This is a genomic window from Acinetobacter sp. YH1901141 (assembly GCF_013416935.1).
GTDB lineage: Bacteria > Pseudomonadota > Gammaproteobacteria > Pseudomonadales > Moraxellaceae > Acinetobacter > Acinetobacter towneri.
In genome coordinates, this window is the sequence record NZ_VPEY01000001.1 from 115344 (window position 1) to 230686 (window position 115343).

Here is a 115343-nt window from a genome sequence, read left to right on the forward strand (position 1 = left end):
CCACAGTTTTGCTTTGGCTATTTAATACGGCAGGCTTTAAAGCAGGCACTAAACCAATAATGGGAAAATCTTCGCCGTAATGATCGCGCAGATAATCTAGACTAAAAGCAGAAGCAGTATTACACGCCACGACCGCAACTTTACAACCTTGTCGATATAACCATTCGATTGCAGCTGCAGTGAGTTCTCGAATATTTTGATCATCACGTGGGCCATACGGCACATGTGCAGTATCGGCATAATAAAGGATGCGCTCATTGGGCAAATATTCTGCAATTTCAATGGCAACTGACAAGCCTCCTATGCCCGAATCAAAAATACCAATTGGCGCACTGGCTTGTGCTTTTGGCATGGCTTGATTTAAGGGAGAAACAGGATGAATGGCTGTCATAGCAAGAGATTCAGCAATACAAAATGGGATGAATAAAGCTTAAACCTCAGCTGCTTAAATGCAAGTGCAAATCACCACTTTTCAACGATAAAATCGTTTCGCCCTGCGCATTTTCACTCAGCTCGCCCAATTCCACCAAATGTAAAAAAGCCGCACGCTGAATCAGGGCATTAATACCAAAACGCACATGCACATAAGGACGCAGCTCACCTGCATATTCACGCATAAAAATAGGATGCTCGGCATCAACAATCACAATATCCTGATGTGTAGTGATAAGTTGAATATAATTTTGCTGTCCGATTTCGACCACATCAACCTGATTGATGAACAAAGGCTCATCTTCTACCTGGATTTCAATTTGTTCCACTGGGGTTTTTAAATAAAACTTGCCCTGCTCTTTCCATAACACACTAGAAAACAGATCAACCAATGCCTGACGTTTGATCAATTGACCTTCGTGCCACCATTCTCCATTGGCTTTGACCAGCAAATCCATTGCTCCACAATGCTTTGGATGCCATTGCTCCAAAGGAGGGATTGATCTTTTGTGACCTGACTGTCCAGTTTTTATATATTGTGCAATGTGCATTAAATTTTTATTATCAGCCGTAGCTACATTTTCTGTCGGTTTGATTGAATTATCGTCATGCTTCATGCTGCAGTACCTTACTGACGGAAAAATAATACGATTCAGCCAATTGGCTAAGACTCGGTTTAAAACTATACTAGCTCACAATACTTACCCATACTGTAAAAGACACGATTAAATTTGTGTCTGGCAACTAAAAATACTCATGGCAGCACCGTTGCTTGATGCGGTTGCCACCTTCAATTATATGAGGAGTCCTACATGGAACACATCGAACGTGAATCGATGGAGTTTGACGTAGTCATCGTAGGCGCAGGCCCTGCGGGTCTTTCTGCTGCGATCAAAATTCGTCAACTTGCAATTGAAAACAATTTAAATGATCTGTCCGTTTGTGTGGTCGAAAAAGGCTCTGAAGTTGGTGCGCATATCCTTTCGGGTGCAATTCTTGAGCCTCGCGCCATCAACGAGTTATTTCCTAACTGGAAAGAAGAAGGTGCGCCTTTAAATGTGCCTGTGACTGAAGATAAAACTTTCTTCTTGATGTCACCTGAAAAAGCTCAGCAAGCACCGCATTGGATGGTGCCTAAAACCATGCATAACGATGGTAACTACGTGATCTCGTTAGGCAACGTGGTGCGTTGGTTAGGTCAAAAAGCCGAAGAATTAGAAGTTTCTATTTTCCCTGGCTTTGCGGCATCTGAAATTCTTTACCATGCCGATGGTACGGTTAAAGGCATCCAAACTGGTGACATGGGCATTGGTAAAGATGGCGAGCCAACGCATAACTTCACACCGGGTTATGAACTACATGCCAAATACACCATTTTCGCAGAAGGCTGTCGTGGTCATTTAGGTAAGCGTTTAATCCAGCAATTCAATTTGGATAAAGATGCCGATCCGCAACACTACGGGATTGGTATTAAAGAACTTTGGGAAATTGACCCTGCAAAACACAAACCAGGTTTAGTCATGCACGGTGCAGGCTGGCCATTAAGTGAAACAGGTTCTTCAGGCGGTTGGTGGTTATACCACGCAGAAAACAACCAAGTGACTTTGGGTATGATTGTGGACTTGTCGTATACCAACCCACACATGTATCCATTTATGGAAATGCAGCGCTGGAAAACTCACCCTCTAATTAAACAGTATCTAGAAGGCGGCAAGCGTATTTCTTATGGTGCACGTGCTGTGACCAAAGGTGGCTTTAACTCATTGCCAAAATTCACCTTCCCAGGTGGTTCTTTAATTGGTGATGATGCAGGCTTCTTAAACTTTGCCAAAATCAAAGGCTCTCATACCGCCATGAAGTCTGGCATGCTTTGCGGTGAAGCAGTATTTGAAGCGATTGCTGCAGGTGTCGCAAAAGGCGGTGACTTGGCGATTGCTCGCGTAACTGAAGGCGAAGATTTCTTTGTGAAAGAGCTAACGGCTTACACTGAAAAATTCAACAACAGCTGGCTGAAAGAAGAACTTTATAGCGCACGTAACTTTGGCCCTGCAATGCATAAGTTTGGTCAATGGATGGGTGGTGCGTTTAACTTTATCGACCAGAACGTGTTTAAAGTACCATTTACTTTGCATGATTTAGTGCCTGATTTCAGCGCACTCAAAACTGTAGATGCAACCAGCTTTAAACCGAACTATCCAAAACCAGATGGCAAGCTGACTTTTGACCGTTTATCTTCAGTGTTCGTATCGAATACCGTACATGAAGAAAATCAGCCAGCACACTTAAAGTTGACAGATACCTCTATTCCAGTGAACGTAAACTTACCTAAATGGGATGAGCCTGCACAGCGCTACTGCCCTGCGGGTGTTTATGAAATCATGGAAAATGATGATGGTTCAAAACGCTTCCAGATTAACGCAGCCAACTGTGTTCACTGTAAGACTTGTGACATTAAAGACCCATCACAGAACATCACTTGGGTAACACCTGAAGGTGGCGGTGGTCCGAATTACCCGAATATGTAATTGCGAATCGCAATTGAGAAACCCAAAAGCAGTGCCTCGGCACTGCTTTTTATATACAGTTTACAAAATTACCAAGGTCTCATAATCCCTTACATTTTTCAGGTATTTCTCTATTCAAAAGCAGGCGATTGAATAACTTTCCTTGTTATGCTGTTTTTGCTTATTTTTTATCTTTTCTATTTTTAGTTTTTTATTTCGTTTTTTTCAGACTTGAACAACCGAAAATGTTGTTTTGTCAGCTTTTATACAATGCTATTCGGCATTTTATGCAGCACTTAGCACGGTAGCAAAATGTTGTAGATGCTGACTAAAACTGACTTGAGTGGAGTATAAAGCAGTACTTTGAGTTTTATCTTGCTCAAGCATTTGGTTGTTCTTCTTATTTTCATTAGAAGAGGAATTCCAACATGCTTAATTTAACAGACACCCTCAACCAACTTAAAAATGTGCAGGCACAACCTGCAGTCAGCTTATTTCTACCCACACATCGTACCTTTCCAGACAATCAGCAAGATGTGATTGCTCTTAAAAACCAACTTAAACAACTCGAAGAACGCCTGTTGGCAGACTATGACAAACGTCTGGTGGCACAAATTTTAGAACAGATTCATCATCAAACCAAAGATTTGAATCCCAACTACCATTTAGACAGTCTGGCTATTTTTGCCACAGCCGACAGTGCACAAGTACTGCGTCTGCCATTCCCTACCCAAGAACGTATTGTGATTGATCAACAATTTTCAGTGCGTGATTTTATTCGTGAGCTATCTTATGCAGTGCAATACTATGTGGTAGTGATCAGTCGTGAAGTTGGACGTCTGATTAAGGCCTCCAATGATCGTGTAATCCATGAGTTTTCTGTAGATGACAGCGACTTGAATGAACGACTGCCACATGGTGCATTTCCTGTTCAAAATGATAACTTATATAGCACCAGCGGTGCAGAACGTGCCACAGCCGCCAATGAAGACCGTTTACTCAAAGAGTTTTTAAACCGTGTCGATAAAAATGTGCAAACTGTACGTGCCAGTGAGCCATTGGGCTTGGTCATTGTGGGTGATCGACGCAATATCAGTTTTTATGAATCTATTTGCGACCAACCCAATGCCATTATTTTCAGTGTAGATAACGTCACTCAGCTAGAGCAAGGCAGCGCACAACACATTATTGACAGTATTCAGACCGAGCTAAAAAGCCATCAACAACAATTGCATCAGCAACATGCGCAGCAACTGGATGAACTCTATGCCAGTGACCGTGTTGTGACCGATCTGCAGCAAATTTATCAGGCAGTGTTGCAAAATAATGTCGATACTTTATATGTTCAACAAGGCTACATGCAGACAGGTTGGGTCGATACCGACCAGCAACGAATTTATCTAGATCAAGCGCACGCACCTGACAGCGCACAAGCCACAGACGATATGATCAACCATATTATTGATGCAGCACAGCAACACGCTGCCAATATCGTATTTATTCCTGCCGATTATTTACAGTCCAAAGCACCACTGACTTTAATGAGTCGCTATGCGGTCTAAAACTCAGTCCATTTGACTGTGATCTAAAAAACAGCCATGCAGATTTATCTACATGGCTGTTTCAATCAAGATTCAAACTTCTCATTCATACGCAAATCTACGCTTTTTCATGACTTTCTCATGAATAAAACGATCAATTAGAATCGAGTCGTTACCGCCAACTGTACCCGATGACTGTCGCTATGTGATCGCCCGCTATATTCATAATTCAAATTGAGAAAACTATGTTGTCCAAAGTGAAGTTGTGAACCTAAGGCAGCATGATATTGACCTTGATCGGCATGCCATGCATCAAACTTCAGTTTCTCCGCTGTGCCTACATAATGGGTATCTAAATATGCTTTTTCCTGAATCGGTTGGCTGTAATACAAGCTGCCTTGCAATTGCCATGCTGGATTCAACTGGTAATTGGCTTGCAAACCTGCACCAAAATTCCAGCGCTGCATCACCAAATCATCTAAGCTGTTGACACCATCCTGCTGAGTTTGTTCGGCATGAACATAATGTTGGAACGAAGCGTCTAAATACGGTTGAATCTGCATTTTTTGACTGAGTGGATAGCTATAATCTAGACGCAAACCTGCGGCATACATTTGTCCATCAAACTGTATTTTTTGTGCTTGAGCATGACCACGCTGCGCGTCAACATCCACCTGCATGCCTTTAACCATGCCGCGACACTTAAATCACGATTAAGCTGCTGTGCTGTCCCCATAGTTAGTGCATAGGCTTTGCTCTGACTGCTATTTTTTGAGCCTGTTTGTACGGCATCATCTAAGTTCAGTTGACTGAAATCGGCCTGCGCTGCCAAGGTCATCCCTGCCAGTTTTGTTGCCACACCAACACCTTGATGATGACTACGGCGCTCACTATTTAAGCCGACATAATCCATATCATAACTTTGGTAATCACCCGAAAACCAAAGCTGTTTGGGTTGTGCGGTTGCCAAACGCTGTGCAAACTGACGTTCTTGCTTGCTGCTTTCTTCTGCGACATTTAAAACGGTATTGGCATAAAAACTTGGATCAAGTTGATGAAACAGTTGATTCAATGCCTGCGTAGAAACTGTACTTTCAGCAGCATTGCTATAACGTATAGTTTGAGCAAAATTGTTAAATAAGCGATTGGCAAAAACTTTTTCAGCATCTTCCAGCGTTTCTAACTGTTGTTTCTGATCAAGACTTGCTAAAACTACATCTAAATTACGGGCAACCTGAGTACGTCCTTCAAGTTCAGCAGCAAGAGCCGCCACCGTTTCAGTCGATTTACGCTTTGCCGTTATCACCACATCGGTATTGATTGTATCTGCCGCACGTACAGGCTCGCCCGTTGCATTCAGTTCAGGACGATAACTAACTTGTGTCAACTCAAATAATGGATTGCTTGAGCGATAAGCATCGAACTCACGCTGTACGCCTTGTTGCGCACGTAATACGGTAGTTTGTGAACCTTGTGCAGTAATAAGTGGCTGATCAAGTGGCACTTCATCAAACAGGTTCAAAGTCCCTGCCAAATTGGCGGTTCCCGTTACCGTCAGCAAATTGCCAAAACGTGCTTTAAAACCCGCATGTTGCTGCTGATCTGCAGCAATCTGCATCGAATAGTTGCCTGTGATGGTTAAATTGCCTTCGTTTCAAGAAATGCACTGCCTGTTTCGACTTCTAAAGTGTTTTGTGAGGGTTCAAGTTCTTGAATCGTACTACCCATCTCAACTTCAGATGTATCTTGTGGTACTTCAATATCTTGAATCGCACTATCGACCAAGACGGTGTCGGTTAAAGCAGGCTCTACTGCAGGTGGAGCTACCACATCGACAGGTTGCTCTGCTTCTGACGGAGGTGATTCAAGTGTAGGTATCGTATCAGGCTGATTGACATCATTATTTTCTAAAACGGTAGCATCATCGCTAGGTACAGCATCATTGCTGTCTAAAAGTGAATCTTCAGTTGGTGATGTATTGCCATGATCTGTACTGCCACCACTCAAACCACCACCATTGGATGATACATCGCCATGATCTAGCTCTAAATTCACAGGAGGTTGATCGGTAATGGGTGCAGATGGTGCGACAGGTTGCTCTACTCCGCTGCCAATGCCTTCATTTGTAGTCGGTTGATCTTCTTGGCTGACATTTTCTGCCCCCAACACATCAGTGACTTGAACCGTGCTTGACTGAGAGCCTGAACCCGATGAACAGCCTGAGATACTCATGGCCAATAAACACGCCACACTCAGTGGCTTTAAAGAAAAGTTTTGCTTTTTATCTAAAATCATACCGTACTCAATCAAAATGATGATAACGCAAGATTTATTGATGATTGATCACGTAAAAAATTAAGCAGATTTTGCTCAGTCTAAATGGCATATTTTTTTAAGATAAAGACAATCAGTTAAGCCCCCCAAAATTATTTTTCTTAACTTGACTACTTTAATGCGACAGCTTAATCAGCTTTTTCAGCCTTATAAAACATAAACACTGCCATATAACATTCAAACCAAGCAAAACCCCAAATCTGCTTAATTTTATCCCCAAATGTTCTGCAATCGAACTCAATAAACTGATCGCATTATAGGCTAATTTTTCCATATATTAAAAAATATTTAAAATAATTTTGTTAAAAATCAATAACTAAACAATAGACTAAACTCACACTCTAAAAATTATTTCTTATACAACACACAGAGCTTTGTTAGATTTTGCACAAGCACACAACTTGCCCTATAAATGCAGAAAAGTTGAAAAGTCCCTTAAAAAATGTGTAGCAGATAACGCAACTCGTGGATCGTTTCGCCATTTTTTAACTCAAACTGTGAAGCAGGTTGGATTGATGCAAAATTGATGAAAAATTAAAAATAAAGTTGAACGTCATGGCTAAAAACACAAAAGGCATATTTCAACTTGCATGAATTGCAAATGAAATATGCCTATATGGATCACATGACTATTTTATCGTGTTTATATTATAGTGTTCTAAAAGTGCTGAGGCTAATTTTTGCCTATTAGCCTTTTTTCACCAAATAATGAAATTCTTTATTGCCTTGCTCATCTAAGCGTTCTTCTTGCAATAACAACTCATGCCCCAAATGCATGCAAAATTTTGGAATATCCCAAGACGTCGAATTGTCAGTTGCAAACACTTCAACCACATCGCCAGACTTAGATTTGCGAATGGCTTGATGCAGCATCATCACAGGTTCAGGGCAACGCAAACCGCGGGTATTCAGTTGAATACTAGGTGTGACAGGAAGTTCAGACATGCACAGACTCGATATTAAAACATCGGGCTAGTTTAGCATAAAGCGCAGCCTTGTTTTATGTGTTCCCGCTACGCACAGCAACACATCTCGTGACGTAATTGCCGTCATTTTCTCCCAAGATTAGCAATAGACAACTGTATTTTCTAAGGTATGATTAAGCTAAGTTTTTTAGATATAAAGAGTCTTTAGGAAAGATCATGCACGAGGAATCAGGCCCATCGTGGGGTATGCGTGGCTTAAGAAAATGGTTAGGCACCGCGCCAGAAACCCGCGATGAATTGCTAAAATTAGTACAAGATTCACGTCGTTTTTTAGAACCCGATACGGTGGCAATGCTCGAAGGTGTTCTGGATTTACCTGCCACCAAAATTCGTGAAGTGATGACCCCACGTACCGCGATGATTAGCTTGCAGGAAGATGACGAGTTACTCGACATTCTGCACGTTTTGGTCGAATCGGCACATTCACGTTTTCCTGTGTTTTCATCTGACCAACCAGACAATGTGGTGGGAATTTTATTGGCAAAAGATTTATTGCCATTACTGACCGAACAAAGAACTAAAGTCGATATTCGTGCCCTCATGCGTCAGCCATTGTTTGTGCCTGAAAGTGCTCGTTCAGACCAAGTATTGCGTATGCTCAAAAACACCCAAACCCATATTGCAGTGGTGATTGATGAGTATGGCACCACTTCAGGTTTGGTCACGCTAGAAGACATTTTGGAAGAGATTGTCGGTGAAATTGAAGATGAACACGACAATATAGACGAAGAAGCAGAATACATTATTCCAGATAATGACCCGAAAACGGCAAATACTTGGTTAGTACAAGCACTTACACCAATCGAACATTTTAATAATGTTTTAGATGCAGATTTTTCTGACGATGAAGTAGAAACTGTGGGCGGTTTATTGCTTCAGGAAATTGGTTTGGTGAGTGATTTGCAAGGACAAGTGATTGCGATTGGCAACTGGGAATTTACCATTCTTGAAGCAGATGCCCGCACTATTCATCTGATTCGAGCCGTACGTCAATGAGGACTTTTTTTTCCAAGCTGTCTAATCCTGCAGAACATCAACAACTGCCCTTAATTTATCCATTAATCATTGCCCTATTGGCAGGTGCAGTGTTTAGTTTGGCACTTGCTCCCTATCATTACTGGTGGATTGCCTTACTTTCACCTGCTTTGCTGTATGCGACTTTAAGCAAACGCACCCCGAAACAGGCCTTCTTGATTGGTTGGTCTTACGGGATTGGGTTGTGGTTTGTCGGAGCATTTTGGCTCTATACATCCATTCACGTCTATGGCGACACCAATGCCTTTTTAAGCGTGCTGATGATTGTCATTATGGCGCTGTTGATGGGTTTGTTTACTGCCGTACAAACGTGGTTATATCGTCGGTTTTTCCCTGAAACACCACTGACTTTTGCACCGCTATGGGTATTTTTTGAATGGGCGAAAACTTGGGTCTTTACAGGTTTTCCATGGCTGTTTGCAGGTTATGCCTTCACCGAACGCTTTTTGGATAGCTATGCACCGTTGTTTGGTATTTTCGGGGTGTCTTTTGTGGTCATCTTGCTGGCCTGTGCGTTGGTTGAAGTCCTTAAAAAGCGTATCTTCTGGCTGATTCCATCGGCAATTTTACTTTTGGGTGCATGGGGTGCAGCACAACTCAGTTTTGTAACTGCAAAATCTGAAAAGCCACTCTCGGTTTCTCTGATTCAAGGCAACATTCCTCAAGACTTAAAGTGGCTAACCGAATACCAAATTAAGACCTTGGAAATTTATACCCGCTTGACCCGAACTGAATGGGGACGCGACATTATTGTTTGGCCTGAATCATCCATTCCAATGTTCCAGACCGATATTGAACCGTTTTTGGATGCCATGAAAACACAGGCTGAAAAAACGGGCAGTTCGTGGGTGACAGGTATTCCGTATTGGGACTTGCCTGAATCACAAGTGCAGCAACATCCAATGTATTACAACAGCATTATGGCAACGGGAGATGCGGCTGAAGGCTTGTATAAAAAGCAGCGTCTGGTGCCTTTTGGTGAATATATTCCGCTTTCAGGCTTACTGAGTTGGGTACTACCTGCGATGCAAAATGACCCATCCATGAGTGGTTTTTCACGTGGAGCGTCTGAGCAAAAACCGCTTGCAATTAAACAGCATCATTTGGGGGCAGCCATTTGTTATGAGGTGGCTTATCCGAACCTGACCCGCCGCAATGCTAGCCAAAGTGACTTTTTGGTAACAGTATCCAATGATGCTTGGTTTACGGGTACTGCAGGGCCATTGCAACATTTACAAATGGTACAAATGCGCGCCAAAGAAAATGGACGCTGGTTTGTTCGTGCCACCAATACAGGTGTGACCGCATTTATTGACCATCATGGGCATATTGTCAAACAAGCGCCAATGGATCAGGAATTTGTGCTGCGTGGTGATCTGCCTGCCATGCAAGGTCAAACACTGTATACCCAACTCAGCGATTGGCCTGTGCTGATTTTCTCATTGCTGTTGTTAATTATGGGGTGGATTTATCGACCACGTCAGGTGGATGTGTCGTTTAAATCACGTCGTTAATAGTACTGTTCAATAGCGGCTAGAAATAACCATTCATAAAAAAACCGAGCATTAAGCGCTCGGTTTTTTTGGAGTTCACTGAATCAATATATAGACTCAACTCATCTTCTATTAAGGCTGATAATAAATGTCGGCATCGGTACCTTCACCACCCTGCTGACCATCTGCACCAAAAGAATATAAATCAAATGGGCGACCTTCTGAACCCGGAATCACATATTGGATGTCATTATCCCAACTGTCTTTCGGATAGCCCCCTTTCACATAACCGCCTGGCAACCAGTTTTTAGCCGAAGCAGGCTGATTCACCAAGGCGTCTAAACCACCGTCTTGCATTGAAGGATATTTTTGATTATCGAGTTTGTATTGATCGAGTGCGCCAGCCACACCTTTTAAAGTAATAACCGTAGTATCTACTTTGGCTTTTTCACCACGTCCCATTACGTTCGGTACGATTAAAGCCGCCAACACACCTAAAATTACAATCACCACCATGACTTCAATCAGGGTAAAACCAGACTGTTTACTCGGTTGCTTCTGTTTCATTCAATCTCTCTCATTTATTTATATCAATTCGACATTTATTTTAGATTCTGTTTGAAGAACGATGCTTCAAAACGATTTAAATCATATTGTTCATATTCACAATTGGCAGCATTACCGCAATCACAATCACCAGTACAATACTCGCCATCAGTACCAACATCAACGGTTCTAATAATGCCAACAGGGTAGAAATCAGTGTGGTCACTTCACGGTCTTGCATGTCTGAAGCACGTGACAGCATACGGTCTAACTCGCCCGAGGCTTCACCACTTTTGATCATTTGTACCATCATCGGTGGGAAATAACCACTGCGCTCTAATTGCGTCGCCAAGTTACCACCTTCAGTGACTTTTTCTGCCGCCAAATTGACCGCATCACGAATGACCCAGTTGTTACTGACCGCAGCACCAATATTTAGCGCATCCACCAAAGGCACACCCGACTGAGTCAAAATAGACAAGGTACTGGCAAAACGCGCGGCATTAATCCCACGTGATAATTTTGCAAATAACGGCAACTTTAAGGTTAAACGGTCAAAGGCATAATGCCCTGCGGTGGTGCGTAAAAAACGCACCAACAACAATACCCCCACCACAGAAGCCACCAGTAAAAACGGCCATGCAACACGAATAAAATCACTGGCTTTCATTAATGCCACGGTGATCCACGGCAAGGCATCTTTGCTCTGATCAAAGGTTTTAACAATATCGGGTACGACATAAGTCATTAAACCCATCACAATCGCAAAAGACATCAGCATTAAAATGATGGGATAAATCATCGCCCCTTGAATTTTTTTCTGCATGGCAAAGCGGTTTTCGGTGTAATCTGCCAATTGTTCCAGAATTAAATCCAAATGCCCCGAACGCTCGCCTGCGGCAATGGTGGCAATATATAAGTCTGGAAAACGCCCCGATTGTTGTAAAGCATTGGCCAGTGAATAACCTTCCAAAACTTTGGAACGCACCGACATCAGCAAATTTTGCACATGGGCTTTTTCACTTTGTTTACCCACAGCGCGAACGGCTTCTTCCAAAGGAATCGCAGCAGCCACCAAAACCGATAACTGACGGGTCAGCAAAGCCAAATCATAGGCGGTGATTTTTTTCTGAAACCATTGTTTGCCACTGTGTTTATCTTTTTGTTCAACGGTATCGACACTGACAGGAATCCATTCTTTGTCACGTAATTGCTGACGGATTTGTCGTGCAGAATCACCCTCTAAAACACCTTTTTGCTGCTTCCCTGAAGCGTCAATGGCAGTAAATTGATATGCTGGCATTGTAATGCTCTAATTTTCCAAAATTTCTTGCAACGCAGTTGCGTCTGACCACTAAAATCATTCATATTCTTAGATATAAATTCTGTGCTCACTCTAACACATGCCAAAGTCGAGCACGAAGCCATTTTTCACAGGACGATACGACTTTTTCTATGCCAGATTCCACTTTAGACCCACAGCCTGTTTATCGTATTCGAGTGGCTGTACCCGTATATCTTTACGACTGCTTCGATTATATGCTCAGTGCAGCACAATATCAGCAAGCAGAAGTGGGCGCGCGGGTCTTGGTTTCTTTTGGTCGGCAAAACTTGGTCGGAATTATTGTCGAAAAACTGGCACTCGACACCCCAATTGATCCACGTTTTAAACTCAAAGCCATTAGCGAACTGTTAGATGAGCAAGCGATTTTAGACCCTAAAGTTTTAACTTTGTTGACATGGTCGGCACAATATTATCAATTCCCGATTGGTGAAGTGATGCAAAGTGCCTTACCTAGCTTATTGCGCCAAGCCAAACCCTATAATTTATTGGCACGTACTTGGAAATTGTTGGATGCACATGCCGAAGCTAAAATTACACGCTCAGAAAAACAACAAGAAGCCTATAAAATTTTAAAGCTGCATCCTTCGGGAACTTCTGAAAATATTTTAAATTTGGCAGGCATTGAAACAGCAACCCTAAAAGCCTTGGCGAATAAAGAAATTTGCGCATGTGTTTTGGAAGCCCAAGATTTTAGCCCAATGCCAGTGACTTTGGCGCAAATGCCTTTAACCCCTAATCCAGATCAGAAAAAAGCCATCGACAGCGTACTTAAAGTACGGCAGCAATATAAGGCATTTTTACTGGATGGTTTAACGGGTAGCGGTAAAACTGAAGTGTACTTACACATCATGCATGAGGTACTAAAACAGGGCAAACAAGTGTTGGTGTTAGTACCTGAAATTGGTCTAACGCCACAAACCATTAGCCGTTTCCAATCGCGTTTTCACTGCCACATCGCCCTCTTACATTCAGGTTTAAATGATTCCAAGCGTTTGCAGGCGTGGCAAGCCGCACAAACGGGCAAAGCCTCGATTATTTTAGGTACACGTTCTGCGATTTATACCCCATTGCCAAATTTAGGCTTGATTATTTTAGATGAAGAACACGACCTGTCTTTTAAACAGCAGGAAGGTTTTCGCTACCATGCCCGTGATGTTGCGCTCTATCGTGCCCATCTGGAAAATTGCCCTGTTATTTTAGGTTCGGCAACTCCAAGCATTGACAGCTATGCACTAGTCGATCAAGGCAAAATGCAATGTCTGGAATTAAATCAACGCGCGGGCACGGCACTCATGCCCAAAATCCACCTGATTGATTTAAAAATTGCCAAAAAACAGCACGGTATTAGCCAACAATTGATTGATGAAATCAAAAAACGCTTGGCTAAAAAAGAACAAGTTTTGGTGTTTTTAAACCGACGCGGCTATGCACCCGTATTGATTTGTGAGAGCTGTGCATGGCAAGCCAAATGCCCGAATTGTGATGCCAACTTTACCTTGCATCATCAACCTTATACACATTTGCATTGCCACCACTGCGGTACGATTCATCGTAAACCTGAGCAATGCCCTGCCTGCAACCATGCAGAACTCAAACCAATTGGCATGGGCACTGCCAAAGTCGAAGACAGTTTAAACGAGCTGTTTCCCAATGTAGATGTGATTCGGGTAGATCGTGACTCAACCAGTCGTGTTGGCAGTTGGCAAAAAATTTATGACCGTATTCAACGCAGCGAACCACTGATTTTATTGGGCACGCAAATGCTGGCCAAAGGGCATCATTTTCCGTATGTGACATTGGTGGCAATTTTAGATATTGATTCAGGCTTACTTAGTGTGGATATTCGCGCACCTGAACGCACGGCTCAACTGATTGTGCAAGTGGCGGGACGTGCAGGGCGTGGTGAGCATAAAGGTGATGTTTATTTGCAAAGTGTGCGTCCTGATCATCCACTTCTCACCACATTGGTCGAGGGAGATTACCGCAAGTTCGCCAAACAAAGTTTAAAAGAACGCAAAGCTGCACAATTACTGCCTTATCGTTACAGTGCTTTGATTCGCTGTGAATCTAAAAATCAGGAATTAAACCAGCAATTTTTACAACAACATGCACAATGGCTTAGAGAACATTCAGAACAATTAATTGAAATTTGGGGGCCGATTCCTGCGCCAATGGAACGTAAAGCAGGACGTTTCCATGCACACATGGTGTTGTTGTCTAAAGATCGGGCACGCTTACATTTTTATATCAGGAACTGGTGGCAAAATATGTTGCATGAAAAGCCATCCAGCATGAAACTAAGTTTAGATATAGATCCGCAAGAATTTAGCTAATACTGTAAATTGAAACTTAGCTGTATCAGCACTTATTTCAATAATCCACCGCTTTAAACTTTGGATGACCACATGTCCTTATTGTTACAAATAACCATTTTTCTAGGCGCTTCATTGGTTTTGGTTCCCTTACTAAAACGCTTTGGTATTGCGACCGTATTGGGCTATTTGTTTACAGGCATTTTGCTAGGGCCTAGCGTATTCAATATTGCCAGCGACCCCGATGATATTCAGGAACTGGCAGAATATGGTGTGGTGTTCCTGATGTTTATTATTGGCTTAGAACTGCGTCCACAACGGCTGTGGGAAATGCGCAAGCCCATTTTTGTTTTGGGTAGTTTACAGGTCGGCATCACGGGTATTCTACTTGCAATCTTGGCTTTTTTTGCCTTACAGCAAGGCATTGCCTCAAGTGTGGTGATAGGTTTTGCACTGGCACTTTCCTCTACAGCCTTTGTGCTACAAATGTTGCAAGAAAAGCAGCAACTCAACAGCAGTTATGGACAACAATCCTTTTCCATTCTGCTGTTTCAAGATATTGCCGCCATTCCTTTAATTGCCATCATTCCCATGTTAGCAGGTGCAGAATCGACTCATCATGGCATTGCTTATTTTGCTGCAATCATGGCGACCTTTAGCGGTTTGTTCTTATTTAGCCGTTATCTCATGCGTCCATTTTTTCGTTTTGTGGCTAAAAGTGGCGCACATGAACTGATCACTGCTGTCGGTTTATTCATTGTACTTGGCGTGGTCAGCATTATGGATGTGCTGGGCATTAGCACCACCTTAGGTGCATTTTTAACAGGCGTATTGTTGGCAGATTCCGAATTTAGACATGAGTTAGAAGCCAGTATTGCCCCATTCAAAGGCTTATTGCTAGGCTTATTTTTTATGACCGTCGGGATGAGCACCGAACTGGCAATCTTAATGAATACCCCTTGGCTGATTGTAGGCGGTGCATTGCTGCTCCTGCTCATCAAACTGATTAGCCTCACGGCCATTGCCCGTTATTTCCAATATTCTTGGCGCAATAGTTTGTTGTTGGCGACTTGCTTGGCACAAGGCGGTGAGTTTGCCTTTGTGGTGCTCAGTGTCGCACAAAGTGAAAGTGTGCTCAGCCAGGCCATGCTGCAACCACTGACCTTAATTGTGACTTTGTCGATGGTGTTGACCCCAATTTTATATTGGTTGATGAGCAGTCAAATTATTCCTCGCTTAGAACGTGAAAAATCGCCTGAATATGACGAAATTCCCGATACACATCACCCCATGATTATTGCGGGTTTTGGTCGTTTTGGACAAATTATTGCCCGTGTGGCGTACTTGCAGCATCTGCACTTTACTGCCATCGACAGCAATATGGATAAAATTGATTTTGTGCGGAATTACGGCGGTAAAGTCTATTATGGCGATGCCACTCAACCTGAAATTTTACGTGCCGCAGGCATCGAGCATGCCAAAATCTTTATTCTAGCCATTGATGATATTGAAGACTCAATGAACGTGGCACGGCATATTCGCCTGAATTATCCAGCGCTAAAATTACTGGTACGCGCTCGTGATCGTCATCATGTGCACTTATTGCGCGATTTAGGCGTTACCTATATTTGGCGTGAAACGTATTTATCCTCTTTAGGCATGGCCTATCAGGCTTTGCGCGATTTGGGCATTAATGAAAAAGATGCCTATAAAAGCATTGAGTTGTTCCGTGATTATGATGAACAACTCTTGGCACAACAGCAGCACATTTATACCGATGAACAAAAAGTATATGAAACCCATCGTAACGCTTTGGCAGAACTGGAACACCTGTTTGAAAGTGATGCACAAAACCGTGAAATGCCCTTGGGTGTCGATTTAAAACGCGGCTTGCATAGCAGTCATATTGATGTAACACGTGATGCAGCAAACTGACTTGTGTTTTACAATATTGCCACCATTAAAACAGGGTTATGGAGAATTTTATGTCTGATTTACGCCAACGCTTTTTTATTGAAGATAGCCCTGTTCGTGGTGAAGTAGTTCATCTCGAAGAAGCTTTGCAAACCATTTTGAAACAACGTGATTATGTGCCTGCGGTACAAGTGTTGTTGGGAGAAATGCTTTGCGCCACTGCCCTACTGGCCAGTACCCTAAAAATTAAAGGGCGTATTAGCTTACAAATTCAGGCATCTGGCACATTTAAATGGGCTATGGCGGAATGTAACCACTTGGGTGAAGTGCGTGCGTTGGCAGACTACGAACAAGACCCGCGCTTTTTAAGCGCTGAAGACAGCAGTACCGTCCTGAAAAGTTTGGTCAGTCCTGTACTGTTTATTAATATCGAGCCTGAATTTGGTGAGCGTTATCAAGGTATTGTGCCTTTGGACAAAGCCAATTTAGCTGAATGTTTAATGCAGTATTACGACTTATCGGCACAAATTCCAACTCGTATTGTGTTGGCAAGCAATGCCGAACGTGCGGGCGGTTTGCTGATTCAATTGTTGCCGCGTAACAGTGAAGAAGAACAACAACGGGTCGATGAAGATTTATGGCCGCGTGTGACCATGCTGACTGAAACCTTAAAAGCGGAAGAATTGACTGATTTAGACGTCAATGAAATTTTGTACCGTTTATACAATGAAGAACAAGTGCGTTTGCCTGAAGTGGAAGCCTTACGTTTTGGTTGCACTTGCTCCAAAGAGCGCTGTGCCAATGCCTTAATGCAAATTGGTGTTGCTGCGGTACGTGAAACTTTGGAACATCAGAACCCTATTACTATGGATTGTCAATTCTGCAGCACACAATATAGCTTTAGTGCCGAAGAAGCCTTAGGTTTATTTGGAGAACATCTCAGTTAAATGGCATGGTGAATACCATGATTAATATGTGATGTAATGCTGAAAATTCATCAAAAATGAGCAGTACATTCTGCTCATTTTTTATTTACGTGATGACCATCGTCAAAACCTATTATTTTATTACTTTTCATGTGATTAATTTCACAAAACTTTCATGCAATTACTAGAAAATACCGCGTAAATTGGGTATAAATAATCCCATATTTTTTTTATGCCTTTATATATTTTAGGCTGCTTCTTCTCTGGGATATTGATTTTATGAACACCCTGTTCTTTTCTCGTTTAGCATTCATCAGCGCGATTTGCTGTTCAAGTTTAGCTTATGCAGCCAATGCAGACCCACTTTTGGGCAAATGGAAAACATTAGACTACCGCACAGGTTTTTCATTGTCTGACGTAGTCATGAGTAAAGATAAACAAGGTGCGTATGCCGCTACGATTATAGAACTACGTGCGGTTCCTGGCGCACCGCGTTTGGAAAATTGCACACTCTGTACGGGTAAAAATAAAGATAAGCCACTGTTAGGTTTTGTGCCATTAAGTCACTTAAAAGCTACGCCAAGCAATCAAATTGAATTTTATGAAGGTGACTATTTAGACCCGCGCACAGGTAAACAATATAAAACTCGTGCACGTTTAAGCAGCAATGGCAAACATTTAACCCTTTATAATGTAGACCTTGCCACCAATGCCAGCCGCAAAATGACGTGGGTGAAATACTGATATTATTCCTCACCAATGCGATAAAAGCTGTGTTCTGCACACTTTTATCGGAATGATTAGATTTAAATTACCAACTCCATAACACTTATATCTTTTCCTGCCTGACATCTCACACTGCTCAATTTGCTTGTTTATTACATTCTTGCTATAAAACCCGAAATAGAATTTTTACTCTATTTTTTTAAATAACAATTTTGGGGATGCTGTTCATGAAAATAAATTTCAGAGGGATTTTTGCGGGTTTCGTTTTAACAACCCTCTCAAGTGTTGGCTTTGCAGAAAGCGATCTACTGGTCGGTAAATGGAAAACCATTGATGATCGCACAGGTTATTCACGTGCCGATGTCGAAATTCGCAAAAAGCCAGATGGCACTTATGAAGGCATTATCGTGGAAACCCGTAATATTCCGGGTGCAGAAAAAATGGTGATTTGTAGCAATTGCCCAGGTAACTTAAAGAATAAACCTTTTATTGGCTTGCCATTTATTTGGGGCTTTAAACAAGATGCTAAAAACCCACGTGAATTTAACCAAGGTCATGTTTTAGACCCAATTGGCGGTAAAGTTTATAAAGGCAAAGCTCGTTTAAGCGCTAACGGTAAGCGCCTCACCTTACGTGGCTATGTAGGTGTTTCAGTGATTGGTCGCAGCGTGACTTGGGTAAAATACTAATTCCAAAAACTAAGATATTGATTTACAGGGTTCTTTTTAAAGAGCCCTTTTTATTACCAAATTTTGAAACAATCCTTTTAAACACCGTACGACCGTTCAATCCAAAATATTGAAATAAAGGATGGCATTGAATAAAAAATAGACTAATATCTATAAGACATCTATACGCACAAGCCAAATTGACACATCAATATAACAGGCGTGAGCACAGCAAAGGGTTGGCTGAATTTCACCAAAGGAATACAAATAAAAGATTCTATTACAGCGTACACAGGCTAAATTAAAGAGAATCACTTATTGGATATCCACCAATTATTGATGTAAAGCAATCCCTCATTTCAGGCGAGCCAACTCGTTTGAATTCGATCAGAAGGAGTATGCCATGACCACCATTTTATATCGTGAAATCACTTCAGACGGACAGCACACAGAAATTATTGAAGAATTTACCCAGTTAGATTTAAAAAAATTTGCCGAAGCGTGTGGGCAAAGCCCTGAATGGGTCTTACAACTTTTAGAATATGACATCCTGCCTTCCCGCCCTGCCGAACGTATCCACCAATTTTTTGGTGAAGATGTCAGCCGTGCACGCCAAGCCTATCGGTTGCAACGTGATTTTGATGCCAGTTTTTCAGCTGTCGCCATGATGCTTGACCTGATTGATGAAGTACAAAAATTACGTAAAGAAGTTAAACATCTGAATTTTCAACATAGTTAATCCTCACGCTCTAGTTGTGTGATTCATCACCTTGCTAGAGCGTTTTTCTTTCTATGCCCGTAAATTTTTTTGATGAGAATGATCTACACAATGAAAACTAAAGACTGCAACAAGAAGATTAAAAATATGTTTCCTGAGTTTCGTGATTTAATTCAGGGATTACGCGACAGCAATCCACATTTTTCAAAAATTTTTGAAGATCACGAACAGCTAGACCGTGAAATTAGCCAGTTAGAGCTTGATCCTGTGCATCAGATTAATGATGACATTGAAGCGCTGAAACGCAAAAAATTAAGACTGAAAGATGAAATGTATCACTTGCTGCTTAAAGCACAAAATGATCAATTGGCTTAAAAATACATACAAGTCTGAACTGCAAATCCTCATACGATCAAATGCAGGACACAGCAAGAAAAGACAAAAAGCAAAACAAGATGGCGTATTCAAGTCTGAAAACAGCATTCAAAAAACTGCCATCTTGAGCTAAGTGTCTGCCTATCTGGTTCAATCTGTGGATAAGCTTATCAGTCCTATGGATAACTTTTGAGGTCTGTGGACAACTTTTATCAACGAATTATCTTGTGACATATATTGGATGTGGAACTCAATTTATCACCACATCTGCAAGTCTATCTTCTGGATTATTTAATTTTAGTCAGTTTTTCGACTTCTTTAATGGTGCCTTTCACGGTTTGCTTAATGGGTTCATAGTCTAAAAACCAAAATAAATTCATGGTTTGGTCATTATGTTGCTGTGCCAACATATCAATCACACTTTTTTCACCCAGACCGACAAGGTGCCTACGATAAAAATAATACAGCAACAACAAAGTAGTCATCACCATTACCCCAAGCATGATCCAAAAGGCCTGTGCGTGTTTCAGCCCCGGCATAAACTCAAAGTTCATCCCATACACCCCTGTAAATAAAGTCAAAGGTGCAAAAACTGCGGTAATGATGGCTAAAATCCGCATGTTTTCATTGGTCTGGTTGGCAATAGCAGAAAAATGCAGATCAATTGCGGTTTGCACTGCAGAGCGTAAGCGAATGGTATGCTTTTGAATTCGTTCAATGTGACTGGTCAAATCATCCAAACGTACCAAAATAATATCCTGCCGTTCACTACGTTTTTTGCCACGTAAATGTGGGTAGTTATCGACAATTTCATCACGCAATTCCTGCAAGGCTTCTATTTGCTCTTCACATAAATTTTCAACTTGCTGAAACGCCATATTTTCTTGCAGCAATTGATGCCAACGGGTAAAACGACGATGTCCCTGCAACAACTCTTGTTGCCAATATTCCACACGGCGGGTTAGCGGCATGCGAATATCCAAGTAATCATCCGCTACCAAATTCAGTAAACGCAACGTTAAATCTAATGGTGTTGCTGCCAGTTTGCGTGCTTTATTCTGTTCTTCAATCGGGCGTTGTACCGCTGCTTCCACACGTGACAAATAGCTTTCCATGACTTTATTGCCCTGTTCCCGCACACTAATCAAAATCTGCGGTGTCATAATAAAGCTCATCGGCGTAGTGGCCAGTCCAAAAATCCGTTCATGTTTCTCCCCGACTTGTTGCCCTGTTGCAATACGGTCTTCGGGTGTGATCAGTTTACGGAAAATCAATAAGTCATAATCATCTAAAGTATCAAACGCACATGGATGCTCTATATTTAAAATATCGCGCACATGATATTCATTGAGCGATAATTGACTGTACTGAAAAATCTCTTGTTGCCACTGTTCTGCACGGTTAAGCACATCATCACGGGTGCAATCAATCCAGATAAATTCAGGCTCAAGCCCTTCAATTGGCTGTTTTTGCACATAAATATTGGTTTTATGATTGGTATGCAGATAAAAATAATAACTTTGCATAGAACGGGCACTCTATTTCAGTTTTCTTGTACGGTTTTTTGAGATTTTAAGATGTACTCAGTTTAAACCTCAACGTTAGCACTTTATTAATTAACCATATGTTTCCACTAAATAAATATTAATTAGATTCAATGAAATAATTATGTTGTTTTGCTTTTAACACATCAAAAAAACAACTCAAGTTAATTATCCATTCTTGCTGTGTAGGCAAATAAGTTTCATGCAATTTCTGAGGAATTACTAGTTGTAATTTTTTTGATTTCATTTCATTCGTTTGTTGCTCAGAAATAGCTGTTTCCAATGTTAATAGATGCTTTTCTTTAACTCTTTCGGCTTCCGATAGCACTTGCCTCCAACGATCTTTGCATGTTGACTTCACACCAAGCATGGTTAGCCCCGATGTATTAAAATTTGGGTCATGATAATGATCTATACTAGGAAAAATAAAATCAGGCTTTACTTTATTTTCTGTAATTTTATTCCTGCTATAATTTAAATTGTTAAGTTGTAATAAAACTTCTATATGATTCTCTAATGTAAGACCAACTCTACTTTTACGACGATTCTGAACGGACAATGAAAATTCTAAAAAGCCATCGACATTAAGATTATTCTGTTTACAGCTCCCGAATCCTTGCGACAATCTTTCCGAGATCAAATAACGCTCAAATGTACGAAATAATATTTCTTCTCTTTCCATCCAAGCCATTAATACAACATCAGGATCTTCTTTAGGATCAATATCAACAGTTCCACGTGCAAATTCTGAAAAAACTTTTGTAGTTGGAAACCTTGCACCAAATTGATTAAGCATTTTTTCAAGAAATGTTTCTTCTGAAGTTTCTACAGCAATTCCTATACTTTCTAAAATGAAACAAGATGCAAACTCAATTCTATCTTGTTCTGTTTCTAATTCAGATTTAATCGAAAATCCAGGGTGCGCTATTGTATTAAACCCAAATAACCATTCAATTTGTCTTGCAATACTTGAACCACTTTCAGCGATAATCATAAGAAGGCTTTCATCAAGTCGCTTAGCAATTACAAGTAAATCTCCTTCATTAGCATTTTGAGATACCAATGTTGTTTTAAAATACAGCCTATGTTCGGAACGTGTTGGATGCTTTTCACGAGCATCGTACCAAGTTAAGGTACTCTCTTCGACAATTGGCTCATCCTCAAAATCCGTTAAATACATAATCTTAGCATCATATATTCTACGTTCTGTTCCTAATATTTCACGTAACTGCTTTATGCCGTTAAACTCGTGTTGATTAGAGCTAAGCACATTTGCTTCAACCAAACTAAGCTTTTTTGCCGCCACTCCCATAAAATATTCGGATAAATATCCCTTTTTCATACGTACACCTAAGCATTTAAATCGGTAATGGTATTTGCTTTAATGTGATTTCCTCATTTTGCATTGTAAGAATATGTGGAAGCATAATACGAGCAATTTCATTAAAGACTGGTGCAACAACACTATTGCCAAATTGACGATAGGCTTGAGTGTCACTTACAGGAATTCGAAAAGTATCAGGAAAGCCCATTAATCTCGCACACTCTCTAGGTGTCAATCTCCGAGGTCGCTTATTTTCCCCTTGATAAACTAATATTTCAGAACCATCTTTATAATATCGTGCTGATAAAGTTCTAGTAACACTGTCTGGATAAGCCATTCCAAATCCAAACCCATTTCCTGCAGCTCGATGTTTTTCTGCATAATTTTGTAGATAAGTCCACAAATTAGGGGTCAAAGTATATTTAGATTGCACATTTTTCCCATGGTGATCAAAGAAACGATTATCATCCCATTCTAAATAAGGTTCAGTCCCATCAGTTTTGTGTAAAATATCACCTAAAACAGGTTTCACTTCAGGGAAACACATATCTTCCCATGAGAAGTTTACTTTTTCTCTAAAACCTATAATTACAATACGCTCCCTGTGCTGCGGTGTAAAATGCTGTCCATCTATCACTTTATAATAAACATGGTAGCCGAGCTCATCTCTCAAAGTTTCAAGAATTACCTTAAAAGTATTTCCCTTATCATGCGAAATAAGATTCTTTACATTTTCTAATAGAAATGCTTTAGGACGTTTTTTTGCAATAATTCTTGCAACATCAAAAAAAAGTGTACCTTGTGTAGTACATTCGAAACCATGTGGTCTTCCAAGAGAGTTTTTCTTGCTGACACCCGCAATACTAAATGGCTGACAAGGAAATCCGCCTAACAATACATCATGGTCAGGTATTTCTTCGGCTGGAAATGGAACAATATCGCCAATAAACGGGTGCTGATCACCATAATTTTCGATATAGGTTTTCTTAGAAAAATCATTCCACTCACTTGTAAAAACACACTCTCCATGGTTTTTTTCAAAACCCAAACGTATACCGCCAATTCCTGCAAATAAATCTATAAACTTAAAAGCTGGCATATTTGAGTGATTCTGCGGTGATTCGGGCATTCCCAAAATATTACGTAACGCAGGTTCTAACATGACGGGACAAGGTGTTTCTCCTCTTTCCCAACGTCCTAAAGTTTTAATATTTTTACCTAATTTACTTGCTAATTCTTTCTGTGTAAATCTCTGTCTAGCTAACTTTAATAAATCAAATGATCGAACACTACCCATTTTCACATCCAGGTTGATTTTAGGACATTATGACCTATGAAAGGACGTGATAATAGTACTAACAAGCTTATCTTTATAGCAATGCGACACCAGCTGTCACTTATTAAACAATAACACTGAACTCTTCATACAAAATCACTTGCCTGCAGCTATATTTATTGTTAATTACGAATAGGTCTTTTAGCTTTAGATTTGAATGGTGCACTATAAATTTATAGCAATAGTTATTAAAACAACAACCAAGTAACAAAAGCTAAATCATTTAAAATTCAGTATAAAAAAACCCGCATTCAGATTGAATACGGGTTTTTTGACCATTTCAGATCATCAACACAGCATTACGCTTGTTCGATATCTTTCATAGTTAATTTGATACGACCACGGTTGTCTACATCAGCAACCTGTACTTTCACTTCCTGACCTTCTTTCAACACGTCTGCAACGTTGGCAATACGCTCATTTGAAATTTGAGAAATGTGAAGTAAACCGTCAGTACCCGGAAGGATATTTACGAACGCACCGAATTCAACAATACGGATTACTTTACCTGTGTAAATTGTACCCGGCTCGATTTCAGCAGTTAAAGCCTGAATTTTTGCAACAGCAGCTTGTGCAGCAGCTTTGGTTTCACCAAATACGCGCACTGTACCGTTGTCTTCAATATCAATTGCCGCTTTAGTTTCTTCAGTAATTTGGCGGATGGTAGCACCACCTTTACCAATTACATCACGAATTTTGTCTGGGTTGATGTTAATCACTTGGAAAGTTGGCGCATGCATTGAAATTTCTGGACGCGCACGTGAAATCACTTGGTTCATTGCATTTAAGATATGCATACGACCCGCATAAGCTTGGTTTAATGCAACTTCCATAATTTCTTCGGTGATGCCTTCAATCTTGATGTCCATTTGCAGTGCAGTAATACCGTTGGCAGAACCAGCAACTTTAAAGTCCATGTCGCCAAGGTGGTCTTCATCACCCAAAATGTCAGAAAGTACCGCGAAACGCTCGCCTTCTTTCACTAAGCCCATTGCGATACCCGCAACTGGTGCTTTCAATGGAACACCTGCATCCATAAGTGATAACGATGCACCACAAACAGACGCCATAGAAGATGAACCGTTTGATTCAGTAATGTCAGATACGATACGAATTACATACGGGAAGCGATCTGCTGCAGGAAGAACAGCTTGCACACCACGACGTGCCAAACGACCATGGCCAATTTCACGACGTTTAGGGCCAGACTCACGACCTGTTTCACCTACAGAGTATGCAGGGAAGTTGTAGTGCAACATGAAGTTGTCAGTTTTAGTACCCGATAAGGTATCAACCATTAAGGCATCACGTGTATTACCTAAAGTGGTGGTAACCAAAGCCTGAGTTTCACCACGGGTAAACAATGCAGAACCGTGCGCACGGTCTAGAACGCCAACCTGTACGTCAAGCGCACGAACGGTTTTGGTGTCACGACCATCAATACGTGGTTTACCAGACAAGATGTTGTCACGTACGGTACGGTATTTAAGATCTTCAAAGAGTTCGTTCAAGTCATCTGCAATGCCAGTTTCGTCATTTTCAGGAACGAATTGCGCAACGGCTTCTGCTTGAAGTGCATCTAATGCCGCATAACGGTCTTGTTTGATGGCAATGGTATAAGCTTCAGAAATTTTTGCTTCAAACGCTTCTTTTAATTTTGCACGAAGGTCTTCGTTTTTCTCAGGAGCAGTCCAAGTTGACTCAGTTGCACCAGCAGCTGCAGCAAATTCTTTGATCGCTTGAATCGCGATTTGCATTTCGTCATGACCGTAAAGCACTGCGCCTAACATTTGGTCTTCTGAAAGTTCTTTTGCTTCAGATTCAACCATCAATACAGCAGATTCTGTACCTGCAACCACAAGGTCAAGGTCAGATTGCGCCATTTGTTCAAAGTTCGGGTTAAGCACGTATTCGCCGTTGATTAAACCCACACGCGCCGCACCAATTGGGCCACGGAACGGTGTACCTGCAATTGCAAGTGCAGCAGACGTACCTAACATTGCAGCAATGTCAGCTTCCATGGTTTTGTCAGAAGATACAACAGTCGCAGTAACTTGAATTTCGTTGTAGTAACCTTCTGGGAACAACGGACGAATTGGACGGTCAATTAAACGTGAAATTAAAGTTTCTGCTTCAGAAGCACGGCCTTCACGCTTACCATAACCACCTGGGATACGACCTGCAGCATATTGTTTTTCTTGATAGTTAACAGTCAGTGGGAAGAAATCTTGACCCGCTTTTGCTGTTGGTTGAGCAACCACTGCAACCAATACAGTCACGCCACCCATAGTAATCATTACCGTGTTGGCTTGACGCGCTACACGACCAGTTTCAAGTACAACTTGGTGCTGACCAAATTGGAATTCTTTACGAATAATATTAAACATCGACATGTTTTATTTTTTCCTAGTTCTTGTGAACAATTATTCTCGTGGAGACCCCTAAGGTTTGGCATTCACAATACAATTGTTTAGGTAAATGACAAAGCTTAGAAGCCGACCTCACTCGAATGAAACACGATTTTTAAACACAAAGAAGGAGCGAATCATTCGCCCCTTCCACTGATCTAGCCAAGGCTAGATATACTTTAGTTTTCAGTAATACAGCATTCAACATGCAATAGTCCGAAAATAAAAGCTTAAATCGAATTAACGACGTAAACCTAAAGCAGCAATCAATGCGCTGTAACGAGTCACATCTTTGCCTTTAAGGTAGTCAAGTAACTTACGACGTTGGTTAACCATACGGATTAGACCGCGACGGCTATGGTGGTCGTGTTTGTGCTCTTTGAAGTGACCTTGTAAGTCATTGATTTGAGCAGTTAAAAGCGCTACTTGAACTTCTGGTGAACCAGTGTCGTTTTCAGCACGAGCAAATTTAGCGATGATCTCTGCGCGATCTGCGTTTGTTAAAGCCATTCGATTTCTCCGAGATGCTTAATAAAAAGATTTGATACCGATCAATTGATGAATCAACTGACTGCCGTGCATCACTACAGCAAGGGCATCATTTTAAGGCAAAAACGTGCCGATTGCAAAACAGAACGACTAACAACTGCTTTAATTTTTACTTTAAGCAGTCACACCAGATTTTTTCTGCCCGCTGTTCTGCATAGATAAAAGTATAAAGTACTCCGCATAAATAAATATACATTTGTATATGATTGATAATATGTAATATTTTGCCAATAACATAAAACATAATGTCATTTTTAGCTCACAAAATAAAACAGCCCGAGCATAGCTCGGGCTGTTTTTGCGCTGTAGTTTCTTGTCTTATTATTCTTATTGTTTTGTTTATTGTGGTTATTTGCGCGTTTTCGCGTCTTATTCTCTGAACATTCCTGTTCTGGGTTTCACGTCCTTGTGTGGTAGATTTTGCCACAATACTAAAGTGAAAGAAGTCGTATTTCTCGTATCTGTTTGTAAGCTTTTTCTTACAACAGGTAAGCATTGTCAGCATTTTGCAAATCACCCAAACTTACAGGCATAAAAAAGCCCTGTAGTCTCTCCCAAAACTACAAGGCTTAGCGGCTGTAAGTTTCCTCTTCTCACTCACGTCCTGTCAGTTCGCTGTCTATCGACAATTATCGTTATTATTCTGCGATTATGCTCAAAATCCTTATTGAGCTTTTTGTGTGAAGTCATCTTCTCAAAAACATACTCGAATCTCTATGCGCAAATTTCTCGAATTGATGTAAGCCATTTCGTACAAAAGCACCTATTATTCACTTCCGCTTAATAATTCAGAACCTCATTAATTCTAGCTAACAAACCACTGCTACGACGGGTGCGAATACTCAATGCCTGTTCCAGCGCTTGTGCATCGACCAGCAAACTCACCACTTTTTTAGCACGGGTAATGGCAGTGTAGATCAGCTCCTTACTCAGCAAGTTTTTTGCCGCAGCATCCAACACCATAGCTGTATGAGTAAATTCAGAACCTTGCGATTTATGAATAGTAAGTACAAATGCGGTTTCAATATTTTTAGGTAAGCGTGTTGCAGGCACCCACTTATTTAAACTTGGAAAATATACTTCAAACTGGCGCTGATCATTCTGCTCTCGCATAAAACAGATGCCAATATCACCATTCGACAACCCCAGTTGATAATCGTTATAGGTCATCATGACGGGGCGTCCTGCATACCAATCGCCATGTTTGGTTTGTTTTAACTGTTGCAACAAGCGTTTTTCAATCTGCAAATTCAGTTGTTGTAAACCCAAATGACCATGACGAATTGCGGTTAAAATACGGTAATCATCAAATACATTCACCACATTCTCAACATGCGCTTGAAATGCTGTACTTGATTGTTCCAAGCCCAAAGTATGTGCTTTTAATACCGCTACATAAGCCTGATAACCATACATCAGCTGATCATAATAATGCGCTAAATTTTCCGCTGAAATTTGCCCATTTTGCTGAGGTAAATATTGCAGTTGTAGGGCATCTATTTCGACTTGCTTAAATTGAATTGGCTTTAATTCACCTGCTGCCACGACTTGCTGTTCAAACTCAGCCAAAACCTGTGCAGGAGAATGTTCTTGCTGAATAAACTTCGCCATTGCGCCAATTTTTGCACCTTCAGCAAAACGACGTGTGGTCACTAAATTGACACGGTTATTTGCGAGTTCAGGCACTTGCTGTAAATCGGCCAATACTGTACCGACATCGACTGAAGCCAATTGATTAGCATCACCCAACAGAATTAAACGTGCCTGCGCAGGAATGGCAGCCAATAACATCTGTGACAGGCTTAAATCCAGCATCGACGCTTCATCGACCACAATCACGTCATAAGGTAGAGGTTGTTTAGCGTGAAAGCGTGGCTTGCCTGTATTGCCTAAGCCCAATAAACGATGCAAAGTCACGGGTCGTAATTGACGTAAAGCATCGACATTAAACATTTGTAAAGCTTGACTATTCAAGGCATTTTGCAAAGCTTCATCCATCCGCTGTGCCGCTTTGCCTGTTGGTGCAGCCATCGCAATCCGAATATTTGGCAAAGCTTGATTAAGCACCGCAACAATATGCGCCAAAGTATAGGTTTTTCCTGTACCTGGCCCACCAGTGATAATACTTAAACTTTGAGTTGCCGCAGTCTGTAACGCTTTTTGCTGCTGTGGATCTTGCAATAAATTAAGCTGTTCGGCTTGTAATTCAAAGGACAAAGGCGGCTGCGCCTGAATCCGTAAAATATCGCTAGCAACCTGATGTTCCAGTTTCCAGTAGCGATACAAATACAAACGCTGCCCATCAAATACAAACGGTGCAATTTGTGGATCAGGATTTAAAGCGCTACGCTGCAAGTTCATGTGCAAATGTTGCAATGCCGCCACTTGTTCTGCGGTTGCAGGAATACAGCTATCCCCTTGCTGAATAGCATCGAGTACCTGTTGCATCAAAATTTGCGCTGAAGCATCAAAAGTGACATTGCTAAATGGCGGCTGACATAGGTAATCCATCCACGCATGCATTGGCGTTTGAGCTGAATTTAAGTGAATATGCTTGTTTTCCACACAGTTATCCTCAAAGTTATCCACAGGATAAGCAATTGTTTTATTAAGTCGATAAGCTGACTTAGCGTTATTTTTTAAGTTCAAAGTAACCCAATATTTGATCTAGTTGCAGAATAAATTCCGCATCTGGCCGCCAATGACAAACCCCTTGCCCTGCTTGCCCCTGCATACCACGCAAATACAAATAACTGGCTCCACCCAAATGTTGCCGAATATCATAATCTTGCAAACGACTGCTCAAATAACGGTGCAACGCCACCAAATACAAGGCCGCTTGTAACCAATAACTCGATTGGGTCATGTTGTGTTCAAGGTTGGTTTTTTCATAATCGCGCTGATCGGCACCCAAATAATTACTCTTATAGTCGGCAATGTGATAACACTGCCCATCAAAATAAACCAAGTCAATTGAGCCTGTCAGATAACGCGCAGTAGCGGCTTCATTTAAATCTTGAATAGGATGTCCCGCATCTTCAAACAATTGCTGAATTGCTTGAATAAATAAGCGCTGATCTGCCAACGCCAAATAGAATGGAAACTCTGATAAATAATGTGCAGTAGATAAGGCGGAAAGCTGGAAAGTATCGTGCAAAGGAGTATTCAACACATCCTTCAGCCACTCGGTCATGTGCGCAAAAATATCTGCTTCCTGCACAGTCGCGCTGCCTTTGGCAGTGTCGAGTTTTGCAATCAAATCTACCAATAACACATCTGAATTAAACTCTTTGTCGTTATGAAAACGGCGTTTGACTTCTTCAAAAATGTCATCATGACTGGCTTGAAAGTCGATATATTCAAAGAGTTTATGTAAAAAACTCCCCGCTTGAGTACCACGCTGAAAATTAGCTTTGATCCATGCAATCGGTTGAGCCACCTGTACGATTTCCTGTTCCGTTTCGACAGGTTCCTGATTGATTTCGTCGGCAGCAGCAGCCTGCTCCTCGCTTGCCAATGCCAAAGTATCGCTACGCATGGCGGCAGGTAAATGTTGTGCCAAGCCACTAAAACTGGTTTTGGTTCGTGGATAAAAGCGACGCTGCGGAAAATCTGCAGCTTCAATCTTAATTTCTTGCACTTGTTCAAGTTGTAATGCTGCCGCCAATTGTGTCAGAGGTGCTTCATCACAGCTCCATGCTGCTGCAATTTCTGCTGAACTTGGCGCTTGTAAACGCCAGACATTTAAACCAGCAGATTTTGGTGCAGCCTCTTTTTTACCTTCTTTTGCAGGCGTAGGCTGTTTTAGCATCGCATAGACCCGATAACTGGCACGGGTGAGTGCCACATACCAAAGCCGATTCAACTCTGCCAAACGGCGCTCACTGTGCTGCTGCATTGCTGTGGCATCTATGTCTTTATGTTTAATGGCAATGATACGTTGCTCAATGCCTTGCTCTTCCTGCGTTGCAAACACCAAAGCAGACTTGTCAGATTTGGGCGGCTGATCTGCCGACATCAAAAAGACCACTTTAAACTCCAAGCCTTTGGACTGGTGAATGGTCATCAATTTCACGCCTGCCGCATTAGAAAGTTTTCGTTCAATTTCCCAATCGCGTTTGGCAGGTGATTCAACTTGCTGTAAATACCAGTAATACAGCATGTAAGCCCCTTGATGGCGTTCACTTTGACGACTCAGCAATTCGGTTAAATGGCGTAAATTCACCACATGCCGTTCATTGTCAAAACTGCGTTTTGCCACCAAATTTTCCCAAATTTTAAATAAGTTCAGGCAGTAATTCCATGCGGTTAAAAAGCCTTTATTGACCCACATTTCCCGAATGCAGTCGAAGTCATAAATAAACTGACCTAACCCCTGTTGCTCAAGTTCAATCAACTGTTGCAGGTTATAACCCAATAAACGTGTCAGTAAGGCACGCTTGACCTTGGCTTCATCATAAGGATGTAAAATTGCAGTTAAAATTGCCGCCACATCTTTGGCTAAAAAGCCTGTAAAAACTCTGCGCTGGCTACTTCTATTGACCTGAATTCCAATCCGCTCAAGCTCGTATTGGGCTTGATCTAGCTTTTGATGACTGGTCGATAAAATGGCAATATCATCAGCTTGCAAAGCAACTTTGCCTTCAGAATGATCAAAATATAAATCGCCTGCGATACCTTGATTTAATAACGCGCGAATTTTCCATGCAATTTGAATGGATTCATCCTGATCATGTTCCACCGTCACCCAACGCAGCGGTGCAGGATTGACCTGTTGCCGATCCATTAAAGCAGGATGAGGACGTGAACCTGCAATGACAGGTTCATAAATCACTTTCTCACCAAAAGCGGGTTGGCGTTGAAATAGCTCGTCCACCACACAGACCAACTCTTTCACTGAACGATGATTTTGTCTGAGTGAATAAATGCGACCTTGCTTTTTCAGCACGTCATCACGGGCATTGTTATAGGTCAGCATATCGCCACCGCGAAAACCATAAATCGCCTGCTTAGGATCGCCCACCATAATCATGCAACCGCGCGCATACCACTTCGGATTACGCCAAATTTGCGCCAGCATGTCGTCTTGATCTTGGTTAGTATCCTGAAACTCATCCACCAAAATCAGTGGATAACGGGTATGCACAAACTGCGCAAAACGCTGCCCACGTTCGCCCTGCAACGCTTCGGCTAAGCTGCGAATTTGTTGGGCAAAAGTGGTTTCCCCTTTTTGCTGTAAAAGTTGCGGTAAACGCTGCTTGACGTGTTGTACCAAATAGAATTTTAAATTGGTATCCACCAATTCAATTTGACGCTCAAAATTAAGTTTGGCATCCACAACTGCTTTAATTTTTCGGATTACAGGATGATCAAAAAAAGCATCTTGCACCTCTTGCGTACATGGCGCTTTCGCTTTGTTAAAAATAGATTTTCTGAGCTTACCGTCTTGATTCAAATATAGTGCAAAGACCGCATTAAACAATGCGGCAAGATGTGAATTAAAATAATGTTCTAAAGGGCTGTGCTTAATTTTTTCAATCAGTTTTGGCAAAGTCACTGTAAATAGTGGCTGCAACCCCTTCTTATCACTCCCCGCGACATAATCGGAAAAATTAAAGCTATATTCACCATCATAATATTCTTTTAATTCTTCAATTTGCGTCATGGTGATACTGGCTAAATTCTGCAACGCCTCTGCTAAATCTTGTACATCCAATTGTGCCTGATCTATGCCCTGAATCTCTGCCGATGCAAAATTCAAACTGGTATTGACCAACCCCTCATAATCGGCTGCCGATTTCAACCGCCCACATAACAGCATATAGTCCACAACATGCTGAGGCTGTGCTTGAATCCATTCACGCAGCACATCATGCAGCAATTGTTCAGTATAGACCGATGCTTGGTCGGTAATATTGGCGCGCTCAATTTTGCCGCTTTCAAAGGAAAATTCACGCAATAATTTTTGGCTAAAGCTATCCAGCGTTCCGACAAATAATTCATCGAGTTGTGCAATCACCAAGTTCAAACGTGAACTGGCATAGTCCAGTTTTAAGCGATATTCCTGCAGAACATTTTTGAGTAAAGGATCTTGTAGTTGTGCAATTTTCTCTGCAAGGGCGCGTTGATCTAAAGACTGATTTAAACACTGGTCGATATATTGTTGGGTTTCAAGCAAGCGTGCACGAATACGACTTTTTAGCTCGGCTGCGGCGGCACGGGTAAATGTGGTCGCAATCACCTGATTAGGCAAATAATCTTTCAGGAAAATCCGCACCATCAAACTAGATAAAGTATAGGTTTTTCCTGTACCTGCCGATGCTTCAATCCAATGCAAGCCTTTGAATTGCATCTCTTGAATTGGGTCATAACAAATTGGGAATGGGCTAGATGAGTTCACGCAGATTCCCCTTGTTTTTGAAGATTTTTCGCAGATTCATAATTTTCAATGATGGGCAGATACAGTCGATGGCTATATTGCTGAAATGCCTCAATCAACAACGGTTCAGTTTCACTGTCTTGAAAAATAAATGACCAGTCTGGGTGATTTTTCTCACTTTCATCAATAAAGCTCCTCCTAGCACCGTCATGCCAATGTTTTACAAAGCTTTCCATATTCAAAACTTGATCGGACTGAGCTTCATCCCACTGAATTTCAAATTCTTTTTTATCTTTCATTTTTAAAACCAAAGCCGCAGGCAATAACACAGGATATTGCTGTGCGTGTTTCCAGAACTCAAACCACTGGGCTAAATACTCGTGTGCTTGCTGTGCATGGATATTGGCAAAATGAATCACCGCATCTTTACACACCACAATCCGCTCTAAATCTTGATGTTCTGTGTTCTGATAGGCCACCCAAAACAAATATTCCAACCACACTTCGGCATATTTTCTTGGTCTGGCACTCGCTGCCACCACGCTACACCAAAGCTTTGTCGGCTGTTCAGGCACTTGAATACGGATATGCAAATGCGGATTCATTTTCCAAAGCTGTTGCGTTGTTGTGGTTGCCTCGTCTGCAAATTGCTGGAGTGTGTCACGTAAATATTGCTGTTCTTGCAGTCCCGTTTGAAACGTGGCATTTAAGGTTTTACCCACAGGCAAGGTATCTTGCAACAAGCTTTCTGCATCTTGCTCGCCATGTTGCAGTAAAAAATCACGCACACTATATTTTTCCAAGCCATTTAAAATCAGCGGCTCGTGGTTCATTGCAGCAGTGTCGGATTGTAAATTTTCGACCCCAATCGCTTTTAAATAGGCACGCGCAGGGAAACACACATCTCGAATCCATTGCATACTGTCGAGTACCACCACGTCTTGTGGCAATAATGGATATTCACCAAACCATGCTTCGCGTGGTGTGGTTTCTTGCTGCATTTGTTTGGCAACCCGATACCATTGATCTTTAAAGCGAACTTCACGGCTTTCGGCAAAACGCAGTTGATCAAAAGGTTGCAAACTATGCAGGTGATAAAGAGATTTCAATTGCGCAGGAATCTCGACACCGTTCAAGTTTAAGCGTGAATCGCTAGCCCTATCGGGATGTTTCACAATCAATTCCAAATGCTGCACAAATTCCTGCACCAGCACGGATGGATCACGTACCTCACCATCGCTGACATCAAAACCGTTATAAAATAACCAAACACTGTCTTGCGCCAACAATAAACTGTCTAAAAACGCCCCCTGATCATCCTCAATGCGTGAACGATCTCCCAGTTGTGGTTTTAATAGTTGCATCAAATCAAAAGCCAATTGCTGATCACGACTTGGGAACACGCCATTGTCCAAATTCAACATCACAATCAACTTATATGGCAGCGGACGAATTGCACCAATTTGGCTAAAGGTAATGGCGCCCGATGGACTGGCTTGTTCGAGTTGGGTTTCGAGCTGGGCTGAAATTTCTTGCAGAATATAATCCAGCGGTAAGCTTAAATGACGCAAATCTTGACCCGACTGCACATCAAAATAACTGGCTAAGGTCAGCATACGGTCATGTTTTTGCACCAAACTAAACACCGATGCCAACACATCTACCCCTGCATCCTGAAACTCACTCAGGTCTTGCATCAGTTGTTTAAGCCAATATTCCACCGTTTTGGCTTGCCCCAATTCATGCTGAATTAGCCAATCACGGCGCTGTGCAAAATCCTGATAAATTTGAACCAGTTTAAAAATCAATTCAAAATCGCTACTTTGCACATCGGCATAACTTAAAGTGTGCTGAACCACGCAATGCTCTGGCACTGCAACGCCCAAAGCCAAACGATCTAAAGCAAACTTTAAGCTGAACCGATAATCTTGATCATCTGCACTCAGGCTGCGTTTTAAATGCTCGGCATCTAAACCACGTTTAAAACCTGCATTGGCCAACAACTCATTCATGCGCTCAATGTTGTTTAAATTCAAGGCATAACGCTGTTGTGTGGCAGCCAAACTCAACCAGTCGCCAAACTCCTCAAAGCTAAAACGTCCTTGTACTAGCGCTATACGCCCAACCACCGCACGCCAAGCATTATGAATGTCTAAAGAGCTGATGCCTGCAATTTGAATAGGCAAATACACACTATCTTGACTGAGTTGATGCCCTAAAGTAGCTTGATTCTGCTGTGCTTTTTGTTGTCCTTTCTGATAGAGATCACGCTCACTTGGCGGTGCAGCAAATACGCTGCGAATTAAAGACTCTTGTTCTTTGAGTTTCGGACTCAATACCAAAATATCACTGGCTTGGCGGCTGTCATCTTGTCCTAGCCATGCAATTAAACGATCTTTGAGTACCTCAAGCTGACGTAAACTTGAATGACACACATGAATTTGCAATGACTCATCGGCAGGATCTAAGTCATACGCCTGCGCGACTGGCTCAACCAAATTCAATACATCCGATTGAATTTTACCCAGTAAATGCTGCGGCTCTTCTTCAGGGAAAAGATCATACCACTCGCCTTCATCACCACTTGACAACGCCGCCAATAAAGAAAAGTGATCACGTGCCTGTTTACCAAAGCGTGTCAGCAAAGGATGATGTGACTCGCGCATATCGGCATTAAATTCGCCATTATATTTTTTGATATATGCAGCAATATCATCATCACTTACGGTTTTATTTTGACTTTCCATCTCACGAATAAAACGACTTTTGATTCGCGCATCCATGTTTAATTTCCACTTAGGATCGACCATGTCTGCCCAATATTCTTGCGATGGGTTGTAATGCAGAATAAAAATATCCATATACTGCGCCAAACGGCGGATAAACAGCAACTGACTTGGCGGCAAATCCAATAAGGTAAAAATCACCAACTGTTTGGGTAATTTGTTAATACACGAATTTGGATTTTCAGGCTCGCCCAAAGCTTGCCAAAATTGCAGATCAATCTCCTGCATTTTTTCAAAATCTGCATGAAAAATATGCAACCACAACCAACTTTGCCATTGCTCTAATTCTTCGGCTTGCTCTTGAGTAAATGCGGCTATTTCCAATGCCGCTTGTTTTTCTTCTTCGCTCTCAAAGTTTTTAGGGATATAAATTTGCTGCTTTAAGTTCAGGCGTTTCTGCTGTCCCCAAACCGCTAACCAATTGCTTTGACATTGGCAGACACCCTCGCAGCCTTTTTGGCAAAAACCACGATAAACCATGTAATTGCTAAATAAACGTGAAACTTTATCTGCCACCCAATACAGCATGTTTTGCTTTTTGAGCTGCTTTTCTAAACCCTGTGACAATTGCTCTGCGCTGTCATAAATTCGCTGAATCAAACGATGTAAAGCATGCTCCGCAGGAAGTGGGTTTTGTTCGTGTTGTATCCACGGTTGTAAGTCATAAAACACACGCCATTGCATCACAATACGCGGAATATTTGCCTGACGCACCCGATCTTTATCGTCTAAAACTGCCTGATAAGCGGCCCATTGAAAGGCACGAATACGATGATGAAATTCAGTATTGGCACTAATGCCTTTTTGCTCGGCTATTTTTTCCGTCAGCCACTTTTCTACTGCCACTGAAGGCACAATAAAATGCTGGGTTTGTAGCACCTGAAGCGGATTCGATGTCGGTTGACGTATGGTTTTCAGCATTTCATTGACTAAAACTTCTATACGTTGGCTTTGTATGACATGAATCGCCATAAGGTATCCTTTAATTTATTTTGAATAAGAATGTATTAAATGTACTAGAAGGCCGTTGATCTATCATTTGCCTCAAGCACAACAAAAGAATAAAGATTATTGGCTATACACTTACAACGGTGTATGCCACTTTACAAGCATACTTTTATTGCCTACTTTATTCAAAAAGTGCTTTGAATAAAGTGGTTTAATTTACCAAACAGCATACGATTATCCGCCATTTTAAGGTTGTACTTATGATAAAAAGAGAGACAATTCCAGACAGTATTGATCCAAGCCTAGACTTGGAAATGATTCGTGCAGAATGCCTAGAACTGGTCAAAAAACGTGCCTATTTTTCTGCAGGTGCAGCCGTCATTCCTGTGCCGTTCTTAGACGTTGTCATTGATGTGGGCATCTTGTCGCAACTGATTCCAGAAATTAATGCACGTTTTGGCTTATCTCCTGAGCAAGTCAGCGTGTATGATCCTGAAACCCGAAAAGTCCACTGGAGCGAATTGCGTAAACGCGGTGTGGAATTTTCAGGCTTAGTCGTGGCGCGTACTGCAGTAAAAAAATCCCTGAATAATGTCGCAGCCAAGTACATCACCAAACAAGTCACCAAGTTTATTCCATTGGGTGGACAAATGGTGGCAGCAGGTTTGGGTTATTTTATTATGAAAAAAATTGCCGAAACGCATGTTGAAGAAAGCTATAAACTGGCAAAAAGCATTCAGCTTAAACAAGCCAAAGTTGTGAATGCTTAATTTTTAAACTAAACAGACTCAAATTCAGCTAACTTAACACGCAGTCTTTGCATCCTCGAGGCAGATTATTCTGCCTTGAGTTGTTTCAAGATGGTTCTTAAAATTTCCAAACGTGCTGCATTTTTGTCATTACTCGGAATGATGTGCCACGGTGCATATTCGGTACTGGTACGTTGCAGCATATCTGCCGCTGCCACCAAATAATCATCCCAACGGCTACGGTTGCGCCAGTCTTCATCTGTAATTTTAAAACGCTTATGTGCGGTTTCCTGACGTGCTTTAAAACGCAGCTCCTGCTCATCTTTACTAATGGCTAACCAAAATTTGATGACGACAGTTTGATGATCATTTAAGTCTTTTTCAAAACGGTTGATTTCGTCATAAGAACGCTGCCATTCCAGTGGGCTAATCAAACCTTCTACACGTTCTACCAATACCCGCCCATACCAAGAACGGTCAAAAATATTGATTTTTTCTTCAGGCAGAATTTTCGTCCAAAAACGCCACAAATAAGGACGACTGATTTCAAAGGCTTCAGGTGCACTAATGGTGTAAATTTCGTATTCACGCGGATCCAGTTTTTTTACAATCCGTTTAATCGCGCCGCCTTTGCCTGCTGCGTCCATTCCTTCAAAAACAATGCTGACATTACGGTTATCTAAACGCAGTGCATCTGCCACTTTTTTCGTGAGTTTCTTTAACTCTGCTTTATAGTCATCCTCATTGACCGATTCAGATACAGGATTAAGCAAAACTTCTGGAATTTCTGCAGCTTGCCAAGTGATGCCCGAACTGGTCGGATGCACAGGACAATGCTCTAAGGCACGTAAAATATGCTGTGCAAATTGTTGATCGCGGATGGTTTCATCTTCGCAATCAATCATAATCCAGTCATCGGTAAAGCGTTGGCGCAGCTTCTGCAAGCTGTCATATTGCTTTTTATTGCGCCAATCCAAACCGTGCAATTTATGCCAATGCACTTCGCTCGGTTCCATATCATCCAGTCGTTTTTGTAGTGATTTCCACGATAAATCGAACCAGATTTTAATGACATCCACATGGTTATTTTTTAAGTCTTCTTCATAGGCACGCATTTTTTCGACATAGTTATCAAACATGGTGTCATCAATTTGTTTAGACACATGCATGGCTGTGCTTAATAAGTCACTATACCAATTGCCAAACATCACCATTATTTGACCTTCGGCAGGAATAAAACGTGCATAAGGCTGCCAAAGTGTCTGTTTGGGATTAAACGGGTGTGGCGCATCGGCTTTTACCCTTAAATAACGCGGATCGACCCATTCCCTAAGTTGTTTGACCGACTCTCCTTTCCCCGCCAATTCAATGCCGCTCACTAAAATCAGCAAACTTTTGGCATTTTTTTCACCTTTGGTATTTTTTAAAGCATATTGGGCTTCAATTAGCTCGACTGAAAGTTGTTCTTCTTCCATGAGTTTAAATTCAGTATGTGCTTGTGACATCATCTACCCTATTGTTGTGTTATTTAAGCTCTGCTGATCATTCGTCTATATTTACGATATTAGAATGAGCGACAGACTTTGATCAGTATACGAATATCGACCCATTTTTTAACAACTTTTCGCGTATTTTTGTAGATTAATCTCACACACTGACCTTTGCCGTTTGGAATTCTGTGTAATTTGTCATAGCGACGAGATCAAACTCACATTAAGATTTGCCCATTCAACTCAATAATGAGACACCCTATGTCTAAACTTGCTGCTTTAGATGAGCTGTTAGAACTGTATTATCAATTTAAATATCATAAAAATCCTATGCTTTTTCAACGCTTACAAGATGTTCAAGCATGGCAAAAACAGCGTATGCAACGCACCCATGCCACACAGTTTGCCGAAAAGCACAATGTCTTGATGGCTGAATATTTTTTAAACCGCTTATATGGCGGTCCAGATTTTGACGCTTTGGCAGGTCAAATTGCTCGCCTACTGAAATATGCACACAAAGCTGAAAAAGTCATCCCTGAAAATGCAATAAAAACAGGGACTTCTGGGGTAAGTCTGGCGATTTTGGCAGTGCAGTTAGATGAACAAGTCGCGATACAATTGCTACAGGACTATCCTGAAAATATGCCTTTAAATGATGAGATGATGCGTCTGACTTATTTAAAGCTCGATCAGGGCGAAGCACGCTTAAAACAATTAAATATGTTGGATGAACTGGGTAAAAACCTAGATAAATATATGCGCTCTTTTGTGGTCTATACCGCTTTTAAAATGTGTAAAGGCGCGGCGCAAAAATACAGTTTTCAAATTATGTATGAGTTTATGCAAGATGGCTTTTTAGCCATGAAACCATTAAAGTCTGCAGAGAAATTTGTGAAGCAATTTACTACCACAGAACGGGAAATTATTGCCAAAGTACATGCAGGTGATTTACATCCATTTTCATAATCCCAATGTGTGAAATAACCAACACTTATTCAGCACACTTACGCTATCTTTGGTTTTTTCTGTATATTATTCATAACAATTGCATGATGATTACTGTACAAGTGCTTAGAATCTGTCATCATGCATACACTGCAGCCTTAAGCCTTTTTATCCTGAGGAGTGACTCCAATGTCGAATGAAAATCAAACGCCTACCGCTACTCCCGAGTCGGCACAACCAACAGACAAAGTGAGTCCATTCTTAACCGAACCTCTACCGCAAGGCGCTCCACAAGGTCAGCAACAATCTTTAGAACAAAAATTAACGGATACACCTGTTACGGGTTCAGTGCCAAAATATAATTTGCCGCGCGGTGCCAACACAGGCAATGTCGGTGCAACCACACACTTCGGCTACCAAACCGTCAGCAGTGAAGATAAAGCCCAGAAAGTCGCAGAAGTCTTCCACTCGGTTGCAAGCAAATACGACATTATGAACGACTTAATGTCATTTGGTATTCACCGCTTATGGAAACGCTTTGCGATTAATATGTCAGGTGTACGTCGTGGTCAGCGCGTACTGGACATTGCAGGCGGTACGGGTGACTTAGCCAAAGTCTTTAGCCGTGAAGTTGGCCCTACAGGTCATGTGGTACTGTCAGATATTAACGAATCTATGCTGAATGTTGGCCGTGACCGTCTAATTGATGCAGGCTGTACCAATGTCGATTTCGTGTTGGCGAATGCCGAAACTTTAGAACCATTTGAAGACAACAGCTTTGACTTACTGACTATTTCATTTGGTTTACGTAACGTGACCGATAAAGATGCAGCTTTGGCAGCGATGTACCGCGTACTCAAGCCGGGTGGTCGTTTATTGATTTTAGAATTTTCAAAACCAGTATTTGAACCGTTCTCAAAACTCTACGATTTATATTCATTCACAGCATTGCCATTGATGGGTAAAATTGTCGCAAACGACTCAGAAAGCTACAAATACTTGGCTGAATCTATTCGTATGCACCCAGATCAACGCACTTTAAAAGGCATGATGGAACAGGCAGGCTTCCAAAACTGTGATTACCACAACCTGACTGGTGGTATTGTTGCCGTTCACCGTGGTTTTAAACTCTAAGGCGTACCGCAATGTGGTCAATTCTCGCCCTTGGTGCAGTTGAGAAACTGATTCATCATGTTATTGATTTGGATGCGATTACTCGCATCCAGCTCAACCAACTACACGGCAAAATGTTGCGTGTGGTGCTCGATTCGCCACAGCTTTCTGTAGATGTCTTTTTTGATGACAACAAAGTTCGTTTAGAACCTACTGCAACAGGTCACAGCGAGCAGCCTTCTATTTTTGAGCAACGCCCGTTTGATCAAGCGCAAAATATCAGCCCCGCAACGACCACTTTGCATGTTAAAAATGTGGTGCAATTGCTCAAACTGTTGCTATCCGATGAAGTGGGCAATATTCCCCTACAAGGTGACTATCATCTTTTACAAGATATTCAGCGCATTATGCAGCAGGCTGAACTAGACTTGGCCGCACATTTAAGCCCTTGGATTGGTCCTGCTTTGGCTCATGAAGTTGGCAAAATTCAGCTTGCACCCAAGCATTTAAAACGCAGTCTACACAGCCATTTGTTCTTTGCTGAAGATGCCCTAAAAGAAGACAGTGGTCTATTTGCCCCACGCTGGCAAATGGATGACTTACAACAAGACACGCGCATTTTTCAACAAAATTTAGACCGCGCCGAAGCCAAAATTCAACAGCTACAAGCGCAGCTTGATGCACAGCCAGATACCGCTTCTGACACCTTAAACTCCACTCAACCCTAGGGAATAAGTCTTTATGATTCCGCACGTTTCACGTTTACTCGAACTTTGGCGCATTGCCGCGCACTATAGACTCGACACGTTGTTTCCTGCGGAAGAACTACCAGAAAAGGCACGTCATGCGCTCAGTTTTATTCGCATGCACCCTGCGGCTTGGTCAAGTAAAGAACGTAAAAACCCGCTGAAGCTCAAAGAAGCTTTAGAAGAAATGGGACCATTGGCAATTAAACTTGGGCAATTGCTGTCTACGCGTCGTGACCTGATTCCGCCTGAAGTTTTACAGCAATTGGTGTTGCTACAAGACCGTGTCAAACCATTCGGTTCTGACGTGGCACAAATGCGAATTCAGCAATCGCTCAAGGCAGACATCAACACCCTGTTTGCCCGTTTTGATGAGCAACCTTTAGCAGCAGCCTCCATTGCGCAAGTCCATACCGCTGCCTTGCATGATGGTCGTGAAGTCGTCGTTAAAGTCACCCGTCCCGATATTCGCCAGCAAATTCTACAAGATTTTGAAATTCTGGAATGGCTCGGTGCAGCACTGGAAAAACGTCTGGAAGCGGCACGCGCTCTACATTTATCTGAAATTATTCAGGACTATCGTCAAATTATTCTCAACGAACTGGATTTGACCTTAGAAGCGGATAACACCCGCCGCATGCGTCACTACTTTACAGGCTCAAGCATGATGTACGTGCCTGAAGTCTATATGGACAGTAAAGATGTGATGGTGGCAGAGCGCATTACAGGTGTGCCAATTTCCGACACGGCAACCTTTGATCGTTTGGGGATGAATCGTGCCGATTTGGCAGAAAAAGGCCTCACGATTTTCTTTACCCAAGTGTTCCGTGACAACTTTTTCCATGCCGATATGCATCCTGGCAACGTCTTTGTGGAAACCATCAATCCGAATAATCCGCGTTTTATTGCGCTAGATTGTGCGATTATGGGCGAGCTGTCCAAGCATGACCAAATGACCGTAGCACGTATGTTGCTGGCGGTGATGAACAGCAACTTTATGCAGCTGATTCAAGTGGTACACCAAGCTGGCTGGATTCCACCGGGCACAGATCAAGATGCTCTCGCCCGTGAAATGCGCCGTACTGTCGGGCCAATGGTGTCTAAACCGATGCACGAATTGGACTTTGCAGGCATTCTGATTCAGGTCATGGATATTGCACGTCGTTTCCATTTGGAAATTCCACCGCAATTGATGCTACTCCTGAAAACATTGGTGCATGTTGAAGGCTTGGGCACAGACTTATATCCAGAACTGGATATCTGGAAACTGGCAAAACCAATTTTAACGGATTGGATTAAAGCCAATATGAATCCAGTCAAAAATGTCAAAGAAATTGGGCAGCAAATTCCCGACCTGTTACTGGGTGCGCAAGACTTACCAAGTTTAATGATTGACAGTTTAAATGGTTTAAAAAACCAATCGGCTTGGCATTCCAAACAATTGCATGAATTACAAAGCATGCGTCTACAAATGGAACATCAGCAAAAACGCAGCTGGATTTTTGGCAGCATTATGGCCATTTTCCTCTCCATTGCGATTATTGCACCGTGGTATGTCTCTATTGTTTTAATCGCGTTGGCAAGTTTCTTGGCGATTTGGCGTATAGCTAAATAAAGCCACATTGCTTGATAACAAACTGATTAGACGATAAAAAAATTAGAAAGCCTGTTTTAAAGCAGGCTTTTTTATCACGCTGATTTTCTCTAACTCATCCTAAAAACTACCGCATGACTCATCAGTCACCAAATGATGCCTCTCGCCATTGTTGCAAAAATCACCACGCCTACAATTAATGCACATTTGTAGCGTTATAGATCAAGCATGACTCAGCTTTTGCATAAACGTGCCCCTGCACTCAGTATTCGCGCAGGACATCTGGCACGCCAACTGATTGAACAAGAAGGCTTACATGCCCAACACGTCGATATTATTCCAGGTGCAGCAGGCGGCCCCAAAGGTATTGGCATTCAAGGCTTAGACCAAGCTATTTTTGGCGAGTTTTTTGCCCAAGCCCCAAAGCGTCGTACTGTGGTCGGTTCTTCAATTGGCAGTTGGCGCTTTGCCAGTATTTTGGCGTGGGGCGCAAAACAAGGCACTGAACGCCTGTCCGATTTATATACCAACTTGTATTTTCATAAAAAAATGTCGCGCCAAGAAGTCGCTGAGATTTGTCAAAATATGCTGTTTGAACTGATTCAGGGACAGCAACAACAACTGATTCAGCATCCTGACTATCACCTCACGGTCATTTCCGTCAAAGCTCAACATATTTTCCAAAGTGACCAAGCCTTGCCTTTGCTAGCATCTGTGGCTGGAATTATTGGTAGCAATGCCATTGCGCGCAAACATAACCGCTTATTTATGCAACGCGTCATCAGCCAACCTGCGCAAGGTCAGCAGTTTATGGTAGAGGATGATTTTGTCACCCATTACCAAGCCCTGAATGAGCAGAATGTCGCACCGTGGCTGCTCGCCTCAGCGTCTATTCCCGGGGTGATGTCTGCTATTCGTGACATTCCTGATGCGCCCGTGGGCAGTTATCGGGATGGTGGCTTAATTGACTACCATCTAGATTTACCTTACCAAAGTCAGGGCATTGTGCTGTACCCACACTTTACCGACAGCATTACCCCTGGCTGGTTTGATAAAATGTTGAAGCATCGTAAAGCCAATCCTGAAAATCAGGCCCGGACACTCTTGCTATCACCTTCGGCAGAATATTTAAGCAGCTTGCCTTTAGGCCGTTTGCCCGATCGTAAAGACTTCACCTTAAAAGGTTTAGATCAGGCACAGCGCATTCGCTTATGGAAACAATCGGTGGCAGAAAGTCAGCGTTTGGGCGATGAATTTCTGGAAATGGTGGAAAAACAAAACTTCCCTCAATTTATGCAAACGCTTTGACAGTACAAATCTGGCAAGATAATTTAGGTAAATTGTCTTGAATCACGTACACTATAGGGACGATGCAAAATCGTGCGCTCAGAAAATAGCGTCCATACAATTTAAATTAATTTTGGTGAACAACTCATGAATAACTTGCAATGGCTCGATGAAGTAAAATTTAACGAACAAGGATTAGTGCCTGCCATTGCACAGCATCATCAAACAGGACGTGTGTTGATGGTGGCGTGGATGAACCGTGAAGCCTTGGCACTGACTGCCGAAAAAAATCAGGCGGTGTATTTTTCACGTTCACGCAATAAATTGTGGCACAAGGGTGAAGAATCTGGACACTTTCAAACTGTGCACGAGATTCGTCTGGACTGCGATGCCGATGTGATTATCCTGCAAATTGAACAACATGGTGGAATTGCTTGCCACACAGGGCGTGAATCTTGTTTCTATCGCAAACTCACCGCCAATGGTTGGGAAATTGTAGATGCACAGCTGAAAGACCCGAATCAAATTTATGGTGAACAAGCCGCCAATGCTCACACCTTAGCCATGAGCCAATCAAAGGCACAAGCTGAACAGGTTGAAGTTTTGGCTTATTTAGGGCAAATGATGAGCGAGCGCAAAACCGCTAATCCTGACTCATCTTATGTAGCCAAGCTATACCATAAAGGCTTGAATAAAATTTTGGAAAAAGTCGGTGAAGAAACCGTGGAAGCAATTATTGCCGCCAAAGATTTCAACACCGAAGCCAATGCCAACAACAAAAATGACCTGATTTATGAAGTGGCCGATTTATGGTTCCACAGCATTGTCATGTTGGGTTATTTCGATATTGAACCGCAAGTGGTACTGAATGAATTGGCTCGTCGTCAAGGTTTATCAGGCTTGGTTGAAAAAGCCAACCGTAGCCATTAACGCGAAAAGCCAACCCTGATCTGTGTCTGTAATCACCAAGCCTCGCCCGACCTATGAGCAAGCCACTGCTATAGATAATGCACGTCTGGGCAAATCTTTTAAAGTGATTGCCTATGCAGGTACAGGTAAAACCACGACCTTACAAATGATCAGTGATGCCATGCCAGAACGGCGTGGCATGTACTTGGCATTTAACAAAGCCATTGCCGCAGAAGCACAAAGTAAATTTCATCGTCAGGTCGATTGTCGTACATTTCACTCGCTTGCATATCGCAGCGTTCCACGTGGAGTCACCGACAAATTACGCCTACCCCGTTTAAGTCCAAGTTTTATTGCCAAAGAGTATCGTTTAGAACCGATTACCCTTAGACGTATGATGGGCGGACGCTATGAAAAATATGTGTTGATGCCAAGTCGTTTAGCCAGTTTGGTGGCCAATGCCGTGAGTCATTTCTGCTCGACCAGTTCGCAATACCCTGCCCCACGACATTTACAAGCACCCAGTTGGTTGCATCCAGATGACATCGACACCTTACAAAAGCATCTTTATCCTGCGGTAGAACGACGCTGGTTGGAGTCAATTGACCCGAATCATCAGGCAGGCATTGGACACGATATTTATCTGAAACTTTGGGCCTTGTCTGAACCCAACATTCCTGCCGATTATGTGCTGTTTGACGAAGCTCAAGATGCCGACCCGCTCATGCTGGGCATTTTACTCAAGCAACGTAATACTCAAGTGATTTATGTGGGCGATGCGCATCAGCAAATCTATGCTTGGCGTGGTGCAATCAATGCCATGCAGCAATTACCTTTGCCTGAATCACGACTGACCACATCGTTCCGTTTTGGTGAAGAAATTGCCCTGACCGCCAATGCCATTTTAGGTGGGCTGAATGAAACCGTGCCACTCTTGGGCAATCCAGAATTACATTCCAAAGTGGTCAACAAACCGCATACCAAAATGCGTGATGCGATTTTATGCCGTACCAACGCCCGTGCCATGGAACTGCTACTGGCAGGTTTAGTGCATGGCGATAAAGTCAGTCTGCAAGCCGACCATGTGCGCTTAAACCGTTTTGTGGATGCTGCCGCGATGCTCAAACAAGGCAAACGTGTGACCGACGTTCCAGAACTGGCATGGTTTAACTCTTGGCATGATGTACATGAATATTGTGAAACCAACGATGGCAGCGACATTAAACCTTTGGTCAAACTGGTGGATGATCATGGTACTAATCCACTCAAACGGGCGTTGGCAAAAATCACCCCAATTGACCAAGCCGACTATATTATTTCGACAGCGCATAAAGCCAAAGGTTTAGAATGGAATCGGGTACATATTGAAGACGACTACCAATTTAAACTGAACGACAAAGAGCATAAAATTAGCGATGAAGAATTAAGATTACTGTACGTGGCATGCACACGTGCTAAAGTCAGTTTAAATATTCATCATATTTACGATTTGGTACAACAACTGAAAATAAAAATGCCGACATCGTTACGCAAAGCGGTGGGGTAATTGCAGCAGGTGCGCTATGAAAATTACATCGGTTCATTTCAGACACATCACCCATTTTGCAGACCTAAAACTCGAACTCAATTATCACGACCTGCCCATTACGCTTATTTTGGCAGACCAAAGCGCGGGTAAAACCTCGCTGTTACGATTTAGTTATCAAGCACTGACTTGGTTTGCCGCTCGCTATAAAGACTTACGCACTGCGGGTTTGGTGATGCAAGATCAAGATATTTTGTTCAACCGCTTGCAAGCTAAAATTGATGTTTGTGTGGAAATTCCAGCAGAAATAGGCAGTTTGGCAGAATCAAGCAACACGCAAATTGAAAGCACCCAACATTGTGACTGGCAATTATATAAAACCCTGAATAGTAGCGGCGTAGGAGTAAGCAAAGCAGAAACCGCCAAGCTTGAAAAAATGGTGCAGCTCTATCAACACGCCATTAAACATGACCCGATGCAAGGTCTACCGCTGATTGCCTACTACCCTGCAGAACGCTTCGTGAATGAAGTTAATTTACTCAATAAAAATAATCCGCTGATTTTACAACCTGGACATGCCTACGAAATTGCTGCGATTCCATTCACGACATTTACTCGTTTTTTTGAATGGTTGCGGGAAATTTCCGATATTGAAAATGCCCAAAGTGCGCAGCTTTTACACAAGCTATATCAGCAACAACAAAGCGAACTCGCACAAACCCTGAATCAGTCCTTATTGCATGCCTATACCCAAATGCATGCACCGAGTTTACAAGCACTGAAAGATGCCTTACAAATCGTGCTGCCTGAAATTGAAGACCTATATCTACAACATCTGCCTAAATTACAACTCATGGTGCGCTGTCAGGGCAAAGATATGCTGTATCAGCAATTGTCGAACAGTCAGCGCAACTGGATTGCTCTGGTAGGCGATATTGTACGTCGCCTCTGTTTGCTAAACCCAAACAGTTTGTATCCGTGTCGCGAGGGAGATGGTATTTTGTTGATTGACCAGATTGATCATCAGCTCGATCAACAACAGGCCGCACAAATACTGACCCGTTTACATCAAGCTTTTCCGCGCTTACAAATTATTGCCACAGGCAACCGCAGCGAACTTTTGGAACAAGCGGAACGCTTTCAATGTTTAAAACTGGAACATCAACAGCTGCATCCCATCGCATGGCAAAGTTTACAACCGCAGTTTGCAGAAATTTATGCTGATGTGCTAGAAACCACTCACACGACAGAAGACGTCAGCCTACAAGAACAAAACCCAACACAATTAGGCACGGCTGAAATTTTGCAGCAGATTCAAAACCATTTAACTGCCGAACAAAAACAGGAATTGCTGCAACGCTTACAGCAATTGGATAGTGAGCCAACACCTGATCAATTGCCTGAATCTTAATTGCCGAAGTCTTTCAAGGCATACTTGGCCAAAAAGCAAGGAAATACTTTATCCCGCATATAACAGACGGTATATAATGACTTTGCTGTATGCAAAATAAATTGATGTTGTTTTATTCATGTAATAAAATCAGATTAATTTTGAACTTTTATAGTAAAATCCGATTTTGCTGTAGTTTTTAAAGTTGCGCAATACAACTTTTTTTATACCTTGAATAGTGTCTATTGACCTTTCAAACACGGTGAATGCTGTAAAAATGCAGCAGATGCAGATCAACTTCATCCATAGTTCAACTAGGTTGTAGATTGACGCATCTAAATATTTTTAACACAGCTTTAACCAAACCAAGCACAACCTTATTCGCTGCATCGTCAGCGAAAGATCAGCATATTTTTTGCTGCTTGAGCCGCCTAGCCATGTAAAATTATTTTTGCATGATCTTGTTTTGAGTTTAAGTTGCGACAATACGCTCATCAAAACAATAGACTACGTGTTTACTGACACGACTGATTGGCTTTCAAGATTGAATCTTTTGGATGGTGTGTTGCTGTCCTGTAATCCTTGGAAGATAAGATTCATCCTTTAGGTTTTCAACCTATTCACGACAATGGATATGAGTGTGCTACCGATTATTATATTGTTACCGTTAGTACTGGGCACAACCCTTGTCTCGTGGCTGAAACAATTTTCACGCGGGGTAACGGCTTTAGGGGCGATTGGCGTCAGTCTGAGCAGTCTTATTCTGCTCCTGACTCAAGCAAAAGCAGTCTTTAATGGCGAAACGATCATTCAAACATGGTCTTGGCTGCCACAGTTGGGGATTGATTTAAGCTTCCGTCTAGATGCGCTTGGTTTATTATTCTCCTTGCTGATCACGGGGATCGGCACACTCATTTTTATTTATGCCTATTATTATTTAAGTCCACAAAACTCGCTCAGTAAACTCTATGTTCTCCTCATGCTGTTTATGGCTGCCATGTTGGGAATTTCGCTCTCCAATAACCTGATTTTGTTGCTGACTTTTTGGGAACTGACCAGTATTTCCTCTTTCTTATTGGTGGGTTATTGGAGCAATTACGAGGCAGCACAACGCGGCTCACGTATGGCACTGACCATTACAGGCATGGGCGGACTCGCCATGCTCGGTGGTTTTGTGTTATTGGCGCAAATCACAGGCACCTATCAAATTGACCAAATCTTAATGATGACTGAACAAATTCAAAGTCATCATTTATTTGTACCAACTTTATTGCTGATTTTATTGGGTGCATTTACCAAAAGTGCGCAATTTCCGTTTCACTTCTGGCTACCCAATGCCATGGCTGCACCCACGCCTGTTTCTGCCTATCTACATTCGGCAACGATGGTCAAAGCAGGGATTTTCTTGCTGGCGCGCTTATTGCCAATTTTTGCAGGCGCAGCGTTATATCACAACCTAGTCACCTTTATTGGTCTATTTACCCTGTGTATGGCAGCATTCTTTGCTATTTTCAAAGAAGATTTAAAAGGCTTATTGGCGTATTCCACCATCAGTCATTTAGGTCTGATCATGTGCTTACTCGGCATTGGTTCACCGTTAGCAGTAGCTGCTGCAATTTTCCACATCATCAACCACGCCACCTTTAAAGCGGCCCTGTTTATGATTGCAGGAATTATCGACCACGAATCAGGCACACGTGATTTACGTAAACTTAGTGGCTTATGGCAACTATTACCCTTTACCGCCACCCTCACTATGATTACCGCGGCCTCTATGGCTGGCGTACCGTTGACCAACGGCTTTTTGTCCAAAGAAATGTTCTTCACTGAACTGGTAGCAAACTTATCTGGCCCTGTACTGTTGGTTTCTGCAATTGTTGCGACACTGGCGGGTATTTTTGCAGTGGCCTATTCAATACGTTTGGTACACGGCGTTTTCTTTGATGGTCCAATTGGTAAAGATGTCCCAAACAAAGAAGCTCACGAACCTCCGTTTGGCATGCGTGCACCCGCAACTTTATTGGCTGTTTTATGTATTTTAGTCGGCTTGATGCCTGCCTTATTGGTCGAGCATATTGTCAATAGCACGACTCGTGCCAGTACCCAACTGTCGCAGTTTGAAGGCATACATCTGGCAATTTGGCATGGCTTTAATCTTCCCCTGCTGATGAGTGTTATTGCACTGCTTGGCGGGATCATTTTCTATTTCTCGCTCGCCAAAGGTGGAAAAATCCGTGAAATTGACCTCGACCCACATTTAGGTCAATTCCAAGGCAAACTGCTGTTTGAATTATTCTTAAAACATTTGCTACAGGTTTCACGCAAAATCAAACGTAAAACCGAAAATGGTTCACTGCAAAGCTATTTGGTGTGGATCATTGCTTTTACGGTATTCATGGTCGCGCTACCATTATTCAATCAGGGATTAACAACTGGCACACGTGAACTCACACATGCGCCTATGATTGCCATTGTTTTATGGTTATTGCTGTTCTCTGCCTGCTGGATGATGCTGTGGTTCCACCATGAGCGCATCAAAGCTGTCTTAATCAGCGGTGCAGTTGGCTTGGTCGTCACCATGATGTTTGTCGGACTGTCTGCTCCCGACTTGGCACAAACTCAAATCACGGTTGATGTCGTCACCACTGTTTTATTGCTGATGAGTCTATCGCTGCTCCCACAATTGACCCCGTATGAATCTAGCCGTTCACGTCGTTGGCGAGATGCCTTCATTGCGATTGGTGGCGGCATTGGTATCGGCTGGATTGCGTGGCTGGTTATGACTCGCGACCACAATTCAATTTCATGGTTCTTTAATCAGCAATCCATTCCACTCGGTGGCGGAACCAACGTGGTCAACGTCATTTTGGTGGACTTCCGTGGTTTCGATACCTTTGGTGAAATTACCGTCTTGGGCATTGCTGCGATTGGTACGCTGTGTTTAATGGATGGTATGCGTGCGCACGGCACTATCATGACCCAAGGTTTAACCTATCGCTTTAATCCTTCACCGTTGATGCTGCGGATTACCGCCTCATGGATTTTACCTATCGCCCTTGTGGTCAGCCTGTATATTTTCTTGCGCGGTCATAACTTACCAGGCGGTGGCTTTATTGCGGGCTTAATTACCGCAATGGCGTTGATCATCCAATACATTGCGCTTGGTCAAGACCACACCGAACAAATGCTCAAAGCTAAATCTGGACGTTTATACGAAATCTGGATTGGCGTGGGTTTAAGTATTGCAGGTCTGACAGGACTTGCCGCATGGTTCTGGGGACGTCCATTCCTCACCAGCGCACATATTTATGTCAATCCTCCGATTATTGGTGAAATGCACCTCGCTTCGGCTGCCTTATTTGATGTAGGCGTGTATGTCACGGTGGTTGGTGCGGTAATGTTGATGATTTCTGTCTTGGGCGACTCACGTCACTCAGGCATGTCTGGCCCACTTCCAAAGGAGTAATGCAATGATTAGTATTGAGTTTTTAATTGCGTCTGCCATTGGAATGTTAGTCGCGACAGGAATCTATTTAATTTTACGTGCCCGTACCTTTCCTGTGGTACTGGGCTTGGCCATGATTGGCTATGCGGTCAATATCTTCTTATTCAGTATGGGGCGTATTCAATTAAATGCACCTGCTATTTTGACCGAAGCCAGTAAAACCAGTGACCCACTCCCACAAGCTTTGGTTTTAACAGCCATTGTCATTGGTTTTGCTACCACTGCCTTTATTGTGCAATTGGCACTGCGCAGTCGCTATGAAACCGGTAGTGACCATGTCGATGCCAAAGAAGAACATCCACTGCTTGACCCACGTGAGGATGAGCCATAATGACTGATTTCCTCCAATTTTGGCTACAGCATTCACCTATTTTTAGCATCCTGATTCCAACCTTTACCGCATTTATTTTAGTGCTATTAGGCAATCCGGGCTTTGGTTCACTCTCACATGACTGGCGTCAGCCATGGCGTCGTGGCATTAGCTATCTTTCTGCCACACTCGGTTTAGTCACTGCAATTAGCTATTTAATTCAAGTCAGCAGTGGGCAAATTATTATTTATAATTTGAGCGAATGGGCCGCCCCGTTTGGCATTATTTTAGTGCTAGATCAACTGTCTGCCCTCATGTTGGTACTGACTTATTCACTTGCCTTGCCATTACTGTGGTTTTCCAGCAAAAAATGGGATGAACGTGGTCGCTATTTTCATACCATGGTGCATTTCCTACTCATGGGACTTTGCGGTGCATTCCTCACAGGCGACTTATTTAACCTGTTCGTATTTTTTGAAATCTTGTTGCTCGCCTCGTATGTGTTGTTATTGCACGGTCAAGGCAAAGCACGTTTTCAACTCGGGATTCATTACGTCACCATCAACCTGTTGGCCTCTGCCCTGTTCCTAATTGGTTTGGGGATGATTTACGGCAGTGTCGGCAGTTTAAACATGACCGATGTGGCACGTCTTATTCCGCTACTCGATGCTGATGCACATAAAATTGCGGTGGCAGGTGGCTTACTGCTATTTGTGGTATTTGGTATTAAAGCCGCTATGCTTCCTGTCGGTTTCTGGCTTCCTAAAACCTATGCCGTGGCGACAACCCCTGTGGCAGCCTTATTCACCATCATGACCAAAGTGGGTGTGTATGCCATTTTGCGGGTCAATGGAACCGTATTTGATGATGCACTGAGCCATAAAATCCTACAAGACTGGTTGCTGCCGATTGGTCTAATTACCTCACTGTATGGGGTCATTGGCGCAATTGGTGCAGAGCGCTTACGTCGTTTTGTCGGTTTTATGGTGCTGTCTTCGATTGGTACGATCCTGATCGCCATTTCGATGCTGAACACACAGGCATGGTCAGCCGCACTGTATTACTTAGTACACAGTACCTTAATTGCAGCGGCTTTCTATTTGCTGTGTGGCTGGATTACCTCACAACGTGGCGCATTTAAAGATCACTTCAATATTGCCCCGCAAATGAAGCAACACAAAGTACTGGCAATCACATACTTCATGATTGCCTTAATGATGGCAGGTTTGCCACCGTTTAGTGGCTTTTTGGGCAAGGTCTTTATTTTGCAAGCCACCGCCAATATGGCACATCAAGGCTGGATTATTGGCATTATTCTCTTGGTCAGCTTGCTGAGTATTATTGCATTCACCCGTGTCGGCTTTATTTTATTTTGGCGCGCGACCAAACCTGAAGATGATGCGCAAACTGAAGCCTATTATGAATATCAGGCACTACCTGCGCTTGCACCGCCCCGTAATGACCGTGTCATTTATTTTCTCCTAACGGGTTTAGTGCTGTACGTGGTATTTGCCAATCCAATTCAACAATATATGCTGAATACTGCACAGCAGATTCAACATAATGCGGCCTATGAAGCACTGATTCTGAAAAAAGACCGTGCTGCAAATGTGATTAGCGTACAACCTTATGATCCATTGTACTTACCTCAAACCAAGTACGGTGGCGAAGCAATTGACACCAATGCACATTTAATTCCCTATGTGATTGATCCAAACACCTTGGAAGGCGAGCATATTTCTGACTATAAACAACGTCAGATTCAACAGCAAAATCGTGAGGAAGCACAGCAACCTAGCGATACTCAACTCAAACCTGCGGAGCCCTAAACATGCAAAAAACGAGACCAAAAACTTCGTTTTGGGATAACCTGCTGCCACACCCGTTTGTATCTGTCTTGGTGGCACTGAGTTGGCTGATGTTGGCGCATAGTGTTTCTGCAGGGAATCTGTTGATGGCACTGGTCTTGGCGCTCTTGATTCCCAAACTGATCCAGCCCTTTATTGCGCGTACACCAGACATCAACTGGACTGCAGCCATTCGCTTATTCTTCGTGGTGGTCTGGGATATTATGATTTGTAATATTCGTGTCGCAAAACTGGTACTTGGCCCAACAGACCGTATGCAGCCAAAATGGTTCCGTGTCCCTCTCGAAACACAACACGAACAGGTCAACAGTATTTTGGCGATGATCATTACCACCACACCAGGCACGGTTACAGCAGGTATTGACCAAGACCGTGGCGATATTTTGGTGCATGCCTTAAACACTGCAGATGAAAGTGTAGATATTCAAGACATCAAAAATCGTTATGAAAAACCGCTGATTGAAATTTTTGGTGCACAGTCAGGAGAAAAGCAATGATGATTCTGCCTTATGCACTTGGAATCTGCATGGTTGCGATTACGCTGTCCATGTTTATGTGCCTATATCGCCTGATTATTGGCCCTTCAATTGTAGACCGCCTGTTGGCCTTGGATACCTTGTTTTTAAATGCGACCTGCTTGGTGGTGGTTCTGGGTATCTATTGGACCAGTACCTCATTATTTGAAGGTGCGTTATTGGTGGCGATGCTAGGCTTTGTGTCTACTGCAGCACTGGCGCGTTACTTCACCAGTGGTCATGTGATTGATTAAGGAGAATGAACATGCAATTACTCATGGAAATTTTAGTGTCATTCTTTTTAATTATTGGCGCATTTTTCATGTTGGTGGGCGGCATTGGCATGGTTCGCCTACCCGACTTATTTATGCGACTGCATGCCCCTACAAAATCCAGCACTTTAGGACTAGGCAGTTTCTTAATTGCAGCCATTATTTATGCGGCATTTGAAGGACGATTTGGCTTTGCAGAAGTATTAATCACCCTATTTGCGTTTATTACCGCGCCTGTTTCTGCCAATTTAATGGCACAGGCAGCACTGCATTTACGTTTACGTTCGATGAGTGGCAATGTGCCTGAAACCTTAGAGCGTCCGTTGCCATGGCAACGCCAACGGCGCCGTACCTTTTATGAAAAGAAAGTAAATCATAAAAATGATCATTTAAAATGAATGATCATTTTATATAAACTTATTATGATCATAGACTTGCAATGAATTACACATTCGATTTAGCATTCATATACATTTAATGAGTAGCTTAAAAATATTTAAAATATGACTGAAAATTTTACGTTAGAACAAATTCGTACTGAAATTATTAGATTTAAAAATGATCCAAGCTCTCAAAAGTTAGAAAATTTTTATTATTCAAAATCTTTTTCGGAAATTCTTGGCGTAAGCCGTAGAGAAATAAGTCATAGTAATTTTTTTGCGTGGCTATTTAATCCTAATGAAAGTCATGGACTAAATGAATTTTCAATAAAAAAGCTTTTAGATATTCTACTAATTTTCAGCAATGATAAATTAAAAAAGACATACAACCACTTATACAATGCCTTCGCAACTGATGATTATATAATTCAAAAAGTATCCATTCACTCCGAATTTCACATTGAGAATATTGGCAGATTAGATTTATATATTGAATTAACCCTTATTGTTTCAGATACGCCTTATATCGTAAAACTTATCATTGAAAACAAAGTAGAAAGCAAAGAAAATAATGATCAAACTACAAAATATTTTGATTATTTTGACTCGATACAAAAACAACCTGAAACTACTTTTTATATTTACTTAACCCCAATATCAACATTGGAACTCATAGAATTAAATGAACCTGAGTGTAACTGTAAAGAGTTTATTCAAATTAATTATCAATCCATTGTTGATTATGTAATTGAACCAGCTCTACAACAAAACATTTCTGAGCAGACAAAGAATATTCTTATTGAGTATTTAAAATCTCTCAGTCAGCCAGCAATCGAAATACAAACTGATTCACATAAAGAGGAACTGATTATGGCTTTAGGCTCTGAAGAACGAAAACTTCTCACAAGTTTCTGGAATAAAAATCAAAAATTAATTTTAGCATCATTATATGCTATTAGTTCCGACCCCGAACAGGAAAAAGATACTCGCGATAGTATTCGTACTGCACTAGATAACCTTTCTTCCGACAGAGATCGCAGTACTTTTAATATTATTTATCAAGGAAAAGTTTTCTGTGAAAATTTCAAAAAGTCTGATATTGGTCTTCAAACCGTTTTACTACTTCAAGCCAACAATCTTATTGATGATGAAATTATAGAATATTTGAAAGAAGATAAGAGTTGTAGTTTCTTTTTATTGAAACAGAAAGATGACTTCACTGAAAATGAAATCAAATACAGAAAATATAAAGCGAATGGCACCCCTGAATTAATCTATAAAAATGCTGAATATTATGTAGCTCGAAATTGGGGTATTGGTAATACTGATAAGTTGATAAATAAATTTTCTCAAAAATTTCCTGGTCTTGTATATAAGAAAAACTAAAAAAATTAAATAAAAATGCCACCCTGAGGTGGCATTTTTTTTAGAATTTCTCGATCTGATTATTCATCATCTTGCTTAGGTTCTACAGGTGGCAAATCTTTGACTGCTTCTGCAATCAAACCAAACATATAGTTACCATAGGCATTGGTTTTATCGTAGTGAAAACGCAAACGCGGGGTAATACGTGTCTTAATACGACGGCTTAACTCATGGCGCAAGAAGCCTGATGCTTTATTCAACACATCCAAGGTTTCTTTATTTGCCGTTTCGCTTTGCTCATCGCCTAATTCACGTCCCATGACGGTCACGTACACTTCCGCATATCCTAAGTCTGGGCTCACCTTCACTGCAGAGATGGTCACAAGACCACCTAAGCGTGGATCTTTCAGCTCTTGGCGAATCAGTTCTGACAGCTCACGCTGTACTGTATCCGCCATACGCTTCAGACGTTGACTACCCGCCATTAAAGACTCCGTTTAATCAATTGAACATCGTACACTTCAATCTTATCAAGTGGTTTGATGTCTTTATAGCCTTTTACTGCAAGACCACATTCCATACCTGCGCGAACTTCTTCCACCACGTCTTTATAACGACGAAGTGACTCAAGCTCACCTTGGAATACCACCACATCATCACGTAATACGCGAATTGGTTTGTTACGGTGAAGTACGCCTTCAAGTACCATACAACCTGCAGCTGCACCGAACTTACTTGAGTGGAACACTTCACGCACTTCTGCAACACCCAAAATAGTTTCACGGTGTTCGGGTGCAAGCTTACCGCTCATCGCATCTTTCACATCATCAATTAATTGATAGATGATGCTGTAGTAACGAATGTCAATACCATCGGCATCGGCTTTTTGACGCGCAGTATTGTCAGCACGTACGTTAAAGCCCAGTAATACAGCTTCTGAAGATTCTGCAAGCGTAACGTCAGACTCAGTGATCGCACCTACGCCTGAACCAATCACACGTACACGTACTTCATCGGTAGACAACTCGCCCAATGCAACAATCAAGGCTTCCAAAGTACCTCGTACATCGGTCTTCAATACCACATTGACAAATGGAACGTCTTTTTTGCCCATTGATGCCATGATGTTTTCAAGACGCATTGCGCTTTGACGCTCAAGACGTTTTTGACGCTCACGATCCATACGCGCATCGGCAACTTCACGTGCTTTCTTCTCGTCATTTACAACAAGAACTTCGTCACCTGCCATTGGCGCTTCAGGTAAACCTAAAATTTCAACTGGAATTGAAGGACCTGCAGATTTAATACGCTTACCGTTTTCATCGGTCATGGCACGTACGCGACCATAAGATGAACCTGCAAGTACCAAGTCACCTACATTCAAAGTACCGTTTTGTACCAGAATTGACGTCACTGCACCGCGACCTTTATCTACACGCGCTTCAATCACCACACCTTGCGCTGCACCTTCTTCAGATGCTTTCAATTCCATCATTTCTGCTTGAATTGAAATTAAGTCAAGAAGTTCATCAATACCTTGACCTGAATGCGCCGAAACCATTGCAACAGGTACGTCACCGCCCCATTGTTCAGGTACGATTTCTTTGGTGGTCAATTCATTCAATACGCGGTCTGGATCAGCCGATTCTTTGTCCATTTTGTTAATGGCAACAATAATTGGTGTACCCGCTGCACGCGCATGGTCAATGGCTTCTGCAGTTTGTGGCATCACACCATCATCTGCCGCAACGACCAATACCACGATATCTGTCGCTTTCGCACCACGTGAACGCATTGCAGTAAACGCTGCGTGTCCCGGTGTATCTAAGAAGGTGATAATGCCTTTATCGGTTTGTACGTGGTATGCACCAATGTGCTGGGTAATACCACCCGCTTCGCCTGCAGCCACTTTGGCACGACGAATACGGTCAAGTAATGATGTCTTACCATGGTCAACGTGACCCATGATGGTCACCACTGGTGGACGTGTCGTTTGAACACCACGTGCCTCTTCAGCCGCTTCGAGTAAGTTATCTTCAGCTTGCGTATCAGATACTAGAACTGGGTTGTGGCCCATTTCCTCAACTACAAGTGCTGCAACTTCTTGCTCAATCGCTTGGTTTTGCGTAACTAACTCACCCATTTTCATGAGTGATTTAATAACTTCGCGTACTTTAACTGCCATTTTTGCAGCCAAGTCCGCAACCACAATCGTTGCACCAATTTCAACATCATAAACTTGTTTTTTAACTGGTTTTTCAAAGCCGTGCTTGTTGGCTTGGCTCGTTTTCAAACCGCGTTTATGTGAGTTTTGGCTGAAAGACTGTTCTTCCTGACCGCGACGACCACCTTTTTTCGGTGAACGTGTATTGGTGGTATTGGTACCACGTTTGATTTCGCGGTCTTCTTTCGCGAATGAATCTTCATACGCTTGACCAACCAAACCAGCGGCCAATGGAGAATCATCTACCACACGAATGGTTGCAGTAGCATCTTCATTTGAATATTTAGATGCCATCTGACGCATTTGTTCAAGCGTACGTTGCTGGGCTTCTTCAGCTGCCTTACGACGTGCTGCTTCTTCAGTCGCTTTCAACTGTGCCGCTTGTGCTTCACGCGCTTTCTTCTGTTCAGGTGTTTCAGTCACCTTCACCGCTTGCTTCACAATTGGCTTGTTGGTTGACTTACGTTTCACCACAACCGCAGCTTTAGCCACTTCTTGCTTCGCTGTTTCTTGTTTTGCTGCTGCACGCATTGCATCTAAAGCTTGTTTTGCTTTTGCTGCACCTGCTTGCGGCGCATCAGCTTTTGCTTGTACTTTTGCAGTCGCTTGTGATTGCTGTTCCGCACGAGCTTTTTCAGCTGCTTCAGCCTGTGCTTTTGCCAGTGCTTCCGCTTTAATTTGTTCAGGGTCTGGCTTTACAAATGTATGTTTCTTACGAACTTCTACATTAATCGTTTTCGCCTTGCCCGAAGTACTTGCCACTTTAGCCGTACTGGTGGTTTTACGTTTCAACGTGATTTGTCCTGCATTACCCTCTTGACCGTGAACCTTTTTCAAGTGGTTCACTAGGGTATTTTGTTGTTCAGTGGAAATAATATCGTCAGCCTTACGCTGTGGTAAACCTGCGTCACGAACCTGTTCCAGGAGCTTCTCAACTGGACGACCTACACTGAGCGCTAACTCTTTAATCGACTTGTCCGTCATACATTACCTCCTAGTTAAACCATGATTCGCGCGCTTTCATAATCAATTGACCCGCTTTATCTGAACCTAAACCTTCAATATCTTCGATATCGTCAGTTGCTTGGTCAGCTAAATCATCAACTGTGATGACACCACGAGCGGCAAGCGCATAAGCGATCTCTTGTGTCATGCCTTCCATTGCCAGAAGTTCGTCACTCGGATCTTGAATATTTTCTTGCTGTTGCAATGCATCTGCCAATGCCACTTCTTTGGCACGGCTTTGTAGCATTTCAACGATTTCTTCATCTAAATCAATTTCGTCAAATGTTTCCGCAGGAACATACGCAATTTCTTCTAATGAAGTGAAGCCCATTTCAACCAAAGCCATTGCCAAGTCTTCAGCAATGTCTAAACGTGAAACAAACAAGTCCAAGTATTGTTGCGCTTCATTTTGCTGACGTGCGTGATACTCTTCTTCAAGCATCATGTTCAGCTTGTAACCTGTGAGTTCAGAGGCTAAACGTACGTTTTGACCTTGTGAACCAATTGCACGTGCCAACTGATCGCTGGTTGCGAAAATAATGTCGGCAGTACGTTCTTCTTCATCAATCACAATACCCGATACATCGGCTGGCTCTAAAGCACTGGCGATATATTGTGCTGGATCATCAGACCACACCACAACATCAATACGCTCACCATTTAACTCTTGCTGTACCGCTTGGATACGTGTACCACGCATACCAATACATGCACCTACAGGGTCAATACGATGGTCGTTGGTTTTTACTGCAATTTTTGCACGTACACCTGGCTGACGCGCTGCTGCTTTAATTTCGATGATTTCTTCAGAAATTTCTGGAATTTCTTTTTTCATCAATGCAATCAGCATTTCAGGCTTGGCACGTGACAACAACAATTGTGCACCACGACCTTCACGGTTCACGCTGTACAAAATTGCATTCACACGCTGCTTAGGACGCAAAATTTCTTTGGCGATCATTTCTTCACGCGCCAAATATGCTTCTGCATTGTCGCCCAAATCAATAATAAAGCCATCTTTGGTTTGCTTTTTCACTTCACCGTAAATCAGCTCGCCTACTTTGGCTTCATAAGCATCTGCAACCAATGCGCGTTCTGCTTCACGAATTTTTTGCACAATCACTTGCTTGGCAATTTGCGCAGCAATACGACCGAAGTCAATTGACTCAACTTCAAGTTCGCGAATATCGCCAATTGACCACTTTGCAGGGTCTACATCAGAAATTGCATCTTGGCATGCAGGCATTTCATGATCTTCATCTGCCACCACTTCCCACTGACGGAAAGTGCTGTAGTCACCTGTTTTACGATCAATTTCCACACGTAAACGTGCTTCTTCTGAGTTTGTGCCTTCGTAGAATTTCTTTTTCGTCGCAGCAACAAGAGCCTGTTCAAGCGCCTCAAAAATTGCCTCACGACTTACACCTTTTTCGTTACTAACCGTTTCAACGACGGTAAGAATTTCACGTGCCATAAGTCACCTATTCGTTCAGATTCTTATTAATTTGATTAATCTTGGTAAATCAGGTTTGCTTTATCAATATTGTGACTGTCAATCTCCAATACCTGCTGTTTTTCCACTTCGACCTGAATGGTTTCATTTTCCAGATCTACAGCAACCAATTTCGCTTGAAATTTACGACGGTTTTCTACAGCACTGATTAAACGTAACGCAATGGTTTGCCCAATATATGCAGGCAATTGCTCTAATTGGAAAAATGGACGATCCCAACCCGGAGAGGATACTTCAAGTGCATATTCACCTGAAATTGGATCATGCACATCAAGCATTGCACCAACTTGCTGGGTTACACGTACACAATCTTGCACACCAATACCACGACCTTGCTCTAATTCGCCATCTTCATTTAAGACAGGTTCTGCATTTTCATCGACAGCTTTGTCGATATAAATACGTAACAAAGAACGCTTACCTTGTGGAATAAACTCGATTCCCCAAAGATCCACATCACATGCTTGCACTGCTGGCGCAATTAAGTCCTGAAGTGCTTGAGTTTTATTTGATAGCTTCATTTACTCTCGTCATTCTGCTGCGGCTCAATGGTCTTATTTGACCACTACACATTCATACAAACTATAGTAGTAGTGAAACATGACACTTTGACTTTAGGCCGCGCACGGCTTGTATCGACACTACACGATAGCCAATAAAAAAGGGCGTAATCGCCCCTATTCTTGCACAGTAAAACCAATATCCACTGTGCAAAAAGGCCCACCTAGTTGTGAGCCTCTTTAGAAACTTGGTTGCGGGGATTAGACTAAATCTAACCATCTTTGCTAGTTTATTATGCTGAATTCAATCAACTAAAACTAACGTACCACACCATTAGAAACTTGGTAGCGGGAGCTGGATTTGAACCAACGACCTTCGGGTTATGAGCCCGACGAGCTACCAGACTGCTCCATCCCGCATCAACGTGCAAAAATTATATACAAATATGAATAAGTTTTCAATCAAACTTAGCATTTTTGCCTGACTTAAGTTGCACCTTAGTCAGTATAAAGCGTAAAACTCATATTAGAGCATAATCACACTTTTAAAATATTGGTAGCGGGAGCTGGATTTGAACCAACGACCTTCGGGTTATGAGCCCGACGAGCTACCAGACTGCTCCATCCCGCAACAACATGTAAATACTTATCTCAACCTAAAATAATTTAAGTTGCCTACGCTTAATTCACGATAAGCTTAGGATTGATTGGTAGCGGGAGCTGGATTTGAACCAACGACCTTCGGGTTATGAGCCCGACGAGCTACCAGACTGCTCCATCCCGCATCAACAGATTTGCTGCTTAACACCAACTTATGTTTTCTGGATTATAAGTTGGTGCGGAAGGGGGGACTTGAACCCCCACGCCCGAAAGCACTACCACCTCAAGGTAGCGTGTCTACCAATTCCACCACCACCGCAGCTGTGACGCATTCTAGTCGCATCATGCGAAAAAAGAAAGTGCTAAATAAAATTATTCAGCGCTTTTAGGTGCAGTTGGTGAAGTTTCAGGCGATACTGGCTGTGCAGGTGCAGTCGTTTGTACAGTCTGCAAACTATATGCACCTGTGGTTTGTTTCTTGGCAAACACCGCTAAAGTTAAACTGGTTGCAAAAAACAATGCTGTTAAAATTGCCGTTAAACGGGTTAAAAAGTTACCTGAGCCTGACGCACCAAATACGGTTGCCGCACCACCGCCACCAAAAGAAGCGCCTGCATCTGCACCTTTACCATGCTGAACCAAAATTAGTCCAATCATTAAAATGGCTAAGATAATATGTACTACCAGCACAAATGTTTGCATGCTGAACTCCTCATTATTGTGTATTTGCAAAGGCTTGCGCAATTTGATGGAACGATGCCGCATTTAAGGATGCACCACCGACCAAAGCACCATTAATGTCTGGGCAGGCTGCTAACTCTACGGCATTTTCTGGTTTTACACTACCACCATATAAAATCGGTAGAGTCACCGCATAAGCGGTGATTTGGCTTAAACCTTCACGGATTTTTGCATGCATGGTTTGCGCATCTTCAGGTGATGCGGTCTTGCCTGTACCAATTGCCCAAATAGGTTCATACGCAATCACTATCTGTTGCCATTGCTCAGCGTCAACCACAGCAGCAATATCACAAATTTGTTGCAAAACAACTTGCTCTGCCTGACCGCTTTCACGTTGTTGCAGACTTTCACCCACACAATAAATAACTGTCAAACCTGCCTGCAAGGCATTTTTAACTTTTTCATTCAAAATGCTTGGTGTGTCTGCAAAAAGTTCACGACGTTCTGAATGCCCAACCAATACATAATCAATTTGACTGTCTTTTAGCAATTCTGCACTGACTTCGCCTGTATATGCACCCAAACCCGCAATACGGGAAAGGTCTTGTGCAACGGTATAGACAGGACGTACTGCTTCGCTCAATGCAGCTTGAATTTGAGTTAAAGCCAAAGTGACAGGTGCAATCCCCAAATGACACTTTTCAGCCTCTACAGGGCTGTCTTGTAATAATGTTTTAAATTCAGAAATAAGTTGCTGAGCATCGGCATGTATCGGATTCATCTTCCAATTGCCAACCACCCAAGGCTTAATCGTCGTAGCCGACATAGAATAACCTGCAAAAACAATTCATTTAATCGCGCACATTCTACACGCAAATCACATTTCTGCTGAGTTTTTTGTACAAGCTTTGCATCAAACTGCTGCATGAAGTATCTTTTCATGGCAGGACTTACAATTTTTTTAGCAGATTAATGTAACTGGTTCATGCTTTTAGGCGATACTTAGGTGGTGACAGCACTTTCAGATATGGTATTTTTGTGCAACAAAAGTATAATTTTAAGATACCAATTATAAACAATCTTGATTTTGAGGACGTTGGGGAATGTCAGTACAACAAGCTACACCTAGATTTACAGGTTTTATTCGACGTTTGGTCGAAGATGGGCTCGTTTCTGCTGAAAATATGCAAACTGCCATTAAAGCCGCACAAAAAGATAATGTTGATATTGTTCCCTATCTCATTCAAAACCTAAATATCGCGCCTTTAATCATTGCTGAAAAAATTTCTAATGAGTTTGGCGAACCTATTTTTGATTTAAGCGTGTATGACTCTGCGCTCATCGTGCGTGAAGGCATTGATGAAAAGCTTTTCAGCAAATATAACCTTTTACCTATTTTTAAGCGCAATCACCTGCTTTACGTTGCGACCAGTAACCCGACCAATATCGAAGCAATGGATGCCATTCGTTTCAACAGTAAAATGAATATTGAAGCCATTGTGGTCGAACACGATAAATTGGTAAAACTGATTGAACAAAACTTTGCGAGTGAGTCTGCTTTTGAATTTGAAGATGATGACTTCGATCTCAACTTTGAAGATGGTAACAGCGAACCAGAACAAGCTGCAGAAGATGAACCGCAGGGTGATGAATCCCCAATTGTTAAATACATCAACAAATTACTGATTGATGCAATTCGCATGGGTGCTTCGGACTTACACTTTGAACCGTATGAAAAAACCTATCGAGTGCGTTACCGTGTCGATGGTGTATTACGTCAAATTGCCACCCCACCCTTACAGTTAGCTAACCGCTTGGCATCACGTTTAAAAGTGATGTCCCAAATGGACATTTCTGAAAAGCGTGTCCCGCAAGATGGTCGTATTAAATTAAAACTATCTAAAAACAAGTCCATCGACTTCCGTGTTAACTCCTTGCCAACCTTGTTCGGTGAAAAAATTGTACTGCGTATTTTAGATCCATCTAGCGCCATGCTTGGGATTGATGCCTTGGGTTATGAGCCTGAACAAAAAGCTTTGTTTATGGAAGCTCTGGACAAACCGCAAGGTATGTTACTGATCACAGGTCCAACAGGTTCGGGTAAAACGGTATCGCTCTATACAGGTTTAAACATTCTAAACCGAGAAGACACCAACATTTCCACTGCCGAAGACCCTGTGGAAATTAACTTAGAAGGCATCAACCAGGTTAACGTCAACAATAAAGTGGGCTTAACCTTCGCTGCCGCTCTGAAATCTTTCTTACGTCAAGACCCTGATATTGTCATGGTGGGTGAGATTCGTGACCTTGAAACTGCAGAAATTGCAATTAAAGCAGCCCAAACAGGTCACATGGTTTTATCTACCCTCCACACCAACAGTGCGCCAGAAACTTTAACGCGTTTACGCAATATGGGCGTTCCTTCCTTTAACATCGCAACTTCGGTAAACCTCGTCATTGCACAGCGTTTGGCACGACGCCTATGCCCGCATTGCAAAGCTCCTTCCGATATTCCAAAACAAAGCTTATTGGAAATGGGCTTTACTGAAGCCGATTTGAGCAATCCAGAATTTCAGGTCTATCAACCTGTAGGCTGTTCTGAATGCCGTGAAGGTTATAAAGGACGTGTTGGTGTTTATGAAGTGATGAAAGTCACACCAGAAATTTCTAGAATTATTATGGAGGATGGTAATGCCATCCAAATTGCTGATGCGTCAGCAAAATCGGGGTTTAACAATCTGCGTCGTTCGGGGTTACTTAAGGTCATGCAGGGGGTGACTTCATTGCAAGAAGTCAATCGTGTGACCAGTGAATAGTTGTAAAATTTAAAATAAGGATAAATACGCATGGCTGTCAAAAAAGCACAGATGATGCCCACCTTCGTTTATGAAGGGATTGACCGCAAAGGGGCTAAGTTAAAAGGGGAAATTCCAGCGCGTAATATGGCCTTGGCAAAGGTCACATTGCGTAAACAAGGGATTACCATCAAGACGATTCGCCAAAAGAAAAAGAATATTCTTGAAGGCTTAATGAAAAAACGGGTGTCGACCTTAGACATCACTATTTTCACGCGTCAGCTTGCCACTATGATGAAAGCAGGTGTGCCTTTGGTACAAAGCTTTGAGATTGTTGCCGAAGGTCTTGAAAACCCCGCCATGCGTGAAGTGGTTTTAGGCATTAAAGGTGAAGTGGAAGGCGGGAATACCTTTGCTGGCGCATTGCGTAAATATCCTCAATATTTTGACAACCTATTTTGTTCTTTGGTCGAATCTGGTGAACAATCGGGTGCCCTAGAAACCATGCTAGATCGTGTCGCGATCTATAAAGAAAAGAGTGAGTTACTCAAACAAAAAATTAAAAAAGCCATGAAATACCCTGCAACGGTCATTGTGGTGGCCGTGATTGTGACCATTATTTTGATGGTGAAAGTCGTACCTGTGTTTGAAGAGTTGTTTAGCTCTTTTGGTGCGGACTTGCCTGCCTTCACTAAAATGGTGGTGAGCATGTCACAATGGATGCAGAAATACTGGTTTATTCTGATTATTGTGATTGGGGTCATCATTGCAGGTTTCTTGGAAACTAAAAAACGCAGTAAAAAATTCCGTGACTTCTTAGACAAAGCGGCACTGAAAGCGCCTATTTTTGGTGACTTGGTCTATAAAGCGATTATTGCACGTTATAGCCGTACTTTAGCCACTACTTTTGCTGCTGGTGTACCCTTAATTGATGCCTTGGAATCTACCGCTGGGGCAACCAATAATGTGGTCTATGAAGAAGCCGTGATGAAAATTCGTGATGATGTTGCGACAGGTCAACAGCTACAATTCGCCATGCGTGTCACCAATAAATTCCCGTCTATGGCAGTGCAAATGGTAGCCATTGGTGAAGAATCAGGTGCGCTAGATGCCATGCTAGATAAAGTCGCAACCCACTATGAAAACGAAGTCGACAACGCAGTAGATGGCTTAACCTCAATGATGGAGCCGTTGATTATGTCTGTCTTGGGTATTTTAGTGGGTGGTTTAGTTGTCGCCATGTACCTTCCAATCTTCCAAATGGGTTCTGTGGTTTAATGCAAGAATTAATCGCGTACTTTATCCAAAATCCAACTGCGCTCTATATCGCAGTTGGACTTTTTAGTTTATGTATTGGCAGTTTTTTGAATGTGGTGATTTACCGCACCCCAAAAATGATGGAACAGGAGTGGCGTAATGACTGCCAAATGTTATTACATCCTGAACAAGCCATTATTGATGAAAGTAAAATCACCCTGAGCAAACCTGCATCGACCTGCCCCAAATGTCACAACCCAATTCGTTGGTATCAAAATATTCCTGTGCTGAGTTGGTTGGTATTACGCGGTAAATGTGGCAACTGCCAAAACCTGATCAGCGTACGTTATCCAATGATTGAAGTATTAACCGCTGTTTGCGCCCTGATTGTGCTTGCGGTATTTGGCCCAACTGTACAAATGCTGTTTGGTTTGCTGCTCACTTATACCTTGATTGCACTCACCTTCATTGATTTTGATACACAACTCTTGCCAGACCGTTACACCCTGCCTTTGGCTGCACTGGGTTTGGCAGTCAACAGCTATGCCATCTATACCTCACCGACATCGGCAATTTGGGGTTATGTAATTGGCTTCCTATGTCTATGGGTGGTGTATTACCTGTTTAAAATCGTCACAGGCAAAGAAGGCATGGGCTATGGTGACTTCAAGCTCCTTGCCGCTTTAGGTGCATGGATGGGGCCGATGATGTTACCCCTGATTGTGCTGCTATCGTCCTTAGTTGGGGCTATTATTGGCATTATTCTGTTAAAAGTGCGTAAAGAAAACCAACCCTTTGCATTTGGTCCGTATATCGCCATTGCGGGCTGGATTGCCTTTTTATGGGGCGAGCAAATCATGAAAGTATATTTGGGACAATAAGGACAGCACATGCGTTTTGTTTTGGGTCTAACAGGAGGAATTGGCAGTGGCAAGTCTGCAGCCAGTGCGTGGTTCGAGACCCAAGGCATTGTTGTGGTCGATGCGGATGTTGTTGCACGTGAAGTGGTTGAAAAAGGACAGCCTACCTTAAAGCAAATTCAACAACACTTTGGCGATTGGGTTTTACTTGAAAATGGCGAACTAGATCGTCGCGCATTACGTGAACACATTTTCAAAGAACCAAGTGCACGACAAGCACTTGAAAAAATCACCCACCCTGCAATTCGTGAATCGATTATTCAACAATTAGATACTGCCGACAGTCCCTATGTGGTTTTGGTTTCACCACTCTTGTTTGAAACCAATCAACATCAATTGACCCGACATACATTATTGATTGATGCTACTGAAGCCCTACAAATTCACCGTGCTTCACAACGTGATGGTCAAACGGTTGAGCAAATTCATAAAATTATTCAAGCACAAATGCCACGTGCTGAAAAACAACGCCTAGCCGATGACATTGTGCTAAATGATGGGCATTTAGATCATTTGTATAGCAAACTTGAAGTATTGCATCAGCAGTATTTAAAGCGAGCGATGCAGTAAGCAAATTAATCTGACTGTTGTTTTTGCTGTTCAAGTTGAGCTTTTAAGCTGTCAGGTCGGGCCCACCAACGCCAAGGTTGCAAAGCACCAATCCCCATACCCACCAAGCCACATAAAATTGCTAAACTCAAAGGTTCACCCAATAAAGGGACAGCAAGAATCGCAGCGATAAACGGCGCCAAGGTCACAATACTGCCAGTTTTGAATGCTCCCAAACGCTTAATTGCCTCGACATAGCTAAGTGTTGCGATGATCACCACAAACACTCCATGAAAAATAGTTTGCAGCAATAAATGAATCGGTTCAGGTGTGCTGAGTTGTTTCGGGAAAAACAGTACGTAAATCGGGACATAGACGATTGCCGACCAAATTGCGACACCCGCCATAGCATGCCAAGCGGAAAGCTTCCATTGTCTTAATAAAACCGTAAACACACCCCACCAAATAGCGCTGATAAAAAACAGTCCATCCCCAAGTCCAAAGGCAACACCTGTTTCTTGATACATCAGCGCACTCATACCCGCAATGGCGGTCAGCATAATTACAATACTGATCCATGTATGGCGGTCAAAAGGCACTCGAAATAACATCCAAGCAGCAATGGCGGTACAAACAGGAATACAGCCATTCAAAAAAATGGCAGCATGCGCAGCAGGTACATAATGAAAAGCACTATACGCAGTCAGGCAATAGCCCACTCCACCAATCATTGCCAAAATAAAAGGCTCTTTTTTCCATAAAAATGCCGTATCTTTTTTCCAGATAAGAATCGGCATTAAAATACAAAAAGCCAAAGCAAAGCGTAAGGCGGTAATATCCCAAGCACTGATCTGCCATTGTGCATTCAGCCGAGCAGTTAGGGTAAAACCACCCCAAATGCACATGGTAACAAGCACCAAAGCATAACCTTGCTTTTGGGGAGATAGACGAATCACGGTGTTGAAAGCATCAATAAAATAGCAAATACAAAATCAGCAATTAAGCCTGACGCTGACGACAAGCTTCATACAAGGCCATACCTGTTGCAACACTGACATTCAGACTTTGTAGATTTCCTGCCATTGGAATAAATACGGTTTGATCACATTGTGACTGGGTAATTGGGCGTAAACCTGTATCTTCTGCGCCCATCACCACGCATACTGCTGTGCCTGTAAAGTCAAATTGCTGAATTGGCAAAGCTTTTTCATCCAGCATCGTACCCACCACACGCACATTAAACTCTTGTTTCAAATGCGCCAAAGTACGTGCCAAATTGGTCACTTGGATAAATTTGACTTTTTCTGCACCACCTGCAGCTACTTTGCGTGCAGTTGGGGTCAAACTTGCTGAACGATCACGCGGCACAATCACGGCAGTAACCCCCATCGCAGCGGCAGTACGGATACACGCACCCAAGTTATGCGGGTCGGTGACTTGGTCGAGCGCCAAAAGTAAAGGCTTGCTATCAGCCTGCAACAAGGCATCCAAGTCTTTTTCATTCAGAGTTGGATGTGGGCGTACTGCAGCCACCACTCCTTGGTGAAAAGGCAAACCTGCCAGTTTTTCCAAGCTGTCACGGCTGGCTTTTTGCACACTAATGCCAAATGGTTCGGCAAGTTCTAAAATCTTTTGTAAACGCTGATCATCACGCCCTTTTAAGGTAAAAAGAGTTAAGACGCGCTCTGGCTCAAGCTCCAATAATGACTCCACCGAGTGAACGCCATAATAATATTCAGGTTTTGCCATGAACGACCTCTAATTAATGCACCAATAAACCAGCGAAAACGAAAAATCCTGCAAAGCTGACTTTACAGGATTTCAATAAGATCTAGTTTAACCGATTCGGGTGAAAATTTCTTGATTCAATTCCGCTTGATTGGGTGCTCAAGCAGGAGAAAAATGAAATCTTAATTCAATACCCTATTATCGGCTGATTAGCCTTCTAAGTGGCACACGTAATCGAGCACTTCATCGGTTTCGATGCTGAAACGGCTATTGCCAGGCACATAGAACGATTGACCCGCGCGGAATAATTCACTTTCTTCGCTATCGGCAATTTTGACACGACATTCACCTGAAATAATTTCCATACGTTCAGGTACATGCGTTTCGAAAGTCAAGGCTTGTTCAGTCGGTAAAATTACCCCTAAGGTTTTTTTGGTACCGTCTTCAAATTGCACCGTGTGACTGATGCATTGCCCACCAAAATAGACATTCGACTTTTTCACAACTGATACATGATCAAACTGAGCTGACATGCGTATTCTCCAGGTAACGCGTTTTTATATTTTTGACTGATGTAGTTTAATTCTGTCCTCAGAACTAATCAATCTGTGTTTACAGTGGGCTTTGCGTAAATTGAACAATGTTTCAATACGCAGCATGCAACACGCTGACAGCACAGTCTAAGCCAACACCAGAGGCATGCAAAGTACTCTGCTCTAGATTCTTCCCCACTAAAGTGCTAAATCTGAATGTGAAACAGATCACGAATAGTATCTATATCGTTTAAGTTCCACCATATCAAGCAGCACCGAAAACTCCCCAAGTGAATATACTGCAATTTAATGACCATCCAATGAAATGATCAAATGATCATGTGTTTTATATATGATGCTTATCGGGTACATTTTTTGTTGTTTGCGCTGCAATTTAAGCTAGAATTAAATAGAAGAAAATAACAGCCTTGTTATGGCATTTCCAAAACTTGACTCTCTTTCACTGACACTTTTCGCAGCTTGGATGCGTTTATGCTGACTCATTTAACACTGATTAACTTTGCCCTTGCCGACCACTTAGCACTGGATATTGAAACAGGTTTTAACGTTCTGACAGGGGAAACAGGTGCAGGTAAATCCTTACTTTTAGATGCGCTCTCTGCCTGTTTAGGTGAACGTACCGATACCAATTATGTACGTTTTGGCTCAGATAAAGCCGATGTGACCGCGAGTTTCAGTTATCAGGACAATAGCCCTGAAGCACAATGGCTAAAAGAACATGAATTAGATGATGAGTCTGGTGAAATCCATTTACGTCGGGTAATTTTTGCCACAGGGCGCAGCAAAGCATGGATTAATGGTCGTCCAAGCAGTTTGGCAGAGCTGAAAGAAATTGGACGCTTACTGGTACAGTTATACAGTCAGCACAGTCAGCAACAATTGCTCGAACCGCCTTATCCAAAGCACTGGCTTGATCGTTATTATAATTTTTATACCCCTGCCCAAGCAGTACGTGATGCTTATAGTACCTGGCAAAAAAATATCCGACAGCATCAGGCGGCGCTGGATGCACAGGCAACTCGCAAGCAGCGCATCGAAACTCTAAACTTACAGCTCGAAGAACTCGAAGAACTGGTACAAATCGATTATAAGGAGATTGAACAAGAGTTTGATCGCCTAAGCCATCATGAACATATCATGCAGGACTGCAGTTATAGCTTAAATGCCTTAGACGAAGCCGAGCAAAACATCACTCAGGAAATTGCTTCGATTATTCGCCGCTTGGAATCGCATGCGGGACGAAGTGAACAATTATCAGAAATTTATAACTCATTGTTAAATGCGCAAAGTGAATTAGATGATGCGACAGCCAATTTACGTCAGTTTATTGATCGTCAAAGCTTTGACCCTGAACGCATGGAAGAACTGAATCAAAAATTAGAAGTCTTTCATCGTTTAGCGCGTAAATACCGCACACAACCTGAATTATTAAAACAAGAATTTGATACTTGGCAAACTGAGCTCACTGCTTTACATGAACTTGAAGACCCTGAAACTTTGGCAGAACAAGTCGAAGTGGCACATCAGGACTTTTTAGCCAAAGCACAACATTTAGATGACATCCGTCGTGAAGCAGCCGCACCACTTGCCAAACAACTGACCGAGCAAGTCAAACAGTTGGCACTGCCTGAGGCACATTTTGAATTTAAGTTTGAACCTTTAGAGCAGGTTTCTGCGGAGGGGTTAAGTTTTATTCAACTACTGTTTACTGCCAACAAAGGTATTCCTGCTCAGCCATTAGCACGTGTGGCTTCTGGTGGCGAATTATCGCGGATTGCCTTGGTCATGCAAGTCATGAATGCCGAAAAAACCGAAGCTGAAGTTTTGGTTTTTGATGAAATTGATGTCGGGATTAGTGGTGGTACTGCTGAAATTGTGGGGCGTTTGCTCGCAGGTTTGGCGCAACACGTTCAAATTTTATGTATTACCCACCAAGCACAAGTAGCTGCACAGTCTGATCAGCACCTTTTGGTGAAAAAGCGTCAGACCGATCCTGCCAGCAGTACCATTGTTGAATTAGAAGAAGATGCGCGTATTTTAGAATTGGCACGCATGACAGGCGGTGTTGAAATTAATGACACTACCTTGCAACACGCCAAACAATTACGCCAATTGAAGTTTCAACAGGCTTAAAAAATAAATCCCCTGATTTTCAGGGGGATTTATTTAGGTCTAAAACAAGCTTAATCATTATTTACCATTTCACAGGTTGGTCACTTGAACCAGGTGTCATTTCATAACCTGGAGAGGTATCATAAAATTGACTGCTAGAAGATTGCACAGGTTGTAGTTTAAGACCCTGTAAAATTTCAGGATTTAAACTTTGGGCAATCTTATCTGCAGTACTATCATTTAAACTATTATTTAAAAGATTCTGTGTCATCAAGTTCGATAAGGTACGATTAAAAGTCCCTGCCGCAACTACCTTACTGGTATTCGCTTCAATCACTCGCCACGTTAAACGCACCTGCTCTGCACCAGCATTTAACCCATACATTTGTTGACCGCTAGCAACTGACAAATCGTTAATACGCCCCACGAGTAAATAATCAGCACCTACTTTTTGACCAATACGCGCTAACTCATGCGGTGCACCATCCCAATACAGGAAGTCATTTTCAAATTGCATTTCATCTATGTAATGACGATCAACAACACTTAACTGCCCTGACTGTGCCAAATAAGTACCTAAAGTATCTGATAATTCTTGACTAAACTCAGAAGCAGAAGCACCGCTGGCTAAGCGGTTATTTTTTTCTGCCATTTGAAATGGCAAGACTGCAATACGGCGCATGTGTTGATCTTGTACAGTAGATTCAAACTTCACCACATGTGCGCGAACTTTAGCGCGATAATTATTTTTAGCACCAGAAACACTCAAGACCTGAAACTTGGTGACAGAACCCGAACCTTGATTGGCTACACTAAATACAGGTGAAACTTTACCCGTATATGTCCAGCCCTGATTATTTACAGATAAAGAAACTGTTTCTTCATAATTCATTTGTGACGATACCGAAGCACCATTCACCGATTGAACTGCAATCAATAATGCTTCAGAAATAGCTTGGTGTTGTGTTGGACCACTACCCGTTGCCTCTTTAATCACTTCTTTAATCGCAGCAAAAGCAGGACTGCACAGTAATCCAGATAATAAGCCTGCAAATAATATTTTTTTCATGTTCTATTCTTCAACAGCAACTGCGCTTATCACAGCGCAGTTGCTTTCAGATTAAATTAAAGACCAAAAGTTGAGCGCTTTGCTGCCTTACGGATTTCTTTTTCGCCTGTCCACTCTACAATGCCAGTTTGTAAGTTCTGCAATTTAAATGTGAACTTGTAATACACATCGCTCTTACCACCTGCATTTTTTACAATACTAGATAGATTGCCATTGAGCATATATTCAGCACCGATATGTCCACCAGTACGCACTGCAGTCGCTTGATTGACCATGCCGCTTTGCTTTTGATAGGCAAGTTGCTGCGCCATCGCATTGACAGATTTCATATCTACAAAACGAAACTTCCCTGAATTAATTAATTTGTTCTGAATCGTATCTGTAATAGATTCTGTATCGATATGTTCTTGTGTCTTGTTATGAATACGATCAAGCACAATGACTGGACGACGAGTTTGCGTCATTTGCACCACAGGTGGGAAGGTCAGCATATCATCCACCATCTTTGCAGCAATCATTTGTAGATCTGTCGATCCAAAATCTTTCGTTAAAGTTTCTACAGCTTGAGCATCACCATAACTCACTGCACTACCCGTTGTTGCACAACCTGTTGCCAAAACAGAAGTTGCTACCACAGCCATGATTAACTTTGCATTCATTGCTCTATCTCGCTTATTTCTTTAAATACACAACAACATCTACAGCCGATGGATTTGGTGCTAAAGATTGCACGCCCTTCACCTCTCGACCCGTTAACTGAATTGGTTTCCAAATCGCACCTTCAGGGTTCACTTCTGCCCCATGTGCATCGACCCATACGATTTTGTAGCTAAAATCTTTGTTATTGAAACGGCGGTTTTTAATGGCAATTGATGCCTTTTTTAAGTCGCCTGCCATAGACATTCCCACACGCTCAACAAATACCTCAGTGGTTAAGACTGGGTTATTGGTAATGGTGCGAATACTTACTTCGTTATTCGCATCTGTCTGTGTAGACAAAGCATTAGGGGCTGTACATCCAACCATCGCCGCAGCACTAAGACCGAGTAATGCGAGTTTTAACTGATTTTTCATAAAGTTCTCTTCAAAATTATTGGCGTGGAATACTACTTACACTTGCTGTAATTTTGTCATTTACATGATGTGCATAAACAAATACTGTCTCATTGGCTTTTACATCTAACTTCACAGAGGAGCTTGACAAATTACCTGACGATAACTGTAAGTTGTGTATCCCTGGCGTTAAGTTCAGACGTGCAATTTGCGTATTACTTGGCAAAGTTGTCCAAGCTCGTAAATCTGCTCGCTCGGTTGCCATATTGAGCACGTTACCTGCCAATTGCCCTAAAACACCAAATTGGTTACCAAGCTCTTTTTGAGCAGCATATTTGGCTGTGGCACGAATCACTTGGGTTGTTAAAGTTCCAACGACTTTTTCTTTTAAGTCTTTAACAGCCAATGCACCAATATCACTAATCACATAACTGTCTTGCAAAACTCGGTTATTCAGCTTCACTTTCAGGCTTTTGGGTGCAACATAAGTGCTAGGTTCATAAGTCGCAAAAGCAATGTTGATAATGCCGCCTGGAGTCGGAATATCTAACTTATTTTCAATTTTCTGTGGAACGATACCTTGTTCAATAAATACAATAACAGGCACACTACTATTACTTTGTTTTGCAACCAATTGATCTAAACGCTTTACATCTTTAGCAATCTGCTCATCAGGCTGTAACTCATAAGCTTTTTTGTAATCCACCAAAGCATCGTTGTATTCGCCTAAGGTTTCCCACAAGTTAGCTGCCATATAAAAAGCATAAGCATTTTGATAAGTATTCTTAATCTTGCCCGCAATTGGATCTAAGCCAACAAATGCCTCATCTAAAACATGCAATGCGGCATTTGAAGATGTATTTGCTTTTGTATTTTTCTCTTTTTTCTTTTCAAACTCAGCCTGATGTGCCAGTTCAATTTCACGCTGAATGCCCTGTGCAACACGCATTTCTACTGCAGCAGCCTCAAGATTTTTTAAAAAAATATAATTTTTCGCTTGAGAAATATGCGCCAATACCTGTTCATGAGGTGGCACCAAATAAGGTACCACCGAATCATTACTCACCATAGAAAGTGCTTTAAATCCGACCCGACTCAGACTAATTTTTGCACGACTTTTTTGTTTATCTAGAAATTCAAAAGCCTGCTTATAATGATTCAAACTTTCTTCATACTGATGATTGACTTGTAATAAACGTGCCTGCTCCAGTAAATATAGTACGCCGTCTTTTGAATCTACTTTATCTTTAAATTTAGCAACTAAATCTTCAGATAAATGATTATTCAAATGACTGCGAAACAAATTACCTTCATCATTATAAGTTCCAAAAATTGCTGCTTGAGAAAAAACTGAAGCTGAAAAAACAGCAGCAAACAAACTTCCCTTTATTAAATAATTCATATTAAACCATCAAAAAAAGCTATAAAAGATGAAAATTTCACCATCTTACAAACAATTATTTTTTGTTTCAATATGTATTTTATGTATATTTATTGAAACATATCAAGCTATAAAAAACACAAATTTTACACTAAAGCACAAAACTTACAAAAGAAATAAATAGACTTATAGATTTTTTATATTAAAAAACCACTATTCATTAGACAAACTTAATGAATAAAAGAGAATATAAATGCAATCAAACTGCCTATTTTGCAATTAAAAAACAGAAATCACATTCGTTAAAATTAAAAGTAGATTAAAAAATATACACTAAAACATTTAAACAAACCCACATCACAAAGATAATAAAGCAATCAATTATTATGTTCCTATATCTTCAACTTTGTAACTAAATAGATAAATTTAATGACATCATTTTTTCTAAATTTTAAATTTATTCTTTTATTTATCCTTTGTCTCACTTTTACCAAAGCAAAGTTGTCATCACAGTGGTTTTATGGGATAAGTACAGCTAAGAAATGTATATTTGCATGATTTGGCTGTAACTCGTTTACGTTTCCCAGTCGGTTTACAGTTCTGTTTGCCACCACCTCAGATTAAGGAGAATTGCTTAGGTGACTAAACAATATCTGACGCATCGCTGTCTCATAGCCCCGCCCGATATGAATGATGAGTTTTTTGCAAACACCGTCATCTATTTGGCACGTCATGATGAAGACGGTGCGCAAGGCATTATTATCAACCGTCCATCGGGTATCCAAATCAAAGAATTACTCAATGATTTAGATATAGACGCAGATAATGTGCATCCTCACGAAGTTCTACAAGGTGGTCCATTACGACCTGAGGCAGGTTTTGTTTTACACACAGGGCAGCCAACTTGGCATTCATCTATCGCTGTTGGTGAAAATGTCTGTATCACCACCTCTAAAGATATTTTAGATGCGATTGCCCACAACGAAGGCGTTGGACGTTACCAAATTGCCTTGGGCTATGCCAGTTGGGGCAAACAGCAACTGGAACAAGAAATTGCCCGTGGCGATTGGCTCATTTGTGAATCGGACATGGACTTGATTTTCAATTTACCTTATGACGACCGTTGGGATGCCGCTTATCGTAAAATGGGCGTAGATCCAACATGGTTATCTTCCGAGATTGGTCATGCCTGAAACAACACAAGCCCAAACCATTATGGCATTTGACTTCGGTACGCAAAAAATGGGCATGGCTGTGGGGCAGGCACTGATTGAAAGTGCGACCCCTCTCGCCCTCTTTCCCATGAAAGATGGCATTCCGCAATGGGAAAACTTGCTAAAAATTATCAAGCAACATCAGCCACAATTATTTCTAGTGGGCTTACCTTTAAATATGGATGATAGCGAGTCAGAACTGTCTACCCGTGCGCGTAAGTTTGCTAGACGCTTACGCCATCAAAGCAATATCAACACCCTAATGGTCGATGAACGCCTAACCACACGTGAAGCACGTGATGAGCTTGATCATTATCAAGCCCAAGGGCGTGGTAAAAAACTCGCTGCCGATAGTCTTGCCGCAGCACTATTGATTGAAAGCTGGTATCGTGACCCTCACGGCGTTCAGCCTTAAATCCTATTTCTGAATAGATAACATCGACAAATGCAAAAGAATTGGGACATTGATCGTTAGAATGCCTAAGACCATCTGTAAAAAGTCTATTGGTCTGGCGATTTTTTGATATAAAGTGACACCATCCTTTTGGTGTGAATGGGTAAATCCGCATGGCACTGTCTAGCTTTGGCAAGATTCTCACAGTCTTAGACTTATTTTCAACCGCACGTCCTGTCATTAATGTAGATACCATTAGTGAGGAACTCGGTTTATCTAAGCCCACCAGTTACCGCTATTTAAAAGAGTTGGTTTCGGCAGAGTTGTTGCAGCGCATGAGTGGCACATCGGGAGATTACACCCTTGGGCCAAAAATTGCGGTATTGGATTTTATCTCTCGCACGACCGATCCATTGGTCACCATCAGTATTCCGTTTATGAAAAAAATTGCGGAACGTACTGAATTTTGCTGTTTGCTGACCCAACTCAATCAAGATTCCTGCATTGATGTGCATCACGAAATCTTTAAAGATACGCCTTTGCTGTCTTATGGTCGCGGCTGCCCACGTCCTGTTTATGTCGGCTCATCGCCAAAAATTATTATGGCACATCTGCCTAAAGCTAAAATTTTAGACTATTACCAACGTTTTTCTAACGAATTGGCACAAGTCAATTTTGCACAAGATGAAGATGACTTTTTGCAGCAAATGCGCAAAATCAAAAAACAAGGCTATTATTTTTCTAACGGCGAACTCGATGCAGAAATTGCAGGCTTATCTGTACCGATTCGTTTTTCATCTAAAGATGCACCTTATGCATTGACGCTGCTGGCATCTAAAAACCGTTTTGAATTTGTCAATTTGCAAAAACTGATTGAAATTTTGCAGGACAATGCAGAACAAATTGAAAAACAGGTGGAAGTACTGAATACCAGTTTTAGTATAGAACTCACTTAAAGATTTAGGTTATTGATACCTTAAAGCACTGAATTTAAATACAATTAAAATTTATTCCTGAATAAGGATTTAGAGTGCTAAATCAAGTTTTATTCAATAGCCGCGTGAAAATAGCGAAAGGTCAGATTAATTCTGGGTTGTATAATTTTATTGGACTTCATTAAGGCATGTTTCCAATAGTGTTGTGTCGTGCCACGCATGACCAACAACTGACCGCTGTGCAACAGTAGCTCAACCTTGTTGGCGCGGTGTTTATGCTGAAAACAAAATTTACGGGTTGCCCCCAAACTCAAAGATGCAATGACAGCGTGTCTGCCTAAATTCGGCTCATCATCACTGTGCCAACCCAAGCCCTGCGTACCATCTTGATATAAATTGGCCAAACATGAGTTAAAGGGATGCCCGACCCATTGTTCAATTTGCTGTTTCAGTCGCCACAAAGCAGGCCGCCATAGCTGTGCCTGCTTAACTGCTCCCGAATAACGATATTGATACTGCTCATCTCCATACCATGCCACTTGGCGCTGTGTCCGATAATACTGACCAAAGAGCAGACCTTCATCAGGCTGCCATGCCAAATGTTGCAGAAAATACCGTAAATAACGCTCACTATGCTCCGCACTCAGCACCAAACCATAGTCCTGCGCAATGCCGTCATAAGGCAGTACGTTGTCACAACGCTCAGGTGCAAACAATTCTAGATTCATGGTCATTCCTATGCTGAATAGCTTATTGTTTAATCTAAAACAAGGATCAGGACTGCTCACAAAATGACACAGCTTTTTGGCTTGTGAGTCGTGAAGTTCATCCTTAGACTTAAAATCATCGTTCTTATAACAATAATAGCTTATGAATTTATGGCATTTATTTCAAAAATTGCGTCCCTTCGTTCGACCTTATCAGCTCTTGGTGATTGCTACCTTAGTTTTAACGCTCATCGGCTCATTAACAGCTCAAGTCAATGCACTAACTTTACAATACGCTGTTGACCGTATTAACGCCTTAATTGAGGCAGGACAAGGTCTGTCTGCAGGCTGGCACATTTTAATCACCATTTCAGCCATTTTGCTGGGTAAAGAAATCATCAATGCCTTTGTGCAGTTTGGACAGAAGTTTTATGGTGAAAAACTACGCATTTTTGTGTCACAAGATTTGGCACAGGGCATTATTGAGAAATTTTTGCGTTATCGACTGGCCTTTTTTAATCAGGACAACAACCAAGCAGGTAAATTACAAACACGTATAGATCGTGGCATTGGTTCGCTCACCCGCTTAGTGCAAATTTTCTTTATTGATATTTTGCCACTCTTTACCAGTGCAATTGTGGCTTTGGGCTTAATGTATTATGCCAATTTTTATGTGGGCTTGGTCGCGACACTCATTGTGCCTATTTATTTTTGGCTGACCTATCAGCAGGCACAAAAACTAGGAAGCTGGCGACGTAATTTACGTGATGGACGTGAGAAAAAAAGCCAAGGGATTCTCAGCATCATCAACTCAATTACCGTGATTAAATCATTTAACAGAGAAAGCATCGAAGCAGAAAAACAACTCACCCTGCAGAAAAAACTGACCCACAATCAAATGCAGACTCGCCAAACCAGTTTTTTATTTGATGGTTTAAAAAGCTTTATTGAACAAATTGGCGTGGTGCTGATTATTATTTTAACTGCTTATTTTGTGTTAGATAGACAAATGAGCATCGGCATGATCATGTATCACGTGTTACTGTTTGGCAATGTTTCTGCCCCAATTCGCTCATTGCATCGTATTTATGATGAAGTCAATGATGCAATGATCTATTCAGAAAGCTTCTTTCAAATTTTGGAAGCCGAGCATGAAATTGAGCCAAGTGGTACGCTTAAACCAGTTATTCGAGGGCAGTTTGATCTGCAACAGGTAAACTTTTTTTATCCGAATGGACATCATGCACTCAAAGACATTCAAATGCAGATTCAGCCCAATAAAATTACCGCATTGGTGGGATTGTCGGGAGCAGGAAAATCTACCCTGATCAGTTTATTAGATAAATTCTATGAACCACAACAGGGAACAATTCAGCTCGATGGGATTGATATTAACCACATCGACACTCAATATTTGCGTGACCATATCGGCTTGGTTTTGCAAAAAAATCATATTTTCCAAGGCTCTATTTTTGAAAATATTCGTTATGGCAAAACTGATGCAAGCTTGGAAGATGTGATTCTGGCAGCCCAAAAAGCCTCTATTCACGAACAAATTTTGCAATTGCCTCAGGCTTATGACGCAGATGCCCTCATGCTTTCAGGCGGTCAACAACAACGGATTGCCCTTGCACGTATGTTCCTGAAAAATCCACCTATTATTTTTTTAGATGAACCGACTGCTAGTCTGGATGCCATTGCAACCGAACAAATCAAACAAAGCCTCGATGAAATTAAACAAGGGCGTACGGTCATCATCATTTCACATAGCTTATCGCAAATTATTGATGCCGATTACACCTATGTCATGAAAGATGGCAGGATTGCGGAACATGGCGAACATGATGCGCTTTATCATCAAAATGGGGTTTATAAAGAAATTTTTGATGCGATGGCAAAAAGTTTAAATATTGAAAAAATTGCCAAAACTTATGAGGATGATGCCGAGGAAGAAACCCATAGTTAATCAAAAAGTGCTTCAATCAGAAGCACTTTTTAATGAAGAATCACGATATTTAAGGTTGTTTCAAATATGGCCATGCCGCTTTTAAATAAATAAACATCGACCAAAGCGTTAGAATTACAGCAGTATAGAGCAACAAATAAGCCACCATTTCCAATGGTTGCCAGTTCAATAAGAACACTGAAATCGCAATCATTTGGAATGCTGTTTTATATTTCCCCACTGTAGACACCGCCACACTGGTACGTGCGCCGAGTTCAGCCATCCACTCTCGTAAGGCAGATACGGTAATTTCACGGGAAATAATTACAATCGCGGCAAAAGCCATAGAAATAGTCGGTTGCCATTGCACTAAAACAATCAATGCCGCAGCGACCATAAGTTTATCGGCCACAGGGTCTAAAAAGCGCCCAAATGCAGAGGTCTGATTCAAAGTACGTGCCAAATAGCCATCAAACCAGTCGGTCACAGCAGCAATCACAAAAATAGACGTCAAAATAATATGACGCGTCATGCCACCATCATAACCATTTACGCCCATTGCAGGCGGCCAATACGCCACCAACAAAAAAACAGGAATCAAGGCGATTCGAGCCAAAGTTAATATATTTGGAATGTTCAGGATACGACCTGTTGTCATAGACACCGCCAATGTTTCCCCTCTTTACGCTGCATATTCACAAGTTTTTTGAGGATTTGTCATCGTGAATAGGCTTCACTTTATACGAAATGCTAGTAGGTGTCACTAGGCAAACACGGTGATGGTCTGTCGGGCAATCGCTATTAGCCGATCCTGATCATCCCATAAGTGCGCATATTCTGTGGCATAACCACCGCTAGCATGATCGGTAAAAACTTTATATTTCATCCAATCTTGCAGCTGATTTTGCAAAGGATTGACATAGGTCACATGCCAAGTCAGTGAACTGGCAGGAGTGAGCTGCTCAAACATCGGCAGTACTCCAGGCGGCCACATATCAAAAGCCACCATCAAATCGGCAATGGTCATGGCACGATTCGTATGCTGTTTTGGGTTAAAACGCATCCAGCCTGCAAAATCAGGTTTATGACTAGCAGTAAACGGATATTGTCCTTCAGACCAAACCAAATCCATCTGCTGAAAACATTCAGGTGCTAAAGGATGATGCTGTGTAACAGGCAATTCCGTTGCAGGTGGAAAATTGGGCGCAGTACGTTCTTGTTGCACCACAATGCTGGATTCACGTGCCGCACCAAAACTGGCAATTAAAATGCTTTGTACTGCATCATCCTGCCATAAACGAACTTCGACACTGGTCACAGATTTGCCTTCACGCAGAATTTCCGCCGTGAGCCGTGCCCGACTTTGTTGCACAGGTCCGACAAACGTGACACTGCTGCTTAGCAAGCGCTTTTTCGGATCGGCAATACAAAGCTGGGCTTTTTGCATCATCAAACCTGCCACCAATCCACCATAAATAGTGCGCCCCTGTAACCACCCAAGCGGGATGTCTATCCATTCTTGCTCGGCAATGGCTTGATAGGTCTGTAGCAACGACATAGCTTTTCCTTAAACAATGTTGTGGTTGATATTACAGGGTTTCGATCTGATGTGAATGTTCAATGACGACAGAGTCAATGCACTTTTTTGCTATTTACCTTTGTAGAAAATACTGCTTTTTATGCAGTAAATAGGGTCTGTTGACAATTCGTCTATGTTTGCGACGTGAGAGATATATCTCGCAAGATTTTTAGCTAATATAAGGCATGAGGCAGGAAATTTAGTCATTCATGCAGCACTTTATAAATCGTACGCGCCATTACTTCACCCAGTCCGGGTACTAAAGTCAACTCTTTTTCAGAAGCTTTCAGGACACCTTGTATGCCACCAAAATGGGTGAGTAAATCACGACGACGTTTTGGCCCTAAGCCCGGAATCACTTCAAGTATTGATGAGCCACGTTTTTTATCGCGCTTGGCACGGTGCTTGGTAATTGCAAATCGGTGTGCTTCATCACGTACCTGCTGAATCAAATGCAGCGCCTTATGATCTTCAGGCAGCTGAATTTTGCTGCCATCGGTAAAATGTAGCGTTTCTAGACCAGGTTTGCGTCCTTCGCCTTTGGACACCCCAATCATAAAGGCATCCAATCCTAACTCCTGCATGACCTCCATCGCCATATTCAACTGCCCTTTACCGCCATCAATCAGCAATAAATCGGGCAGCATGGCTTTTTTATAACGGCGCGTTAAAGCTTGGCGCATGGCAGCATAGTCATCTCCAGCCTGAATATCCTGAATTGAAAATTGTCGATAATCACGTTTGCGAATACCACCACTGTCAAATACCACGCAAGATGCCACAGTGTCTTCGCCCATAGTGTGCGAAATATCAAAACATTCAATCCGATCAATCGGGCGTCCAACCACTTGCTCTAACTGATGAAAACGCTCATTTAATTCAAAGTGATTGGCGAGTTTACCTTTAATGGCATGCTGCACATTCATTTGTGCCAATTCTTGCCACTCGGCACGGGTTTCACGCACTTTATGTTTAATTTGAATTTTTTTATCGAAGTGTTGCTGTAAGGCTTGTTCCAACTCTTTGCAATCTGCCACTTCCACATTAACAATCAATTCCGCTGGAATTTCATCGGCCACCTGAAAGTAAAAGTTGGCAATAAAATCGGCCAACATTTGCCCCAAATCATCGCCCAACATATCAGGAAAATAGCTTTTACCGCCCAGCATTTTGCCATTGCGCACATGCATAATTTGCACACAGGTCACACCTGCCTGATAAGCAATTGCGATAATATCGGCTTCGCCTTTGAGTTTATAAATGGCTTGCTGTGCCTGCACATCACGCAACAAAGCCATACGGTCACGGTAAAAGACTGCTTTTTCAAATTCCAACGCTTCGGCTGCAGCTTCCATTTTAGCAATCAATTGCTGATTCAGTTCTTTACTATCGCCCTGTAAAAATCGAATCGAATTATTAACATCTTCTTTATATTCTTCGGGCGAAATCAATCCTACACACGGTGCCGAACAGCGTTTGATCTGATATTGCAAACACGGACGCTGCCGTTGAGCAAAATAACTGTTTTCACACTGCCGCACATTAAACAGTTTTTGTAACACCACCAAAGTATCGCGGGCATTGTACGCACTCGGATAAGGCCCAAAAAACTTGCCTATCTGATGCTTGCCTTTGCCGCGTCCACTGGCAATACGCGGATAAGGCTGATCTGCCGACACAAAAATATAAACATAGGACTTATCATCGCGCAGCATAATATTGTACGGTGGACGATGCAGCTTAATCAGATTTTGTTCAAGCAATAACGCTTCAGTTTCGGAACGCACCACCAAAGTTTCAATATCATAAATACGCGCCACTAAAGCCTGCGTTTTAGGATGCTCGATGGTTTTGACAAAATAACTCGACACTCGGTTTTTTAAATTTTTGGCTTTGCCGACATATAACAACTCCCCGTCTTTACCCAACATACGGTAAACCCCTGGCAATTGGGTCATATTTGCCAAAATTTTCTCGATATGCTCACCTGCGTTTGGGCTCACGAGTCATCCTATTCTTGCTACATTCTTTACATGATGTGCTGCTTTATCTGATTTTTTCAAGCTTTATCCTGTGGCATAGCGCATGATCTATCCACTAAAACGATCAGCTCAGTGCTAAAAACGATCAGTCGGCAACACAAGATTTGCTATGCTCAGGCATCTTGTCAGCAGAAGGAAAGTGCAGGATGACGACCGCACCACACGGCATACCGACCATTCAATCCGCAACGTCCCAGCCGATCAGTACACATCAGTATGTATCCGCCAAAGACCGTTTGATTGGCAAGCCGCGCTTTCATTTTGAACCTACACAAGTCATGCAATTGTTACGTCAACGGATTATTGGACAAGATGCAGCGCTGAATGAAATCGAAAAAATGCTGTATGTGGTCAAGGCCGATTTCTCCAGCACAGAGCGACCACTTTCAGTGACTTTAATGCTTGGCCCGACAGGTGTTGGCAAGACCGAAACGGTGCGCCTGATTGCCGAAGCCATTTATGGTCGCCCCGATGCCTTCTGCCGCATTGATATGAATACCTTGGCGCAGGAACACTATGCGGCTGCACTCACAGGCGCGCCTCCTGGCTATGTCGGCTCTAAAGAAGGCCATAGTTTATTTGATGAAACTGCGATTGTAGGTTCGCACACCCGCCCAGGCATTATGTTATTTGATGAACTGGAAAAAGGCTCAAGCGAAGTGATACGTGGCTTAATGAATGTGCTAGATACAGGCAAACTGACCCTGACTGCAGGCACCAAAACCATCGACTTTCGCAATTGCATGATTTTTATGACCAGCAATGTGGGTGCTCAAGCCGCACAACAATACTTAGATAAATTGAATCTGTTGCCGCAAAAAGTACAACAACTGTGCTTAAAACACATGCCCACACAACGGATCATTGAAAAAGTCATGCAGCGTAAATTTGACCCTGAATTTTTAAATCGGATTGACCGTAGTTTGCATTATCAAGCGGTATCTGCTGATGCCCTGCCGCAATTGGTTGAAATTGAATTGGAAAAGTTAAACCATCGCCTGCAGCATCAACAGCGCCAAGTCGAACTCACTGCAGCAGCTAAAGCCTATTTTTATCAGGGGCATGATATTCGTTACGGCGCGCGGCATTTGGGGCGTAAAATTCGTACTGAACTTGAGCCTATTTTAGCTTTGTATTTTTTAAGTCATCCTGAAAAATCGGAAATATGTGTAGATTGCAGTGCAAATCAATTGCACCTCAAAATAGAATAAGCCCACGACTTATGCTGCGTGAATCTTGAGAATGCCACTCTGCTCATCCTCAAAGTTTTGATGCTTATTTTTGCTTAAAAAGCCTAGGGTCTGTTGACAATTCGTCTATGTTTGCGACGTGAGAGATATATCTCGCAAGGTTTTTTAGCTGATATAAGGCATGAGGCAGGAAATTTAGTCATTCTAAATGACTGACTCATAACGCAATAGCAGCAAAAAATATGCTCGTCCTTCGCTGCGCCTTGCGCTGCAAACAAAGCAGTGCTTGTTTTTGCTCAGGCTGTGGCTAAAACTTTCTCAGATTGCGTTATGAAACTTGGCAATAGTCTCGCTATTCCCTGCGTTTCATGCCTGATCTGCTCAGTTTTAGCCTACAGCGCAAGCCATTTATGAAATGTCAACAGACCCTAGGGATTAGTCAGTAATTTCCATTCCCAAGGCTTGACTAAATTTGGTCTGATCTTTAGGTGAAACCAATACAAATTTTGGCTGCCCCGCTAGAAGATAATCAATTTTTAAACGCTTCAGCGACAAAGCAGGTGACGCTACCGAATTATTGGTTTTAGATATTTTTTGAATACTGTCGCGTGGAATGTCCCATTTTAAAAACATGCAACGGATCTGCAAGCGTTCTGCATCGACCTGATAGCGCGTATTCAACACAGGCCACCACAACACAAAAATGGTAATGAAATACACCCCTGTGTGCACAGGAAATGCTGGCATCGTGCCTTTGGCGTACATGGTCAGCAATAACTGAATCAATAGACCAGACATACAAATCACAAAAGCCAAAACCCACCAATCTTTTTTAGAACGAAACGTTTGCATAAAAATTCCCCTATTTGCTTCATTCTATACATAAAAATAGGCGGGAATTAAAGCGCGTTGCTGAAATTGCTCAAAAATGTCATAAAAAACGCCCCGAAAGGCGTTGTGATGCTTTAAAACACATAAGGGCGAATAAAAATTAAGAAGAAAATCCCGAGCATTAAAAACCATTTTAAGAAATAGTACACACGACTATTTTTAGCTTTTAAAGCCTTGGCTTTTAAACGCACTTGATAGACATAGCCAAAGACTTTATTTAAGCCACCCGTCTGATCGCCTGCTTCATTCGGAGAGCTTGCTGCGGTCATCACATTTTTGCCAAACCAGTGATTAAACTTTTGCATCCAGCGAGATTTTAACGGACGCTCGACATCGGCAAAGAAAATAATACGGTTTTGAGAAGTGCCATTTTCAGCATAGTGAATATAGGTTTCATCAAACACCACACTTTCACCATCACGCCATGAATACCGCTCACCATCGACATCAATAAAACAACGGTCATCATTTGGTGTCATCAATCCCAAGTGGTAACGCAATGAACCTGCATACGGGTCGCGATGACGCACTAAACGACTGTCGGGCGCTAGTTCAGTAAACATCGCCGCCTTAATGCTAGGCAAAGTTTTTAATAATGCTGTGGTTTTTGGACATAATTCTGCGGCAGATGGATGCGCGGAGTCATACCATTTTAAATAAAAACGCTTCCAGCCTGTTTTAAAGAATGAGTTAAATCCCAAATCATCGTAGCTACTTGAAGCTTTAATACCACCCTGTTCATACAAAGCTTTGGCTTCATCACGAATCATTTCCCAATTGTCATCCAAAACCTTTAAATCTTGAAAGTGCTGGATGTCGATATACGGTTGATTTGGTACTTTAGAAAACAAATACATTAAATAGTTGATCGGTGCGAGGATGGTAGAATGGTCAAAAAACTGACGATAAAAACTATGACGCACCTTGCCGCGCTGTTGAATATACAGCGCTGAAGCGATAAAAATCGCCAGAATAATCCACTTCAACATAGAACAACCCAAATTGCTGAAAACAGCTAAAATTCAAAATGTCGCATATTCTACTCAATTTCAGCGCATAAAGTCATAGCAGAAAATAGAACACAGCATTGCAAGTCGCTGTCCAAACCTATCGACTTCATGCTTTAAAACTTATCATCAAAACAAGGGATTGACTTTTCTGTCCCAAACAACCCACTGATAACATCTATTTATCAAGCTTTTCTAAATCGAAAATGCAATACAACCTGATTAAAAATAAAAGAGAAAACAATCACTTTCATCTTTCTTTAAACATAGGATTTTAAAATCGGGTCAAAAAGCAATTCCGAGCTATGAGAAAAATCATGACCCTTGCGTCACGGCTTGATACAACTTGCTATATTTTTTTTCGATATAGTTATCGTAAGATTAGCGAGGCATATATGTGTGCAGGACTATCGCACACGCTTCATAACATCAACTTAGAAGTCCTCCAAAATAAAGGAGATCAGGCATGATCCACGCTGGCAATGCCATTACCGTCCAAATGCTTTCGGACGGAATTGCAGAATTCCGCTTTGACTTACAAGGTGAGTCGGTCAACAAATTTAACCGTGCAACGATTGAAGACTTTAAAGCTGCGATTGAGGCTGTTAAAGCAAACAATGAAGTGAAAGGTTTAATCGTCACTTCTGCGAAATCAACCTTTATCGTGGGTGCAGACATCACCGAATTTGGCGCAAACTTCGCTCAAGGCGAACAAGCCATTGTGGATTGGGCATTGCCTGTTCACGACATCTTCAATGCTTTTGAAGATTTAGAAATTCCTAAAGTTGCTGCAATCAATGGTATGGCATTGGGCGGTGGCTTTGAAATGTGTTTGGTATGTGACTACCGTGTCATGTCAGACCAAGCACAAGTGGGCTTACCAGAAATCAAACTCGGTATTTTCCCAGGCTTTGGTGGTACGGTTCGTTTAAGCCGCGTTATTGGTATCGACAATGCGGTTGAATGGATGGCAATGGCCAACCCTAAACGTCCTGATGCTGCACTCAAAGATGGTGCTGTAGATGCTGTAGTTGCTGCAGATCAATTACAAGCGGCTGCGCTTGATTTGGTTAAACAAGCCATTGCAGGTCGTTTGGACTGGAAAGCAAAACGTCAGGAAAAGTTAGACCCTGTTAAATTGAACCCACTTGAACAAATGATGGCGTTCAACACTGCAAAAGGTGCGGTATTAGCCAAAGCGAATCCTGCACAATACCCTGCACCAAAACTCATGCTTGATTCTTTACAAGCAGGTGCAAGCTTGCCACGTAATGACGCACTCAAAGCGGAAGCGGAAGGCTTTGCTAAAGCTGCGGTAACGCCACAAGCAGGTGCATTGATTGGTTTGTTCATCAATGACCAAGTGGTGAAGAAGACCTCGAAAAAATATGAAAAAGGTGCGCATCCTGTTAACCAAGCGGCTGTACTCGGCGCGGGTATCATGGGTGGTGGTATTGCTTACCAAGCGGCAAGCAAAGGCACACCAATTATCATGAAAGACATTGGCAATCCACAATTGGCATTGGGGATGTCTGAAGCAAACAAATTGCTGACCAAGCAAGTTGAACGTAAAAAAATGACACCTGCCAAAATGGGTGAAACTTTGGCACGTATCCGCCCAACTTTAAGCTATGACGAGTTTAAAGAAGTAGATATCGTGATTGAAGCCGTGACTGAGAATCCGAAAGTCAAAGGCATTGTGTTGGCTGAAACTGAAAAATCAGTACGTGAAAACACCATTATCGCGTCAAACACATCAACCATTTCGATTACACGTTTGGCAGAAAACCTACAACGTCCAGAAAACTTTGTCGGCATGCACTTCTTTAACCCAGTGCACATGATGCCATTGGTAGAAGTGATTCGTGGTGAAAAAACTTCACCTGAAGCGATTGCGACTACTGTGGTGCTTGCTCAGAAAATGGGTAAAACACCAATCGTAGTGAATGACTGCCCAGGCTTCTTGGTGAACCGCGTATTGTTCCCTTACTTTGGTGCATTCGACTTGTTACTTAAAGATGGAGCAGACTTCCAGCAAGTTGACAAAGTCATGGAAAAATTCGGCTGGCCAATGGGTCCTGCTTACCTGATGGACGTTGTTGGTATCGACACGGGCGTTCACGGTGCAGAAGTCATGGCAGAAGGTTTCCCAGACCGCATGAAGCCAGACTATAAAGGCTCAATCCAAGTCATGTACGAAAACAAACGTCTTGGTCAAAAGAATGACGTAGGTTTCTACAAATATGAATTGGATCGTAAAGGCAAGAAAGCCAAAGTGGTCGACCCAACTGCGTATGAGCTTGTAGCATCTGTCGCAACATCTGAAAAGCACGAATTTGATGCACAAGAAATCATTGACCGTATGATGTTGGCTTTCTGTAATGAAACAGTACGTTGCTTAGAAGACAACATCGTGGCGACACCATCTGAAGCAGATATGGCGATGATTATGGGTGTAGGTTTCCCTCCATTCCGTGGTGGCCCATGCCGTTATATCGACCAAACAGGTGTTGCTGAATATGTTGCGCTTTGCGACAAGTATGCACACTTAGGAAAAGCTTATGAAGCGCCACAAATGTTGCGTGACATGGCTGCTAACAACAAAAAATTCTACGGTTAAGGAGCAACGTGAATGGCTACTTTAAATCCACGTGACGTTGTCATCGTTGATGGCGTACGTTCTGCAATGGGTAAAACCAAAAACGGTATGTTCCGCAATGTACGTGCTGACAGTCTATCGGCTGAATTGGTTCGTGCTTTAGTTGCTCGTAACCAGTTTGATGTCAACGAAGTTGAAGATGTGATCTGGGGCTGTGTTAACCAAACCCTAGAACAAGGTATGAACATTGGTCGTAATATTGCTTTATTGGCTGATCTTCCAAAAACAGTAGCGGGTCAAACTGTAAACCGTCTGTGTGGTTCTTCAATGCAAGCGATCCACACCGCTGCGGCACAAATTGCAACCAATCAGGGTGATATTTTCATCATTGGTGGTGTAGAGCACATGGGCCATGTGGGCATGATGCACGGTATCGACATCAACCCTGCTGCATCGAAGCACTATGCCAAAGCCTCAAACATGATGGGCTTAACTGCTGAAATGTTGGGTCGCATGAACGGTATTTCTCGTGAAGAGCAAGATGCCTTTGGTGTGGAATCACACCGTCGTGCATGGGCTGCAACGCAAGAAGGCCGTTTTAAAAACGAAATCATTGGCATTGAAGGTCATGATGCAAACGGCTTTAAACAACTATGCGACATCGACGAAGTGATTCGTCCAGATGCTAACCTTGAAGCATTCCAAGCTTTACGTCCTGTATTTGATCCGAAAGGCGGTACCGTAACTGCGGCGACATCTTCAGCATTGTCTGATGGTGCTTCTGCTATGTTGCTTATGTCTGCTGAACGTGCACAAGCATTAGGTTTGAAACCACGTGCGGTGATTCGCTCTATGGCCGTTGCAGGCTGTGATGCAGCAATCATGGGTTATGGCCCAGTACCTGCAACGCAAAAAGCACTTAAACGTGCGGGCTTGTCAATTGCAGACATTCAAACCTTTGAATTAAACGAAGCGTTTGCTGCACAAGGTCTATCTGTTCTAAAAGGCTTAGGCATTTATGATCAGCAAGATCGTGTGAACTTGAACGGTGGTGCAATTGCACTCGGTCACCCATTGGGTTGTTCAGGTGCGCGTATCACCACCACGTTGTTGAACGTGATGGAACAACAAGACACGCAAATTGGTCTTGCGACCATGTGTATCGGTCTTGGTCAAGGTATCGCGACAATTATTGAGCGTGTGTAAAAAGTCTTCGTAATAAAAAAATCCTCGCATCATGCGGGGATTTTTTATTTTGTTGTTTTGAGCTGTTCTAATTTTTAAATTTTATTCTTTTGCATTGTTATCTTGAAGACTAGATGGCTGATCAGTTGTGATTTACCTGCACGGCTTAAACCAACAACTCCCCCATCAACCATGTCATATAGCGTTCTTTATCCATAAAGTCTGGGGCGCTGCCTGTATCCAAGCAATAATATTGTTGATTAAATTCAATCACAATTTGTTCAGTCTGATGCCAATCTTCAACCAAACGAAAGTGCTGATTAAAGAAGTAACGGTTCTTGCCCCAATTATTTAAATTTTCGAGTTTCGGGTAGTTTTTATTTTCTAAGAATTGCAAATACAGTTGTTGAATATCATCAAAGACTTGAATGCTGTTCATATTGGACCTGCCTAGCTGAGCAATTAAATCAACAGGCACAGTTTAGGCAAGAGATTTGAACGGCAGATGACATTCTTTTGACAATTTGATGTAAGGATTTGCCAGACCTTACAACTTGCTTTCCAGTGCCCGCTGATGCTGCTGAGTGATCTCTTGCATTTGCGTATTGAGCTGCACCATCTCTTGATATACCGCATTAAATTCTTTCAAGGCTGCATCTTCATAGAACATGAAGGTATTGTTTTTGAGCGCCCATTTATTGTTTTTTAAAATTGCAAACAACACATACGCCTTACCCAAATTTTTCTTTTCCAATTCAAATAATGCGTGTCCTTGGTCATTATGGCGGCTTTCTAGCAAAGATTCTGCTAAATGACGGCGCAAATTATGATTGATTTCAAGATTCTCAATCTGCTCCAAAGCCATCGCTTCATGCTGTTCTAAATGTTCCTGATACAGCTCTACCATGGCACGTACTTGCACCAACATGGCTTCGGTATCGGCATAGTCTTGTTTTTTATCTGCAGCAAGTCGTTGAGGATCTAAAAACTGATCCCAATTCAAGGCTTTTAATTCACGTAAATAGCTATTGCGCGCTTCGGCACTTTGCACCATGTGACTCAAGACAAAACTCGCCATAATTTGATAGTCGCCATCTAAACGATTATCTTTTAAGTCAATTTGAATCGGCTTAGACCAATCCTGTGCCTGTACAAAAATTTGTTCGGCTTTTTCATAAATCACATTTTGATAAGCATGCAATTGAGTGACTTGTTTTTGCTGCTGTTGATATTGATAAAACATCCCGCCAAAAATCAGCAGCGTTGCACATCCTATAATTAGCACTATACGTCGCATGCGTGCCCTCTTATTTTTTAGTATTTGCAATATCTTAGCGTGAAGCCTGTCACATTTGTATAGTATTTTATGCTTATTTTCTAATGCAGCCATTAGAATATAGTGAAATAAATCAATTCATTTATACCTTTATATGATTCTGTATCCATGACGCTATTTGACCAGATGCTCAAAAATAAGTTTAGCATCGCTTTATGCTTTAAATTTTATGTAACATCCCCATCTTAGTAAAAAACAGAATTTGAGATTGTTCATGCGCGTTGATATTTGGTCAGATATTGTTTGCCCGTTTTGCTATATCGGCAAAAAACGTTTAGAGGCTGCTGCTGAAGAAGCAGGTGTAGAATTAGAAGTGCATTGGCACAGTTTTGAACTCGATCCAGATGCGCCACCGCGTCAGGAAGTGTCCAATTCAGAGCGTTTGGCACAAAAATATGGGCGCAGCCTTGCCGAAGTAGAAGACATGCAGCGTAATATTGCCGAAATGGCAAAAGCTGAAGGCATTGACTTTCAATGGGAAAATGCCAATTCAGGCAATACCTTTAATGCCCATCGTTTGGTGCATTTGGCGCAAAGTAAAGGCTTGGGCAGCGAAGCCAAAGAAGCTTTTTTCTATAGCTATATGACTCAAGGTTTGGCAATTGGCGAGCGTGAAACACTAGAAGATGTTGCATCACGTATTGGGCTGAACCCTGTAGAAGTGGATGATGTTTTGGATTCTGACGAATATGCCGACTTTGTAAAATTTGACCAAGAAGTTGCACGTGAACAATTAAACGTCACTGGCGTACCGTTCTTCGTATTTGATCAGCGTATTGCTTTAGCAGGTGCGCAGCCACGCGAAGTTTTTGTGCAAGTTCTGCAAAAAGCCCTTGAAACAGCAAGCGAGCTAGAGCTTGAAGATGCAGCAAGCTGCGATGCAGAACAATGCGATGTATCTGAACCTAAAGCTTAAGATTGAAATACAGACAAGGCTGAATAGTGTTCTTCCAGCTGATTAGACGCACAAAAAAATCCCATTACGGGATTTTTTTGTGCTTTTAAAATGGGTCAAAGTTCCAGCTTTGCCCCGCAACCATGCTTCGGTTAGTTGTCATCTTACTATGCTTCGTTAATGAAGCGAGGTGTTATTCAACCAAGAAGCTGATTTTTAAATTGACCCGATACTCCGTGATTTGATTGTCTTTAACCACCACTTTTTGTTCGTTAATCCACGCCCCTTGGACATTTTTAATTGTTTCTGTCACTTTAGCGATTCCAGTCTGAATCGCGTCTTCAAAACTTTTTGTACTGCTTGAATTAACTTCAACTACTTTTGCAATTGCCATGATTTTCTCACTGTCCTTTATCGTTATTGGAATTCCATCATAGATTAAAAAAACCGCATTTTTAGACTGTTTAACCAATCACAGCCAAAACATTACATGATTTCACACTGTCAAAAACTGTCACCATTCACCCGCATTTCAGACTTATCTAAATACAAATTTTGCAGACATCTCAACCATTTAAGCCTACATAAAAAACTAGAGCTAAAACTCTAATATATTGTTTTATATTGCTATTTTTAAAATAATTGCCGAAATGATCATTTTGTAAATTTTAAACTTTGTTATGATTCATGTGAATTTTTTATTTCGTTTGATCTCCCTACGATGTCTATTCTTCTGCCTAGACATTAACACTTTGGATGGATATTCCCATGAATATGTTTAAATCTGTTTTGATGGTTTCACTTTTAGCAATTGCTGCAAATGTATCTGCTCAAATTGTGCATGTACCTGATTTTCCAACTCAAAAAGTGAATACAGAATCGGCTGCATCTGAAGCTGTTGTAAATGAACCAACTTCGCAAAAGGCAGCTTAAGTTACGCGTTTTATCCACTAATTTTAGCTGTATTAATCTCTCCCATTTCTCTCCCCAAACAGCAGTCTAAAGCAGGCTACTGTTTGTTTTTCTAATGCTAAATTTGCTTTAAATCGTCCATGCAACATCTAAAAACTGTGTTCTACCCAATTGCTAATACTTTTTTGGCACTGCGATTTAATTTTTTTTGATTATTTTTCATATAAAAAGCGCATTTTTTGTCAATAATGTCTAAAAAAGCACAAAAGCTGACAATTTTTAGCATGTATTTTTTAATTAAATCCATATAATTAAAGTGATTTTGTTTTCATTGCTATAGCAGATGCCTATGCAACAACTTCAAGCACTTATACAAAGAAAAATTCCACCTCAAGCGATTGAGGTCAGCCATTTAATCGAATTAGCCAAACGCTATCCTCAACCACAATCGGCAGAATATAAATTGATTGAATTGGCTCTGAATATTGTCTTGGCAGATTATTTGGAAAAAGCACAACAACATATTTAAGTATGCATCAATGAATACACTAGAAAAATCACTGTTGATTAAAGAATTACGCGACTTAATTGATGCTTTAACGCATAAAAGACTCAGTCTGTATGAAACAGCCAAAGCCAAAGCACGCATTAAAGAAATTTTTATGCTGTGCGATAAACCGATTTTTCAAAAACAGTTGCTCACATTTAAAGCCTCACAAAATCCAATTCAAACTGCGGTAACTTTTGCAGAACAAAGTTTATATGCACAATCTTTTCGTGGCGTATTTACACAACTTGAAGCACTTGAAACAGCACTTTATCAACAGCCTGAAGCAGGTTGGGCGATTTTGTATCAACCGAGAGCAGGTTGGCAAATTTGGTTAATTCCTGCTGCAGACCGCACTGCTCTGCTAAGCGAATTTCAAGATTTAGAGCAGGTCTATCGCTGGATGTTGGAACAGCAGCAACAGTATCACTGCCTTCAAACCGATGCAGAACTGAAACAAGCTGCAGTTCTAGAAGCTGCGCAAACTCAGCCAGTCTTTGTCACTGCAGACTTGGAAGAAAATAAAGCTGTAGATTCGCCAATTCAATTTGAATTCATTACAGACCACATCGCTACAGAAGAAGTTGCCTCGTCTGATACTCAAGTTGTGGACGTGGCTAAAGATGAACTTACAATTGAACCGACAGCAGACCAAACGATCATTTCCAACGCAATACTGAATACAACTCAGCCTGACACAACGACAATAGATACTGCCCCACCAATAACAGCTGTCACGCCAAAACCAAACGCCAACTCAGCTTATAACCTATTGTTAAACCAATATAGCTGCCCAATTTCTGCGCTCAATCTTAGTCAAAATGAGTCAGCACAGTTGTATCGGGTCTTTTTGCCTGAAGCGCCAGAAGTCACGCAATATGCCGATGTGTTAGTGCATTTGTCTGATCCTGAAGAAGACCAGCAACAGCTGTTGGCGCGTGCGGTATATTTAGCAGAACAAACCAATACGCAAGGACGCTTTATTAAATATGTGGTACTGCTTGGCGCATTAGATCAAATGCAAGCGATTCGTTTGACTCAAAACTTTTGCCAACAGTTTGAACATGAAATTGCAGCAATACGTGAAATTTCTTGGGAAAAATTACAAGAACATTTATTTAATTTTGATCAGCTTTTTCAATGCTATAGTCATGATGCTCAAATCGTGTGGCAGCAAGAGCATTATTTTCCTTTCATTCCGATACAGCACATTCAAACTACTAAATTTATCCAGTTTGAAGAAAATGAAGCACAGAGTCATACCCCTTTGATTTTACTGAAAGAACGACAAAAAATTCGTGTGATTCATGGTCAAAAGCGCTTACAACTGTCCCGTACTGAACAAGCTGTACCGCACATTTTATTAGATCGACAACAAGGTATTAGTTGGCAAATGATTCAAAAAGTCATCTCCCAATTACAGCAACCGATTGATGCTTTGCAGTTATGCCAAGCACTTCAAATGTATCAAGAAAAAGAGGTTTCTGCCTAAAAACTGCCGTTTATATTATGATTTTGTAGCCAAGTCTTGCTTTTATCTCATAGATTTTCAACACTAACAAAAATGGCTTAAAGATCAGTAAATAATGTCAAGAATAAAGCACACATCGCCTTTTATATTAAGCTGTCTCTTAAGTGGGGTCGCAGGCACCACTTTTGCACAAGAATCAACTCAAGCAGTGGATCAAGCCCATACGCCACTGCCACCTTATGAATTGCCTGTCGCTCCGCCAAGTGCAGCAGATAAAAACGGTTTTTATTACACGATTCCACGTTGGATTGATGCCACACCGACGGTGTTACCCGAACAATCCAATGAATCCATTGTACCTCCCACCGCAGAAACGGAACATTTAACTTGGTTCGATCAACGTCAAAAAAATATTCGCAATTGGGCAGATAAAACAGCACATAAACTGGATAACTGGTTTGGTGAACCAAGTCCTGAACAGCCTGCCTCAGCCACTTTGCGGGTTTTGGTCGATAGCAGTTGGGATAAGCATAATGAATATGAAGTCAAACCTCGTATTCGTGGCAAAATCAAACTGCCTGCGCTTGAAAATAAACTCAGTGTGGTATTTGGTGATGACTCGCTCGATAACGAATTGCAAAATAACGTCGCCATTACCAACGAAAACCCAGCGCATGACGCAGACAAAACCGTAGACAGCAAACGTAGCCGTGAAGACAACAGTTCTCTGGCATTACGTTGGTCGAACTTTGCCGAGCGTCTACCTTTTGAAACAGATGTCGATTTAGGGGTACGTTCTGGCGATGATATTTATCTGCGTTTAAAAGCCTCTAAAGACTGGACTTTGGAAAATGATTTCTCTTTTCATGCCGAACAAATTTATCGTTATGGCATCGACAGTGAAAATTATCTCAGAACCAACTTGGAGCTCACGCACGCACGCCCCAATCAGGCTTTCTTGTCCAATCAATTTAGCCTGACCTATGCCGATGAACAAGATGATGATTTGGTTTGGGACAACTACACCTTTAGACAACATCAATTCTTTGCAGGCAACCGCTTTAACTATGGCATTTATACAGGCGGTTATTATCACGATGATGACTTACGTTTAAATCGTTGGGGGCCATTTGTCTCTTGGCGTCAACCATTTTTACGTGAATGGTTCTTTATTCAGGGCGATGTCAATTATTTAAATGATGATCGCGCAGATCGTAATCATTATCTCGGTGCTTTAGTGCGTTTAGAAGCCATTTTCTAAACAGGTAACATCTACAATCAAGCCAAATTAAAAAACCAAGTCTTGCGAACAGGACTTGGTTTTTTTGCAAGATGATCTTGCAAGATGACGATGCATTATTTGTACAACGCATCATCGATCATGTTCATGCGAAAGCAGACTTACTTTAACAGTAAGCTATTAATACGTTTCACATATTCCGCTGGGTCTTCAGGCAAGCCACCTTCAGCAATCACAGCTTGATCAAAAATCACATGCGCCAAATCATCAAATTGATTGGAGTCCTGTAATTTTTTCACCAAAGGATGCTCTGGGTTGATTTCCAAAATTGGCTTCATATCAGGTACAGCTTGCCCTGCATCCTTCAACATACGAATCAATTGTGGTGACAGTTCACCTTCACCTGTTACCAAACAAGCAGGGGAATCAACCAAACGTGTAGTCACACGCACTTCTTTGGTTTTACCGCTTAAAGATGCAGACAATTGCTCAACCACAGGTTTAAATTGTTCTGCAGCCGCGTCTAAAGCTTTCTTCTCTTCAGCATCTTGTAGATCGCCTAAATCAACCGCACCTTTAGATACGTTTTGCATTGGCGTGCCATCAAACTCCTGCACAAAGTTCATCGCCCACTCGTCTACGCGTTCTGCCATCAACAACACTTCAATGCCTTTTTTCTTAAACAACTCCAACTGTGGAGAATGCTTTGCTGCGTTCAAGTTGTCTGCCGTAACGTAGTAAATGGCTTTCTGACCTTCTTTCATTCGCGCTTTATAGTCCGCCAATGAGGTACTGATGTCATCATTACTTGAAGTAGCGTAGCGTAATAATTTCAGGATACGTTCACGGTTGCCAAAGTCTTCGCCTAAGCCTTCTTTTAAAACTGAACCAAATTCTTGATAGAATTGCTTAAATTTTTCTTGGTCTTTTTCATCTTCAGACTTGGCTAAATTGTCCAACATGGTCAACACACGACGGGTATTGCCTTCGCGGATGGTTTTCACATCACGGCTTTCTTGCAATAACTCACGGCTCACGTTCAATGGCAAATCGGCGCTGTCCACCACACCTTGTACAAAACGTAGATAGTTCGGGATCAGGTTGTCTGCCTCATCCATAATAAATACGCGCTTCACATACAATTTAATCCCCGCTTTGGCTTCACGAGTAAAAATGTTGTGCGGTGCTTTACTTGGCACATACAACAACTGAGTGTATTCAGTACTGCCTTCAACACGGTTATGCGCCCATGCCAATGGTGCGTCAAAATCGTGGCTGAGGTTTTTATAAAACTCAATGTACTGTTCTGCACTAATTTCGTTTTTATTGCGCGTCCACAACGCACTGGCCGAGTTAATTGCTTCCCACTCATCAGTTTTCACATACTGACCTGCTTTCGGTGTTTCACCTTCAGCTGCTTCTTCTTGCTGCCATACTTCTTTCTGCATTTGAATTGGCAAACTGATGTGATCAGAGTATTTATTGATGATCTGCTTAACTTTGTAGCTTTCTAAATAATCCAGCGCATCTTCACGCAAGTGCAGAATAATATCGGTACCCCGTTCTGCTTTGTGAATTTGCTCGACATCAAACTCGCCAGTACCCGCACTGCTCCAACGCACGGCTTCATCTGCAGCCAATCCTGCACGGCGTGATTCCACAGTAATTTTATCTGCCACGATAAAACCTGAATAGAAACCCACACCAAATTGACCAATCAATTGCGCATCGGCTTTTTGATCGCCCGTCAATTTTGACATAAAGTCTTTGGTGCCCGATTTGGCAATGGTACCCAAATGCTCAATCGCATCCTGCTGACTTAAACCAATACCATTATCTGAAATGGTCAGGGTTTTCTTGTCTTGATCTAAGCGAATACGCACACGTAAATCAGGATCATTTTCATAATATTCAGGATGGTTGATGCCTTCAAAACGTAATTTGTCGCAGGCATCCGATGCGTTAGAAATCAGTTCACGCAAGAAAATTTCAGGGTTGGAATAAAGAGAATGGGTCACCAAATGTAATAACTGCGCCACTTCGGCTTGGAAACTGTGTTTTTGGCTGTGCTCGCTCATTCATCACTCCTTAAATTCATAAACATGGTTATTGTTGGATGTGTTAATGAATTGGAGTGATTGCCTAATTTTTCAAGCCTAAACCCAGAAAAATTTAAAAAGGTGCACGTTGATAGACCTGATTTAAATGATCCTCTAATTTCTGCTGACGCAAATTATACACTTGGGTTAAACAATCGACGGAAGCGCCACAACGATCACGCAACTCTAACCAGCGAAATTGTTCATCACGAATTTGTGAACGCGTCCCCATGGCGACCAAACGGCTGACGATACGATAGGTGGTTGCCATTTTCACATCGGCATCATTAACCGCACGATGTTCACAAATAGCATGTTCCGTTTGTGTTTTGGCGTTTTCACAAGAAAAACTCGCCGCATGCCCTGCGACACTCAGCATTAAACCAACACATATAGGCCAACCGTATTTTATCAACATGAATTAATTCCTTCTTTATCATTCTTTACTTTATCGTTCAGACTGTAAATGAACATGGCACATGCACTCAATTTTTTCATTCGATACATTTGTTATTTTTTGCAATAAAAAACCCCATCATAAAGATGGGGTTGCGCTGATTTTTATTATTATAAAGAGCTACATTTATAATTAGAATTTGTAGCTATAACCGATGGTGTACACCATTGGATCGATGTCTAAATCGATTTTTTTAACTGTAGTGCCACCCGCTTTAACAGTCACTTCAGGACTCAATTGTGCATAACGAGCATCAAAGAATACGCCCCAGTTTTTTGCATCGGCTGGCTGGAAGTTAAAACCGATTTGACCTGCAAAACCAAAATCCTCTTTCACTTTTACATCTAAATCAGCTAAATTACCTGATGTTTTTTCATCCCAAGCAACAAATGCCGTACCACCTACACCAATGTATGGTGTAAAACGGGTTGAATTTTTAAAGTGATATTTAGCAGTTAACGTTGGTGGTAAATGCTTAATTTTAATTTTATTCTCACCCTCGTGAGCTACATCATGGCTAATTGGTGTCGCCAACAATAACTCAGCAGAGATATTGTCATTAAAGAAATATTCTACTGAAGGTGTAAATGCATATTCATGATCTGCTTCAAAATGACCAAGATCTGGATCTGTAGTATCTTGAGTTGGAGAAATTACAGAACCACCAACTTTAACTTGCCATTGACCTGCCATAGCAGAAGCAGACATTCCCATTAATGCAATTAGAGCAACATGCTTTAACATTTCAAAACCACCTTTAGAATAAAAATCTTAACGCTTAATTAATATTAAACATGACCACTATTAATATGCAACACATATTAAACATAATATTTTAATTATTTTATAAGCTATTCATTATTATATAAATTTATTTTAAATAGACCAAATTACTTGGTTTTAAAATCCGAGTTAATTAATAGAGTTTATATTATTATTTCCCGACTATATTACTCAATTTTATTTTAAAAATATATTAAAAGATTTATTTAAAATACATCTTATATTTATTTAAAAACTAACACAAATTTATTTTAAATAGATTAATTCACTCAGACTTTCTATTTTTAAATCATAGAAAATCAATAAAATTATCCAAATTAAATAAAGAGAATTAAAATCATCTTCATTCTAATATTAGAAGTTGATGACAACGAAAAATGGATCATTTTGTTAGAGAGTTTGAATTTTGTATTGGGTTTCAATCGGCAGATGTAAGGATGAACTTGAGGAAGATTCTTCTTGTCGTTTTAGCACGATGCTGCAACGTGCCCAGTCTATTCTGAACACGTGCGCTTAAAAATTTTGGTGATAATTTACAGCACCATCGCTGCAATCCAGCCAAAAATCATCAATGGAATATTAAAGTGAATAAAAGTCGGTACCACACTGTCCTTCATGTGGTCGTGCTGCCCATCCATATTTAAACCCGAAGTTGGCCCCAAGGTTGAATCCGATGCTGGAGAACCCGCATCTCCTAAGGCTGCTGCTGTACCAATAATCGCAATGGTTGCTGCAGGGCTAAAACCGAACTGCAAACATAAAGGCACATAAATAATCGCTAAAATAGGCACGGTAGAGAAAGATGAGCCAATCCCCAAGGTGATTAACAAACCAATCAATAACATTAAAAATGCAGCCAAAGCTTTGCTATTGCCAATCCATTCCACCGACGCTTCTACCAAAGCAGGCACTTGATTAGTAGCTTCAATCACTGAAGCGAAACCTTGTGCAGCAATCATAATAAAGCCGATGAGTGCCATCATACGCATACCTGTAATGATCACATCATCTGCTTCTTTCCATTTGAAAATTCCCGCACAGCTTAAAATGGCAACACCCACCAAACCTGCCAGAATCATCGAATCTGAATACAATTGCACCGCCAAGGTTGCAATAATCGCAAACACTGCCATCCACAAGGTAAATTTTGCAATCTGAGGCGCTTGTAGGGTTGGCGCGGCGGTATTTGCATTGAGCTCACTCGAAATGCTTTGGGTACGCTCTACCTGCACATCTTGATAATGTCGAGGCTTACGATAGCTCACAAACAACGCGATCAATAGCCCAATAAACATCCCAAACACAGGAATAAACATGGCAGCAGGAATATCTTCATTTTGAATGGCAAAACCATACGGAGCACCAAAGGTGTTGATATTGTGCGCCAAAATATCATTCAGAAAGATTGCACCGAAACCCACAGGAACAAACATATAGGTGGCAACCAAACCAAAAGTCAGCAAACAAACCACTGCACGACGGTCTAGGTTTAAATGATTGAAAACACTTAATAAAGGTGGAATCAATACAGGAATAAATGCAATATGTACAGGGATTAAGTTTTGTGAAAATACCGCTGCCAAAGCCACAGTAAAATAAATCAGATATTTAACGCGGTTCTGTACCTTAGTATTACTGCTACCTGTTAAAGTGCGAATCAGCTTATACGCCAATAAGTCTGGCAAACCTGAACGTGCCAAAGCCAAAGCAAATGCACCTAAAATGCCGTAAGCAAGAGCAATTTTAGCGCCACCACCTAAACCATTATTAAACGCATCTAAAGTGCCTTGTAAGCCTAAACCAGCCAGTAAACCACCTGAGACTGCACCAATAACCAAGGCAAAAACCACAGGCACACGAGCCAACGACAATCCGAACATGATTGCAATGGCAGCAAGAATTGCGAACATAAGAGATGAAAATTCAAAAAAGAAGCTATTTTATCAGAGATTATGCAGATTGGAGTTGACCAAACATTCAACTCCGACAAGCGTTTCTGATTTAAATTGCTGCAGCATGTGAATTTGCATGACCTAAAGCAAAATCACGGATGGCAGTAGCAACTGCTTGCGGCTGACTAAGAATCGCCCAGTGATTAGCTGCCAATTCCACACGTTGAAAATCATCTACCCAAAGCGACATTTCATCAATCAATTCAGCACCCACAAATTGATCATATTTCAAGACAATAGCTTGCACAGGACAAATTGCATAACGTTGACGCGGCTTTAATAAACGTGGGATAAAATTGGCACGATATAAATTGACGCCATAGCGCCCATCTTTGCGGATATTAGGATTGATCGCAATATCTTGATCACGTTCTAAACGTATCACCACCTGACGCCACTGCTTTGGTTGAAAGAACTGCCAAACTGTAGGCGCAAGTGCAGGAAGTTGAAAGGCGGCAATATACCAAGATTTACGCATTTGTTTGAAAAATTTAATTTTATTTTCAGAAAACTGCTTACGCATCCAAAACGCTGCATGATCCAAACATGGGCCTGAAATAGTACTGTAAGATAAAATTCGTCCTTTTAAATCTGGATCAGTTACAGCTTCCCAAGACTGAATTGAACCCCAGTCATGAGCTGCCAAGTGAAATGCACGCTGCCCCAAAACGGCATTAGCAACAGCCATTAAATCTGCAGCCAATTGAGCCAAGCTATAGGCACGAATGGATTTGGGAATGGAGGATTGTCCCGCACCACGTACATCGTAACTCACCACATAAAAATCTTGTACCAACACGGCAATCACGCGTTTCCAGACTTCTTGGTTATCTGGATAGCCATGCAGCAAAATCAATGCAGGTGCCGTTTTTTCCCCCCAAGTTTTGACATAGAGCTGTTGACGATCAGAGGTTTCAACCCATAGCGTTTGCGCTTGCATAAACATCCTGTTGGTTTTTATTGACACGATTGCTGTTGAGAATAACAAAATATGCCATAGGTTTGCTTAAATTTCATACTAATATAAAAGACAATCTGCTCTAGGCTCTATGAAATATCACATGAATCTCATCAAAAAATTACAGCAACTTCCTATCGTTTCCAAATACTTTTTAAATCGCTATCCACCCTATCGCGGTGCAGGTATTGAAATTGATCAAATCGATTTAGCCAACCACCATGTCCGTGTCAAAATGCCACTCACCCGCAAAAATCAAAATATTGTCGGCGTACATTTTGGCGGCAGCCTCTATTCTATGGTCGATCCTTTCTATATGCTCATTCTGATGCATCACTTGGGTTCAACATATATTGTTTGGGATAAAGCGGCAACGATTCATTTCCTCGCCCCAGGACGCAGTACGGTGTATGCCGATATTCGCCTGAGTGCCGCTGAAGTCGAGGAAATCAAACAGATCGCAGAAGACTATGCTCCTCTGACACGTCAATATACGCTCAATATTATCGATGAATCAGGTGTACGAATTGCAGAAGTGCATAAAACGTTATATATCCGACGTAAAAAGCCCAAAGCCGTAGCAACGTAATTTTTAGCTCACATAAAAACGCAGAATCTAATGATTCTGCGTTGTTGGTAATATTATTTTAATCAAAAGACAAAAAGATCAATGTCACCGACAAACTTCTCTACTCTTTTTGAGCAGGTATGAATTAATTAACGTATTACTGTTGATACATCAGTGGATCATAAAAATTATAAACATTGATAGTATTTAAAATTAAAGGATCATTAAAATGAAAAAAAATCTTGTGCCAATCTTTTCCCTACTTTGTTTCTATTCATCGACATCCCTCCATGCTTTGGTGCCGAATACATTTACCAAAGTCCAGACTTTGAAAAATGTGGCTTATGGATCTCATCCTCAACAAGTGATGGATGTCTATTTCCCTGCCAAAGTACTCACAGATCAAACACCAGCCCCGCTCATGATGATGGTCCATGGCGGTGCTTGGAAAATGGGTGATAAAAATCATGCTGCTGTGGTCAAAAATAAGCTGAGTTACTGGACCAAGCAAAACTGGATTTTTGTGTCTATCAACTATAGATTAGTTCCAGATGTGACCGTACAGCAGCAAACTCAGGATATCGCCCAAGCGCTTATTTATATCCAAAATCAGGCACCGCATTGGCATGCTGACTCAAAACGCTTGGTGCTGATGGGACATTCTGCGGGCGCACACCTGGTCAGTCTATTAACCGTTCGCCCCCATTGGCTGGCACCCCAGCCACAGCCTTGGCGTGCTACAGTTGCTTTAGATAGCGCGGCTTATGATATAGAAAAGATAATGCAAACACGTCATGCACGTTTTTATGATCAAGCCTTTGGTGATCAACCTTCCAACTGGAAAGCCCTTTCTCCGATAGCTCAGCTACATCAAGCTTTACCTGCATTTCTCGCGGTGTGCTCAACCATCCGTGCAGATCAACCCTGTACTCAAGCTCGACAATTTATTCAACAGGCACAGAAATTCGGAACTCAAACCCAGTTATTGCCTGTCCGACTTTCACATGCTGAAATCAACAAGTCATTGGGACAAAATAATGCTTATACTCAAGCAGTCAATCAATTTATCCAAACGCATTAATTTTTCAGCTAGCGCATAAAAAACGCAGAATCATAAGACTCTGCGTTGGATGTACTGAAATATAAATACTTCAGTAGGATGGCATGGCTGTTCGTATTCAGATTAACGCTTTTGCTCGATGGCTGCACCAGCACCACCACCAACAGCACCACCGATTGCAGCGCCTGCATTACCACCTATCACTTCTTTACCTAAAATTGAACCAATCGCACCGCCAATTCCACTATAGGTTGCGTTACGGTTAGAACCATCTTGGGTTTTACTTCCAACTGCTGCACCTGCACCTGCGCCTGCTGCTGCACCAACACTACCACCTACGCTGTTACCCGCTGCGCCACCAACGGCACCGCCTAATGCTGCTGCACCAATACGTTGGTCATTTGAACTCATGCTCTCACAACCCGCCATTAACATGGTCGATACAGTTGCAACTGCCAATACACTCAATACTTTTTTCATGGTAATCACTCCCCCTCGGTCTATTCGCTCTCAGCTTAGTGCATATTGCGGTAACAACTTTGAAAAAACTGTTACCAAGCACAGCAAGATGAAGGTATTTCTGTAAAAGACTTAAGGCTGAATAGATGATTCAGCAACATCTTCTTCCAAAAGCACGACATCTCTTGTGGTTTGTCCATCTTCAGTAAACACAGCATGAGAAACTGTTTCTTTGCTTTCAGGCGTTTTGACCCGATCCAGTTTTAATGTGCGATGAATTGGCGCCTGCCCCTGCTTATATTCCATGCCTTCTGCATCAATCGTTTTCACTTCAGAAATGACTTTACCATCCTGCTTTAGGGTTTTATTCAACTCAATTTTTGAGGTTGGTACAATCACCCCACCTTTTTGAATCACAGGAATACCCAATTGTTTCTCTGAAAACTGTGCTTGATCATCATCAAAAACAACTTCCTTTGCCACAATATCTTTACCCTGATTGCTCACTTCAAAAATCGTGGCTTCTACATGGCGTATAGGCTTTTCACCTGTCACTGTACGAATCACTTCAGTTTTTAGAATAGGCACAATGGCTTTGTCTTTCACCACAATGCTGTTTGGCATTGGTGCAGCCGAAACAGACACACTCAGTAGCATTGCCGATAAACACAGTGTCAGTCCTCTAAATTGCATAAGCTATCCCCTTAGTTTTCTTGATATTTTTAAATTGTTCTTAATTCACTATATGCAATATTGCGGCTTTATTAAAGCAAAATATGCAACTAAAACGTTGGCAAAAAAAAGACGCCTCGAAAGGCGTCTTTAAATGATGCTTTAAAACGAATTAGAGATCGTTAAATTCATCGCTAAATGCTTGGCTTAATGCTTGATCTACATCAGAGAAATCATTCACTAATGCCAATTCAGCAGCTTCAGCTTCTTGACGACGACGCTCTAAGTGGTAAGCAAGACCCGTACCTGCTGGGATCAAACGACCCACAACAACGTTCTCTTTCAAGCCACGTAAATCATCTTCTTTACCTGTTACAGCCGCTTCAGTTAACACACGTGTAGTTTCCTGGAACGATGCAGCAGAAATGAACGAGTCTGTTGAAAGCGATGCTTTGGTGATACCCATCAATTGACGTTCAAACTTCGCTGGGAACTTGTTTTGTGCAAGTACAGCTTGGTTTTCTTGTACCACGCGAATGTAATCCACTTGTTCGCCTTTGATGAAGCTCGTATCGCCACCATCGGTGATTTCAACTTTACGCAACATTTGACGCACGATGACTTCAATGTGCTTATCGTTAATTTTTACACCTTGTAAGCGGTAAACGTCTTGAACTTCGTTCACGATGTAGTTGGTTAATGCCACTTCACCTTTCAAGCGTAAGATGTCATGTGGGTTTTGTGGACCATCAGAAATGGTTTCACCACGGTTCACATGCTCACCTTCAAACACGTTGATGTTACGCCATTTTGGAATCAACTCTTCGTAAATCTCAGAGCCATCATCTGGTGTAATCACTAAACGGTTCTTACCTTTGGTTTCTTTACCAAAGCTCACGATACCTGACACTTCTGCAAGAATCGCATGCTCTTTTGGTTTACGTGCTTCAAATAAGTCTGCAACGCGTGGTAAACCACCGGTAATATCACGAGTACGTGAAGATTCTTGTGGTACACGACCAATAACGTCACCCACACCGATATTTTCGCCATCACGGACAGAAAGAATCGTGTTCTGTGGCAAGAAGTAGAACTGTTCGCCACCATCCACAGTGTCTAATACCACAGCAGGACGTAAGTCTTTACCTGACGCAGGACGTGAAGTCACTGGCAAGATTTCAACTGTGGTCATACCTGTTGCATCATCAGTTTTCGAGGTTGCAGTCACGCCATCAGCAATTTGGCTGAAACGGATTTTACCCGCAACTTCGGTCACAAGTGGATGCGTGTGTGGATCCCAAGTCGCCACAATACCGCCAGCTTCTACCGCTTCGCCATCTTTGAGCAAGATTGACGCACCGTATGGCAGTTTATAACGCTCACGCTCACGACCTAACTCATCGGCAATACCAATTTCACCTGAACGTGAAACAGATACCAAGTGACCTTTAGCGTGTTGTACAGTTTTCACGTTATGGAAACGTACTGAACCTTTGTTACGCACTTGTACGCTATTGGCTGCAGAAGTTCGGCTTGCCGCACCACCCACGTGGAATGTACGCATGGTTAACTGTGTACCTGGCTCACCAATCGATTGAGCAGCCATTACACCCACAGATTCACCTGGATTCACCAAGTGACCACGTGCTAGGTCACGACCATAACACTTCGCACATACACCAAAGGTCGATTCACAAGATACCACTGAACGTACTTTTACTTCATCGACACCTTGCTCTTCTAAGAAGTTAGCAAGTTTTTCATCAATGAGTGTGTTACGTGGCAGAATAACTTCGTCTGAACCCGCTTTCTTCACATCTTCTGCAGTTACACGACCTAATACACGCGTACCAAGGTTTTCAATGACATCACCACCTTGAATGAATGGTGTCATCACTAAACCGCCATAAGTACCGCAATCTGGCTCAGTAATTACCAAGTCTTGTGCAACGTCAACCAAACGACGTGTCAAGTAACCTGAGTTCGCTGTTTTCAATGCGGTATCGGCCAAACCTTTACGCGCACCGTGAGTTGAAATGAAGTACTGAAGTACCGTCAAACCTTCACGGAAGTTCGCTTTAATTGGCGTTTCAATGATCGAACCATCTGGTTTCGCCATCAAACCACGCATACCCGCCAACTGACGAATCTGTGCCGCACTACCACGCGCACCTGAATCCGACATCATGTAGATCGAGTTGAATGATTTTTGCTTCTCGTCTTCACCCTGTTTGTTTTTCACAGTTGTGAATGACAAGTTGTCCATCATCGCTTTAGCAACTTGGTCGTTGGTACGTGCCCAAATATCGACCACTTTGTTATAACGCTCACCCGCAGTTACGAAGCCTTGCTCGAACTGTTGTTCAATTTCACGAACTTCAGTTTCTGCTTTTTCAATAATTGCTTGTTTTTGTGGTGGAATAACCATGTCTTCCATACCCACAGAAACACCTGAACGTGTCGCTTGACGGAAGCCCAAGTACATCAATTGGTCTGCAAAAATAACCGTGTCTTTTAGACCTAATTTACGGTAGCAAGAGTTGATTAACTTTGAGATGTTCTTTTTGTTCATCTCTAGGTTAATTTGCTCGAAGCTTAAACCTTCAGGCACAACTTCCCAAAGCAAGCAGCGACCTGGTGTCGTATCTACAACAATAGTTTGTTGCTCACGCTCACCATTTTCATTGATTACGGTTTGGTGTACACGTGCTTTTACGCGAGCGTGTAAGTCAACTTGACCCGTTGCAAGTGCACGGTTTACTTCGTGCGTATCTGCAAACACCATGCCTTCACCTTTGGCATTGATTGCATCACGCGTGATGTAATACAAGCCCAACACCACGTCCTGAGATGGTACGATGATTGGTTCACCGTTCGCAGGAGACAAGATGTTGTTGGTGGACATCATTAACGCACGCGCTTCTAATTGCGCTTCAAGCGTTAATGGTACGTGTACCGCCATTTGGTCACCGTCGAAGTCGGCGTTAAACGCAGCACAAACGAGTGGGTGTAGACGGATGGCTTTACCTTCAATCAGGATCGGTTCAAATGCTTGAAGACCCAAACGGTGAAGTGTAGGCGCACGGTTCAACATCACTGGGTGTTGACGAATCACAGAGGCAAGTACGTCCCAAACTTCTGGGGTTTCGCGCTCAACCATTTTCTTCGCAGCTTTAATGGTGGTAGCTTGACCTGAAGCTTGTAGTTTCGCAAAGATGAATGGCTTGAACAGTTCAAGTGCCATTTTCTTCGGAAGACCGCACTGGTGTAAACGTAGGTTTGGACCAACGGTAATCACCGAACGACCTGAATAGTCAACACGCTTACCAAGTAAGTTTTGACGGAAACGACCTTGCTTACCTTTGATCATATCTGCCAAAGATTTAAGCGGACGCTTGTTTGAACCTGTGATTGCACGACCACGACGACCGTTATCTAACAAGGCATCAACAGACTCTTGTAACATACGTTTTTCGTTACGTACGATGATGTCTGGCGCTGCAAGGTCAAGAAGACGCTTCAAACGGTTGTTACGGTTAATCACACGACGATAAAGATCGTTCAAGTCAGACGTCGCAAAACGACCACCTTCAAGTGGAACCAACGGACGAAGATCTGGTGGAAGTACAGGCAGTACATTCATCACCATCCATTCTGGCTTGTTGTTCGACTCTTTGAACGCTTCCATCAACTTCAAACGCTTAGACGCTTTTTTCAGCTTAGTTTCTGAAGTTGTTTGTGGAATTTCTTCACGTAAACGAGCAATTTCAGCTTCAAGATCGATGTCTTTTAACAAGTCTTGAACTGCTTCAGCACCCATTTTCGCAGTGAATTCATCACCATGCTCTTCTAGAGCATTGAAGTATTCTTCGTCATTGAGAAGTTGATATTTCTCAAATGGCGTCATACCTGGGTCAGTAACCACATAAGATTCGAAATACAATACGCGCTCGATATCACGTAAAGTCATATCAAGTAATAAACCAATACGGCTTGGTAATGATTTCAAGAACCAAATGTGTGCAACTGGAGAAGCGAGTTCGATGTGACCCATACGCTCACGACGAACTTTTGCAGTCGTTACTTCAACGCCACATTTTTCACAAATGACGCCTTTGTATTTCATACGCTTGTATTTACCACACAAGCATTCGTAATCTTTTACTGGACCAAAAATTTTGGCACAGAATAAACCATCACGTTCAGGCTTAAACGTACGATAGTTAATGGTTTCTGGCTTTTTAACTTCACCGTGAGACCATGACTTAATCATTTCTGGTGACGCAAGACCAATACGGATGCGGTCAAACTCTACTGGAGCATGACCGTCTGAATCCGTCTTTTTGCGCATGATATCGAGCAAGTCTTTCAATTTTTTTCTCCGTGTGCTGGGAGGCTGTTTTCACATCCCAACTGGGTCACAAATATTGTTTTTTAACTGAGTTTTAATCCCCCTTAATCCCCCTTTTTCAAAGGGGGAAAAGTCCCTCTTTTATAAAGAGGGATTTAGGGAGATTTAATGGAGATGCTTAGTCACCATTTTTCAGTTCAATGTTGATACCTAAAGAACGGATCTCTTTGGTCAATACGTTAAACGATTCAGGCATACCTGGGTCCATATAATGGTTACCATCTACAATGTTCTTATAGATACGGGTACGACCTTCAACGTCATCCGACTTCACAGTGAGCATTTCTTGAAGTGTGTATGCAGCACCGTATGCTTCAAGTGCCCAGACTTCCATCTCACCGAAACGCTGACCACCGAATTGTGCCTTACCACCCAACGGCTGTTGCGTTACAAGTGAGTAAGAACCTGTAGAACGCGCGTGCATCTTGTCATCCACCAAGTGGTTGAGTTTGAGCATGTACATATAACCTACAGTCACTGGACGGTCGAATTTCTCGCCTGTACGACCATCGTACAACACGGTTTGACCTGAACGTGGTAATTCAGCCAGTTCAAGTAATTCTTTAATTTGACCTTCTTCTGCACCATCAAATACAGGAGTAGCCAATGGAACACCTGCACGTAAGTTGCCAGCCAATACCAAGATTTCATCATCAGTTAAGCTGTCAAGATCTTCTTGCTCGCCACCGACTTTGTTATAAATCTTGTCTAGGAACTCACGTAGTTCAGCAATTTCGCGTTGTTGTTTGAGCATTTTATCAATTTGCTCACCCAAACCTTTGGCTGCCATACCCAAGTGTGTTTCAAGAATCTGACCCACGTTCATACGCGATGGTACGCCTAGCGGGTTCAATACGATATCTACTGGTACACCGTTAGCATCGTGTGGCATGTCTTCTACAGGCAAGATGTTTGATACAACACCTTTGTTACCGTGACGACCCGCCATCTTGTCACCCGGTTGGATGCGACGTTTAACAGCAAGGTAAACTTTAACAACTTTCAATACGCCCGTAGTGAGTTCATCGCCTGTAGAAAGCTTACGTTTCTTCTCAGCGAATTTCTCATCAATTTCAAAGCTCTTCTCTTTCAAGAAAGTTTGAATTTGAGTTAAACGCTCAGCAATTGCTTCATCACTTGGTTGAATTTCAAGTAGATCAACTAACTCTAAACCAGACAACACATCTTCAGAAAGTTTGTCGCCACGTTTAGTTGTACCGCCACCGTTAGATTCTTGACCTTTTAATAAGCGGATAATACGTTCACGCGCTGCTTCTTCAAAGATTTTGTATTCTTCTTTCAAGTCTTTGCGGTATGCATCAAGTTGTGCTTTTTCAATCGCTTGTGCACGTTCGTCTTTTTCTAGACCATCACGGGTAAAGACTTGAACGTCAATCACAGTACCTTTAGTACCTGATGGAACGCGCAATGATGAATCTTTCACATCTGCTGCTTTTTCACCGAAGATTGCACGAAGCAATTTTTCTTCAGGCGTTAACTGAGTTTCACCCTTAGGCGTTACTTTACCAACAAGAATGTCGCCTGCAGTCACTTCAGCACCAATGTAAACGATACCAGACTCGTCTAGTTTAGACAGTGCAGCTTCGCCCACGTTTGGAATATCAGCTGTGATTTCTTCCGCACCCAATTTGGTATCACGTGCAACACATGACAATTCTTGAATGTGAATCGAAGTTAAACGGTCTTCTTGAAGTACACGCTCAGAAAGCAAGATCGAGTCTTCGTAGTTATAGCCATTCCAAGTCATGAACGCGACACGCATGTTCTGACCGAGTGCAAGCTCACCGCCATCTGTAGATGGACCGTCAGCCAATACATCACCACGACCTACCTTATCACCCATCTTCACCAAAACTTTTTGGTTAATACAAGTGTTTTGGTTTGAACGTGTGTATTTGATCAGGTTGTAGATATCTACACCTGCTTCACCCGCGATCATTTCTTCTTCGTTCACACGAATGACTACACGTGAAGCATCGACATATTCAATACGACCACCACGGTTTGCAATCACACATACACCTGAGTCATGTGCTACGTTCGCTTCCATCCCTGTACCCACAAGTGGTTTATCAGCGATAAGCGTCGGAACAGCCTGACGTTGCATGTTCGATCCCATCAAGGCACGGTTGGCGTCATCGTGCTCAAGGAATGGAATCAGTGATGCTGCTACAGATACAACCTGCTGTGCAGAAACGTCCATGTGCGTCACGCGCTCTGGCGGCATACGCACGAAGTCACCTTGGTGACGTACAGATACGAATTCTTCTGTTAAATTGCCATCTTGGTCTACGCTTGAGTCCGCTTGCGCAATGATCGTGCCCACTTCTTCAATTGCAGATAAATACTCAACCTCATCGGTTACACGACCATCAACCACTTTACGGTATGGCGTTTCCAAGAAGCCAAAATTATTACATTTTGCATAAACAGAAAGCGAGTTGATCAAACCAATGTTTGGACCTTCAGGCGTTTCAATTGGACACACACGACCATAGTGAGTTTGGTGTACGTCACGTACCTCAAAGCCTGCACGTTCACGTGTCAAACCACCTGGACCAAGCGCAGATACGCGACGCTTGTGGGTAATTTCAGACAACGGGTTGTTTTGGTCCATGAACTGAGACAATTGGCTTGAACCAAAGAATTCTTTGATTGCAGCAGCCACTGGCTTCGCATTGATTAAATCTTGCGGAGACAGGTTGTCTGTTTCAGCTTGTGACAAACGCTCTTTTACAGCACGCTCAACACGTACCAAACCAACACGGAATTGGTTTTCAG

At 42.0% G+C, this 115343-nt stretch carries 94 protein-coding genes and 4 tRNA genes (2 of these 98 cut by a window edge); 46 read left to right on the plus strand and 52 right to left on the minus strand.

Features of this window, described 5'->3' with window-relative positions; translation table 11 throughout:
- Both murI and FTV52_RS00580 read right to left on the minus strand, forming a co-directional pair.
- Positions 1 to 391 carry the 5' portion of a glutamate racemase gene (gene murI, locus FTV52_RS00575; RefSeq protein WP_179989487.1) on the minus strand. It extends 485 nt beyond the left edge of the window, so the window shows 391 of its 876 coding nt (coding positions 1-391); it begins with the start codon at positions 389 to 391; the stop codon falls past the left edge of the window.
- A 46-nt stretch (positions 392 to 437) separates the two neighbouring features.
- Positions 438 to 1049: a DUF1285 domain-containing protein gene (locus FTV52_RS00580; RefSeq protein WP_004975967.1), complete on the minus strand. Its 612-nt coding sequence runs from the start codon at positions 1047 to 1049 to the stop codon at positions 438 to 440.
- Positions 1050 to 1244: 195 nt separating this feature from the next.
- Here FTV52_RS00580 and FTV52_RS00585 point away from each other — a divergent pair, with 195 nt between their 5' ends.
- The gene (locus FTV52_RS00585; protein ID WP_004975965.1) at positions 1245 to 2957 is read left to right on the plus strand and encodes an electron transfer flavoprotein-ubiquinone oxidoreductase; all 1713 of its coding nucleotides are present in this window, start codon (positions 1245 to 1247) and stop codon (positions 2955 to 2957) included.
- Positions 2958 to 3364: 407 nt separating this feature from the next.
- Positions 3365 to 4498 (plus strand): hypothetical protein, encoded by a 1134-nt coding sequence (locus tag FTV52_RS00590; RefSeq protein WP_179989489.1) that lies wholly within the window; start codon positions 3365 to 3367, stop codon positions 4496 to 4498.
- A gap of 137 nt (positions 4499 to 4635) precedes the next feature.
- Here the strand turns inward: FTV52_RS00590 and FTV52_RS00595 are convergent, their stop codons facing one another.
- The 4 genes from FTV52_RS00595 to tusA all read right to left on the minus strand — a co-directional run bounded on the left by FTV52_RS00595 (position 4636) and on the right by tusA (position 7756).
- Positions 4636 to 5157, minus strand: coding sequence for an autotransporter domain-containing protein (locus tag FTV52_RS00595; protein ID WP_158660401.1), 522 nt, complete (start codon positions 5155 to 5157; stop codon positions 4636 to 4638).
- Entirely contained in the window at positions 5067 to 6095 is a 1029-nt protein-coding gene (locus FTV52_RS00600; protein ID WP_104852980.1) for a hypothetical protein, read from the minus strand. Before FTV52_RS00600 ends, FTV52_RS00595 begins: the two co-directional genes overlap by 91 nt.
- 20 nt (positions 6096 to 6115) lie before the next feature.
- Positions 6116 to 6772 carry a hypothetical protein gene (locus FTV52_RS00605; RefSeq protein WP_179989490.1) on the minus strand — a complete coding sequence of 219 codons (657 nt, stop codon included), beginning with the start codon at positions 6770 to 6772 and terminating at the stop codon, positions 6116 to 6118.
- A gap of 726 nt (positions 6773 to 7498) precedes the next feature.
- Positions 7499 to 7756, minus strand: coding sequence for a sulfurtransferase TusA (tusA, locus tag FTV52_RS00610; protein ID WP_004975955.1), 258 nt, complete (start codon positions 7754 to 7756; stop codon positions 7499 to 7501).
- 197 nt (positions 7757 to 7953) lie between these two features.
- Here tusA and FTV52_RS00615 point away from each other — a divergent pair, with 197 nt between their 5' ends.
- Both FTV52_RS00615 and lnt read left to right on the plus strand, forming a co-directional pair.
- Positions 7954 to 8793 carry a CBS domain-containing protein gene (locus FTV52_RS00615; protein ID WP_218946876.1) on the plus strand — a complete coding sequence of 280 codons (840 nt, stop codon included), beginning with the start codon at positions 7954 to 7956 and terminating at the stop codon, positions 8791 to 8793.
- On the plus strand, positions 8790 to 10346 hold the full coding sequence (gene lnt / locus FTV52_RS00620) for an apolipoprotein N-acyltransferase (RefSeq protein ID WP_004975952.1): 1557 nt from the start codon (positions 8790 to 8792) through the stop codon (positions 10344 to 10346). Before FTV52_RS00615 ends, lnt begins: the two co-directional genes overlap by 4 nt.
- A gap of 111 nt (positions 10347 to 10457) precedes the next feature.
- On the opposite strand, the gene gspG is transcribed toward lnt, so the two are convergent.
- A complete protein-coding gene (gspG, locus tag FTV52_RS00625) occupies positions 10458 to 10892 on the minus strand; it encodes a type II secretion system major pseudopilin GspG (protein ID WP_004975950.1) in 435 nt (144 codons plus the stop codon).
- A gap of 76 nt (positions 10893 to 10968) precedes the next feature.
- Positions 10969 to 12174 carry a type II secretion system inner membrane protein GspF gene (gspF, locus tag FTV52_RS00630; protein WP_004975948.1) on the minus strand — a complete coding sequence of 402 codons (1206 nt, stop codon included), beginning with the start codon at positions 12172 to 12174 and terminating at the stop codon, positions 10969 to 10971.
- 152 nt (positions 12175 to 12326) lie between these two features.
- Between gspF and FTV52_RS00635 the strand changes: the two genes are divergently transcribed.
- The 7 genes from FTV52_RS00635 (at position 12327) to FTV52_RS00665 (ending at position 19855) form a co-directional block, all read left to right on the plus strand.
- The gene (locus FTV52_RS00635; protein ID WP_179989492.1) at positions 12327 to 14549 is read left to right on the plus strand and encodes a primosomal protein N'; all 2223 of its coding nucleotides are present in this window, start codon (positions 12327 to 12329) and stop codon (positions 14547 to 14549) included.
- Positions 14550 to 14621: 72 nt separating this feature from the next.
- Positions 14622 to 16463 carry a monovalent cation:proton antiporter-2 (CPA2) family protein gene (locus FTV52_RS00640; protein WP_154321101.1) on the plus strand — a complete coding sequence of 614 codons (1842 nt, stop codon included), beginning with the start codon at positions 14622 to 14624 and terminating at the stop codon, positions 16461 to 16463.
- A 50-nt stretch (positions 16464 to 16513) separates the two neighbouring features.
- Positions 16514 to 17389 carry an Hsp33 family molecular chaperone HslO gene (hslO, locus tag FTV52_RS00645; protein ID WP_004975941.1) on the plus strand — a complete coding sequence of 292 codons (876 nt, stop codon included), beginning with the start codon at positions 16514 to 16516 and terminating at the stop codon, positions 17387 to 17389.
- Positions 17390 to 17647: 258 nt separating this feature from the next.
- On the plus strand, positions 17648 to 18112 hold the full coding sequence (locus tag FTV52_RS00650) for a DUF2147 domain-containing protein (protein ID WP_004975938.1): 465 nt from the start codon (positions 17648 to 17650) through the stop codon (positions 18110 to 18112).
- Positions 18113 to 18321: 209 nt separating this feature from the next.
- Positions 18322 to 18783 carry a DUF2147 domain-containing protein gene (locus FTV52_RS00655; protein WP_004975935.1) on the plus strand — a complete coding sequence of 154 codons (462 nt, stop codon included), beginning with the start codon at positions 18322 to 18324 and terminating at the stop codon, positions 18781 to 18783.
- A gap of 382 nt (positions 18784 to 19165) precedes the next feature.
- Positions 19166 to 19501 (plus strand): chaperone modulator CbpM, encoded by a 336-nt coding sequence (locus FTV52_RS00660; protein ID WP_004975930.1) that lies wholly within the window; start codon positions 19166 to 19168, stop codon positions 19499 to 19501.
- Positions 19502 to 19591: 90 nt separating this feature from the next.
- On the plus strand, positions 19592 to 19855 hold the full coding sequence (locus tag FTV52_RS00665) for a YdcH family protein (RefSeq protein ID WP_131261090.1): 264 nt from the start codon (positions 19592 to 19594) through the stop codon (positions 19853 to 19855).
- A gap of 287 nt (positions 19856 to 20142) precedes the next feature.
- On the opposite strand, the gene FTV52_RS00670 is transcribed toward FTV52_RS00665, so the two are convergent.
- The 8 genes from FTV52_RS00670 to FTV52_RS00705 all read right to left on the minus strand — a co-directional run bounded on the left by FTV52_RS00670 (position 20143) and on the right by FTV52_RS00705 (position 37153).
- Positions 20143 to 21381: a magnesium transporter CorA family protein gene (locus FTV52_RS00670; protein ID WP_167845736.1), complete on the minus strand. Its 1239-nt coding sequence runs from the start codon at positions 21379 to 21381 to the stop codon at positions 20143 to 20145.
- 118 nt (positions 21382 to 21499) lie between these two features.
- Positions 21500 to 22741 carry a type II restriction endonuclease gene (locus FTV52_RS00675; RefSeq protein ID WP_179989494.1) on the minus strand — a complete coding sequence of 414 codons (1242 nt, stop codon included), beginning with the start codon at positions 22739 to 22741 and terminating at the stop codon, positions 21500 to 21502.
- Positions 22742 to 22757: 16 nt separating this feature from the next.
- On the minus strand, positions 22758 to 24020 hold the full coding sequence (gene dcm / locus FTV52_RS00680) for a DNA (cytosine-5-)-methyltransferase (protein WP_179989496.1): 1263 nt from the start codon (positions 24018 to 24020) through the stop codon (positions 22758 to 22760).
- Between the two features lie 338 nt (positions 24021 to 24358).
- On the minus strand, positions 24359 to 26446 hold the full coding sequence (pnp, locus tag FTV52_RS00685) for a polyribonucleotide nucleotidyltransferase (RefSeq protein ID WP_171257431.1): 2088 nt from the start codon (positions 26444 to 26446) through the stop codon (positions 24359 to 24361).
- Between the two features lie 261 nt (positions 26447 to 26707).
- Positions 26708 to 26977, minus strand: a complete 270-nt coding sequence (rpsO, locus tag FTV52_RS00690) for a 30S ribosomal protein S15 (RefSeq protein WP_004975922.1) — start codon at positions 26975 to 26977, stop codon at positions 26708 to 26710.
- 819 nt (positions 26978 to 27796) lie between these two features.
- Positions 27797 to 29581 carry an exodeoxyribonuclease V subunit alpha gene (gene recD / locus FTV52_RS00695; protein ID WP_179989498.1) on the minus strand — a complete coding sequence of 595 codons (1785 nt, stop codon included), beginning with the start codon at positions 29579 to 29581 and terminating at the stop codon, positions 27797 to 27799.
- 67 nt (positions 29582 to 29648) lie between these two features.
- On the minus strand, positions 29649 to 33368 hold the full coding sequence (locus FTV52_RS00700; protein WP_179989599.1) for a UvrD-helicase domain-containing protein: 3720 nt from the start codon (positions 33366 to 33368) through the stop codon (positions 29649 to 29651).
- A 44-nt stretch (positions 33369 to 33412) separates the two neighbouring features.
- A complete protein-coding gene (locus FTV52_RS00705; RefSeq protein WP_179989499.1) occupies positions 33413 to 37153 on the minus strand; it encodes an exodeoxyribonuclease V subunit gamma in 3741 nt (1246 codons plus the stop codon).
- Positions 37154 to 37389: 236 nt separating this feature from the next.
- Here FTV52_RS00705 and FTV52_RS00710 point away from each other — a divergent pair, with 236 nt between their 5' ends.
- Entirely contained in the window at positions 37390 to 37899 is a 510-nt protein-coding gene (locus tag FTV52_RS00710) for a hypothetical protein (RefSeq protein WP_004975913.1), read from the plus strand.
- Positions 37900 to 37964: 65 nt separating this feature from the next.
- Here FTV52_RS00710 and FTV52_RS00715 read toward each other — a convergent pair whose 3' ends face one another.
- Positions 37965 to 39383, minus strand: a complete 1419-nt coding sequence (locus tag FTV52_RS00715) for a phosphate--AMP phosphotransferase (RefSeq protein ID WP_104852966.1) — start codon at positions 39381 to 39383, stop codon at positions 37965 to 37967.
- 246 nt (positions 39384 to 39629) lie between these two features.
- Here FTV52_RS00715 and FTV52_RS00720 point away from each other — a divergent pair, with 246 nt between their 5' ends.
- The 15 genes from FTV52_RS00720 to FTV52_RS00790 all read left to right on the plus strand — a co-directional run bounded on the left by FTV52_RS00720 (position 39630) and on the right by FTV52_RS00790 (position 57113).
- A complete protein-coding gene (locus FTV52_RS00720; RefSeq protein ID WP_179989501.1) occupies positions 39630 to 40334 on the plus strand; it encodes a hypothetical protein in 705 nt (234 codons plus the stop codon).
- 168 nt (positions 40335 to 40502) lie between these two features.
- A complete protein-coding gene (ubiE, locus tag FTV52_RS00725) occupies positions 40503 to 41447 on the plus strand; it encodes a bifunctional demethylmenaquinone methyltransferase/2-methoxy-6-polyprenyl-1,4-benzoquinol methylase UbiE (protein WP_004975907.1) in 945 nt (314 codons plus the stop codon).
- Between the two features lie 11 nt (positions 41448 to 41458).
- Complete coding sequence (locus FTV52_RS00730; RefSeq protein WP_004975904.1) at positions 41459 to 42154, plus strand: SCP2 domain-containing protein; 696 nt, start codon at positions 41459 to 41461, stop codon at positions 42152 to 42154.
- A 13-nt stretch (positions 42155 to 42167) separates the two neighbouring features.
- Positions 42168 to 43787, plus strand: coding sequence for an AarF/ABC1/UbiB kinase family protein (locus tag FTV52_RS00735; protein ID WP_096901336.1), 1620 nt, complete (start codon positions 42168 to 42170; stop codon positions 43785 to 43787).
- A gap of 207 nt (positions 43788 to 43994) precedes the next feature.
- Positions 43995 to 45074, plus strand: coding sequence for a patatin-like phospholipase family protein (locus tag FTV52_RS00740; protein WP_131261096.1), 1080 nt, complete (start codon positions 43995 to 43997; stop codon positions 45072 to 45074).
- Between the two features lie 126 nt (positions 45075 to 45200).
- Positions 45201 to 45983, plus strand: coding sequence for a bifunctional phosphoribosyl-AMP cyclohydrolase/phosphoribosyl-ATP diphosphatase HisIE (gene hisIE, locus FTV52_RS00745; RefSeq protein ID WP_004975893.1), 783 nt, complete (start codon positions 45201 to 45203; stop codon positions 45981 to 45983).
- A 22-nt stretch (positions 45984 to 46005) separates the two neighbouring features.
- Entirely contained in the window at positions 46006 to 47508 is a 1503-nt protein-coding gene (locus tag FTV52_RS00750; RefSeq protein ID WP_004975892.1) for a UvrD-helicase domain-containing protein, read from the plus strand.
- Between the two features lie 16 nt (positions 47509 to 47524).
- Positions 47525 to 48898, plus strand: coding sequence for an AAA family ATPase (locus tag FTV52_RS00755; protein ID WP_154321107.1), 1374 nt, complete (start codon positions 47525 to 47527; stop codon positions 48896 to 48898).
- A 607-nt stretch (positions 48899 to 49505) separates the two neighbouring features.
- Complete coding sequence (locus tag FTV52_RS00760) at positions 49506 to 52343, plus strand: monovalent cation/H+ antiporter subunit A (RefSeq protein ID WP_179989503.1); 2838 nt, start codon at positions 49506 to 49508, stop codon at positions 52341 to 52343.
- Between the two features lie 4 nt (positions 52344 to 52347).
- The gene (locus FTV52_RS00765; protein ID WP_179989505.1) at positions 52348 to 52713 is read left to right on the plus strand and encodes a Na+/H+ antiporter subunit C; all 366 of its coding nucleotides are present in this window, start codon (positions 52348 to 52350) and stop codon (positions 52711 to 52713) included.
- Complete coding sequence (locus FTV52_RS00770) at positions 52713 to 54521, plus strand: monovalent cation/H+ antiporter subunit D (protein ID WP_167845730.1); 1809 nt, start codon at positions 52713 to 52715, stop codon at positions 54519 to 54521. The genes FTV52_RS00765 and FTV52_RS00770 overlap by 1 nt, the downstream gene beginning before the upstream one ends.
- A gap of 2 nt (positions 54522 to 54523) precedes the next feature.
- Positions 54524 to 55057 carry a Na+/H+ antiporter subunit E gene (locus FTV52_RS00775; protein ID WP_004975882.1) on the plus strand — a complete coding sequence of 178 codons (534 nt, stop codon included), beginning with the start codon at positions 54524 to 54526 and terminating at the stop codon, positions 55055 to 55057.
- Positions 55054 to 55329, plus strand: a complete 276-nt coding sequence (locus FTV52_RS00780) for a monovalent cation/H+ antiporter subunit F (protein WP_004975880.1) — start codon at positions 55054 to 55056, stop codon at positions 55327 to 55329. The genes FTV52_RS00775 and FTV52_RS00780 overlap by 4 nt, the downstream gene beginning before the upstream one ends.
- An 11-nt stretch (positions 55330 to 55340) precedes the next feature.
- Positions 55341 to 55745, plus strand: coding sequence for a Na+/H+ antiporter subunit G (locus tag FTV52_RS00785; protein ID WP_178866003.1), 405 nt, complete (start codon positions 55341 to 55343; stop codon positions 55743 to 55745).
- 105 nt (positions 55746 to 55850) lie between these two features.
- Positions 55851 to 57113, plus strand: a complete 1263-nt coding sequence (locus tag FTV52_RS00790; protein ID WP_178866002.1) for a PD-(D/E)XK nuclease family protein — start codon at positions 55851 to 55853, stop codon at positions 57111 to 57113.
- A gap of 59 nt (positions 57114 to 57172) precedes the next feature.
- Here the strand turns inward: FTV52_RS00790 and FTV52_RS00795 are convergent, their stop codons facing one another.
- From FTV52_RS00795 to tpiA, 10 genes are all read right to left on the minus strand, one after another.
- On the minus strand, positions 57173 to 57577 hold the full coding sequence (locus FTV52_RS00795; protein ID WP_178866001.1) for a ribosome-binding factor A: 405 nt from the start codon (positions 57575 to 57577) through the stop codon (positions 57173 to 57175).
- Positions 57577 to 60300 (minus strand): translation initiation factor IF-2, encoded by a 2724-nt coding sequence (gene infB, locus FTV52_RS00800; RefSeq protein WP_179989507.1) that lies wholly within the window; start codon positions 60298 to 60300, stop codon positions 57577 to 57579. Before infB ends, FTV52_RS00795 begins: the two co-directional genes overlap by 1 nt.
- Before the next feature lie 10 nt (positions 60301 to 60310).
- The gene (nusA, locus tag FTV52_RS00805; protein WP_104852955.1) at positions 60311 to 61795 is read right to left on the minus strand and encodes a transcription termination factor NusA; all 1485 of its coding nucleotides are present in this window, start codon (positions 61793 to 61795) and stop codon (positions 60311 to 60313) included.
- Positions 61796 to 61830: 35 nt separating this feature from the next.
- Positions 61831 to 62355 carry a ribosome maturation factor RimP gene (gene rimP / locus FTV52_RS00810; RefSeq protein ID WP_004975871.1) on the minus strand — a complete coding sequence of 175 codons (525 nt, stop codon included), beginning with the start codon at positions 62353 to 62355 and terminating at the stop codon, positions 61831 to 61833.
- 322 nt (positions 62356 to 62677) lie between these two features.
- A tRNA-Met gene (locus tag FTV52_RS00815) sits at positions 62678 to 62754 on the minus strand.
- A gap of 134 nt (positions 62755 to 62888) precedes the next feature.
- Positions 62889 to 62965: transfer RNA gene (locus FTV52_RS00820), tRNA-Met, on the minus strand.
- A gap of 77 nt (positions 62966 to 63042) precedes the next feature.
- Positions 63043 to 63119, minus strand: a tRNA-Met gene (locus FTV52_RS00825).
- A gap of 49 nt (positions 63120 to 63168) precedes the next feature.
- Positions 63169 to 63253, minus strand: a tRNA-Leu gene (locus FTV52_RS00830).
- Between the two features lie 53 nt (positions 63254 to 63306).
- Positions 63307 to 63636, minus strand: a complete 330-nt coding sequence (secG, locus tag FTV52_RS00835; RefSeq protein ID WP_004975868.1) for a preprotein translocase subunit SecG — start codon at positions 63634 to 63636, stop codon at positions 63307 to 63309.
- A 13-nt stretch (positions 63637 to 63649) separates the two neighbouring features.
- On the minus strand, positions 63650 to 64441 hold the full coding sequence (tpiA, locus tag FTV52_RS00840) for a triose-phosphate isomerase (RefSeq protein ID WP_019836081.1): 792 nt from the start codon (positions 64439 to 64441) through the stop codon (positions 63650 to 63652).
- A gap of 277 nt (positions 64442 to 64718) precedes the next feature.
- On the opposite strand from tpiA, the gene pilB reads away from it, so the two are divergent.
- The 4 genes from pilB to coaE are packed head-to-tail and all read left to right on the plus strand — an operon-like array spanning position 64719 to position 69157.
- Positions 64719 to 66431: a type IV-A pilus assembly ATPase PilB gene (pilB, locus tag FTV52_RS00845; protein WP_179989509.1), complete on the plus strand. Its 1713-nt coding sequence runs from the start codon at positions 64719 to 64721 to the stop codon at positions 66429 to 66431.
- A gap of 30 nt (positions 66432 to 66461) precedes the next feature.
- The gene (locus FTV52_RS00850) at positions 66462 to 67688 is read left to right on the plus strand and encodes a type II secretion system F family protein (RefSeq protein WP_179989511.1); all 1227 of its coding nucleotides are present in this window, start codon (positions 66462 to 66464) and stop codon (positions 67686 to 67688) included.
- Positions 67688 to 68548: an A24 family peptidase gene (locus FTV52_RS00855; RefSeq protein ID WP_096901344.1), complete on the plus strand. Its 861-nt coding sequence runs from the start codon at positions 67688 to 67690 to the stop codon at positions 68546 to 68548. The genes FTV52_RS00850 and FTV52_RS00855 overlap by 1 nt, the downstream gene beginning before the upstream one ends.
- 9 nt (positions 68549 to 68557) lie before the next feature.
- Positions 68558 to 69157, plus strand: a complete 600-nt coding sequence (coaE, locus tag FTV52_RS00860; protein WP_004975860.1) for a dephospho-CoA kinase — start codon at positions 68558 to 68560, stop codon at positions 69155 to 69157.
- Between the two features lie 5 nt (positions 69158 to 69162).
- Here the strand turns inward: coaE and FTV52_RS00865 are convergent, their stop codons facing one another.
- From FTV52_RS00865 to FTV52_RS00875, 3 genes are all read right to left on the minus strand, one after another.
- Positions 69163 to 70092, minus strand: coding sequence for a DMT family transporter (locus FTV52_RS00865; RefSeq protein ID WP_004975858.1), 930 nt, complete (start codon positions 70090 to 70092; stop codon positions 69163 to 69165).
- 43 nt (positions 70093 to 70135) lie between these two features.
- Entirely contained in the window at positions 70136 to 70885 is a 750-nt protein-coding gene (gene rlmB / locus FTV52_RS00870; RefSeq protein WP_004975856.1) for a 23S rRNA (guanosine(2251)-2'-O)-methyltransferase RlmB, read from the minus strand.
- Between the two features lie 188 nt (positions 70886 to 71073).
- A complete protein-coding gene (locus tag FTV52_RS00875) occupies positions 71074 to 71397 on the minus strand; it encodes a pyrimidine/purine nucleoside phosphorylase (RefSeq protein WP_004975854.1) in 324 nt (107 codons plus the stop codon).
- 492 nt (positions 71398 to 71889) lie between these two features.
- Here FTV52_RS00875 and recN point away from each other — a divergent pair, with 492 nt between their 5' ends.
- Positions 71890 to 73551 carry a DNA repair protein RecN gene (gene recN / locus FTV52_RS00880; protein WP_154321118.1) on the plus strand — a complete coding sequence of 554 codons (1662 nt, stop codon included), beginning with the start codon at positions 71890 to 71892 and terminating at the stop codon, positions 73549 to 73551.
- Between the two features lie 61 nt (positions 73552 to 73612).
- Here the strand turns inward: recN and FTV52_RS00885 are convergent, their stop codons facing one another.
- From FTV52_RS00885 to FTV52_RS00900, 4 genes are read right to left on the minus strand one after another with little or no spacing between them, the layout of a single operon-like run.
- A complete protein-coding gene (locus FTV52_RS00885; RefSeq protein WP_004975851.1) occupies positions 73613 to 74599 on the minus strand; it encodes a CsgG/HfaB family protein in 987 nt (328 codons plus the stop codon).
- A 56-nt stretch (positions 74600 to 74655) separates the two neighbouring features.
- Positions 74656 to 75258, minus strand: a complete 603-nt coding sequence (gene lpoB / locus FTV52_RS00890) for a penicillin-binding protein activator LpoB (RefSeq protein WP_004975849.1) — start codon at positions 75256 to 75258, stop codon at positions 74656 to 74658.
- A 13-nt stretch (positions 75259 to 75271) separates the two neighbouring features.
- Positions 75272 to 75673: a DUF1425 domain-containing protein gene (locus FTV52_RS00895; protein ID WP_004975847.1), complete on the minus strand. Its 402-nt coding sequence runs from the start codon at positions 75671 to 75673 to the stop codon at positions 75272 to 75274.
- 16 nt (positions 75674 to 75689) lie between these two features.
- The gene (locus tag FTV52_RS00900; protein WP_154321119.1) at positions 75690 to 77054 is read right to left on the minus strand and encodes a COG3014 family protein; all 1365 of its coding nucleotides are present in this window, start codon (positions 77052 to 77054) and stop codon (positions 75690 to 75692) included.
- 617 nt (positions 77055 to 77671) lie between these two features.
- Here FTV52_RS00900 and FTV52_RS00905 point away from each other — a divergent pair.
- The 3 genes from FTV52_RS00905 to FTV52_RS00915 all read left to right on the plus strand — a co-directional run bounded on the left by FTV52_RS00905 (position 77672) and on the right by FTV52_RS00915 (position 79597).
- Entirely contained in the window at positions 77672 to 78226 is a 555-nt protein-coding gene (locus tag FTV52_RS00905; RefSeq protein ID WP_004975844.1) for a YqgE/AlgH family protein, read from the plus strand.
- A complete protein-coding gene (gene ruvX, locus FTV52_RS00910) occupies positions 78219 to 78662 on the plus strand; it encodes a Holliday junction resolvase RuvX (protein ID WP_096901348.1) in 444 nt (147 codons plus the stop codon). Before FTV52_RS00905 ends, ruvX begins: the two co-directional genes overlap by 8 nt.
- Before the next feature lie 152 nt (positions 78663 to 78814).
- The gene (locus tag FTV52_RS00915; RefSeq protein WP_004975841.1) at positions 78815 to 79597 is read left to right on the plus strand and encodes an IclR family transcriptional regulator; all 783 of its coding nucleotides are present in this window, start codon (positions 78815 to 78817) and stop codon (positions 79595 to 79597) included.
- Between the two features lie 89 nt (positions 79598 to 79686).
- Here the strand turns inward: FTV52_RS00915 and FTV52_RS00920 are convergent, their stop codons facing one another.
- The gene (locus tag FTV52_RS00920; RefSeq protein ID WP_179989513.1) at positions 79687 to 80304 is read right to left on the minus strand and encodes an alpha-ketoglutarate-dependent dioxygenase AlkB; all 618 of its coding nucleotides are present in this window, start codon (positions 80302 to 80304) and stop codon (positions 79687 to 79689) included.
- Positions 80305 to 80446: 142 nt separating this feature from the next.
- Here FTV52_RS00920 and FTV52_RS00925 point away from each other — a divergent pair, with 142 nt between their 5' ends.
- Complete coding sequence (locus FTV52_RS00925) at positions 80447 to 82249, plus strand: ABC transporter ATP-binding protein (protein WP_154321120.1); 1803 nt, start codon at positions 80447 to 80449, stop codon at positions 82247 to 82249.
- Between the two features lie 49 nt (positions 82250 to 82298).
- Here FTV52_RS00925 and pgsA read toward each other — a convergent pair whose 3' ends face one another.
- The 3 genes from pgsA to uvrC form a co-directional block, all read right to left on the minus strand.
- Entirely contained in the window at positions 82299 to 82886 is a 588-nt protein-coding gene (gene pgsA / locus FTV52_RS00930) for a CDP-diacylglycerol--glycerol-3-phosphate 3-phosphatidyltransferase (RefSeq protein WP_004975835.1), read from the minus strand.
- A gap of 105 nt (positions 82887 to 82991) precedes the next feature.
- Positions 82992 to 83786: a thioesterase family protein gene (locus tag FTV52_RS00935; protein WP_179989515.1), complete on the minus strand. Its 795-nt coding sequence runs from the start codon at positions 83784 to 83786 to the stop codon at positions 82992 to 82994.
- Between the two features lie 224 nt (positions 83787 to 84010).
- Positions 84011 to 85810, minus strand: a complete 1800-nt coding sequence (uvrC, locus tag FTV52_RS00940) for an excinuclease ABC subunit UvrC (RefSeq protein ID WP_179989517.1) — start codon at positions 85808 to 85810, stop codon at positions 84011 to 84013.
- Positions 85811 to 85995: 185 nt separating this feature from the next.
- Here uvrC and FTV52_RS00945 point away from each other — a divergent pair, with 185 nt between their 5' ends.
- Positions 85996 to 87060 (plus strand): AAA family ATPase, encoded by a 1065-nt coding sequence (locus FTV52_RS00945; RefSeq protein ID WP_179989519.1) that lies wholly within the window; start codon positions 85996 to 85998, stop codon positions 87058 to 87060.
- A gap of 414 nt (positions 87061 to 87474) precedes the next feature.
- Here the strand turns inward: FTV52_RS00945 and FTV52_RS00950 are convergent, their stop codons facing one another.
- A complete protein-coding gene (locus FTV52_RS00950) occupies positions 87475 to 87891 on the minus strand; it encodes a PH domain-containing protein (protein WP_179989521.1) in 417 nt (138 codons plus the stop codon).
- 113 nt (positions 87892 to 88004) lie between these two features.
- The gene (gene lpxO / locus FTV52_RS00955) at positions 88005 to 88919 is read right to left on the minus strand and encodes a lipid A hydroxylase LpxO (protein WP_179989523.1); all 915 of its coding nucleotides are present in this window, start codon (positions 88917 to 88919) and stop codon (positions 88005 to 88007) included.
- Positions 88920 to 89403: 484 nt separating this feature from the next.
- On the opposite strand from lpxO, the gene fadB reads away from it, so the two are divergent.
- Positions 89404 to 91557 (plus strand): fatty acid oxidation complex subunit alpha FadB, encoded by a 2154-nt coding sequence (gene fadB, locus FTV52_RS00960; protein ID WP_179988505.1) that lies wholly within the window; start codon positions 89404 to 89406, stop codon positions 91555 to 91557.
- 12 nt (positions 91558 to 91569) lie between these two features.
- On the plus strand, positions 91570 to 92742 hold the full coding sequence (fadA, locus tag FTV52_RS00965; protein WP_004975824.1) for an acetyl-CoA C-acyltransferase FadA: 1173 nt from the start codon (positions 91570 to 91572) through the stop codon (positions 92740 to 92742).
- A gap of 145 nt (positions 92743 to 92887) precedes the next feature.
- Here the strand turns inward: fadA and FTV52_RS00970 are convergent, their stop codons facing one another.
- Both FTV52_RS00970 and FTV52_RS00975 read right to left on the minus strand, forming a co-directional pair.
- A complete protein-coding gene (locus tag FTV52_RS00970; RefSeq protein ID WP_004975814.1) occupies positions 92888 to 93160 on the minus strand; it encodes a hypothetical protein in 273 nt (90 codons plus the stop codon).
- 108 nt (positions 93161 to 93268) lie between these two features.
- Positions 93269 to 94018 carry a hypothetical protein gene (locus FTV52_RS00975; protein ID WP_179989525.1) on the minus strand — a complete coding sequence of 250 codons (750 nt, stop codon included), beginning with the start codon at positions 94016 to 94018 and terminating at the stop codon, positions 93269 to 93271.
- Between the two features lie 253 nt (positions 94019 to 94271).
- On the opposite strand from FTV52_RS00975, the gene FTV52_RS00980 reads away from it, so the two are divergent.
- On the plus strand, positions 94272 to 94973 hold the full coding sequence (locus FTV52_RS00980) for a DsbA family protein (protein ID WP_004975810.1): 702 nt from the start codon (positions 94272 to 94274) through the stop codon (positions 94971 to 94973).
- A 172-nt stretch (positions 94974 to 95145) separates the two neighbouring features.
- Here FTV52_RS00980 and FTV52_RS00985 read toward each other — a convergent pair whose 3' ends face one another.
- Positions 95146 to 95346, minus strand: coding sequence for a dodecin family protein (locus FTV52_RS00985; protein ID WP_004975809.1), 201 nt, complete (start codon positions 95344 to 95346; stop codon positions 95146 to 95148).
- A 374-nt stretch (positions 95347 to 95720) separates the two neighbouring features.
- Here FTV52_RS00985 and FTV52_RS00990 point away from each other — a divergent pair, with 374 nt between their 5' ends.
- The 4 genes from FTV52_RS00990 to FTV52_RS01005 all read left to right on the plus strand — a co-directional run bounded on the left by FTV52_RS00990 (position 95721) and on the right by FTV52_RS01005 (position 99143).
- Positions 95721 to 95885, plus strand: a complete 165-nt coding sequence (locus FTV52_RS00990; protein ID WP_019836107.1) for a hypothetical protein — start codon at positions 95721 to 95723, stop codon at positions 95883 to 95885.
- A gap of 328 nt (positions 95886 to 96213) precedes the next feature.
- Positions 96214 to 96393 (plus strand): hypothetical protein, encoded by a 180-nt coding sequence (locus FTV52_RS00995; protein WP_004975807.1) that lies wholly within the window; start codon positions 96214 to 96216, stop codon positions 96391 to 96393.
- Positions 96394 to 96403: 10 nt separating this feature from the next.
- Positions 96404 to 97903 (plus strand): hypothetical protein, encoded by a 1500-nt coding sequence (locus tag FTV52_RS01000; RefSeq protein WP_179989527.1) that lies wholly within the window; start codon positions 96404 to 96406, stop codon positions 97901 to 97903.
- A 94-nt stretch (positions 97904 to 97997) separates the two neighbouring features.
- A complete protein-coding gene (locus FTV52_RS01005; RefSeq protein ID WP_179989529.1) occupies positions 97998 to 99143 on the plus strand; it encodes a hypothetical protein in 1146 nt (381 codons plus the stop codon).
- Between the two features lie 140 nt (positions 99144 to 99283).
- Here the strand turns inward: FTV52_RS01005 and htpG are convergent, their stop codons facing one another.
- From htpG to FTV52_RS01030, 5 genes are all read right to left on the minus strand, one after another.
- Positions 99284 to 101200: a molecular chaperone HtpG gene (htpG, locus tag FTV52_RS01010; RefSeq protein WP_004975801.1), complete on the minus strand. Its 1917-nt coding sequence runs from the start codon at positions 101198 to 101200 to the stop codon at positions 99284 to 99286.
- A 94-nt stretch (positions 101201 to 101294) separates the two neighbouring features.
- Positions 101295 to 101639 (minus strand): lysozyme inhibitor LprI family protein, encoded by a 345-nt coding sequence (locus FTV52_RS01015; RefSeq protein WP_179989531.1) that lies wholly within the window; start codon positions 101637 to 101639, stop codon positions 101295 to 101297.
- Positions 101640 to 101810: 171 nt separating this feature from the next.
- Positions 101811 to 102422, minus strand: coding sequence for an OmpW family protein (locus tag FTV52_RS01020; protein WP_179988510.1), 612 nt, complete (start codon positions 102420 to 102422; stop codon positions 101811 to 101813).
- Between the two features lie 572 nt (positions 102423 to 102994).
- The gene (locus FTV52_RS01025) at positions 102995 to 104371 is read right to left on the minus strand and encodes a Na+/H+ antiporter family protein (RefSeq protein WP_179989533.1); all 1377 of its coding nucleotides are present in this window, start codon (positions 104369 to 104371) and stop codon (positions 102995 to 102997) included.
- 91 nt (positions 104372 to 104462) lie between these two features.
- A complete protein-coding gene (locus FTV52_RS01030) occupies positions 104463 to 105353 on the minus strand; it encodes an alpha/beta fold hydrolase (RefSeq protein WP_179989535.1) in 891 nt (296 codons plus the stop codon).
- Positions 105354 to 105474: 121 nt separating this feature from the next.
- On the opposite strand from FTV52_RS01030, the gene FTV52_RS01035 reads away from it, so the two are divergent.
- Positions 105475 to 105960, plus strand: a complete 486-nt coding sequence (locus tag FTV52_RS01035) for a DUF4442 domain-containing protein (RefSeq protein WP_131260963.1) — start codon at positions 105475 to 105477, stop codon at positions 105958 to 105960.
- 208 nt (positions 105961 to 106168) lie between these two features.
- Positions 106169 to 107020, plus strand: coding sequence for an alpha/beta hydrolase (locus FTV52_RS01040; RefSeq protein WP_096902328.1), 852 nt, complete (start codon positions 106169 to 106171; stop codon positions 107018 to 107020).
- A gap of 102 nt (positions 107021 to 107122) precedes the next feature.
- On the opposite strand, the gene FTV52_RS01045 is transcribed toward FTV52_RS01040, so the two are convergent.
- The 4 genes from FTV52_RS01045 to rpoB all read right to left on the minus strand — a co-directional run.
- Positions 107123 to 107479 (minus strand): DNA transfer protein p32, encoded by a 357-nt coding sequence (locus FTV52_RS01045; protein ID WP_167845717.1) that lies wholly within the window; start codon positions 107477 to 107479, stop codon positions 107123 to 107125.
- Positions 107480 to 107590: 111 nt separating this feature from the next.
- Entirely contained in the window at positions 107591 to 108151 is a 561-nt protein-coding gene (locus tag FTV52_RS01050; protein ID WP_179989537.1) for a hypothetical protein, read from the minus strand.
- Between the two features lie 151 nt (positions 108152 to 108302).
- A complete protein-coding gene (rpoC, locus tag FTV52_RS01055; RefSeq protein ID WP_096902331.1) occupies positions 108303 to 112502 on the minus strand; it encodes a DNA-directed RNA polymerase subunit beta' in 4200 nt (1399 codons plus the stop codon).
- A 157-nt stretch (positions 112503 to 112659) separates the two neighbouring features.
- Positions 112660 to 115343, minus strand: partial view of a DNA-directed RNA polymerase subunit beta gene (gene rpoB / locus FTV52_RS01060; protein ID WP_131260966.1) — the 3' portion only. Its footprint extends 1405 nt past the window's final position; the window shows 2684 of its 4089 coding nt (coding positions 1406-4089); its start codon lies off the right edge, out of view — the gene reads right to left on this strand; the stop codon is at positions 112660 to 112662.

Coding starts and splice junctions, on each gene's coding strand:
- FTV52_RS00760 (WP_179989503.1), top strand. CDS start 49,506: ATGGATATGAGTGTGCTACCGATTATTATATTGTTACCGTTAGTACTG.
- hslO (WP_004975941.1), top strand. CDS start 16,514: ATGTCTGATTTACGCCAACGCTTTTTTATTGAAGATAGCCCTGTTCGT.
- FTV52_RS00700 (WP_179989599.1), bottom strand. CDS start 33,368: ATGCAATTCAAAGGCTTGCATTGGATTGAAGCATCGGCAGGTACAGGA.
- FTV52_RS00925 (WP_154321120.1), top strand. CDS start 80,447: ATGAATTTATGGCATTTATTTCAAAAATTGCGTCCCTTCGTTCGACCT.
- FTV52_RS00635 (WP_179989492.1), top strand. CDS start 12,327: ATGCCAGATTCCACTTTAGACCCACAGCCTGTTTATCGTATTCGAGTG.
- FTV52_RS00995 (WP_004975807.1), top strand. CDS start 96,214: ATGCAACAACTTCAAGCACTTATACAAAGAAAAATTCCACCTCAAGCG.
- FTV52_RS00665 (WP_131261090.1), top strand. CDS start 19,592: ATGAAAACTAAAGACTGCAACAAGAAGATTAAAAATATGTTTCCTGAG.
- FTV52_RS00765 (WP_179989505.1), top strand. CDS start 52,348: ATGATTAGTATTGAGTTTTTAATTGCGTCTGCCATTGGAATGTTAGTC.
- fadA (WP_004975824.1), top strand. CDS start 91,570: ATGGCTACTTTAAATCCACGTGACGTTGTCATCGTTGATGGCGTACGT.
- nusA (WP_104852955.1), bottom strand. CDS start 61,795: ATGGCACGTGAAATTCTTACCGTCGTTGAAACGGTTAGTAACGAAAAA.
- FTV52_RS00895 (WP_004975847.1), bottom strand. CDS start 75,673: ATGAAAAATCAGTTAAAACTCGCATTACTCGGTCTTAGTGCTGCGGCG.
- FTV52_RS01005 (WP_179989529.1), top strand. CDS start 97,998: ATGTCAAGAATAAAGCACACATCGCCTTTTATATTAAGCTGTCTCTTA.
- FTV52_RS01030 (WP_179989535.1), bottom strand. CDS start 105,353: ATGCAAGCGCAAACGCTATGGGTTGAAACCTCTGATCGTCAACAGCTC.
- FTV52_RS00710 (WP_004975913.1), top strand. CDS start 37,390: ATGATAAAAAGAGAGACAATTCCAGACAGTATTGATCCAAGCCTAGAC.
- rlmB (WP_004975856.1), bottom strand. CDS start 70,885: ATGGCAAAACCTGAATATTATTATGGCGTTCACTCGGTGGAGTCATTA.
- FTV52_RS00770 (WP_167845730.1), top strand. CDS start 52,713: ATGACTGATTTCCTCCAATTTTGGCTACAGCATTCACCTATTTTTAGC.
- FTV52_RS00640 (WP_154321101.1), top strand. CDS start 14,622: ATGTCCTTATTGTTACAAATAACCATTTTTCTAGGCGCTTCATTGGTT.
- htpG (WP_004975801.1), bottom strand. CDS start 101,200: ATGAGCGAGCACAGCCAAAAACACAGTTTCCAAGCCGAAGTGGCGCAG.
- FTV52_RS00915 (WP_004975841.1), top strand. CDS start 78,815: ATGGCACTGTCTAGCTTTGGCAAGATTCTCACAGTCTTAGACTTATTT.
- FTV52_RS01000 (WP_179989527.1), top strand. CDS start 96,404: ATGAATACACTAGAAAAATCACTGTTGATTAAAGAATTACGCGACTTA.
- FTV52_RS00590 (WP_179989489.1), top strand. CDS start 3,365: ATGCTTAATTTAACAGACACCCTCAACCAACTTAAAAATGTGCAGGCA.
- gspF (WP_004975948.1), bottom strand. CDS start 12,174: ATGCCAGCATATCAATTTACTGCCATTGACGCTTCAGGGAAGCAGCAA.
- pnp (WP_171257431.1), bottom strand. CDS start 26,446: ATGTTTAATATTATTCGTAAAGAATTCCAATTTGGTCAGCACCAAGTT.
- FTV52_RS00755 (WP_154321107.1), top strand. CDS start 47,525: ATGAAAATTACATCGGTTCATTTCAGACACATCACCCATTTTGCAGAC.
- FTV52_RS00660 (WP_004975930.1), top strand. CDS start 19,166: ATGACCACCATTTTATATCGTGAAATCACTTCAGACGGACAGCACACA.
- FTV52_RS00655 (WP_004975935.1), top strand. CDS start 18,322: ATGAAAATAAATTTCAGAGGGATTTTTGCGGGTTTCGTTTTAACAACC.
- FTV52_RS01015 (WP_179989531.1), bottom strand. CDS start 101,639: ATGTTGATAAAATACGGTTGGCCTATATGTGTTGGTTTAATGCTGAGT.
- FTV52_RS00875 (WP_004975854.1), bottom strand. CDS start 71,397: ATGTCAGCTCAGTTTGATCATGTATCAGTTGTGAAAAAGTCGAATGTC.
- FTV52_RS00585 (WP_004975965.1), top strand. CDS start 1,245: ATGGAACACATCGAACGTGAATCGATGGAGTTTGACGTAGTCATCGTA.
- lnt (WP_004975952.1), top strand. CDS start 8,790: ATGAGGACTTTTTTTTCCAAGCTGTCTAATCCTGCAGAACATCAACAA.
- FTV52_RS00735 (WP_096901336.1), top strand. CDS start 42,168: ATGATTCCGCACGTTTCACGTTTACTCGAACTTTGGCGCATTGCCGCG.
- FTV52_RS00920 (WP_179989513.1), bottom strand. CDS start 80,304: ATGAATCTAGAATTGTTTGCACCTGAGCGTTGTGACAACGTACTGCCT.
- pilB (WP_179989509.1), top strand. CDS start 64,719: ATGTCAGTACAACAAGCTACACCTAGATTTACAGGTTTTATTCGACGT.
- recN (WP_154321118.1), top strand. CDS start 71,890: ATGCTGACTCATTTAACACTGATTAACTTTGCCCTTGCCGACCACTTA.
- FTV52_RS00785 (WP_178866003.1), top strand. CDS start 55,341: ATGCAATTACTCATGGAAATTTTAGTGTCATTCTTTTTAATTATTGGC.
- FTV52_RS00675 (WP_179989494.1), bottom strand. CDS start 22,741: ATGAAAAAGGGATATTTATCCGAATATTTTATGGGAGTGGCGGCAAAA.
- ubiE (WP_004975907.1), top strand. CDS start 40,503: ATGTCGAATGAAAATCAAACGCCTACCGCTACTCCCGAGTCGGCACAA.
- ruvX (WP_096901348.1), top strand. CDS start 78,219: ATGCCTGAAACAACACAAGCCCAAACCATTATGGCATTTGACTTCGGT.
- fadB (WP_179988505.1), top strand. CDS start 89,404: ATGATCCACGCTGGCAATGCCATTACCGTCCAAATGCTTTCGGACGGA.
- FTV52_RS00580 (WP_004975967.1), bottom strand. CDS start 1,049: ATGAAGCATGACGATAATTCAATCAAACCGACAGAAAATGTAGCTACG.
- dcm (WP_179989496.1), bottom strand. CDS start 24,020: ATGGGTAGTGTTCGATCATTTGATTTATTAAAGTTAGCTAGACAGAGA.
- FTV52_RS00855 (WP_096901344.1), top strand. CDS start 67,688: ATGCAAGAATTAATCGCGTACTTTATCCAAAATCCAACTGCGCTCTAT.
- FTV52_RS00780 (WP_004975880.1), top strand. CDS start 55,054: ATGATGATTCTGCCTTATGCACTTGGAATCTGCATGGTTGCGATTACG.
- FTV52_RS00790 (WP_178866002.1), top strand. CDS start 55,851: ATGACTGAAAATTTTACGTTAGAACAAATTCGTACTGAAATTATTAGA.
- FTV52_RS00885 (WP_004975851.1), bottom strand. CDS start 74,599: ATGAAAAAAATATTATTTGCAGGCTTATTATCTGGATTACTGTGCAGT.
- FTV52_RS01035 (WP_131260963.1), top strand. CDS start 105,475: ATGAATCTCATCAAAAAATTACAGCAACTTCCTATCGTTTCCAAATAC.
- FTV52_RS00600 (WP_104852980.1), bottom strand. CDS start 6,095: ATGCAGATTGCTGCAGATCAGCAGCAACATGCGGGTTTTAAAGCACGT.
- tusA (WP_004975955.1), bottom strand. CDS start 7,756: ATGTCTGAACTTCCTGTCACACCTAGTATTCAACTGAATACCCGCGGT.
- FTV52_RS00615 (WP_218946876.1), top strand. CDS start 7,954: ATGCACGAGGAATCAGGCCCATCGTGGGGTATGCGTGGCTTAAGAAAA.
- FTV52_RS01045 (WP_167845717.1), bottom strand. CDS start 107,479: ATGAAAAAAGTATTGAGTGTATTGGCAGTTGCAACTGTATCGACCATG.
- lpxO (WP_179989523.1), bottom strand. CDS start 88,919: ATGTTGAAGTGGATTATTCTGGCGATTTTTATCGCTTCAGCGCTGTAT.
- FTV52_RS00715 (WP_104852966.1), bottom strand. CDS start 39,383: ATGTCACAAGCACATACTGAATTTAAACTCATGGAAGAAGAACAACTT.
- FTV52_RS00985 (WP_004975809.1), bottom strand. CDS start 95,346: ATGGCAATTGCAAAAGTAGTTGAAGTTAATTCAAGCAGTACAAAAAGT.
- FTV52_RS00975 (WP_179989525.1), bottom strand. CDS start 94,018: ATGCGACGTATAGTGCTAATTATAGGATGTGCAACGCTGCTGATTTTT.
- pgsA (WP_004975835.1), bottom strand. CDS start 82,886: ATGACAACAGGTCGTATCCTGAACATTCCAAATATATTAACTTTGGCT.
- FTV52_RS00730 (WP_004975904.1), top strand. CDS start 41,459: ATGTGGTCAATTCTCGCCCTTGGTGCAGTTGAGAAACTGATTCATCAT.
- FTV52_RS00720 (WP_179989501.1), top strand. CDS start 39,630: ATGTCTAAACTTGCTGCTTTAGATGAGCTGTTAGAACTGTATTATCAA.
- FTV52_RS00900 (WP_154321119.1), bottom strand. CDS start 77,054: ATGAATTATTTAATAAAGGGAAGTTTGTTTGCTGCTGTTTTTTCAGCT.
- FTV52_RS01025 (WP_179989533.1), bottom strand. CDS start 104,371: ATGTTCGCAATTCTTGCTGCCATTGCAATCATGTTCGGATTGTCGTTG.
- FTV52_RS01050 (WP_179989537.1), bottom strand. CDS start 108,151: ATGCAATTTAGAGGACTGACACTGTGTTTATCGGCAATGCTACTGAGT.
- FTV52_RS00650 (WP_004975938.1), top strand. CDS start 17,648: ATGAACACCCTGTTCTTTTCTCGTTTAGCATTCATCAGCGCGATTTGC.
- FTV52_RS00705 (WP_179989499.1), bottom strand. CDS start 37,153: ATGGCGATTCATGTCATACAAAGCCAACGTATAGAAGTTTTAGTCAAT.
- FTV52_RS00935 (WP_179989515.1), bottom strand. CDS start 83,786: ATGTCGTTGCTACAGACCTATCAAGCCATTGCCGAGCAAGAATGGATA.
- FTV52_RS00980 (WP_004975810.1), top strand. CDS start 94,272: ATGCGCGTTGATATTTGGTCAGATATTGTTTGCCCGTTTTGCTATATC.
- coaE (WP_004975860.1), top strand. CDS start 68,558: ATGCGTTTTGTTTTGGGTCTAACAGGAGGAATTGGCAGTGGCAAGTCT.
- FTV52_RS00945 (WP_179989519.1), top strand. CDS start 85,996: ATGACGACCGCACCACACGGCATACCGACCATTCAATCCGCAACGTCC.
- lpoB (WP_004975849.1), bottom strand. CDS start 75,258: ATGAATGCAAAGTTAATCATGGCTGTGGTAGCAACTTCTGTTTTGGCA.
- gspG (WP_004975950.1), bottom strand. CDS start 10,892: ATGAAACAGAAGCAACCGAGTAAACAGTCTGGTTTTACCCTGATTGAA.
- FTV52_RS00850 (WP_179989511.1), top strand. CDS start 66,462: ATGGCTGTCAAAAAAGCACAGATGATGCCCACCTTCGTTTATGAAGGG.
- FTV52_RS00775 (WP_004975882.1), top strand. CDS start 54,524: ATGCAAAAAACGAGACCAAAAACTTCGTTTTGGGATAACCTGCTGCCA.
- FTV52_RS00595 (WP_158660401.1), bottom strand. CDS start 5,157: ATGCAGGTGGATGTTGACGCGCAGCGTGGTCATGCTCAAGCACAAAAA.
- tpiA (WP_019836081.1), bottom strand. CDS start 64,441: ATGTCGGCTACGACGATTAAGCCTTGGGTGGTTGGCAATTGGAAGATG.
- FTV52_RS00795 (WP_178866001.1), bottom strand. CDS start 57,577: ATGGCGGGTAGTCAACGTCTGAAGCGTATGGCGGATACAGTACAGCGT.
- FTV52_RS00990 (WP_019836107.1), top strand. CDS start 95,721: ATGAATATGTTTAAATCTGTTTTGATGGTTTCACTTTTAGCAATTGCT.
- FTV52_RS00670 (WP_167845736.1), bottom strand. CDS start 21,381: ATGCAAAGTTATTATTTTTATCTGCATACCAATCATAAAACCAATATT.
- FTV52_RS00740 (WP_131261096.1), top strand. CDS start 43,995: ATGACTCAGCTTTTGCATAAACGTGCCCCTGCACTCAGTATTCGCGCA.
- FTV52_RS00605 (WP_179989490.1), bottom strand. CDS start 6,772: ATGATTTTAGATAAAAAGCAAAACTTTTCTTTAAAGCCACTGAGTGTG.
- FTV52_RS01020 (WP_179988510.1), bottom strand. CDS start 102,422: ATGTTAAAGCATGTTGCTCTAATTGCATTAATGGGAATGTCTGCTTCT.
- rimP (WP_004975871.1), bottom strand. CDS start 62,355: ATGAAGCTATCAAATAAAACTCAAGCACTTCAGGACTTAATTGCGCCA.
- FTV52_RS00950 (WP_179989521.1), bottom strand. CDS start 87,891: ATGCAAACGTTTCGTTCTAAAAAAGATTGGTGGGTTTTGGCTTTTGTG.
- infB (WP_179989507.1), bottom strand. CDS start 60,300: ATGACGGACAAGTCGATTAAAGAGTTAGCGCTCAGTGTAGGTCGTCCA.
- hisIE (WP_004975893.1), top strand. CDS start 45,201: ATGAATAACTTGCAATGGCTCGATGAAGTAAAATTTAACGAACAAGGA.
- FTV52_RS00970 (WP_004975814.1), bottom strand. CDS start 93,160: ATGAACAGCATTCAAGTCTTTGATGATATTCAACAACTGTATTTGCAA.
- rpsO (WP_004975922.1), bottom strand. CDS start 26,977: ATGGCTTTAACAAACGCAGATCGCGCAGAGATCATCGCTAAATTTGCT.
- secG (WP_004975868.1), bottom strand. CDS start 63,636: ATGCAAACATTTGTGCTGGTAGTACATATTATCTTAGCCATTTTAATG.
- FTV52_RS01040 (WP_096902328.1), top strand. CDS start 106,169: ATGAAAAAAAATCTTGTGCCAATCTTTTCCCTACTTTGTTTCTATTCA.